107 protein-coding genes and 1 pseudogene (1 of these 108 only partly in view) are annotated in these 113,114 nt (G+C 62.0%); 64 read left to right on the top strand and 44 right to left on the bottom strand.

Annotated features, from left to right (window positions below; translation table 11 throughout):
• Window positions 1-53: 53 nt before the first annotated feature.
• A complete protein-coding gene (locus HYG82_RS31335) occupies window positions 54-194 on the bottom strand; it encodes a hypothetical protein (RefSeq protein ID WP_179260983.1) in 141 nt (46 codons plus the stop codon).
• A gap of 249 nt (window positions 195-443) precedes the next feature.
• On the opposite strand from HYG82_RS31335, the gene HYG82_RS31330 reads away from it, so the two are divergent.
• Both HYG82_RS31330 and HYG82_RS31325 read left to right on the top strand, forming a co-directional pair.
• Window positions 444-1,379, top strand: a complete 936-nt coding sequence (locus HYG82_RS31330; RefSeq protein ID WP_179260982.1) for an ATP-grasp domain-containing protein — start codon at window positions 444-446, stop codon at window positions 1,377-1,379.
• A complete protein-coding gene (locus HYG82_RS31325; protein ID WP_179260981.1) occupies window positions 1,376-2,296 on the top strand; it encodes a hypothetical protein in 921 nt (306 codons plus the stop codon). The genes HYG82_RS31330 and HYG82_RS31325 overlap by 4 nt, the downstream gene beginning before the upstream one ends.
• 93 nt (window positions 2,297-2,389) lie before the next feature.
• Here HYG82_RS31325 and HYG82_RS31320 read toward each other — a convergent pair whose 3' ends face one another.
• From HYG82_RS31320 to HYG82_RS31310, 3 genes are read right to left on the bottom strand one after another with little or no spacing between them, the layout of a single operon-like run.
• The gene (locus HYG82_RS31320; RefSeq protein ID WP_179260980.1) at window positions 2,390-3,052 is read right to left on the bottom strand and encodes a DUF6517 family protein; all 663 of its coding nucleotides are present in this window, start codon (window positions 3,050-3,052) and stop codon (window positions 2,390-2,392) included.
• A gap of 51 nt (window positions 3,053-3,103) precedes the next feature.
• Window positions 3,104-4,582, bottom strand: coding sequence for a sodium:solute symporter family protein (locus HYG82_RS31315; RefSeq protein ID WP_179260979.1), 1,479 nt, complete (start codon window positions 4,580-4,582; stop codon window positions 3,104-3,106).
• On the bottom strand, window positions 4,579-4,860 hold the full coding sequence (locus tag HYG82_RS31310) for a DUF3311 domain-containing protein (RefSeq protein WP_179260978.1): 282 nt from the start codon (window positions 4,858-4,860) through the stop codon (window positions 4,579-4,581). The genes HYG82_RS31315 and HYG82_RS31310 overlap by 4 nt, the downstream gene beginning before the upstream one ends.
• Before the next feature lie 176 nt (window positions 4,861-5,036).
• On the opposite strand from HYG82_RS31310, the gene HYG82_RS31305 reads away from it, so the two are divergent.
• Both HYG82_RS31305 and dnaG read left to right on the top strand, forming a co-directional pair.
• Window positions 5,037-5,825 carry an ArsR/SmtB family transcription factor gene (locus HYG82_RS31305; protein WP_179260977.1) on the top strand — a complete coding sequence of 263 codons (789 nt, stop codon included), beginning with the start codon at window positions 5,037-5,039 and terminating at the stop codon, window positions 5,823-5,825.
• A gap of 281 nt (window positions 5,826-6,106) precedes the next feature.
• Window positions 6,107-7,564, top strand: a complete 1,458-nt coding sequence (dnaG, locus tag HYG82_RS31300; RefSeq protein ID WP_179260976.1) for a DNA primase DnaG — start codon at window positions 6,107-6,109, stop codon at window positions 7,562-7,564.
• Window positions 7,565-7,667: 103 nt separating this feature from the next.
• On the opposite strand, the gene HYG82_RS31295 is transcribed toward dnaG, so the two are convergent.
• Window positions 7,668-8,078 carry a DoxX family protein gene (locus HYG82_RS31295; protein ID WP_179260975.1) on the bottom strand — a complete coding sequence of 137 codons (411 nt, stop codon included), beginning with the start codon at window positions 8,076-8,078 and terminating at the stop codon, window positions 7,668-7,670.
• Window positions 8,079-8,526: 448 nt separating this feature from the next.
• Window positions 8,527-9,852 (bottom strand): DUF92 domain-containing protein, encoded by a 1,326-nt coding sequence (locus HYG82_RS31290; RefSeq protein WP_179260974.1) that lies wholly within the window; start codon window positions 9,850-9,852, stop codon window positions 8,527-8,529.
• A 160-nt stretch (window positions 9,853-10,012) separates the two neighbouring features.
• Between HYG82_RS31290 and HYG82_RS31285 the strand changes: the two genes are divergently transcribed.
• Complete coding sequence (locus HYG82_RS31285; protein ID WP_179260973.1) at window positions 10,013-10,618, top strand: undecaprenyl diphosphate synthase family protein; 606 nt, start codon at window positions 10,013-10,015, stop codon at window positions 10,616-10,618.
• Window positions 10,619-10,751: 133 nt separating this feature from the next.
• Here the strand turns inward: HYG82_RS31285 and HYG82_RS31280 are convergent, their stop codons facing one another.
• Complete coding sequence (locus HYG82_RS31280) at window positions 10,752-10,895, bottom strand: hypothetical protein (RefSeq protein WP_179260972.1); 144 nt, start codon at window positions 10,893-10,895, stop codon at window positions 10,752-10,754.
• A gap of 136 nt (window positions 10,896-11,031) precedes the next feature.
• Here HYG82_RS31280 and HYG82_RS31275 point away from each other — a divergent pair, with 136 nt between their 5' ends.
• Complete coding sequence (locus HYG82_RS31275) at window positions 11,032-12,156, top strand: RNA-guided endonuclease TnpB family protein (RefSeq protein ID WP_425495422.1); 1,125 nt, start codon at window positions 11,032-11,034, stop codon at window positions 12,154-12,156.
• Window positions 12,157-12,208: 52 nt separating this feature from the next.
• On the opposite strand, the gene HYG82_RS31270 is transcribed toward HYG82_RS31275, so the two are convergent.
• Window positions 12,209-12,589: a DUF7344 domain-containing protein gene (locus tag HYG82_RS31270; RefSeq protein WP_179260971.1), complete on the bottom strand. Its 381-nt coding sequence runs from the start codon at window positions 12,587-12,589 to the stop codon at window positions 12,209-12,211.
• Window positions 12,590-12,674: 85 nt separating this feature from the next.
• Entirely contained in the window at window positions 12,675-13,607 is a 933-nt protein-coding gene (gene uppS, locus HYG82_RS31265) for a polyprenyl diphosphate synthase (protein ID WP_179260970.1), read from the bottom strand.
• Between the two features lie 141 nt (window positions 13,608-13,748).
• Between uppS and HYG82_RS31260 the strand changes: the two genes are divergently transcribed.
• From HYG82_RS31260 to hemA, 4 genes are all read left to right on the top strand, one after another.
• Window positions 13,749-14,150 carry a DUF5778 family protein gene (locus HYG82_RS31260; protein WP_179260969.1) on the top strand — a complete coding sequence of 134 codons (402 nt, stop codon included), beginning with the start codon at window positions 13,749-13,751 and terminating at the stop codon, window positions 14,148-14,150.
• A 64-nt stretch (window positions 14,151-14,214) separates the two neighbouring features.
• Window positions 14,215-15,297, top strand: coding sequence for a siroheme decarboxylase subunit beta (ahbB, locus tag HYG82_RS31255; RefSeq protein ID WP_179260968.1), 1,083 nt, complete (start codon window positions 14,215-14,217; stop codon window positions 15,295-15,297).
• Window positions 15,298-15,326: 29 nt separating this feature from the next.
• Window positions 15,327-15,983, top strand: a complete 657-nt coding sequence (locus HYG82_RS31250) for a precorrin-2 dehydrogenase/sirohydrochlorin ferrochelatase family protein (RefSeq protein WP_179260967.1) — start codon at window positions 15,327-15,329, stop codon at window positions 15,981-15,983.
• Window positions 15,983-17,326 (top strand): glutamyl-tRNA reductase, encoded by a 1,344-nt coding sequence (gene hemA, locus HYG82_RS31245; protein WP_179264458.1) that lies wholly within the window; start codon window positions 15,983-15,985, stop codon window positions 17,324-17,326. The genes HYG82_RS31250 and hemA overlap by 1 nt, the downstream gene beginning before the upstream one ends.
• A 188-nt stretch (window positions 17,327-17,514) precedes the next feature.
• Here the strand turns inward: hemA and HYG82_RS31240 are convergent, their stop codons facing one another.
• Together HYG82_RS31240 and HYG82_RS31235 are read right to left on the bottom strand one after the other, a co-directional pair.
• Window positions 17,515-17,925, bottom strand: coding sequence for a DUF7124 domain-containing protein (locus tag HYG82_RS31240; RefSeq protein WP_179260966.1), 411 nt, complete (start codon window positions 17,923-17,925; stop codon window positions 17,515-17,517).
• A 209-nt stretch (window positions 17,926-18,134) separates the two neighbouring features.
• On the bottom strand, window positions 18,135-19,373 hold the full coding sequence (locus tag HYG82_RS31235) for an NAD(P)/FAD-dependent oxidoreductase (RefSeq protein ID WP_179260965.1): 1,239 nt from the start codon (window positions 19,371-19,373) through the stop codon (window positions 18,135-18,137).
• A gap of 292 nt (window positions 19,374-19,665) precedes the next feature.
• Between HYG82_RS31235 and HYG82_RS31230 the strand changes: the two genes are divergently transcribed.
• The 3 genes from HYG82_RS31230 to HYG82_RS31220 all read left to right on the top strand — a co-directional run bounded on the left by HYG82_RS31230 (window position 19,666) and on the right by HYG82_RS31220 (window position 23,093).
• Complete coding sequence (locus HYG82_RS31230; RefSeq protein ID WP_179260964.1) at window positions 19,666-20,250, top strand: DUF6149 family protein; 585 nt, start codon at window positions 19,666-19,668, stop codon at window positions 20,248-20,250.
• A 191-nt stretch (window positions 20,251-20,441) separates the two neighbouring features.
• Window positions 20,442-21,710 carry a polysaccharide deacetylase family protein gene (locus HYG82_RS31225; protein WP_179260963.1) on the top strand — a complete coding sequence of 423 codons (1,269 nt, stop codon included), beginning with the start codon at window positions 20,442-20,444 and terminating at the stop codon, window positions 21,708-21,710.
• A 105-nt stretch (window positions 21,711-21,815) separates the two neighbouring features.
• A complete protein-coding gene (locus tag HYG82_RS31220) occupies window positions 21,816-23,093 on the top strand; it encodes an MFS transporter (RefSeq protein WP_179260962.1) in 1,278 nt (425 codons plus the stop codon).
• A 213-nt stretch (window positions 23,094-23,306) separates the two neighbouring features.
• On the opposite strand, the gene HYG82_RS31215 is transcribed toward HYG82_RS31220, so the two are convergent.
• A complete protein-coding gene (locus HYG82_RS31215) occupies window positions 23,307-24,632 on the bottom strand; it encodes an ABC transporter substrate-binding protein (protein ID WP_179260961.1) in 1,326 nt (441 codons plus the stop codon).
• 249 nt (window positions 24,633-24,881) lie between these two features.
• Here HYG82_RS31215 and HYG82_RS31210 point away from each other — a divergent pair, with 249 nt between their 5' ends.
• The 4 genes from HYG82_RS31210 to HYG82_RS31195 all read left to right on the top strand — a co-directional run bounded on the left by HYG82_RS31210 (window position 24,882) and on the right by HYG82_RS31195 (window position 31,079).
• Window positions 24,882-28,064 carry a methyl-accepting chemotaxis protein gene (locus HYG82_RS31210; protein ID WP_179260960.1) on the top strand — a complete coding sequence of 1,061 codons (3,183 nt, stop codon included), beginning with the start codon at window positions 24,882-24,884 and terminating at the stop codon, window positions 28,062-28,064.
• A gap of 133 nt (window positions 28,065-28,197) precedes the next feature.
• The gene (locus HYG82_RS31205; protein WP_179260959.1) at window positions 28,198-29,076 is read left to right on the top strand and encodes a homoserine kinase; all 879 of its coding nucleotides are present in this window, start codon (window positions 28,198-28,200) and stop codon (window positions 29,074-29,076) included.
• A 4-nt stretch (window positions 29,077-29,080) separates the two neighbouring features.
• A complete protein-coding gene (locus HYG82_RS31200) occupies window positions 29,081-29,410 on the top strand; it encodes a hypothetical protein (RefSeq protein ID WP_179260958.1) in 330 nt (109 codons plus the stop codon).
• Between the two features lie 151 nt (window positions 29,411-29,561).
• Window positions 29,562-31,079, top strand: a complete 1,518-nt coding sequence (locus HYG82_RS31195; RefSeq protein ID WP_179260957.1) for a DUF7289 family protein — start codon at window positions 29,562-29,564, stop codon at window positions 31,077-31,079.
• Between the two features lie 35 nt (window positions 31,080-31,114).
• On the opposite strand, the gene HYG82_RS31190 is transcribed toward HYG82_RS31195, so the two are convergent.
• The 3 genes from HYG82_RS31190 to HYG82_RS31180 all read right to left on the bottom strand — a co-directional run bounded on the left by HYG82_RS31190 (window position 31,115) and on the right by HYG82_RS31180 (window position 33,896).
• Entirely contained in the window at window positions 31,115-31,894 is a 780-nt protein-coding gene (locus tag HYG82_RS31190) for a hypothetical protein (protein ID WP_179260956.1), read from the bottom strand.
• 98 nt (window positions 31,895-31,992) lie between these two features.
• Window positions 31,993-32,901 (bottom strand): pyridoxal 5'-phosphate synthase lyase subunit PdxS, encoded by a 909-nt coding sequence (gene pdxS / locus HYG82_RS31185; protein ID WP_179260955.1) that lies wholly within the window; start codon window positions 32,899-32,901, stop codon window positions 31,993-31,995.
• A 209-nt stretch (window positions 32,902-33,110) separates the two neighbouring features.
• The gene (locus HYG82_RS31180) at window positions 33,111-33,896 is read right to left on the bottom strand and encodes an acetoacetate decarboxylase family protein (RefSeq protein WP_179260954.1); all 786 of its coding nucleotides are present in this window, start codon (window positions 33,894-33,896) and stop codon (window positions 33,111-33,113) included.
• A 100-nt stretch (window positions 33,897-33,996) separates the two neighbouring features.
• Between HYG82_RS31180 and HYG82_RS31175 the strand changes: the two genes are divergently transcribed.
• Window positions 33,997-34,701 (top strand): DUF1405 domain-containing protein, encoded by a 705-nt coding sequence (locus HYG82_RS31175; RefSeq protein ID WP_179260953.1) that lies wholly within the window; start codon window positions 33,997-33,999, stop codon window positions 34,699-34,701.
• A gap of 70 nt (window positions 34,702-34,771) precedes the next feature.
• Here the strand turns inward: HYG82_RS31175 and HYG82_RS31170 are convergent, their stop codons facing one another.
• Entirely contained in the window at window positions 34,772-35,125 is a 354-nt protein-coding gene (locus tag HYG82_RS31170; protein ID WP_179260952.1) for a DUF7344 domain-containing protein, read from the bottom strand.
• A gap of 330 nt (window positions 35,126-35,455) precedes the next feature.
• Window positions 35,456-38,122, bottom strand: a complete 2,667-nt coding sequence (locus HYG82_RS31165; RefSeq protein ID WP_179264456.1) for a valine--tRNA ligase — start codon at window positions 38,120-38,122, stop codon at window positions 35,456-35,458.
• Between the two features lie 565 nt (window positions 38,123-38,687).
• Between HYG82_RS31165 and HYG82_RS31160 the strand changes: the two genes are divergently transcribed.
• The 3 genes and pseudogenes from HYG82_RS31160 to HYG82_RS44610 all read left to right on the top strand — a co-directional run.
• Entirely contained in the window at window positions 38,688-39,014 is a 327-nt protein-coding gene (locus HYG82_RS31160; protein ID WP_179260951.1) for a hypothetical protein, read from the top strand.
• A gap of 63 nt (window positions 39,015-39,077) precedes the next feature.
• Complete coding sequence (locus tag HYG82_RS31155) at window positions 39,078-39,902, top strand: MBL fold metallo-hydrolase (protein ID WP_179260950.1); 825 nt, start codon at window positions 39,078-39,080, stop codon at window positions 39,900-39,902.
• Window positions 39,903-39,905: 3 nt separating this feature from the next.
• Window positions 39,906-40,082, top strand: a pseudogene (locus HYG82_RS44610) (hypothetical protein); the annotation flags it as partial.
• A gap of 93 nt (window positions 40,083-40,175) precedes the next feature.
• Here HYG82_RS44610 and HYG82_RS31145 read toward each other — a convergent pair.
• Complete coding sequence (locus HYG82_RS31145) at window positions 40,176-41,180, bottom strand: DUF5787 family protein (RefSeq protein ID WP_179260949.1); 1,005 nt, start codon at window positions 41,178-41,180, stop codon at window positions 40,176-40,178.
• Between the two features lie 149 nt (window positions 41,181-41,329).
• Between HYG82_RS31145 and HYG82_RS31140 the strand changes: the two genes are divergently transcribed.
• The 6 genes from HYG82_RS31140 to HYG82_RS31115 all read left to right on the top strand — a co-directional run bounded on the left by HYG82_RS31140 (window position 41,330) and on the right by HYG82_RS31115 (window position 45,557).
• The gene (locus tag HYG82_RS31140) at window positions 41,330-42,562 is read left to right on the top strand and encodes a translation initiation factor IF-2 subunit gamma (RefSeq protein ID WP_179260948.1); all 1,233 of its coding nucleotides are present in this window, start codon (window positions 41,330-41,332) and stop codon (window positions 42,560-42,562) included.
• A gap of 3 nt (window positions 42,563-42,565) precedes the next feature.
• The gene (locus tag HYG82_RS31135) at window positions 42,566-42,958 is read left to right on the top strand and encodes a type II toxin-antitoxin system VapC family toxin (protein WP_179260947.1); all 393 of its coding nucleotides are present in this window, start codon (window positions 42,566-42,568) and stop codon (window positions 42,956-42,958) included.
• On the top strand, window positions 42,959-43,528 hold the full coding sequence (locus HYG82_RS31130) for a DNA-directed RNA polymerase (RefSeq protein ID WP_179260946.1): 570 nt from the start codon (window positions 42,959-42,961) through the stop codon (window positions 43,526-43,528).
• A 2-nt stretch (window positions 43,529-43,530) separates the two neighbouring features.
• Window positions 43,531-43,728, top strand: coding sequence for a transcription elongation factor subunit Spt4 (spt4, locus tag HYG82_RS31125; RefSeq protein ID WP_179260945.1), 198 nt, complete (start codon window positions 43,531-43,533; stop codon window positions 43,726-43,728).
• Window positions 43,729-43,733: 5 nt separating this feature from the next.
• Window positions 43,734-44,339: a GTP-dependent dephospho-CoA kinase family protein gene (locus HYG82_RS31120; protein WP_235217878.1), complete on the top strand. Its 606-nt coding sequence runs from the start codon at window positions 43,734-43,736 to the stop codon at window positions 44,337-44,339.
• Window positions 44,340-44,903: 564 nt separating this feature from the next.
• Window positions 44,904-45,557, top strand: coding sequence for a helix-turn-helix domain-containing protein (locus tag HYG82_RS31115; protein WP_179260944.1), 654 nt, complete (start codon window positions 44,904-44,906; stop codon window positions 45,555-45,557).
• Here HYG82_RS31115 and HYG82_RS31110 read toward each other — a convergent pair.
• The 3 genes from HYG82_RS31110 to HYG82_RS31100 form a co-directional block, all read right to left on the bottom strand.
• Complete coding sequence (locus HYG82_RS31110; RefSeq protein ID WP_179260943.1) at window positions 45,549-45,989, bottom strand: DUF6114 domain-containing protein; 441 nt, start codon at window positions 45,987-45,989, stop codon at window positions 45,549-45,551. The genes HYG82_RS31115 and HYG82_RS31110 overlap by 9 nt on opposite strands.
• 10 nt (window positions 45,990-45,999) lie before the next feature.
• Window positions 46,000-46,608 carry a hypothetical protein gene (locus HYG82_RS31105; protein WP_179260942.1) on the bottom strand — a complete coding sequence of 203 codons (609 nt, stop codon included), beginning with the start codon at window positions 46,606-46,608 and terminating at the stop codon, window positions 46,000-46,002.
• 125 nt (window positions 46,609-46,733) lie between these two features.
• Complete coding sequence (locus tag HYG82_RS31100; protein WP_179260941.1) at window positions 46,734-47,576, bottom strand: hypothetical protein; 843 nt, start codon at window positions 47,574-47,576, stop codon at window positions 46,734-46,736.
• Between the two features lie 312 nt (window positions 47,577-47,888).
• Between HYG82_RS31100 and HYG82_RS31095 the strand changes: the two genes are divergently transcribed.
• The 4 genes from HYG82_RS31095 to lwrS all read left to right on the top strand — a co-directional run bounded on the left by HYG82_RS31095 (window position 47,889) and on the right by lwrS (window position 50,933).
• On the top strand, window positions 47,889-48,980 hold the full coding sequence (locus HYG82_RS31095) for a geranylgeranyl reductase family protein (protein ID WP_179260940.1): 1,092 nt from the start codon (window positions 47,889-47,891) through the stop codon (window positions 48,978-48,980).
• A gap of 272 nt (window positions 48,981-49,252) precedes the next feature.
• Complete coding sequence (locus HYG82_RS31090) at window positions 49,253-49,912, top strand: helix-turn-helix domain-containing protein (RefSeq protein WP_179260939.1); 660 nt, start codon at window positions 49,253-49,255, stop codon at window positions 49,910-49,912.
• Window positions 49,913-50,230: 318 nt separating this feature from the next.
• Window positions 50,231-50,512, top strand: coding sequence for a 4a-hydroxytetrahydrobiopterin dehydratase (locus HYG82_RS31085; RefSeq protein ID WP_179260938.1), 282 nt, complete (start codon window positions 50,231-50,233; stop codon window positions 50,510-50,512).
• A gap of 22 nt (window positions 50,513-50,534) precedes the next feature.
• On the top strand, window positions 50,535-50,933 hold the full coding sequence (gene lwrS / locus HYG82_RS31080; protein WP_179260937.1) for an LWR-salt protein: 399 nt from the start codon (window positions 50,535-50,537) through the stop codon (window positions 50,931-50,933).
• Window positions 50,934-51,336: 403 nt separating this feature from the next.
• On the opposite strand, the gene HYG82_RS31075 is transcribed toward lwrS, so the two are convergent.
• Window positions 51,337-51,570: a hypothetical protein gene (locus HYG82_RS31075; RefSeq protein ID WP_179260936.1), complete on the bottom strand. Its 234-nt coding sequence runs from the start codon at window positions 51,568-51,570 to the stop codon at window positions 51,337-51,339.
• Window positions 51,571-52,491: 921 nt separating this feature from the next.
• Here HYG82_RS31075 and HYG82_RS31070 point away from each other — a divergent pair.
• Both HYG82_RS31070 and HYG82_RS31065 read left to right on the top strand, forming a co-directional pair.
• Window positions 52,492-52,707, top strand: a complete 216-nt coding sequence (locus HYG82_RS31070; RefSeq protein ID WP_179260935.1) for a helix-turn-helix domain-containing protein — start codon at window positions 52,492-52,494, stop codon at window positions 52,705-52,707.
• The gene (locus tag HYG82_RS31065; protein WP_179260934.1) at window positions 52,694-53,254 is read left to right on the top strand and encodes an HTH domain-containing protein; all 561 of its coding nucleotides are present in this window, start codon (window positions 52,694-52,696) and stop codon (window positions 53,252-53,254) included. The genes HYG82_RS31070 and HYG82_RS31065 overlap by 14 nt, the downstream gene beginning before the upstream one ends.
• A 258-nt stretch (window positions 53,255-53,512) precedes the next feature.
• Here HYG82_RS31065 and HYG82_RS31060 read toward each other — a convergent pair whose 3' ends face one another.
• Entirely contained in the window at window positions 53,513-53,941 is a 429-nt protein-coding gene (locus HYG82_RS31060) for a VOC family protein (protein WP_179260933.1), read from the bottom strand.
• Between the two features lie 132 nt (window positions 53,942-54,073).
• Window positions 54,074-54,436, bottom strand: a complete 363-nt coding sequence (locus HYG82_RS31055; protein WP_179260932.1) for a cupin domain-containing protein — start codon at window positions 54,434-54,436, stop codon at window positions 54,074-54,076.
• Window positions 54,437-54,519: 83 nt separating this feature from the next.
• On the opposite strand from HYG82_RS31055, the gene HYG82_RS31050 reads away from it, so the two are divergent.
• The 7 genes from HYG82_RS31050 (at window position 54,520) to HYG82_RS31020 (ending at window position 60,018) form a co-directional block, all read left to right on the top strand.
• Entirely contained in the window at window positions 54,520-55,413 is an 894-nt protein-coding gene (locus HYG82_RS31050; protein ID WP_179260931.1) for an ABC transporter substrate-binding protein, read from the top strand.
• A 35-nt stretch (window positions 55,414-55,448) separates the two neighbouring features.
• Window positions 55,449-56,447: an ABC transporter substrate-binding protein gene (locus HYG82_RS31045; RefSeq protein ID WP_179260930.1), complete on the top strand. Its 999-nt coding sequence runs from the start codon at window positions 55,449-55,451 to the stop codon at window positions 56,445-56,447.
• Complete coding sequence (locus tag HYG82_RS31040) at window positions 56,444-57,424, top strand: ABC transporter substrate-binding protein (RefSeq protein ID WP_179260929.1); 981 nt, start codon at window positions 56,444-56,446, stop codon at window positions 57,422-57,424. The genes HYG82_RS31045 and HYG82_RS31040 overlap by 4 nt, the downstream gene beginning before the upstream one ends.
• Window positions 57,425-57,524: 100 nt before the next feature.
• A complete protein-coding gene (locus HYG82_RS31035) occupies window positions 57,525-58,160 on the top strand; it encodes an HAD family hydrolase (protein WP_179260928.1) in 636 nt (211 codons plus the stop codon).
• Between the two features lie 275 nt (window positions 58,161-58,435).
• Entirely contained in the window at window positions 58,436-58,633 is a 198-nt protein-coding gene (locus tag HYG82_RS31030; protein WP_179260927.1) for a hypothetical protein, read from the top strand.
• Window positions 58,634-58,858: 225 nt separating this feature from the next.
• A complete protein-coding gene (locus HYG82_RS31025) occupies window positions 58,859-59,191 on the top strand; it encodes a hypothetical protein (protein WP_179260926.1) in 333 nt (110 codons plus the stop codon).
• A 290-nt stretch (window positions 59,192-59,481) separates the two neighbouring features.
• Window positions 59,482-60,018 (top strand): DUF5815 family protein, encoded by a 537-nt coding sequence (locus HYG82_RS31020; protein WP_179260925.1) that lies wholly within the window; start codon window positions 59,482-59,484, stop codon window positions 60,016-60,018.
• A 93-nt stretch (window positions 60,019-60,111) separates the two neighbouring features.
• Here the strand turns inward: HYG82_RS31020 and HYG82_RS31015 are convergent, their stop codons facing one another.
• The gene (locus HYG82_RS31015; RefSeq protein WP_179260924.1) at window positions 60,112-62,430 is read right to left on the bottom strand and encodes a PAS domain S-box protein; all 2,319 of its coding nucleotides are present in this window, start codon (window positions 62,428-62,430) and stop codon (window positions 60,112-60,114) included.
• A 266-nt stretch (window positions 62,431-62,696) separates the two neighbouring features.
• On the opposite strand from HYG82_RS31015, the gene carB reads away from it, so the two are divergent.
• Window positions 62,697-65,873, top strand: a complete 3,177-nt coding sequence (gene carB, locus HYG82_RS31010; RefSeq protein WP_179260923.1) for a carbamoyl-phosphate synthase large subunit — start codon at window positions 62,697-62,699, stop codon at window positions 65,871-65,873.
• Between the two features lie 982 nt (window positions 65,874-66,855).
• Complete coding sequence (locus HYG82_RS31005; RefSeq protein ID WP_179260922.1) at window positions 66,856-68,013, top strand: hypothetical protein; 1,158 nt, start codon at window positions 66,856-66,858, stop codon at window positions 68,011-68,013.
• 32 nt (window positions 68,014-68,045) lie between these two features.
• On the opposite strand, the gene HYG82_RS31000 is transcribed toward HYG82_RS31005, so the two are convergent.
• On the bottom strand, window positions 68,046-69,704 hold the full coding sequence (locus HYG82_RS31000) for a hypothetical protein (RefSeq protein ID WP_179260921.1): 1,659 nt from the start codon (window positions 69,702-69,704) through the stop codon (window positions 68,046-68,048).
• A 97-nt stretch (window positions 69,705-69,801) separates the two neighbouring features.
• The gene (locus tag HYG82_RS30995) at window positions 69,802-69,984 is read right to left on the bottom strand and encodes a hypothetical protein (RefSeq protein WP_179260920.1); all 183 of its coding nucleotides are present in this window, start codon (window positions 69,982-69,984) and stop codon (window positions 69,802-69,804) included.
• 89 nt (window positions 69,985-70,073) lie between these two features.
• Here HYG82_RS30995 and HYG82_RS30990 point away from each other — a divergent pair, with 89 nt between their 5' ends.
• On the top strand, window positions 70,074-70,853 hold the full coding sequence (locus HYG82_RS30990; protein ID WP_179260919.1) for an ABC transporter ATP-binding protein: 780 nt from the start codon (window positions 70,074-70,076) through the stop codon (window positions 70,851-70,853).
• A 218-nt stretch (window positions 70,854-71,071) separates the two neighbouring features.
• Window positions 71,072-71,314, top strand: coding sequence for a DUF8015 family protein (locus HYG82_RS30985; protein ID WP_179260918.1), 243 nt, complete (start codon window positions 71,072-71,074; stop codon window positions 71,312-71,314).
• Window positions 71,315-72,075: 761 nt separating this feature from the next.
• Here the strand turns inward: HYG82_RS30985 and HYG82_RS30980 are convergent.
• Window positions 72,076-72,447 carry a cupin domain-containing protein gene (locus HYG82_RS30980; protein ID WP_179260917.1) on the bottom strand — a complete coding sequence of 124 codons (372 nt, stop codon included), beginning with the start codon at window positions 72,445-72,447 and terminating at the stop codon, window positions 72,076-72,078.
• A 275-nt stretch (window positions 72,448-72,722) separates the two neighbouring features.
• On the opposite strand from HYG82_RS30980, the gene folP reads away from it, so the two are divergent.
• Window positions 72,723-75,326, top strand: coding sequence for a dihydropteroate synthase (gene folP / locus HYG82_RS30975; RefSeq protein ID WP_179260916.1), 2,604 nt, complete (start codon window positions 72,723-72,725; stop codon window positions 75,324-75,326).
• 207 nt (window positions 75,327-75,533) lie between these two features.
• Here the strand turns inward: folP and HYG82_RS30970 are convergent, their stop codons facing one another.
• The 3 genes from HYG82_RS30970 to HYG82_RS30960 are packed head-to-tail and all read right to left on the bottom strand — an operon-like array spanning window position 75,534 to window position 82,675.
• Window positions 75,534-79,328, bottom strand: coding sequence for a UvrD-helicase domain-containing protein (locus tag HYG82_RS30970; protein WP_179260915.1), 3,795 nt, complete (start codon window positions 79,326-79,328; stop codon window positions 75,534-75,536).
• Complete coding sequence (locus tag HYG82_RS30965; RefSeq protein ID WP_179260914.1) at window positions 79,321-80,367, bottom strand: PD-(D/E)XK nuclease family protein; 1,047 nt, start codon at window positions 80,365-80,367, stop codon at window positions 79,321-79,323. Before HYG82_RS30965 ends, HYG82_RS30970 begins: the two co-directional genes overlap by 8 nt.
• Window positions 80,360-82,675: a hypothetical protein gene (locus HYG82_RS30960; RefSeq protein ID WP_179260913.1), complete on the bottom strand. Its 2,316-nt coding sequence runs from the start codon at window positions 82,673-82,675 to the stop codon at window positions 80,360-80,362. Before HYG82_RS30960 ends, HYG82_RS30965 begins: the two co-directional genes overlap by 8 nt.
• A 126-nt stretch (window positions 82,676-82,801) precedes the next feature.
• Here HYG82_RS30960 and HYG82_RS30955 point away from each other — a divergent pair, with 126 nt between their 5' ends.
• On the top strand, window positions 82,802-83,209 hold the full coding sequence (locus tag HYG82_RS30955; protein WP_179260912.1) for a CBS domain-containing protein: 408 nt from the start codon (window positions 82,802-82,804) through the stop codon (window positions 83,207-83,209).
• 59 nt (window positions 83,210-83,268) lie between these two features.
• Here HYG82_RS30955 and HYG82_RS30950 read toward each other — a convergent pair whose 3' ends face one another.
• The gene (locus HYG82_RS30950; protein WP_179260911.1) at window positions 83,269-83,661 is read right to left on the bottom strand and encodes a hypothetical protein; all 393 of its coding nucleotides are present in this window, start codon (window positions 83,659-83,661) and stop codon (window positions 83,269-83,271) included.
• Between the two features lie 115 nt (window positions 83,662-83,776).
• On the bottom strand, window positions 83,777-86,740 hold the full coding sequence (gene uvrA, locus HYG82_RS30945) for an excinuclease ABC subunit UvrA (RefSeq protein WP_179260910.1): 2,964 nt from the start codon (window positions 86,738-86,740) through the stop codon (window positions 83,777-83,779).
• A gap of 266 nt (window positions 86,741-87,006) precedes the next feature.
• Between uvrA and HYG82_RS30940 the strand changes: the two genes are divergently transcribed.
• Window positions 87,007-87,507, top strand: a complete 501-nt coding sequence (locus HYG82_RS30940) for a hypothetical protein (protein ID WP_179260909.1) — start codon at window positions 87,007-87,009, stop codon at window positions 87,505-87,507.
• A 117-nt stretch (window positions 87,508-87,624) separates the two neighbouring features.
• A complete protein-coding gene (locus HYG82_RS30935; RefSeq protein ID WP_179260908.1) occupies window positions 87,625-88,554 on the top strand; it encodes a ribonucleotide-diphosphate reductase subunit beta in 930 nt (309 codons plus the stop codon).
• A 63-nt stretch (window positions 88,555-88,617) separates the two neighbouring features.
• Here the strand turns inward: HYG82_RS30935 and HYG82_RS30930 are convergent, their stop codons facing one another.
• Entirely contained in the window at window positions 88,618-89,724 is a 1,107-nt protein-coding gene (locus HYG82_RS30930) for an aminotransferase class V-fold PLP-dependent enzyme (RefSeq protein WP_179260907.1), read from the bottom strand.
• Between the two features lie 308 nt (window positions 89,725-90,032).
• Between HYG82_RS30930 and nirK the strand changes: the two genes are divergently transcribed.
• The gene (gene nirK / locus HYG82_RS30925; RefSeq protein ID WP_179260906.1) at window positions 90,033-91,121 is read left to right on the top strand and encodes a copper-containing nitrite reductase; all 1,089 of its coding nucleotides are present in this window, start codon (window positions 90,033-90,035) and stop codon (window positions 91,119-91,121) included.
• A 240-nt stretch (window positions 91,122-91,361) separates the two neighbouring features.
• Complete coding sequence (locus tag HYG82_RS30920; protein WP_179260905.1) at window positions 91,362-91,676, top strand: HalOD1 output domain-containing protein; 315 nt, start codon at window positions 91,362-91,364, stop codon at window positions 91,674-91,676.
• A 173-nt stretch (window positions 91,677-91,849) separates the two neighbouring features.
• Here HYG82_RS30920 and HYG82_RS30915 read toward each other — a convergent pair whose 3' ends face one another.
• Window positions 91,850-92,563, bottom strand: a complete 714-nt coding sequence (locus HYG82_RS30915; protein WP_179260904.1) for a helix-turn-helix domain-containing protein — start codon at window positions 92,561-92,563, stop codon at window positions 91,850-91,852.
• A 342-nt stretch (window positions 92,564-92,905) separates the two neighbouring features.
• Complete coding sequence (locus HYG82_RS44480; protein WP_343233111.1) at window positions 92,906-93,142, bottom strand: hypothetical protein; 237 nt, start codon at window positions 93,140-93,142, stop codon at window positions 92,906-92,908.
• Between HYG82_RS44480 and HYG82_RS44475 the strand changes: the two genes are divergently transcribed.
• The 6 genes from HYG82_RS44475 (at window position 93,141) to HYG82_RS30885 (ending at window position 97,327) form a co-directional block, all read left to right on the top strand.
• On the top strand, window positions 93,141-93,500 hold the full coding sequence (locus HYG82_RS44475; protein ID WP_343233110.1) for a hypothetical protein: 360 nt from the start codon (window positions 93,141-93,143) through the stop codon (window positions 93,498-93,500). The genes HYG82_RS44480 and HYG82_RS44475 overlap by 2 nt on opposite strands.
• Window positions 93,501-93,598: 98 nt before the next feature.
• On the top strand, window positions 93,599-94,828 hold the full coding sequence (locus tag HYG82_RS30905) for a lactate racemase domain-containing protein (protein ID WP_179260903.1): 1,230 nt from the start codon (window positions 93,599-93,601) through the stop codon (window positions 94,826-94,828).
• 473 nt (window positions 94,829-95,301) lie between these two features.
• A complete protein-coding gene (locus HYG82_RS30900; RefSeq protein ID WP_179260902.1) occupies window positions 95,302-95,904 on the top strand; it encodes a DUF6230 family protein in 603 nt (200 codons plus the stop codon).
• A gap of 6 nt (window positions 95,905-95,910) precedes the next feature.
• The gene (locus tag HYG82_RS30895; RefSeq protein ID WP_179260901.1) at window positions 95,911-96,498 is read left to right on the top strand and encodes a DUF6114 domain-containing protein; all 588 of its coding nucleotides are present in this window, start codon (window positions 95,911-95,913) and stop codon (window positions 96,496-96,498) included.
• 37 nt (window positions 96,499-96,535) lie between these two features.
• The gene (locus tag HYG82_RS30890; RefSeq protein ID WP_179260900.1) at window positions 96,536-96,811 is read left to right on the top strand and encodes a hypothetical protein; all 276 of its coding nucleotides are present in this window, start codon (window positions 96,536-96,538) and stop codon (window positions 96,809-96,811) included.
• 54 nt (window positions 96,812-96,865) lie between these two features.
• Window positions 96,866-97,327 carry a hypothetical protein gene (locus HYG82_RS30885; protein WP_179260899.1) on the top strand — a complete coding sequence of 154 codons (462 nt, stop codon included), beginning with the start codon at window positions 96,866-96,868 and terminating at the stop codon, window positions 97,325-97,327.
• Between the two features lie 72 nt (window positions 97,328-97,399).
• On the opposite strand, the gene HYG82_RS30880 is transcribed toward HYG82_RS30885, so the two are convergent.
• The 3 genes from HYG82_RS30880 to HYG82_RS30870 form a co-directional block, all read right to left on the bottom strand.
• The gene (locus tag HYG82_RS30880; RefSeq protein WP_179260898.1) at window positions 97,400-98,206 is read right to left on the bottom strand and encodes a class I SAM-dependent methyltransferase; all 807 of its coding nucleotides are present in this window, start codon (window positions 98,204-98,206) and stop codon (window positions 97,400-97,402) included.
• Window positions 98,207-98,296: 90 nt separating this feature from the next.
• Window positions 98,297-99,169, bottom strand: coding sequence for a deoxyribonuclease IV (locus tag HYG82_RS30875; protein WP_179260897.1), 873 nt, complete (start codon window positions 99,167-99,169; stop codon window positions 98,297-98,299).
• A gap of 224 nt (window positions 99,170-99,393) precedes the next feature.
• Window positions 99,394-100,230: a lipoate--protein ligase family protein gene (locus tag HYG82_RS30870; protein ID WP_179260896.1), complete on the bottom strand. Its 837-nt coding sequence runs from the start codon at window positions 100,228-100,230 to the stop codon at window positions 99,394-99,396.
• 303 nt (window positions 100,231-100,533) lie between these two features.
• On the opposite strand from HYG82_RS30870, the gene HYG82_RS30865 reads away from it, so the two are divergent.
• The 4 genes from HYG82_RS30865 (at window position 100,534) to HYG82_RS30850 (ending at window position 103,979) form a co-directional block, all read left to right on the top strand.
• On the top strand, window positions 100,534-101,442 hold the full coding sequence (locus HYG82_RS30865; protein WP_179260894.1) for a serine/threonine-protein kinase RIO2: 909 nt from the start codon (window positions 100,534-100,536) through the stop codon (window positions 101,440-101,442).
• Window positions 101,443-102,001: 559 nt separating this feature from the next.
• Window positions 102,002-102,532, top strand: a complete 531-nt coding sequence (locus HYG82_RS30860) for a hypothetical protein (protein ID WP_179260893.1) — start codon at window positions 102,002-102,004, stop codon at window positions 102,530-102,532.
• Between the two features lie 241 nt (window positions 102,533-102,773).
• Window positions 102,774-103,364: a 50S ribosomal protein L15e gene (locus tag HYG82_RS30855; RefSeq protein ID WP_179260892.1), complete on the top strand. Its 591-nt coding sequence runs from the start codon at window positions 102,774-102,776 to the stop codon at window positions 103,362-103,364.
• Between the two features lie 180 nt (window positions 103,365-103,544).
• Window positions 103,545-103,979 carry a universal stress protein gene (locus HYG82_RS30850; protein WP_179260891.1) on the top strand — a complete coding sequence of 145 codons (435 nt, stop codon included), beginning with the start codon at window positions 103,545-103,547 and terminating at the stop codon, window positions 103,977-103,979.
• Between the two features lie 174 nt (window positions 103,980-104,153).
• Here the strand turns inward: HYG82_RS30850 and glmS are convergent, their stop codons facing one another.
• The 3 genes from glmS to thrS all read right to left on the bottom strand — a co-directional run bounded on the left by glmS (window position 104,154) and on the right by thrS (window position 107,612).
• Window positions 104,154-104,594: a methylaspartate mutase subunit S gene (gene glmS / locus HYG82_RS30845; RefSeq protein ID WP_179260890.1), complete on the bottom strand. Its 441-nt coding sequence runs from the start codon at window positions 104,592-104,594 to the stop codon at window positions 104,154-104,156.
• 216 nt (window positions 104,595-104,810) lie between these two features.
• Window positions 104,811-105,521, bottom strand: coding sequence for a phosphoribosyltransferase family protein (locus tag HYG82_RS30840; protein WP_179260889.1), 711 nt, complete (start codon window positions 105,519-105,521; stop codon window positions 104,811-104,813).
• Between the two features lie 150 nt (window positions 105,522-105,671).
• Window positions 105,672-107,612, bottom strand: a complete 1,941-nt coding sequence (thrS, locus tag HYG82_RS30835; protein ID WP_179260888.1) for a threonine--tRNA ligase — start codon at window positions 107,610-107,612, stop codon at window positions 105,672-105,674.
• 475 nt (window positions 107,613-108,087) lie between these two features.
• Here thrS and HYG82_RS30830 point away from each other — a divergent pair, with 475 nt between their 5' ends.
• On the top strand, window positions 108,088-109,125 hold the full coding sequence (locus HYG82_RS30830; protein WP_179260887.1) for a sodium:calcium antiporter: 1,038 nt from the start codon (window positions 108,088-108,090) through the stop codon (window positions 109,123-109,125).
• A gap of 64 nt (window positions 109,126-109,189) precedes the next feature.
• Here the strand turns inward: HYG82_RS30830 and pyrE are convergent, their stop codons facing one another.
• The gene (gene pyrE / locus HYG82_RS30825; RefSeq protein ID WP_179260886.1) at window positions 109,190-109,714 is read right to left on the bottom strand and encodes an orotate phosphoribosyltransferase; all 525 of its coding nucleotides are present in this window, start codon (window positions 109,712-109,714) and stop codon (window positions 109,190-109,192) included.
• Window positions 109,715-109,873: 159 nt separating this feature from the next.
• On the opposite strand from pyrE, the gene HYG82_RS30820 reads away from it, so the two are divergent.
• Window positions 109,874-110,833 (top strand): alpha/beta hydrolase, encoded by a 960-nt coding sequence (locus HYG82_RS30820; RefSeq protein ID WP_179260885.1) that lies wholly within the window; start codon window positions 109,874-109,876, stop codon window positions 110,831-110,833.
• A 96-nt stretch (window positions 110,834-110,929) separates the two neighbouring features.
• Here the strand turns inward: HYG82_RS30820 and HYG82_RS30815 are convergent, their stop codons facing one another.
• Window positions 110,930-111,475 carry a CDP-2,3-bis-(O-geranylgeranyl)-sn-glycerol synthase gene (locus HYG82_RS30815; RefSeq protein ID WP_179260884.1) on the bottom strand — a complete coding sequence of 182 codons (546 nt, stop codon included), beginning with the start codon at window positions 111,473-111,475 and terminating at the stop codon, window positions 110,930-110,932.
• Between the two features lie 177 nt (window positions 111,476-111,652).
• On the opposite strand from HYG82_RS30815, the gene HYG82_RS30810 reads away from it, so the two are divergent.
• Both HYG82_RS30810 and gdhB read left to right on the top strand, forming a co-directional pair.
• Window positions 111,653-112,831 (top strand): M24 family metallopeptidase, encoded by a 1,179-nt coding sequence (locus HYG82_RS30810; RefSeq protein WP_179260883.1) that lies wholly within the window; start codon window positions 111,653-111,655, stop codon window positions 112,829-112,831.
• A 132-nt stretch (window positions 112,832-112,963) separates the two neighbouring features.
• A protein-coding gene (gene gdhB / locus HYG82_RS30805; protein ID WP_179260882.1) for a glutamate dehydrogenase GdhB crosses the window boundary here: on the top strand, window positions 112,964-113,114 show its 5' portion. It continues 1,130 nt past the right edge of the window; the window shows 151 of its 1,281 coding nt (coding positions 1-151); the start codon lies at window positions 112,964-112,966; its stop codon lies beyond the right edge, outside the window.

The following is a 113,114-nucleotide window of genomic DNA, read 5'->3' as shown; positions in this document are numbered from 1 at the left end:
GCTATCCGGGAAAGTGCGTCCGGTTCCACTCGTCAGTTCGGCCTCGAGCGACACTAGCAGCCCGTTTCCGCACAGGCCAGCGTCGTGACTCCACCTTCCTCACCGATTGCCAGTGTCGTAACCATCGGAGAGGCGTTCGATCGTTCTTCGAGGTCTTCGACGAAGTGCACACCGTCGTTATTTTCTGCTGTCATGCAAATTGCTGGTTGAAGACAACTCACTATTAAACTTTCTAAATCATGCAAGTTCACGCAATTATTGATGGCTGTTACCAGATGACATTGACACACGGCTGCGGCTCGGTAACGGGCCCAATTCCGGTCACGGATTGGATCGTGAACCTCTTCGGGTTCAAAAGGACGGTTATATATCTACATCGATACGTAAAATACGCAATCTAACTTCAATAGTGTTATTGGTATAGTAGCTAAATAATTCGGCGTATGGGTGTACTGTTAATCGGTCCAGAAGCGGACCTGCAGGTGAAAGCGGTGACACGAGAACTCGAGAAACGGGGGGTCGAAACGGCGCTGTGGGACGCATCGTCTTGGCCCGGCGACGTGCCGGCGACGGTTCGACACGTCGGAGACCAAACGAGCGTTTCGGTAGCCGACACCGAAGAGATCCCGGCGGAATATCACACGATTTACTTGCGACAGCTCGGCTTCGATGCCCGCTATCCGGAGTTCGAGTCCGAGTTAGATGAGCGCCCGCTGTCAGTGATCAATCAGATACGCGAATACCGGGGTCTCCTTCTATCTGCAGTCAAGCGTCTTCAGGACGAAGGTGTACGGGTAATAAATCCGCCCGAGGCGATGAGTATTCACGATCTGAAACCCTGGCAGCTCTCGACGCTCTCTGCGGCCGGGGTTCCGGTACCGGAGACGTGCTCGACGAACGATCCGGACGAGGTACGGACGTTCGCAAACCGCGTCGAGGACGTCATCTACAAACCCGTCACCGGTGGCGGCCACGCACACCGCCTCGAGAAGGATGATCTCGAAGACGAACGCCTCACTCGGCTCGCAAACTCCCCGGTACAGTTTCAAGAGCGGATCGACGGGGACGACGTTCGCGTGTTCGTCGTCGACGGAGAGGCAGTCGCCGCCGCCCGCATCGTCTCGGACGCGCTCGATTATCGCAGCGTCGAACACGACGTCGAACGGATTCCACTCGACTCTCTCGATCCCGAAATCGAACGAGCAGCGTGCCGTGCAGCCACGCAACTCGAACTCCCGTTTACGGGCGTCGACGTCATCGACGGCTCCGACCGCTTCGTCGTTCTCGAGGCGAACCCGTCGCCGATGTTCGCGACGTTCGATGAACTCGCGGGTACGCGTGTCGCCGACGAACTCGCTGCGTTTCTCGCCGACCCATGACGGTTTCCAGCGATGCAATCTCCGATGACGATTCGGAACGGGACGGGACCGAAATACGCCGAAATTTCGGGTATACCTGGGGCGAAACCGACGGGACGATCTGGATCCGAAACGACGACGGCGAATACAAGCGCATCGATCCGGCGTTTCAGGAGCCGTTGCGCAAACTCGCCGTCGGTGAGAGCGAGCCATCGTCAGTCGACCCGAAGGTTCTGGAGGCGGTCGACCTGCTGGCCGAAGGCGGATACCTCGAGCCGGGAGGCGAAATACGACGGGTCGAGACTCCGGGGGATATCCGTCTGTGGCCGCGACTCGTAGTGGCTGCAGGGATGACGCTCGCACTCTGCGCGCTGGTGGTCGCCAACTGGGGACCGATCTGGAGTCCACCGGGTTCGATCGGGAATACGTTCGTCATCGTGCCGTTTTTCATCGGAGCGACACTTCTCCACGAGTTCGGCCACTACGCCGCCAGCCGGCCCTATTTCGAACCGTCGATCACGATCGGGCGACTGAACGGCATCATTCCGGCAGTGATAACTCGAACCAGGGACGCCTGGCAGTGTCCGCGAAACGTTCGCATTTGGATTAGCCTCGCCGGACCGATCGTTGATATCGTCGTCACGCTCGGCCTTGCGATAGCGCTGACGCTCTCTCCCGACTCCGCCATCCTCGGCTCGCTAATCCTCGTCCAGCTGTTTCGGCTGCTGTTCGTCTTCAATCCGCTCATCGACGGCGACGGCTACTGGCTGTTCGTCGACGTATTCGGGACCCACAACCTTCGCAACCACGCGTTCAGGGATCTCAAGCGAGGGCGACCGACGCCAAAAGCGGCGTTCGGACTCGCGATAGTCGTTTTTACCGGCTGGTTCGTCGCCGCGAGCGGCTACTTTCTCGGACGCGCGCTGGGGCTTCTCTGAGCCTGGAAACCCCGTCGTGCATTCGATTGGGGTCTTCCGTCGATCATTTCGCCATCCCGAGCGCGAACGCTCCCGTTCGATCTGAGAGTGACTTCACTCGAGACCGTCGGAAACCCCGTTTCCGGCTGGCGCTCCGAGATCGAGTCCCCGAAACAGGTCGACGATTGCCTCGCGATCGCGGGCCGGATCGACGTCGAGCGCAGCGGCGAGGAGGTCGGCGCCGTCGGGACCTTCGAGCGGAAGCAGCCCGCCGGCCAGGACGTACGCGTCGTCGGCGGGCCAGATAGCCACGTGTGCTTCCGCGTCGATGCTGGCGTCTGCGCCAGCGGCTTCGACCGTATCGGACGTATTCGTCGTGTCGATCGGGTACGCGGTCTCGAGAACGCTGAGGTGACCGACCGCCCCGTCCGGTCGATCGATGTGTTCGCTCGTGCGTTCGCCTCGAACGGCGATTTCGTCGTCTTCGATGGTGTCGACGAACTGGTCGCGAGCGTTGGGGGCGGCGACCTCGAGCGCGTCGGCTGCCGAAAGGCCGATCGTCTCCAGAGATGGGCTGATGCGTACGTCGACGGTGAACAGCGACCGCACCGGAACGTCGCCAACGGATCGAAGCCGCTCGAGAGCGTCGGCGGTCGGCTGGTGTTCGAACACGGCCGTCTCGGTCGTGATCGTTGCGAGCGAAAGGGTCCGATCGTCGGTTCGGCGGCCCACGCGCTGCCAGTCGTCGGCGACCGCGGGCGGCAGGTCGATTGCCATCGACGGGTCGTACAGTGACGGGACCGTTCAGTGTGGTGGTTCGCGCTCCGTTCAGTCCGCTCCGAGCTTATCGAAGTAGATCGCGCGGCGCTCGGCGGCGGCCGGCGTCGTGACCAGGGAGACGGCGGCGGTGACGAGCAGACTGAGTCCCATTCCGACGAGACCGGCCGACCAGCCCGCGTAGGAACCGGGAACGATGGCGAGGAAGAGGCTCATCATGTAGAACGCTTGGCTCGATAGAATGCCGGCAGTGATGCCGGCTCGCGTCGTCCGTCGCCAGTAGAGCGCGAGCAGGACGGGCAGCGCGAGCTGAGCGAAGCCGCTGAAGGCGGCCTCACCGATCTCGAACAGCGTCGCGGGCTGGAACAGGCTGGCGACGAAGGCAGCTGTTGCAAAGATCACGACTCCGCCGCGGGCGAGCAGATCCTCGCGGCGATCGGAGAGGGTTCGGTCGACGAACGGGCGGTAGAGGTCCCGCGTGAAGTACGACGAACCGGAGAGGAGCATCGAATCGGACGAGGACATCATCGCCGCCATCGCGCCGGCGATGATGAGTGCTGCGAACCAGAGCGGCGTGTACTCCGCGAGGACGATGGGGAGAACGTTCGCGCCGTCCGGCACCGCGACCCCGAGACCGGCGGCCCACGCGCCGAGCATGAACGAAGGTACGAATAGCAACACGCAAAGGATCGGCCAGAGCGCGAACGAGCGCTGGAGGACCCGCCGCGACCCAGCCGCGAAAAAGCGCTGGTTGACCTGTGGAAACATCGCGACGCCGAAGCCGATCGTGATCGCCGTCGAGAGGATCCACGGGACCGAGTAGACACCGCCCCCGAGCGAGAGGAAGCCGGCAGTGTCGGGGTTCGACGCGAGCGCTTCCGTCGCAGCACCGGGCCCGCCCACGGCCGCGAGAACCCACAGCAGCGCGGCCCAGGTCGTAATCAGCATGAACGCTCCCTGGATCGTATCGGTCCAGGCGATCCCCCGCATCCCGGCGGCGACGACGTAGAGGATCATGAACGCCGTGATCAGCCCGGCACCGGCGGCGTACGAGACCGTTCCTTCGGTGAGCGCCTCGAGTGCGGTCCCTGCGCCGACTTGCTGGAGCATGACGTACGGGAATAGCCACAGCAGGCTCACACCGGCGACGAGGCCGCGGAGCCACCGCGAACCGAAGCGGTCGCCGAGCATCTCGCCGAGAGTCACGTAGCCATACTGCTGGCCGAGCAGCCACTGCTTGTAGCCGATCACGTACCAGAGGACGGCGAAGATGATACCGTCCATCAGCCCCATGACCAGAACCCACTCGGGTCCGTTCGCGTACGCGATGTTCGGCCCGGCGAAGAACGTGAACGCGGACAGTAACGTCGCGAAGGTCGTAAAGAGCAGGACGACGGTCCCGAGCGTTCGGCTCGCGAGGTAGAAGTCCTCTGCGGTCCGCTCGGTCAGCCGGTAGGCGACCAGCCCGACCGCGAGCGCAATCAGGAGGTAGCCCACGATGATGGCGAGTTGCAGCGTAACCGCGTTCACGGCGACTCACCCCCGGCATCCGACCCTCGAGCGGCGTCGGTCCTTCCGCGGGCTGCTTCGCTCGCGTTCCGACCGCCTGGTTCGATACCGATACCCCACGCGCGTCTGGTGAACACCCAGAATACGATCGACGCCAGTCCCATCCAGCCGACGTGCCACCAGAGCCACATCGGTAGCCCGGCGACGACGGTCGCGGATCCCCACAGGAACCACGGAATTGCGAAGCTGGCGAGGACGACGGCGACGCCGATCCAGAGTCCGAGTTCGGTACGGCGCATGCCTCTCGGTTCGTCCGAGTATGGGTAATTCTTTCTATTCGATCATCGATATCGAAGAGAATTGTTCATCGATCCGCCAGGGTGGTTACGTCCCGTGGTTTTCCCTAGCTGAAAACGCTCTTTCACCGAGGAAAAAGGGTTTACGTGTTTGATAGCAAATACGTATTACACTCGAAATGGCCCGTCTGTTTCCCTTTCGCTCCGAGACGGCCGCCGAGGAGGGAAAACCCCGCATCGTCGACCTCGAGGGTGAGGATGCCGACGCGGTGTTTGCCGCCCTCTCCTCGACGACGGCTCGACGAATCTACTCCCGACTCGACGACGAACCCGGGACGCCAAGCGACATCGCCGACGCGATCGACTCTTCGATCCAGAACGTTCGCTACCACCTGGAGAACTTAGAGGATGCCGGCCTCGTGGAGGTGATCGACACCTGGTACTCCTCGCGCGGGAACGAGATGAGCGTCTATACAACGACTGACGGCCCCCTGATCGTAACGAGCGACGAATCACGTGCGACGCAGCTGAAAGACGCGCTCACGCGGTTTATCGGCGGTGTCGGCGCACTTGCTGGTGGCAGTCTGCTAGTCCAGTATGGCGTTATCCGGTGGCTTACACCGACTAAGTCAGGATCGCAGGACGAGGGTTCGAACCCGACGGAACCGGCTGGGGCAGTCGACGACGGATCGAGCGGGGATTCGACCGACGGCGGCGGCGATTTCGGGATCGAAACTATCAACGAAACTAATAATACGGGAACCGATACCGCCGGGGGTAGTGCAGGTTCGTCTGATTCCGCACTCGACGCCGGAAACGAGAGCGTTCAGAACGCCAGCGACGGCGGTCTCGAGGTCGCCGATGCGGTGTTCGAAACCGTCCCGCCCGGATTACTCTTTTTCCTCGGTGGACTGACCGTCTTGCTTGCGGTGATGGTTTACTGGTACTGGTATCGGCCGTCGTACTGAGAATGGACGATGTACGTCGGTTCGTCTGGTCTGTCGCATCGTGATCCGTCTGGTCGGGAAGTGGCGGTCGACGAAGTCGATCGGACTGCTCGGTGAAGCCGCGGCCGACAGCATCTGTGTCACCGGAATCCGACCCACGAACGAAGCGGTCGCGGTTCTCGACCTGTGGTCCGTTCTCCGGCGGTCAACAGCTATTTCCCCCTCACGAACGAATTCTTATATAAATCGGTCTCTGCACGCGACTCCCGCGTCACCGCGCCCCTCGCGGGGACAGATCTCCAATGGAAGACACTTCGAAATACCTCATTCACGCGGACGTGACGGCTGACGGGGTCGTCGAACGGAGCGACGTCGTCGGCGCGATATTCGGCCAGACCGAAGGCCTGCTCGGCGACGAACTCGATCTTCGCGACCTCCGTCAGTCGGGAAAAGTCGGCCGTATCGACGTCGAAATTGCAAGTACACAGGGCCAATCCCATGGTCAGGTAACGATAGCGACCAGCCTCGACAAAGTCGAAACCGCCACTCTCGCCGCATCCCTCGAGACGATCACCCGAGTCGGCCCGTGTCGGGCCACTCTCGAGGTGAGAGAACTCGAGGACGTTCGGGCTGCGAAACGAAAGGAAGTCGTCGACCGCGCGAAGGAACTGCTCCAGACGGGGTTCGACGACACGATCATGTCCTCGGACGAGATCCTCACTGAGGTGCGCCAGCACGTTCGCGTCGAGGACATCACCGAGTACGAGGGGTTGCCCGCCGGTCCCCGCGTCACCGACAGCGACGCCATTATCGTCGTCGAAGGACGGGCCGACGTCCAGACGCTGCTCAAGTATGGCATCAAAAACGCCATCGCAGTCGAAGGAACGAGCGTCCCGGACGCAGTCTCCGAACTCACCCGCCACCGAACCGTGACGGCCTTCCTCGACGGCGACCGCGGCGGCGACCTCATTCTCGAGGAACTGTCGCAGGTTGGCGACGTCGATTACGTTGCGTTCGCCCCTGCCGATAGCTCCGTCGAAGACCTCGATCACCACGAACTGTTCGCCGCCCTCCGAAACAAGGTCCCGTACGAGACCGTCTCCGAATTGAACGAACCCCGCGAAGCGGTCGCCGCGACCGACGGCAGTACCACGCCAGCACCGCCGGTGTCCGACGCCGGAACCGCCTCTTCGGCGACCATCGAGGAGGGAGCGACTACTTCGAACCATCACGACCGCGCATCGTCCGCCCGAACGGAATCAGTGTTCGACTCGAGCGGCGAAGCCGAAACCGATTCCAAGTCGCAGGCGAGAGCCAAAACCGATCGAGCGACCGGAAACCGGGGCCAACTCGATTCAGCGACCCCCGAATCGGAACGATCCGAACCGGATCGCGGCGAGGAAAACGACGCGGAGGTCCAGGCCGAACCGGCCGATGAGCGCGACCCGGAAACCGTCTACGGCCATGCGTCGGCTATCATCCGGGCGGACACCGATCGCGTTCGGCTCATAGACGCAAACGGTGAGACGATCGACGAAGTCGATGCGAGCGAGGCCTACGATGCCCTCGAGTCGGCCGAAACGGCCCCGGCGACGGTCGTCCTCGACGACATCCTCGGCCAGCGCCTGCTCGATCTGGCCGCCGATAGTGGCGTCGACCGGATTGTCGCCCGTTCGATCGGGCAGTTCACCAAGCGGCCGACCGACGTTCGAATCCATGCGATCGACGATATCGCGCAACGGCGACCGGACGCCGACTAACTCGGTCGAAATCGGGGCGAGCGCGAGCGACGACGATTTGTCGCAGGGTATTCCATCCTATGGCTAGCTTTTCAGTTATTCGTCCCGTGCCTGGTGGTGAGGACTATTCGACCGACCTATCGGCCGTCCACAGTGGTGCGGCCAACATCCAGATGTCTTCCGCGAGGAACGCCCCGCAGCAGACGAGAACGGCGATATTCTTCCAGCTCGGTCCGGCGTAGAGGACCGCGACTACCATCACAGGTATCAGCGACAGAATCGCAATCCGTTCGCGGGTCCCGACGAGCAGCAATACGATTGCCACTCCTTCGACGAGTCCCGCGACGATGACGGTCAGGCTGGGAATCGGCATTCCAATCGCGTCGAAGAAAGACACCGACGTTCCGTAGGTGACGAACTTGCTCAGTGCCGGCTTCGCGATAAGTGCGACGAGAGCGAGGCGGAGGGCGATACGGGACCACTTCAGGATTCGCCGTTGAGTCGACTGGTCGTTCTCGAGGCGGACGCTCGACATATTTCCCAGTGAAGCTACTGAATAATAAGCGTATGCCGAGAATGAACCAATATGGAATATTCTTCAATCCAGCGTCACAGCGGTGATGTAGGCGCTCATCGCGGGCTCCGCTGCTTCGGAACCTCCGATCAGGTTTGGATCGAGGCATCGTCGGTCGAACCACGTCGTTGATACCGAGCCAGTACCGAACGACCCGCGATGACACCTCCGCCACTGGCCGCACTCGCGCTGCTCGGTAGCTGGGCACTCATGATCGTCTGGACGACGAGTTCCACCAGGCCTACTCTGGTATGGACCGATATTCGGTCGAACGATTCGCGGTCCGACGAGCAGTCGATTCCCACTGAACAGCCGGCGGATAGCGTCTCGTCGACGATGGGTTCCCGACCGCGGACGATTGACCGATGTTTTTCGTCATGGAATCGGCAGCACGGGATACCTGGTGGACTCACGCGATGACGGGGAACGTAAGCACCAGTACGGCACTGATGAGCGCACCGGACAACGTCGCGAGGAAGTTGACGCCCTGATTACCCAGCATGGTCCCTTCGAGCGTCGCCCCCAGCAGGCTATCCACGGTCATTCCGACGATGCCGGCGGCGACGATGATCGCCACACCGGTGCTCCCAACGTCGGGGAACAGCCCGTAGGCGATACCCGCGACGACCGCCGCACCAGCGATACCCGCGAGTTCGCCTTGCCACGTGACGCCCCCGTCCGTGCCGGGTTCGACCGGCTCGAGAGTAGTGATCAGTCGCGGCGTCTCGAAGACGCTGCCGATTTCGCTCGAGAGGGTATCGCTCATCGCAGTCGCAATGGAACCGGCAAAGGCAAACAGGAGGAGGACGGGATCCCAGGGGAGAAAGCCAGCGTCGCTGGCTGCATACCCCAACACCGCAACGAGGGCGACGGCGGCGTTGCCGAGGACGTTTCCGCTGCCGCGTGCACCGTTGTTGTCTTCGGCGACACCGAGGGCTTCTTTTCGCTCGTACCGGAACTTCGTCGAGAGGCCACCGATTGCGAAAAACGAGATAAGGACGGCGAACCAGCGGTAGTCACCCAGCACGATCGTCAGCAGGCCGAGTAGGATCCCGGTGAGCATACCCGCGATGGATGCCGTCTCGAGGTGGTAGGACGCGTACCCGAGGGCGATAGTGACGGCGAGCGCAACGAGTATCTCCCACTCGCCGATCGACGGTTCGAGTTCGGCGAGCAGCCAGAGGAGGAGCCCAACTGAGAGGACGACGATCGGATCGTCGGAGCGCAACAAAACGTCCCGGAGGAGCGCGGCGAGAAATGCCCCGCTCGCGGCGAGAAAGATGACGTTCGGCATTATCGACGCGACGACGTTGCTGGCAAGCGAGTGCGAAATGGTCTGCCCGACGACGGCGGCCGCCGTGCCAGCGAGACAGAACGCACCGACGCGAACGACGGATCGTTCGGTCCGTAGTCTGACCAATTGCTCGCCGAGGTTGCCGAAGCCGACGAGCAGTAGCGTTCCGACGAAAACGGCGACCGGCATCGACGCTGCAGTCGCCATAAGGCCGAGTGCGACCCCCGAGAGAACGAACGTTATGAGACCGTACAGACGTGAATCCTCGTAATCGCCCGGATAGGCAAGCAGTTCGAAAATTGGACCGTCGGTGACGACGTAGGCGGCCAGCAGGATGCCGCCAGCGAGCGCGGCCCCCACCCGTGGTCCGAAGAGCGGAACGGCGAGCGAGAACGTACAGATAAGTGCAAACACGCCGGCTCGCCGAACGGGTGCTGTCACGATACCGGTTCCTTTCTGTGGCGATTACTTCAAGGTTCGTGAACCCGCTCGAGCCGGTTTTATCGCCGTCAGCGGCCGGGATAGCGGGGAAGTTCGTCTCCGCCAATCCGGGCGGGGACGACCCGTAACCCGTATCACATCGGCCGAGAAAATCACTGTCGTGGGAGTTTACGAACGGTATCTCGGGCTCAGGATTCGTCGCCACGGGGCCGATCCGCCCGATCACGTTGCGCTCGTGATCACCGAACGCGACCTGCTGGAACGGGGGGCCTACGAAACGCTCACCAAGTTCTTCGAGTGGGCGGTCGAGTACGCGTCACAGATAACCGTCTACGTGAGCGTCCTCGACGCGGCCGCGGTGCCTGCTCTGCGTCGCGAACTCGAGACGCTCGACGCACCCCGGGAGGTCGCCGTTCGCGGACCCGAAGACAGGACACGGGCCGATGCGCCGATCCAGATCGGAATCGGTCTCGGCGGGAAACACGAGTTTACCAGCGCCGTTCGAACGCTCGCCGAGCGGGTCGACGCCGGTGATCTCGAACCCGACGAAATCGACGATCAACACGTCGAAAGCCACCTCGTGTTCCAATCGGAGCCGGATCTCGTTATCAAGACCGGCGCAGAACGGCTTTCGGATTTCATGATCTGGCAGTCGGTCTACTCGGAACTGTATTTCACGGACGTGAACTGGCGGGATTTCCGGAAACGGGATTTCCTGCGAGCGGTCCGAGAATACTGCAATCGATCGCGTCGGTTCGGCCGATAGGCGGTCGCACTACCTGTAACAGCGAGAGAGTCCTGCCCTTCCCGTGAGGGACGAGTGTTCCGACGTTCTGTCGGAACTGAGGATCGAACAGGGCGGGCGTGAATCGCGGTAACTCCTGTGTGAAACCGCCGCATTACTGCTGGTCTGGAGTCTCCAACGTGTCGAGTCCTGTTTCTAGCACCTCGATATACGCTTCATCGAGCGACTGGTCGGTTGCTTCGGCGTAGTCTTTCACCCGTCCGTGGAGTCCATACGAAATATCTATTGCTGGTCGCATTGTCTCACAAGACTTATTTGACGCGAAGACGTGATAACGATTGTGGTATGAAGCGTACCAACACGTTCACCGTGCGACCGCTCTCCGATACCGGAGAGCAACTGCTACGGGATCTGTTGGACGCTTCCGCCGCTCTCTGGAACTCCGTGGCAACGAGGACGATGGGCGACAACTCAAAGGCGTCATTCGCAACACGTCATACACCGTCGAATGGGGCGACCGCTCCCGACTTGAGATACTGGTTGGGAGTGAGTTGAAAGACCGATACGACCACACCGGGCGTCTCCGCTTGGAGATCGCTGGCGACCCGACTTGGCCCGACTACGAGAAACAGGGCCGGTTGGACCTGTGGGACGACGAGACTGATTGCACGTTCAGGGCTTCGCAACCCGTGACTGTTTCTGACGATGCACGGGCAACTCCACTGGCCGCAGAGACGGCCGCTCTGGACATTGGTGCGAACAATCTCGTCGCCTGTACCACGACGACCGGCGAGCAATACCTGTACGAGGGCCGTGAGTTGTTCCAGCGGTTCCGCGAGACGACGCGAGAAATCGCCCGGTTGCAGTCGAAACTCGAAGAAGGCCAATACAGCAGCGGGCGTATCCGGCGACTGTATCGGAAGCGAACCCGTCGCCGCGACCACGCTCAAGAAGCGTTGTGTCGTGACCTGCTGGAACGACTGTACGAGGAGGGCGTGGACACAGTGTATATCGGTGGCCTGACCGACGTGCTGGACACGCACTGGTCGGTCGAGACCAACGCCAAGACCCACAACTTCTGGTCGTTCAAGAAATTCACCGAGCGACTGGTCTGTACCGCCGAGGAATACGGTATCTCGGTCGAAGTCCGGTCGGAAGCGTGGACCAGCCAAGAGTGCCCGCAGTGTGGCGGCACAGACCGACCGACACGGCATCAGGACACGCTCACCTGTCCGTGTGGGTTTGAGGGGCACGCCGATCTCACAGCGTCAGAAACGTTCCTGAAGCGGCACACAGAACAGGCCGTCAGGCCGATGGCACGGCCCGTGTCCTCGGAAATCAAAGAGTTCCGGGATGTCGTCAGAAATCAGTCGATTTCTGACTGCAAGCGGGATCTTCGATCCCGCAATGCCGAAAACGCGCAGCGTTTTCGAGCACGATTCGAGGGGGACGACCACGACTGGTCGGGGACACCACACCCCCACGAACGTCCCAAAGAACAGCGCACAGACCCGAGTACCGTCCACCGTGACGGGAATGTTGCCTCCGGCGAGTCGTAGACCGGCTGGGACTTCCACGGAGGAAACCCTGGCGTTCACGCCGGGGAGGATGTCATGTTGGCGAACTGTTCGTGCCCGGTGAGTCGGAATCGTCTCTGAGTTCCGTAATCGGCGTATCGACTGCAACGACTGGCCGATCGAGGTACACCAATCCTGCGTCGCGATCGTACTCGAGGATGCCGTGTGACTCGAGTTTCGGTAGAATCACGTGAACGAGCGAGACGCGGACGTCGTATGTATCCCCGTCGTCCCGACTGCAAACGATATCGATCAGTTTGCTGACCGGAAGCGGCGGTCCGCACGACGAGAGGACGTGGAGAGTGAGGCGAGTCCGGGGGTTTGTGAGGAGCGCGTACGCTTCGTCGAGGGACACATCGGTGAGCCGAACGAACCGCTCGACGTCGACAGCGGGCGCGGTTTCGAGGGACGACATCGCCGGAATTGTTGCTATATTTACTGATAAAAGTTATGGTGTGTGGTAACACGACATATCTGTTACGTCGGGAGACTCACATCCGTCAGTCGGCCGCCCGGCCACTCGAGTCGTTGGCCTCGACGTCCCTGGAATCGGGTCGTTCGGCTGATGGAAGGGAATCGCGGAATCGGTCGACGATCGAGTGGGCTTCGACGAGTTCGGGTTCGCTGATAGCGCCGAGAAGTGCAAGCGCTCGTCGAGCACGAGTCCGTCGCCAGGATTCTTCCCGGTGTTCGTACGTGCGGATCCCGCGCAGGAAGTCGGCTTTCGAGAACTCAGGCCAGTACGGAGTACAGAAGAACACGGCTGCCTCGTTGCCGTTGGCGTGCCAGGGGAGAAAGTTCGACGTGCGCTCGTCGCCGCCAGTTCTGATGATCAGGTCGACGTCGCGGACGGGCCGGTCGTACAGTCGGTCTTCGATGTCCTCGACGTCGATCTCGTCCGGCTCGAGGTCGCCATCGTCGACGCTGTCGGCGACGCCGCGAACGGCTTCGAGTAACTGTGCGCGACCGCCGTAGGCCAGTGCGATGTTGAGGACGAACCGGTCGTAGTCTCGGGTTTGCTCCTCGGCGAAGGCGACGGCTTCCCGAACTCGGTCCGGGAGTTGTTCGACGTCGCCGAGGGCCCGAATACGGACTTCGTTATCGTGGACGCGTTCAGCCTCTGCGAACTTTCGAAGCTTCTCACAGAGCAAATCGAACAGTGCCTCGTTTTCTTCGTCGGGCCGCTCGAAGTTCTCAGTCGAGAACGCATACAGGGTGAGTTCCTCGACGCCGATATCGTGGCACCACTCGAGTATTTGTTCGGTCGTTTCGGCACCGGCACGGTGGCCCTCGTGGGCGGTACCACCATGCTTTCGGGCATACCGTCGGTTACCGTCCTGAATCACCGCGACGTGGGTCGGCGCGCCGGAAATTTCTCGCGAGAGCAGCCGCTCGTAGGCCGCATCGACGCGCTGACGGAGCCACCGCTTCATTATCCACCAAAAGGTCACCGATAACTATGTGTCTTGTGTGTTACGATTCGTCAATCCGAGCGGCGCCGTGGTAGGTCGGTTACGGCCAGCCGAGCGCTCGAATCGTGACGGCTATCCGTTCCGCGCGTGAACGATCCACCGATGGCAGACGCTACCGACGACGATCTCTACCAGCGGACCAGGGCGCTGCTCGAACCCGGCGACATCGAACTGAATGGGGCGATCGTTCACACCGATTTCGACGGCAGCGAGGACGTCAAGATGATGCAGGCGACGATCGACGTCGGCGACATCATCGCCGAACATTCGGGATACGATCCGAACGACTGCTTCGTTTACTCGGGCAACGACGATACGGATTTCTCCTCGAATCAGCATCAAGGTCTGACTCTCGAGGACGAAGCATTCGTCTGGGAATGCCAGCAGTTACTGCGTCAGGGTAGTTTCGACATCGTCATCTACTACGAAGCGAGCGCAGATCACGAAGCGATCCTCGCGGACGTTCGTGCCCTCGGATTCGACGTAACGGGCGTCGAAGGCTGAACGGACCGTTGCGTGATCGGACAGTCCCGGTTCGCTTATACGACCGCAGTCCCGACGGACAGGTATGTCCACGGACGTCGACCTCAGCGAACGCGAGCGGGCGGTCGTCAACGCTTTTCAGGGCGGGTTCCCAGTCGTGGAGCGGCCCTTCGAACCCGCTGCAGACGCAATGTGCGATCGCGGGGTCGACATCGACGCACACGAGTTACTCGAGACCGTTCGAACCCTCGACGAACGAGGCGTCCTCTCGCGGTTCGGCCCCCTAGTCAACGCACAGGAAATCGGCGGTGCAGCGACGCTCGTGGCAATGCACGCGCCCGAAGACCGATTCGACGAGATCGTCGAGCTCGTCAACGATCACCGCGAGGTCGCCCACAACTACGAGCGCGAACACCCGCATCTGAACGTCTGGTTCGTCGTGAGCGTTGCCGACGAAGACCGCGTCGAGGGGGTTCTCGCGGAGATCGAAGCCGAGACGGGGCAGGAAACGCACAACCTACCGAAACGAGAGGAGTTTCGCGTCGAGGCCAAGTTCTACGTCGACGGTCCGCTCGACGGTGGGAGAGACGACGAAGAGGCAGGGATCGATCTCACCCATCTCGGTCCGACGGTCGCGCCGACCGACGAGTCCGCCCTTTCGCCGGCCGAGCGGGACCTCGTCCTCGAGGTGCAGGACGGACTTCCGCTCACCGAAACGCCGTACGGCGACGTGGCCGACGCGATCGGACAGGAACCAGAGTGGGTACTCGAGACGATCACGCGGTTCGAACGCGACGGAAAAATTCGCCGGATCGGCGTCGTCCCGAATCACTACGCGCTCGGCTACACGGAAAACGGGATGACGGTCTGGAACGTTCCGGACGAACTGGTCCCGGAGGTCGGCCCCGATGTCGCTTCGCTGCCGTTCGTCACCCACTGCTACCGGCGACCCCGCCACGAGGACGTCTGGCCGTACAACTTCTTCGCGATGACCCACGGCCGCAACGAGGCGGAGAGCAAACGGCGCATCGAGCAGGTACGACGGACCATGGCCGACCACTGGAACGTAACCGACGACGACTGGGACACCCTGTTTTCGACGAACATTTTGAAGAAAACCGGAATTCGAATGGCAGAGCGAGCTGATGCCAATACCAGAGAGCGATAACTCCTGAATACTGGAACACATTCGCCACAATGATACCACTTCTGCACGATTTCACGGATGCGACGGTACTCGTCTTCGGCGGTGGTCCCGTCGGCGCCCGGAAGGCCCGGCGGTTCGCCTGCGAAGCTCGGGTCATCGTCGTCAGCCCGACGTTCGGCGACCGTGATTTCGGCGGCGCCGAACTGATCCGCGCACTCCCGGCCCCCGAGGACGCTGCCGACTGGCTGGAGCGGGCCGCGCCCGCCCTCGCCGTTGCAGCGACGGATGACGCGGCGATCAACGAGGCGGTCGCCGACGCGAGCCGCGAGCGTGGTATCCTCGTCAACCGTGCGGATCGATCGGGCGAGCGCGACGCCGGTAGCGTCGTCGTTCCCGCTACCGTGCGCGACGATCCCGTCGTCGTCTCGATTGCGACTGGCGGGACTGCGCCCGCACTGAGCAAGCATCTTCGACAGGAACTCGAGGAGACGCTCGACGGGGCCGGCGAGATGGCCCGGGTCTGTGCAGGCCTCCGTGAGGAGCTCAAAGACCGAAACGTGCCGGCCGAACGCCGCCGGTCGGTCGTCACCGACGTCGTCAATTCTCCGGACCTTTGGACAGCTTTACGTACGGGTACTTCCAACTGTCCCCAAGTGATCGAGGACGTGCTCGCCGACGAACTGTCTACTGGGGGTGAACGGCCGTGATATCGACCGGGGTCGTCACCGCAGCGCGAGTTACCCACGAGAGTGGCAGCGTCGATCAGCTCGCCGCTGCCAGTCCCGAGAGTCAGCAGGCCGCTGTAACGGAGTTGCTGACCGTTCCAGGAATCGAGGAAGCGTACGTCCTCTCGACGTGTAACCGGGTCGAAGCGTACGTCGTCGGCCCGGACCACGCCATCGGCCGGGCCGCTCTTCAGGAATTCTTTGCCGGGGCCGACGACGACGCCGTCGTCACGACACACCACGACGAAAGCCTCAGGCACCTGCTTCGAGTCGCCGCCGGCCTCGAATCAGTGATCCTCGGCGAGGATCAGATCCTCGGCCAGGTCCGAACCGCCTACGAAGACGCCCGCGACGCCGATGGCATCGGTTCGATGCTCGAAGCCGCAGTCACGAAAGCGATACACGTCGGGGAGCGCGCTCGCACCGAGACCGCGATCAACGACGGAGTCGTATCGCTGGGATCGGCGGCAACGCGACGCGCCGGAGAGGAACTCGACCTCGAAGGGGCGACTGCGCTCGTCGTCGGCGCCGGCGAGATGGGGCAACTCGCAGCACGCAATCTCGAGTCCGCTGGCGTCGGCGAACTCGTCGTTGCCAATCGAACCGTCGCCCACGCCGAATACATCGTCGACGACGTCGACGACGAGACCGACGCCAGCGTCGCACCGCTCGAGAACCTCGATACGGTTGCCGCTCGCGCGGACATCGTCGTTACCGCGACCGCGAGCGAGGAACCGATACTCGAACCGCGCCATCTCGAGGAGGCAGAGGCGGGAGCAACCGATACCGAACAGGTAATCGTCGATCTCGGTCAGCCGCGCGACGTCGCGCCGACGACGGATGCGTTACCCGCGGTTCGGGTCTTCGATCTGGACGATCTCGAGTCGGTTACTGTAGAAACCCGTGAGCAACGGGCCGACGCCGCTCGTGAGGTCGAAGCGATGATCGAACGCGAATTTACGCTTCTGGCGGAACAATACAAACGCGCTCGCGCCGACGAGGCGATCGCCGCGATGTACGAATCAGCAGAACGTATCAAAGACCGAGAAGTCGAGACGGCCCTTTCGCGACTCGACGGCGACGGGGCCTCCGAAGCACAGCGCGAGGTCGTCGAAGCGATGGCCGACTCGCTCGTGAATAAACTACTCGCCCCGCCGACCAAAAGCCTGCGTGAAGCGGCGGCTGAAGACGACTGGAGCACCATCCACACCGCTCTCCAGTTGTTCGATCCGGAGTTCGGTGCGAACGACGGGCCGATCGCACCGTCGTCGATCGCCACCGTGACGAACGGCAATCCGGGCATCAGTGCCACGGACGACGATTGATCGGTTTCCGGGCCCGTCACGTCGAAGTGAGGCGATTGAATCGCACAACAGTCACCGGCCGGTGCTGGTCGTCTCATAGCGACAGAACGTACCACCGGCGAACGCCCGTTTGTCGTCGGTGAGCGAGGAACGAAAGAACACCGCCGCCTTCTCTGGCCGATCCGGCCAGGTCAGGTATCCGTTGACTCTCAGGGCCAGTCGTCGCGGACCGGTTCCGCGTCTTCGTCTTCGTCTTCGGCGTGGGTCGCCAGAATCCAGTCGGCCGCTTCGGACGCGTCCTCGACGGCGAGATACTCCCAGCCGACCGTTTCGGCCAACTCCTCGTCTTCGTCGCTGGCCCCGATGTAGACGTAGCGTTCGGTGTCGAACTGATCTTTGACGCCCTCGAGGCTCTCTTCTTTTCCGCGTGGACCGGAGAAGAAATCCTGACGGATTCTGTTCTTCCGCGTGAAGTTCGTTACGACGTAGGTCGGCTTCTCGGAGACGACGCCGATGTACTCGGTCCAGCCTCTGGCATCCTCGAATACGCGCTCGGGCGAGGCGAGTTCCGTTAGCGCCTCGAGCTCAAATGCCAGGGTCATGTCGCTTTCGCCGTTCATGCGTTACCGAAGGTTCGCAGGCGGGAAAACGACTTCGATACGGTTGCCGATAGGGCAACGCGGTCGGCCAAACGCCGACGGTGCGGTTGCAGTTGACGCTGTCGTCGCCAGTACGGCCGGTTTTCTGCCACGCTCGAGGAAAGTCGTCGCGAGCGAAACCGATTGGATCGAAGCCGGAAGAAATGGACGACTCGTGAGTTCGGGATCGGTTACTGTTCCTGTTGGGGCGCGAGGTTGTCGAGGTCGACAGACTGCTCCATGAGCACGTCTGCCTGATCGGCGACGACACGCTGTTCGCGCATGAGTTGCTTGAACGTGCTCTGGGGTGAGAGGTCGCCGATGAGGACGCCGCCGACGATCTTGCCGTCTTTGAAGGCAACGCGGCGCCACTCGGTGTCGCTGTAGCGGCGTTCGGCGTGTTCGTCGCCCAGCGTCGGGTGGCCGAAGGAGAGAAACGGGAAATCGAAGTGCGTAATCGAGTACGAGGAGACCCACTGAAATTCCTCGGCGTCGTCGTCGGCGGCCATATTGATCGCGGCGACCCGACCCTGTTCCTTGGCCGAGCCCCAGGACCCGTTCTGAGCGTGCTCGCCGAGCAGGACGTCGTAAAATCGTGTGATGTCACCCGCGGCGTAGACATCGTCGACGCTCGTCTGCATGTATTCGTCGACGACGATGCCGTTTTTCTCCTCGATGCCCGCTCCGCGAAGATACTCGGTGTTGAACGACAACCCGATCGCGACACCCGCGAAGTCGCAGTCGTAGCGGTCGCCGTTCGGATCGACTGCGGCGGTGACGTGTCCGTCGTCGTCGGTTTCGAAATGGTCGACGCCGCTGTCGAAGACGGGTTCGACGCCAACTTCTCGCATCCCATCGTGCATAATCTCTGCCCCGTCGGCCGAGAGGGCGTAGCGCCACCATCGGTCTCCGCGCATCACGTAGTCGGCCTCGATGCCCTGTGCACCACAGACGGCCGCGAAGTCGATGCCGAGAAGCCCCGCACCGACGATGACTCCTTTGTCGGCTCGTTCGGCGTGCTCGCGGATTCCGCGGGCGTCCTGGAACGTCCAGAAGTGGTGTATTCCGTCCGCGTCGCTGTTCTCGACGGGCAGTTGCGTCGGCGTTCCACCGGTGGCGACGAGCAGTTTGTCGTACGGAATATCTCCGCTATCGTGGGTGTACACGATCTTTTCGTCGGTATCGACGCTCGTCACGTGTGTGTTCAACGAGAGGTCGATGTCGCGTTCCTCGTACCACCCCTCGTCGTGGATCGAAATCGGCGCTTCGGGGAGCTTTCCTTTCGCGTGTTCCTTGATCAGAATCCGATTATACAGCGGCTCCCCCTCATCGGTGATGACGGTAATCTTCGCGTCCGGGTCTTCCTCCCGGAGGGTCTCGGCAGCCGAACTACCCGAGATCCCGTCACCGATGATGACGTACTGAGTCATATCTCGAACGTTCGTAATGCGGGTTAAAGTGGGTTGCTATCTCGTCTATTTTGCCGGATGAGGTGTCATGACACAACAATCGTCAACTGAACGCCGAATCCGTTTACCGACGTGTATACGACCGTACGAGGCTGGACGCGTCTCTCGAGCAGGCAACGATTGCTGCTACCTCTGACGGATTCCCGTCTCGCGGCGGCGATCGAGCGCACGGAAAGCGATCGATATCGAACGGGAGTCGATCCGAACACTGCTGTCCGAACCGTTCTTTAGTGTCTGCCCCCAACGCTGATCTATGAAACTCCGACAGAACGTGAAACACTTCGCCTATCGGAAAGCCCTCGAAACGCCGGGAATCCGATCTGTCGCCAACTCGGGTCTCGTCTCACTCCATACCAAAATTTTTGCCGGCAAGGCCGATCCCGACCGCGCAGACGAACGAACGGCCCACCTCGACGGACTCTTCGACGCGACGATGGACAGTTACCTGCGGGCACTTCAGGAGGGCTATTCCGAGGCCGAAGCCCGCGAAATAACCCACATTCAGGCCAACTTCGACTTCTACAACCACGGCTGGACCGAGATGATGGAGTTCCCGGTCGACGAACTCGAGACCCACTACGATCGCTACCGGGAGTTCTTCGAGCGGTGGGACGTGACGATCGACGAGCCCCTCGGTCAGTTCGCACCGCCAGAAGGACTGCCCGATGCCCCGTCGACGCCGGACAAACTCGACGATCCCGAACATCCACACGCGGAGGGGGGCTTCGCCGACGACGTCTACGTCGAAACCGAGGACGGTGAACTCGTCGTCGGCGGAGTGGACGAACCCGACGAGGTCGACGTTTCCCAGGCCGTCGGTACTCGCGACGAAGACTGAGTCCATCATCGTCGACTGATCTATCCACCGATCTTCAAGAGGTCGACGTAAATTCGTCGCTGCACCGCTTGGTTCGCATTCCGACGAACGGACGACGTACCGACGCGTTCCGACGCTCCAACGTTACTGTCGGTCGAGCGTGACAGTAAGGACGCCGTAACAATACATCCGGATGACGTGTCCTGTCGCCAATGCACCGACGAACGTATCTCGCGGCAGCAGCGACGCTCCCGCTCGCGGGGTGTGCCGGGTCGGAAACGAGTTCCCCCTCGTCAGCGGCCGATCCGGCGAACGACGCTGGAAACGGAGACGGGGAACCCGAAAGCGCTACTCCGTCCGACCGCTCGACGGATGACCCCGAATTAGCCGGCACCGTCGACGATTTCGAGGATCTGACCACCTGGGATATCCTCGGCGGCGCCCTCTCACCGGCTTCCGATCGGGCCGTCGTCGGCACGCAGAGCGGTCGCCTCGAGATTCCGGCGGCCGAACCGAACGGCGGCCTCGCGCGGCGGTTTTCGAATCCGATAGATTGTTCGGACGTCGTTCCTGGCGTCGCCGTCGCATCGGACGCCCTCGTCGTCCCCGTGGTGCGACTCGTCGACGTCGACGGGAACCGCGTCGATTACCGGCGAGCGATCAAGGCCGATCTACCACTCGCTCGGTACAATTTCGGCGTCAAAGAGATCGCAGGCGGGTTCGATCCGACTGCGGTCGAGGAGGTCCAGCTACTCGTTTGGACTGGCGAGGGAGCGTCCGGGTCGGTCTGGTTCGACGACCTCCACTTCGTGCCTCGGCCGGAGCGGGGGAAGGTGATGTTCCAGTTCGACGACGCTCACGTGACCGACTACACCGAGGCGCTGCCGATACTCGAGGAGTACGATTACCCCGCAGTCTCGTTCGTGACGACCGGCTACGTCGACGAAGGCGACGTCGGGGGAGATACCCGGCTATCGACCGACCAGATCCACGAACTCCACGACGCGGGCTGGTGTATCGCCAATCACACGGTCAGTCACGAAGATCTGCCCGAACTCACCCCCAAAGCGCAGGCAGCCGAGATCCGCGGCGGGAAAGAGTGGCTGATCGATCGGGGGCTCGAGGCGGGCGCCGACTACTTCGCGTACCCCTTTGGCGCGTACGACGCATCGACGCTCGAGATCGTCGCGAACCACCACGACATCGCATTCGCCGGTGGCATGCCAGCCCAGGGATACCTGTCGAACACCGCCCAAGCCTCGCGGTTCGGCGAGCCAAGCGTCGAGCGAGCGCGAACGGCGATCGAGCGCACGGCATCGATGCGAGGAATTACCTCGTTGCTCTTTCATCGACTCGAAGGCGAGCGGATCGCCGACTTCGAGGCGATTGTCGAGACGATCCGCGAGTACGAGTCTGCAGGTGCAATCGACGTGATCCTTCCTGCGGACCTCGAGCGCGAATACAGGTACCAGGGGCACTAGGGAATAGGGGCGAGGGGCACCAGGAATATTGTCACGCGTCCGTACCGCGCTGGTATCCAAGCTGCTAAGTACGCGGACTGCCCGGGTTGGGGCAACGATTCGTCCATGGCCCTGAACGCGAACGATCGGGCGATTGCGGGCTTTACGATGGCGTGTCACTCCCTCGTTCACTGGTTCGAGACCTCGATCCCGATCTTTCTGGTCGTCTGGCTGACCGAGTTCGACGTCGGCGTCACACTGTTCGGCATCGTCGTCGCGCTGGGATACGCACCGTTCGGATTAGGTGCGCTTCCCGGCGGGATCCTCGCGGATCGCTACGGCACCCGTCCGCTCATCCTGGCCTGTCTCGGCGGCATGAGCCTCGCATTTCTCGTTCTCGCGGTCGCGAACTCGATCGTCGTCATCGCGGCCGGGCTGATCCTGTGGGGTGTCGCCGCCAGCATCTACCACCCCGCCGGCCTCTCGCTCATCAGCACCGGCGTCGAAGACCGGGGCACCGTGTTCGCCTGGCACGGCATCGCCGGCAACGCCGGCATCGCGCTCGGCCCGTTCGTCGCTGCCAGCTTGCTCATATTCCTCGAGTGGTCCGTCGTCGCGGCGTTGCTCGCCATTCCGGGTGTCATCGCTGTTCTCTACGGCCTTCGCGCGGAATTCGACCCGACCGCAGCCGTGGCCGACGACAGCGATGCCGGCCCCGCCGAGGCGCTGTCACCGGCAGAACTCGTCGAAAATACGCGGACGTTGTTTGCAAGCGCGTTCGCGGTGGTCTTCGTCCTCGTCGCGTTTGAGGGCCTCTACTACCGCGGAACGCTGACCTATCTCCCGCAGATCCTCCGCGATCTTCCGGCGATCGAATCGCTCGCGCTGCCGACCGGCCTCGAGGGGATCCAGCCGGGCGACTACATCTACGTCGGGCTGTTGGTCGTCGGAATGGCGGGTCAGTACACCGGCGGGAAACTGACGAATCGCGTCGATCCGGACCGCGGGCTCGCGGCCATATTCGTCGTCCTCGTCGCGCTTGCGCTTGCGTTTATCCCGATAACGGCAGCGGGGGTGGGCCTGGGTGCGATCATCGCGCTCTGTGGGGCACTCGGCTTTTTCCTCTTCGCGATCCAGCCGTTCTACCAGAACGCCGTCGCGATTTACACGCCTCCGGACGCGCGTGGACTCTCGTATGGGTACACGTATCTCGCCGAGTTCGGCCTCGGGTCGGTAAGCATCGCACTCGGCGGTTTCGTACTCGGTGCCCTCTCTCGAACGGCGTTTTTCCTGCTGATCGGCGGATTCGCGATCGGCGGTGGCGTCTTTGCCGGTGCGCTGCTGGTCGGTCGCGGTCGGTTCCTGAACGGAAGCGGACGGTCCGAAGCGAAAGCAGACGACTGATCGTCGCGAGCGAATCGGTATCGCGCTTTCGAACACGGTCGCAAAATGCAGCCGATTGAGGCGTGCTTAAAATTCGAATGTTTTTGGCGTGCCGCTGAGCGTCGCTCTCTCGTGATCTGGTGAAACCGTTGGTTTCGCTGACCTCGCGGAGCGCCGCTCCGCTTAGTGATGAAACGCCGATAGCCGTTCGAACCAATTGATCCCCGAGGCGATTTACACCCAGGGCGGTGCTTTGTACTCCGCCGTGCGATGTTTCTCGGGCCAGACGACTTCCTGAACTCCCTCGCCGTCGTCGTTTTCCTGCCACTGGAAGTAGACGTTGTCTTCCATGTTGTACTTGAGGTCGTGAGGATACTCGTGATCCCGATCGTAGAACTCGAGCGTTCCGGCGGCACCGGTAAATGAAGTGCCTTCGAAAAATTCGACCAGCTCGTCCGAGTCGAGCGTTCCGGTCTCCTCGACGGCGTGAGCGAACAGTTTGATCGCGTCGTGCGTATGATACCCCGTGTACACCGGGTTGGATTCGCCCCATTTCTCCTGATAATTCTGGACGAACGGCCTCGTTTCCGGCGTAATTTTGCTGGTCGGCGTCGCACTGGTCTGGCTGATGCCGAACCGACAGGCACCTTTGGTCAGCTTGTAGTAGGCGGGCAGTTGCATCGGGACGTGAATCCCCCCGAACGCGAACGGCCGTGGCTGGGGGGTGACCCAGTCAAGCAGCGCGGCGGTCCCGGTATGCGCCGTCGTTATGAATGCCAGGTCCGCTTCCGCTGCCTGAACCCTGTCGTAGAGGTCCGTGAAGTCGTCAGTTTCCGGGGGATAGCGTTCCGTCAACACGACCTCGACGTCGGTATCCCCGAGGCTGTTCTGGTATACTTCCCACGGTTTCTCGGTCCACTTGTAGTCCTCGGCGATGACTGCGATCGAATCCCAGCCAACCTCGGGGGCCATTGCAGTGACGAAGTCGACCTGATTCCGTCCGAGGTCGCGGTCGTTGTTCGGCCCTGCCCGGAAGTGGTACTTGTACTTCTCGTACTCCTCTCGAACCATCTGACTCGCTTCGGTCGTTGCGGCGCCGGACGTGATGTGGATCATCTCCTGCTCTGCGATGTCGTCCATGATGTTTACGAGCACTTCGCTCGTGAAGACGCCGACAGTGACGTCCGCACCTTCCTCGAGAACGAGTCGATGATACTGGCGACGCGCCTCGAGCGGGCTTTGGCCCGTATTTCCAACGACCAGTTCGACGTTTCTGCCATTGATCGTACCGAGTCCATCGACGGCGACCTTGGCTGATCGCACCATCGATCGGCCGATGAAATTCCGATCCGGATTTGGTGCGAGCAATCCGATCGTGATCGGGACGTTCTCCCCTGCCCCACCAGCTACGGATCCGATCGTTTCCACACAGCCCGCGAGTGAAAGACTCGCCGTTCCGCTTGCAGCAGCGAGGTACCGTCGACGTTTCAGACCGATCTCTCGAGCGCTGGACGCGGCCGTTTCACCGGTTCCGTTTTTCACCCCATCACGATAAGACATTCTGGTAACTCATTCTAACTTACCAATATTAACCTTTGGGCCGTGTCATTAATACGAGTTAAACTTTGAGCGGTGGTAGAATATTGGTAATTTTATTTTCATTAAATTTAGTTATTTATAAGAAACCGTAATAGAGTATTTGAAGAAAACTAAGGGTCAACTCGTGTATCTTCCAGCGCGATCCAATTATCAACTCCGATAACCGTGGCTGGCAATTTATGTAGTGACGAAATCACGCGTTTCCTATCCATGGATTTCGCTCGACGATTGGTGCCAACAGCTATCCGACGCAGGTACGCCGTTAAATTCGGGATCGCCCTACTAATTCTGGGCATCTCGGTTGCCTTGATTGGATACGTAGCGACAGCAGCAATTTCGGATCAAGTGGAAAACCGCGTCGAGACCGATCACGCGTCTTCGGCCAGCCAGGAAGCACAGAGTCTGCAGATGTGGAACGAGCAGAACGAACATACGACCGAAATGATCGCAAGGTCGGACGTCGTCGCCAGTGACGACCCGGCAGCGATCCAACAACGATACCTCGACTGGAAGGAACATCTCGATACAGATACGTTCGATATCTCTTACGTCAATCTCGATGACGGAACGGTGAGTGCGAGTACGAACGAGTCCCTCCGCGGCGCGTCGACCAGCGAACTGAACAATATCCCATCCGAAGCCTTCTCACAGGCGAGTCAAACCGCACCCTGGGTCTCGAGCGGGTATATCTCCCAGGGAGAGTTCGGTCAGGATACTACCGTCGTCACGTACGTCCAACTTTCCGCCGAAAACGAGAACCGAGCGATCGTCTACACCGCCAATATCGAAGCGTACTCCGACAGCTTCCAGAACGAGGGCGGCGTAACGACGATGGTCGTCGACGGCAACAACGAAGTCATCCTCGATAACCAGGACTACGGCGGAGAGCACGAAGCGCTCGGTCTGAATTACAGCAACGTCGGTCTTCTGAAATCCGCGCGAACTGAAGGGGCGACCACGTACCAACTCGAAAGTTCCTCGCTTTCCTTTGTGGACGACGTATACGGCTTTGGAAACGACGGCCACTCCGAGTACGTTACCAGTTCTGCACGCGTGTTCGGCACTGATTGGGTCGTCGTGACTCACGAGCCCGCGAGCCAGGCACTCGGCTACGTGAACAATATCAGGGAATGGGGTATCCTCGCGACGATTCTCGGTGTGTTTATGGTCGGCATGGTGGGTGCCGTTCTCGGCCGAAACACGGCCACCTCGATCGACCGGCTGACCGAAAAAGCCAGCCAGATGGAGCAAGGGAACCTCAACGTCGACCTCGAGACCGAACGAATCGACAACATCGGTCGTCTCTACAACGGATTCGATTCGATGCGTGACACGCTTCGCAAGCAGATCGAAGACGCGGAAGCCGCCCGTCAGGAAGCCGAACGCGAGCGCGAACGCGTCCAGGAACTGAACGACCATCTGGAAGACAAAGCTGCCGAGTACTGCGCGGTTATGGGTCGCGCCGCAGATGGCGACCTCACCGCCCGCGCGTCGGTCGAAAGCGAAAACGAGCAGATGCAACAGATCGGTGAGGACTTCAACCAGATGCTCGAAGAGATCGAGGAAACCATCGCCGAACTCAACCGGTTCGCGACCGACGTGGCGACTGCATCCGAACAGGTGACCGCGTCGAGTGAAGAGGTCAGATCGGCCTCCCAACAGGTCACGGAATCGGTCCAGGAGATTTCTGACGGCGCGGATCGGCAGAACGAGTCGCTGCAGTCGGTCAACCAGGAGATGAGCGGTCTCTCGACCACGACCGAGGAGATCGCCGCCTCCTCGAATGAGGTCGCCGACATCGCCGAACGGACCGTCGACACCGGCCGGGAAGGACAGGAAGCGGCCCAGGAGGCGATCGCCGCGATGGACGAGATCGAGACCGAAGCTGGCAGTGCTGTCGCCGAGATGCGACGGCTCGAAGAAGAGGTCCAGCAGATCGACGAACTGATCAATTCGATTTCCGAAATCGCTCGCCAGACGAACATGCTGGCATTGAACGCCAACATCGAGGCCTCACGTTCCGCAGGCGGCAGCAGCGATGACGAAGGGTTCGCCGTCGTGGCGAAGGAAGTCAAGGCCCTCTCCGAGGACGTCGCCGAGGCAGCCGACGAGGCCGAAGACCGACTCGAGGCGATCCGAGAACGGACCGAAGAGTCCGCCGCCGAGGTCGAGGGGACGAGCTCCAACATCGAAGACGCCAGCGATCAGGTTCAGGAAGCGGTCACCGCGCTCGAGGAGATCGCCGAACTCGCCCAAGAGACCAACGTGGGTGTACAGGAGATTTCCGCGGCAACCGAAGAGCAGGCGGCTTCGACCCAGGAAGTCGTCTCGATGGTCGACGGCGCGGCGACGATCTCGGAAGAGACGACCGCCGAAGCCGAAAACGTTGCTGCCGCGGCCGAAGAGCAGACGACTGCGTTGACCGAAGTAACGAAATCCGCGTCGAGCCTCTCTCAACAGGCCGCACAACTTTCCGAAGCGCTCGACCGATTCGACACCGATGTCGACCGCGACGACGTGTCCTTTACGTCGTCGTTCGACGTGGACGAGGAACTCGCCGTGGGCGAACCGGAATTTGACGGTGACGATGCCGCCGAGGAAACGGGCGACCAGGGCCAGGGGATCACGTTCGATACGGATGGCGACGCAGATCAGGCCGACTCGGACGGCACGCTCGCCTTCGACGATGACCAGACCGATGACGCGCTCGCATTCGGCTCTGGCGAGACGGTCGACGATAGCACCGGGCCAGTTAACGACGAATCCGAGGAGGGCGCGGCCGATCCGTTCGAGTCCGAGATGGCGACAGACGACGAGACCGAGTACGACGCGATGAAAACGCCTACGAGCGAGGGCCAGAACGGCGACCGAGATGATCTCGAGGGCGGCCTCAGTGCAGACGAGATCCTCGATCTCGAGGACAGCGACGATGGTGCTGCTGCAGGCGTCGGCGACGCTGATGGGACCGATGGACGTGCTGGCGACGATCCCGACGCGGAGGTCGATCCCGTAAACGACGGTGTCGACGCCGGGTCGACTGGAGACGCAACCCGCGAATTCGACCCTGGGTCCGAGCAGACGGAGGACTCCGATGGCGCACCCGATTCGGACGAGACAGATTCGCCGTCGTTCGAACTGGTCGACGACGATGGAAACGAGGACAGCGTTGCTGCTCCAGAGTTCACCGACGAACGGGAGCCGGATTCTTTCGACGACGTCGACGAGGACCGCGACGACTCGGCGGACGACGAATCCCCGGCTGAAATCGACCTCGACCGAGACGACGCTGCCGCCGTTTCTGACGCTGACGACGCCAACGACGCCAACGACGCCGACGATGAGGTTGATGGCGAGGACGTGTTCACGTTTGGAGCGACCAGCGACGACGAATAACTGAGAGGGCGGTTTCGACGAAGCGGATCGACGACGGCCGACCTCGACTGTTGCCTCGACGACGAGTGCTGGTTGCGACGAAGCATCGTCTTCGTTCGCTACCTTTTTGCCTGCTGTCTCGGAAGGAATCGCCATGCTCACCGTGCGGGCACCTGCGACGAGTGCGAACCTCGGGAGTGGCTTCGATGTCTTCGGCGTCGCCCTCGGAACGCCCGCCGACGTAGTCCGTGTCGAGCGCGCCCCGAAAACGACTATTACCGTGACCGGTGCCGGAAGCAAATACATCCCGGAAAACCCGGCCAAAAACACCGTCGGTGCGGTTGCGAAAGCTCTCGACGCTCCCGCCCGCATCCGAATCGACAAGGGCGTCCGTCCGTCCTCTGGACTGGGTTCCTCGGCCGCAAGCGCGGCTGCGGCCGCCGTCGCACTGAACGCATTATACGATCGCGGCCGCTCTCGGGAGGAACTCGTCCCGATCGCTGCCAAGGGTGAGGCGCTCGTCTCGGGAGAAGCGCATGCGGATAACGTCGCCCCCTCGCTTCTGGGTGGCTTTACCGTCGTCACCGATGACGGCGTTACGCAGGTCGACGCGTCCGTGCCCGTCGTCGCCTGTCTTCCCGAAATGTCCGTGTCGACGCGCGACGCCCGGGGCGTGATCCCCAAATCGGCTCCGCTCGAGGACGTCGTGGACACGGTCGGCAACGCCGCCACGCTGACCGTCGGTATGACCCGGAACGATCCCGAACTCGTCGGAAAGGGAATGTGCGACGACATCGTCACGCCCGAACGCACGAGCCTCATCGACGGGTACGAGAGGGTACGCGAGGCCGCACTCGAGGCGGGCGCGACCGGCGTGACCGTAAGCGGTGCGGGCCCGGGGATTCTGGCGGTCTGTCACCGCCAGGATCAGCGGGAGATCGCCTCGGCGATGGTCGACGCATTCGACGCTGGCGGCGTCGAAAGCCGCGCGTACCAGACCGCCGTCGGCGAGGGCGCGCGGCTGTATCGGTGAATCGATGAGCGAACGAACTGATGGCATCCTCGCGGTGATCGTACTGATGGCGTTCACTGGAGGGCTGGCCGTCACGAGTGCGCCACTGTCGGTTCCGTCCGTTGCGATCGGTGGTCTCGGGACGCTCGCTTTCGAAGCCGTCGCGTTCAGTAACAGCGACGTCGTCAGTCACTACTGGGAAAGGCGGGTCGTGCAGGCAGGGACGCTTGCCGGCGCGTTCGCGATCGTCGGCGTCGGTATCGTCGTCGCCCCCTCGAGTATTCTCTCGGCGGGAATCGGTTCACTGACGACGTACCTGCTGTTCCTCTCGTTTGTTCTCGTATCCCGGTCGTGACGGCCGACGGAGTCGGAGTACGATCGGGCGGCGCTGCCGACCGAAGGCCAACCCGAACTGCGGTAAACGACCGCTACTGCTCGGTAGGCCGGCCGTTACGGGATTGAAGACGATTGATAACTTTCCGTGACAGTCAGGAATCGGTTTCGGTATGCGGGAGGTTCTCGACACAGGATGGGCGGGGGAATCGAGGGATACCACAGCGGATGGAAATGGTTTCGACATCACGCTGACGGACCGACGCCGGGGCCAGACGCACGTTCTCGGGATCGTTCTGCTCATCGGAATCGTCGTCACTGGAAGCGCTGCGGTCGTTCTCTTCGGTGTCACCGGTCTCGACGCGTACGAATCGGCCGCCGAGATCGAACGCGCCGAACGCTCGCTGCTCGAATTCACCCACGCAACCCACACCGCTATGGGGATCAGCGGAGAATCGGTTCCCATCACTCTCGGTTCGGTCGACCACGGGTCGGTCGAGACGGACGAAGACGTCGGTCGCCTGCGCATTACCTTTGAATCCGCGTCGGGGACCGAGGTTCTGTACGACGAACCGCTCGGGGCGCACCGATACGTCAACGCAGATACCGAAATCGCGTATCAGGGCGGTGGACTGTGGCGATCCGACGGAAACGGGTCGGTCCCGGTCTCGTCGCCACCCCTCGAGTACCGGGACGGGACACTGACGTTTTCCGCCGTCCGGGTGACCGCCAGAGGAAATCGGCGAGGCGACGTCGACGGCGTCGTTCGCCAGTCCCGACCACCGACCAGCGTCGACCTCCGTGAACGCGACCGTGCCGTCGGACGGCAGGGTGGCGTCGTCCGAATCGACGTCGAGAGCGCGTACTGTGACGGATGGGAACGAGAGATCGGTGAGGCGGTTCCCGGACGCGTTACCGAAGGATGTTCGGAAGGCCGACCGGATCGCGTCCGATTCGGACTGACCGTCCCACCCGCGATCGGCACCGTCGATAGCGCCATCGCCGCCCGGGTGGTCGACGTCCACCGGAACGCGCCGCCGATCGAGGGGGTCGTGAGAGCCGAAACGGTCGACGAAGATCGGGTCGACGGTCGCGTCTTCGAGAGTGGCTATGACTATCCCTCGGCCGACGCGTACGTCGAGGCACTTGTCGAGAACTGCCAGGCCACCGAGTTCGACGATCTCGAGGGGGAAATCTCCGAACCCGGCCGCTACTGCGTCGACACGATCGACGACGACCTCACGTTCGATACGTCCGAGGGAGACATCGAAGTCGTCGTGCGCGACGCCATCGGGGACCCGAACTACGAAGAGGAGATCCGCGTCGAGGGCGAGAATGACCTGACGATCGCCGTTGACGGTCCCATCTCGGCGCGTGCGGATGCCGTGATCGGAAACGAGTCGGACCCTGGTCAGACACAGCTGCTCGTTTCGGCCGACGGAACCGTTACGACCGCGTCCGGCGGACCGACGGTCGCGGCGCTAGTCTACGCGCCGGACTCGAACGTTTCCGTTCAGGGGAACCCCACGATCGAGGGGAGCATCGTCGCCGATCACGTCGACGTTGGCAACATCAGGCCCGGCGTGATCGCGTACGACGGTCGAATCGCCGCTACCGACGTCGTGTCCGAATCGGGGTCGCCTCTCCGTTACTTCGACGTGAGCGCATACGAACTGTCGATCGACGATTGACCCCGACCCGACGTCTCATCGGACGCGGCCCCGTGTTACGGCCGCTCCGCGACGCTCCGCCAGCGTCGACTGTAGATCCGCGGGAGGGCATCGACCTTCGCATGTCGAACGTTCGCCGGCACCGTCGAGACTCTCGTAGAGACGCCGGCCGGGAGCGGGCCGTATGGTACCGACGAGACCGCAGTAGGGTTCTTCGAAACCGGCCGCCGACCGGCGTATCCAGAGCCGCGCCGCGTCGACTCGTACAGCTCCTCGAATTTCGAATGGCCGTCGATGACTCCTTTGCGAGCCGCTTTTGCGCCCTTTTTGGCCTCCTGCTGCAGCGCAGCATTCGTCGCGTCCGGTTTCACTTCGTCGACGAAGTTCCTGAGATCGGCTGCTGCCTCGGAGTCACCGGACGATCCGAACGCGTCGGGGCCGGCGACGTCCTCAAGTTCGCTCTTGAGCTGTCGCAACTCCCGTACGAAATCGGTGATGTCGACGGTATTCCAGACCTCTCGCAGTGTGATGACGTTCTCGATCGTGCTGAGGTCCAGCGCCAGATCCGGATCGTTCTCACGGATCGCGTCCGGGAGGCCGCCAAACTCGACGAGGTCCGGCAACGCCGATGCGTCGATGGCGCCCGGCAACTGCTCGAAATCGATCGTTTCGAGGAGGTCATCCACTTCCTCGACGACGTCTATGAGTTCTGCGACCGTCGCCGCCCGCGTCTCGTCCGACTCGCTGGTCGTGGTTTCCCGGAACAGCCGCTCGATTTCCGCCGTCAGTCGGTGAGCGAGTTGCTCGACGCTGGTCGGGGACAGTGCCTGACTCATACAATCGAGACGCGGTATACGCATAAAACGAGCGCGCTTGCCGATCAGACGCTGTTTCGGAGTATCGGAAAACGGAAACCAGATCCTGCTGTCGTCGGTTAGACGCCCCGGCCCTGCATCTTCTCTTCCTCGGAGAGGTCGACGTTGGCGTCGCCTTTCATCCCCTTGCCGAGGTTCTTCGAAATTTCCGCGAGCGTTTCGGGGTCGTCCCAGTTGTTGGTCGCTTCGACGATCGCTTCGGCCATCACGGGCGGGTTTTCGGCGCCGAAGATGCCGCTGCCGACGAAGATGCCGTCGCACTCGTGGTGCATCATGAGCGCGGCGTCGGCGGGCGTCGCGATGCCGCCGGCGGCGAAGTTGACGACGGGGAGCCGGCCCATTTCGGCGGTCTCGTGGACCAGTTCCGCGGGCGCTTCGATCTCGCGGGCGTAAGCTTCGCGCTCCTCGTGGCTCATCCCCTCGAGTTTGCGGATGGCGCCTTTGATGGTGCGCTGGTGGTGGACGGCCTGGTTGACGTCGCCGGTGCCGGCCTCGCCTTTGGTGCGGATCATCGCCGCGCCTTCGTCGATCCGTCGCAGCGCCTCGCCGAGGTCGCGCGCGCCACAGACGAACGGGGCGGTGAAGTCGCGCTTATCGATGTGGTAGGCGTCGTCGGCGGGCGTCAGCACCTCGCTCTCGTCGATCATGTCGACGCCGACGGCCTCGAGAATCTGGGCCTCTTTGGTGTGGCCGATGCGGGATTTGCCCATAACGGGGATCGAAACCGAGTCGACGATCTCCGCGACGTCGGCGGGGTCTGCCATCCGGGCGACGCCGCCGCGCTTGCGGATGTCTGCGGGGACGGCCTCGAGAGCCATGACAGCGACGGCGCCGGCGTCCTCGGCGATACGAGCCTGTTCGGTGTCGACGACGTCCATGATGACGCCGCCTTTCTGCATGCGCGCGAAGCCGCGCTTGACGAGTTCGGTCCCGCGACGCAGTTCCTCGAGATCGGTGTTGTCGGCCATAGTGCGCGGTTAGGAGCCACAGCACTTACACGTGTTCTTTGAAGCTGACCCCGGCCGCGGTGGCCGATACCGGACGGGAACGGATCGCTCGCTGTGGATTGGGAGCAACAACACGTGTCCGAGACCGTCAATCGTCGAAACCCCTGTCCGTCGGTGGTCCGGACGCGTCAGTCGGTTATATCCCGAATGCAGTCGGGATTCCCGCGTCTTCAGGCGCGGGAGGATGTCAACCGCTCCCCCTCGAGCAGGCGGGCCCGGACCTGCGAGCCGTACACTCGACCGAGTGGGCGTTGCCACAGTCCGAGTTCCCGTCGAACGCTCGGCGCGATGTCGATGCGCGTGCCGATTGACGGGCCGAGCCCGATCGATACGTCGCCACGAACGGTAGCCCTCGCTCGAAGCAGGTCGCCATCTTTCGTCGTGTAACTGTGCATCGTCCAGTCGCGCGCTCGAGTCGTTATTCGAGGGCGGGAAACCTCGAGCCGAACGGTCTCGGTACCGCCGTACCGCCCACCACCGACGACGGTGCGGAGACCGTCGGGCCCGTCAGTCACCGTCATGTCGACCCGTTCTTTGGGGTATCCCCAGATTTCACGACCGAGCGAGACCGACTCTTCGGTCGTAACGGGGAGCCAGTGGACGAACCCGCCGACCGTTCCGTCCGCGAGCTGTGCCAGTGGGACGGTCGTTCGGCTCCCGTAAACGGCCGGGACGATGACGGCGAACTCGTCGTAGGCCTCGAAGCCCGATCGATCCCGGTTCCCACCGCCGACCCGATGGTATTGGATGCCGACGAGCGCGACGCAGCCCACACCGGGTGCGATAGCGACCGAAGACAGACCGTCCGGCAGGGCCGTCTCGAGTCGGCTACGGCGAGCCGGAACGGCAACGCCGCCCATCGTGAACGACAACTCGAGCGGCAGTTCGACGACGTGACCCGTCGAGAGCTGGGTTCGCGTTCGTTCGTCGACCGGGGTCGTGGTCGGCGTGGACATGGCTGGCGCTACGACCACCATGTTCGTAGTGGTACGGGTTCGCTGACGACTGGAGACGCAACCGCTACTGTTTTGCGGATTCCGTCCGTCGCGCCGGACGATGACCGCGTCGACTCGGATGGCAGACCGCGAAGGGGCCGATCGTCCATCGCTTCCGGCGTATCTCGCGCCCGTGCCGCGCAGGCTCGAGGACCTGGGACTGCGATTCGCATGGCTCGTGGTCGCGATCAACCTGGCGGGAACGGCGTTCGGATTCTGGTACTACGGCGCCCAACTGGCCCAGACGACCGTCGTGATGTGGCCCTGGGTTCCGGACAGTCCGCTCGCGACGCTGTTCGTCGCGCTGGCGATCGCGGCATGGAAAGTGGGACGTGAACAGCCGTGGCTGACCGCGCTCGCCTTCTTCGGGAACGTCGTCCTGGGGCTGTGGACTCCCTACACGTTGCTCGTGTTCGCCGATTCCTACAGCTATCTCCCCGTGTGGATGTACAACTTCCTGTTCTGGAGCCACCTCGCGATGGTCGTTCAGGCCCTGGTCCTCTATCGGATCAGCGACTTTCCGGTGTGGGCCGTCGCCGTGGCTTCCGTCTGGTACGGGAGTAACCTGGTCGTCGACTATTTCGTTCCCTTCGTGGGCGACCCACACCACACGATGATCCCCGTCTCGCGGGAGACCCCGATGTTCCTCGGAGCCGACGCGCTCGGCGTGATCGCCGTCGGCGAAGTGACGTTCGTCCTTCTCGCGCTATTTCTCGCGCTTGCGATCCGTGTCAAAAAGTGCGAAGCGGCCCGGAGCGTACCGTAGCCGACGACGCGAACGGATCTGTTCGCAGTCTCGCCTTCGGTTCCCGCATCGGCGTCGGCGGTGTCTCCGGCTACAGGTCGGTAACGAACGCGAGTTCGAGATATGGGTCGAGCGTACTCGCTGCGGCCCGGCGCTCGACTGTCCCAGCGTTCGTATCGTATCGTAACACGTTCGAATCGACGAGCTTTCGGAGGTGGTTGTGGTGAAACTCGACGCCAATTTGATCGATGCGTTCGCGGGTTGGCTGTCCCTCACGGTGGGCGATCCGGTCGACGAGTTCCTCGACACTCACGGCTCCTACTTTTCGCGACAGGTAATACAGCGCGTACCGACGCTGCTCTTCCAGTAAGAGTTCGAACACCGTGTCCGGGGGGAGCGTGGCTTCGGTTCCAGTAGCGTCACCGTCTGTGATGTCTGTCTTCATCGGCGCTCTGTACTCGGCTTACGCGGCAGCGGGCGGCATATCAGCTCGAATCGACTTCGGCAGAGCACAGCCACTGATTGGTCGATGTGGTCATAGTCTTTCTGAAAGCCTCGATATATCCAACATATATCGGCCTGAGTATCCGAATGGGCAGAAGTAGTGCGGTACTCGCTAGAGCCGTGGTCAGACGGCCATCGAAATCGCCCCTGACCAGTCTGCGATCGAGCACGATATCTCCGGCCGAGACCCGAACGAGAGACAACTGCAGAAAGGACGGAACGTCTATATCCCACCGCTTGGGAAACCGCGGCGTTCACGCCGCGGAGGATGTCATTCGACGATAACGACCGCCGATTCGGTCTCGATCATCTCACCCTCGCCCGAGTAGGCTCGCTCGAGTTCGACCTCGAACAGATCGTCCGCGAGTTCCTCGCCGGCCACCCGGAGCACGCCGTCCTCATCGTCGATCTCGTACTCGCCGCGTTCGATTCCAGCGTCGATCTCGCCGACTTTCGAGCCGAACGTCGGCCCGAGCGTCGAGTAGTCGAGGTCGATCGACGCGACCTCGGTCGTGATCTCTGGGGGCTCTTCGAGCACGGTGAGATCCGCGACGTGCATCACGTGCTGGATCGCGTCTTCGAAGCCCTCGATCGGCCCGAAGATTGCCACCGACTCGAGGTCAGCGTTCAGCGGTAGTTGGTTCTCGCTCTTGTAGCGCCGCAGCGCGGAGATGACCTCCATCGCTGTCTCGCCGGCCTCGAGATCGGCCTCGTGGCCTTCGGGCTCGGGCCAGTCGCGGGTGTGGATGCTGTCGAGCGCTCCGTCGGCGGTCGCGTAGGTCGCCTGCCAGATCTCCTCCGTCGCGTGGGGGAGAAACGGTGCCCACAGCTCGAGGAACGTGCGGTGGGCCGTCCGCAGCGCGTACTGCGTCGACGGCTCGTCCTCGCGGGTCTTTGCGATCTCGAGGTAGTCGTCGCAGAACGTGTTCCAGAAGAACGTCCGCAGGCGGTCGCGGGCCTTCGCGAATTCGTAGGCCTCGAGATGGTCCGTCAGGTCTGCGACGGCGGCGTCGAGTTCCGCGAGCAACCAGCGGTCGATCGCCTCCAGGTCGTCTGGTTCGTCGGGATCGGCGGGCGCGAGCGTGTCGACGAGTTTCGACGCGTTCCACAGTTTGCGCAGGAGCTTCTCGCCGGCGGTGAGATCCTTCTCCTGGTACGGGAAGTCGTCGCCGACGGCGGCGCTGGCAGCCCAGAACCGTACGGCGTCGACGGGATACTCCGCGAGCACCTCGTCGGGTTCGACGACGTTGCCCCGCGATTTGGACATCTTTTCCCGGTTCTCGTCCAGAACGTGGCCGTTGATCATCGTCGCGTCGAAGGGCACCTCGCCGGTGTGCTCGTAGCACTTGACGATGGTGTGGAAGAGCCAGAACGAGATGATGTCGTGGCCCTGCGGGCGCAGATCGAACGGGTAGAGTTCGGGATTGTCCATCGTGAACTCCTCGCTCTCTTCGTCCCAGTCCCAGCCCGCGTTGATCAGGGGCGTCAACGATGAGGTCGCCCACGTGTCGAAGACGTCCTCTTCGGCTTCGAATCCGTCGTGACCACACTCGGGACAGCTCTCGACGGGCGGGTCGTCCGAAAGCGGGTCGACAGGTAGCTCCTCCCGGTGGGCCATGATCGGATGGTCGCAGTCCTCACAGTACCAGACCGGAAACGGAATACCCGAGTCGCGCTGGCGCGAGATCAGCCAGTCCCACTCGAGCCCCTCGATCCAGTGGCGGTACCGGGTAAACATCTTCTCGGGGTACCAGTCCATCTCCCGGCCGGCCTCGAGGTACTCCTCCTTGTGGTCCAGGATCTCGACGTACCACTGCTTGGAGACGCGGTATTCGACGGGGGTGTCACACCGTTCGTGGACCTGGACGGCGTGGGAAATTTCCCAGCGGTCGCGGAGGTAGCCCGCCTCGTCCAGATCCTCGACGATGGCCTCGCGGGCTTCCTCGGTTGACAGTCCCTCGTAGTCGCCGGCGAGGTCGGTCATCGTCGCGGACTCGTCGATAGCGACGCGCAGCGGCAGGTCGTGGGCCTGGTACCACTCGATGTCCTTTTGATCGCCGAAGGTACAGCACATGACGATCCCGCTGCCTTTCTCCATGTCGACGCGCTCGTCTTCGATGATCGGCACCTCGTGGCCGAAGATCGGAATCCGAGCCGTTTCGCCGACGAGATCCTGGTTGTCGTCGTCGTCCGGGTGGACGAAGACGGAGACGCAGGCCGGAATGAGTTCTGGTCGCGTCGTGGAGATGAGAAACTCGTCTCGAGGGGCGTCTTCTCCGACGAGCTCGAACGCGATGTCGTTGAAGTGAGAACCGCGCTCTTCGTCTTCCATTTCGACCTGTGAGATCGCCGTTTCGCACTCGGGACACCAGATCGCGGGCGCTTTCTTGCGGTACTCTCGGCCCTTCTCGTAGAGGTCGAGGAAAGAGAGCTGCGAGATGCGCTGCACGCGCGGTTCGATCGTCTTGTACGTGTTGTCCCAGTCGATCGAACACCCCAGCCCCTGCATCTTGCGGGTGAAGTCGTCCTCGTATTCCGAACAGACCTCGCGGCAGAGTTCCTGGAACTCGCGGCGTTCGTACTCCTGATGGCGGATGTCCAGTTCCTTTTCGGTCAGTCGCTCGCTCGCGATTCCGTTGTCGTCGTAGCCGAAGGGAAAGAGCACGTCGCCGTCGTGCATGCGCTGGAACCGCGCCGCAAAGTCCTGCAGCGTGTGTCCGTATAGATGGCCCATGTGAAGGCTCCCCGAGACCGTCGGCGGCGGCGTGTCGATCGCGTAGACCGTGTTCGGGTCCCGCTCTTCGTCGCCCTCGTACGCGTAGACGCCTTCGTCGATCCAGCGTTGTTGCCAGTTCGACTCGACCGTTTCGGGGTCGTATCCGCCCTCGAGACTCGGCTCGCGCCGTTCGGCGTCCGCATTCTGTTCGGGGGAGTCCATGCTCATGCTCTCACCGCCCGTCGCGGGCGTCGTCGGTGCGTCGTCGAACTGTTGGGTTGATTATCGTCCATAGAGCGGTCGTTGTACTGTGAATGCTGGTCGGCGACAATACATCCGTCGAAACGGGGTGGGGACTCCGGGGCGACAGGCCCGATCTGGGCGGACGTAAGTCAACGGTCGAGTCGACCGAATCGGTGGTCGAACCCCCGTGAATCGTTACGTCCGCCCGGATACGAAAACGGTGCCACGCCGGCCGTCGTGGCGAACGAACGCGGCCGCGACGGTATCTGACATATCCGTCACTTGGCCCGGCAAGCGTGATAGCCCTTTCGTCGTGGCGCCGACGAGCGCTGGAAACGTCGCCTCGAGACGGTGGGGGCGAGACGCAATCCCTCGCGGACGGCCAGTGGTCTTCGTCTCGAGCGTTCGCAAGGTCTTCGTTTCGAGCGTTCGCAACCTTCTTTCTCTGTCCGATAGCGTGACCGTCCGCCGATGAACGACGAGGCGGCGATCGGTATCAGTCGCAGGGAACGCCCTTTATATGAGGCCTTCTAATCACACTCCTATGAGTGATGACCCGCAACGAGGCGATGCCGCGGACGTATTCGCCAGCCGGGCACAGGAGACATACGGCGAGTCGATTCGTCACCTCGTCGTTTTCGGGGACGCGACACGGGGTGACGATCGAAGCGTCCATACCGCTGTCGAGGTGCTATTGGTTCTCGATGACGACGTGGAGTGCGAGCGGGAACTCAAGCGCCTCGCCGAAACGGTCGGCCTCGAACACGGGGTCGTGTTTTCGGTCAACGTCTTGCCGGCTCATCGATTCGAAGCGAACGAGGAGCACCCGTTCATCCGAACGGCGTTCGAAGAAGGGCGAGCGTATGTGTAGTGGCGACAGCTTCGAATCGGCGGTTCGTCGATCGAGCGGAGCCGTCGGAGGGACGACGTAGCGATGCGGGTCACCCTGCTCGGAACCGGCGACACGACCGGGACGCCGACCGTCGGCTGCGACTGTGACACCTGTCGCGCCGCTCGAGAGCGCGATATCGAGCGCACGCGATTTTCGGTTCACGTCGAAAACGAACGCACCGGCGAATCGCTTCTGGTCGACTTCAGCCCCGACTTCCGGTATCAGTTTCTCCGGGACGGCGTGTCGCTGCCCGACGCCGCCGTCGTCACGCACATTCACTTCGATCATCTCGACGGTCTCGGGAACGTCTTTCGAATCTTCGACGACATCGAGGTGTATGCAGCCGACGAGACGGACCCCGAAACCGGAAAGAGCGTCGCCGAGACGGTTCGGGACGACTACCACTACCTCGATCCCGTTACCGTCCGACCGACGACGCCGCTCGAACCCATTCGGTGTTGCGGGTTCGACGTGACGCTGGTTCCGGTCGACCACCCACCGCTGGTCTGTTACGGCCTCGCGATCGAAGATCCCGAGACAGGTGCGAAGCTCTCGCTGTCGGGTGATACGAGCTACGACGTGCCACGAGTCTCTCGTGACGTCCTTGCCGACGCCGACTTGCTGCTGGCCGATGGAATCGTTCCCGCCAACCTCTGTGAACACCATCCCCTCGGTGGTCGTCACGAAGACGCAGACGGCGTCCCTCAAACGTTCGGAACGAAGCACATGACCCGAGAGGGAGCGCTCGCGCTAGCTGACGATTTGAACGCCGCTCAGACGCGGCTCGTCCACGTCGCCCACTACTATCCGGCCGACGAGGCGTTCGAAGAGCCGCTGGCGATCGACGGCGAGGAGTACGTTCTCTAGCCGGTGGTACCGCCCGCGTTCGCGTCGTCCGTTCGTCGAACCTGCTGTTACTCAACTCCCACGTCTGCAAGCCAGCTAGTAATCACGGCGAAGCCCGTTCTGATCGGATATGCAAGCAGCGGCGCCCCCGTTAACAGCGGTGTTTCCGGGCTGGACGACATCTTGAACGGCGGGCTCGTCTCCGGGCGGTTGTATCTAGTCTACGGCCAGCCAGGACGGGGAAAACGCTCCACGGGATGCACTTTGCGGGGATCGAACGGTCCCCGTCACCGATCAGCCGAATTGGTCCAGTCCCGACTGTCGTCGCCGTTTCCCGTCCGGATCAGCGCGCCACAGCGTTCGTCGATCGCGTTCGGCCTTGAGATCGGCCTCGTCGACGTCGATCACCGCAGGCTCGTAGCCCGGACACGACGGACCACACTCCGTTGCAGCGTCGACGACTCGGTCCTTCCAGTCGCAGCGGGGAAGCGTCGCGCCGCTCGAGTCGTCCGCACGACAGGCGCCACAGCCGGGGAAATCGAAGGTTCGCCAGCCTTTGCCGTAGGCTCGTTCGGCGAGTCGTCGGCGGGCAAGCGTTTTCGCCTCGGCATCGACGACGGCAATCTCGCTTCGGCCGGGTTGGAACGCGAGCGGCTCGATTCCAGCCTCGTCGACGGGGAGAGACATCGGTTCGCGAACTACCTCGATCTCGAGGTCGGCGCCCGCGTCGCTCTCGTTGCGGTGGACGCGCCAAACGCCGATCTCCTCCGGGAGTCGATTCAGATGCGCGCCCGTCACATGGCTTTCGGTCGCGAGTATCGCTTCGTCGACCAGCGCGAGGCTGGCGTCCGTCCGTAGCTGGGACGCGAGGTCGCCCGGCCGGCCGAGATCGGGTTTGTTCTCGATGCCGACGATTCGATCGAACCAGTCCGGGTAGCGCGCGACCTGCCGGACGTAGTCTCGACCCGCGTCTGCGCTCGCTTCGTGGTCGCGTTCGAAGAAGCCGATCTCGAGGGCCCGATCGACGGCCTGTCTCGCGCGGTCGGGGTGGCAGTCGAAGGCATCTTTCCAGTAGCGCGCCCGTCCGGTGCCGACGGCGGATTCGATGGCGGCGTCGGGAATCGATGCGCCCGTGATCGCGACACGGTCGTCGAACTGTGGTCCCGGTTCGACGCAGAGAACGTCCAGAATCCGCCCGCCTGGATCGGCGACGCCTGCGCCCAGTTGACGGGCGACGATATCGGCGCGGCGCGCCTCGAGGTGGGCACACAGCTCGAGTTCGAACGCGAATTCGGACACGGTACCGGTGAGGAGCGAGAGCGAAATAAGTCATCGGACTCGTCGAGCAGGTCGGCAGTGACTCCGTGCCGAATCGCGAGAGGCGAGGATAGCTCGCAACCTTTATCAAGCGCACAGCGGAACCACTACCTAAGATTACTCATCGTCTTATGGTAGGAAATCGACAACCGGAGGTGAACATCGGGCTCGTCGGTCACGTCGACCACGGCAAGACGACGCTGGTGCAAGCCCTCAGCGGCTCGTGGACTGATCAGCACTCGGAAGAGATGAAACGCGGCATCTCCATCAGGCTCGGCTATGCCGACGCGACGTTCCGCTACTGCGAAGACGCAGACGAACCCGAATGTTACACCGTCGAGGAGGAGTGTCCGGACGGCTCGGAAAGCGAGCCGCTGCGGACCGTTTCGTTCGTCGACGCCCCTGGGCACGAAACCCTGATGGCGACGATGCTCTCCGGCGCGTCGTTGATGGACGGCGCCGTTCTCGTCGTTAGTGCCAACGAACCCGTTCCCCAACCCCAGACTGAGGAACACCTGATGGCGCTCGACATCATCGGAATCGACAACATCGTCATCGCCCAGAACAAGGTCGACCTCGTCGACTCCGACACCGCTCGAAACAACTACGACCAGATACAGGAGTTCGTCGCAGGGACGGTTGCAGAAGACGCACCCATCGTCCCCATCTCGGCCGGCCAGGAGGTCAACCTCGATCTGCTTATCCAGGCTATCGAGGAGGAAATACCGACACCGGATCGGGATCCCGACGACGACCCTCGCATGCACGTGGCTCGAAGTTTCGACATCAACAAACCCGGGACGACCGCCGACGACCTCGCCGGTGGCGTCCTCGGCGGTAGCCTGGTGCAGGGCGAACTCGAGGTCGGCGACGAGATAGAGATCCGTCCCGGACGAGAAGTCGAGGAAGGTGGGCGGACCGAGTACGTCCCGATAGAGACGACCATCCGGTCGCTCCAGGCCGGTGGCGAGACGGCCGACACCGTCACACCGGGCGGTCTGCTCGGCGTCGGCACCGGACTCGATCCCTCGCTGACGAAGGGCGACGCTCTCGCGGGCCGAATGGCGGGCCCGCCGGGATCGCTCCCACCGACGTGGAACGAGTTCACCATGGACGTCGACCTGCTCGAGCGGGTCGTCGGCGCCGAAACCGGCGAGACGGTCGACGAAATCAGCACCGGCGAGCCGCTCATGATGACCGTCGGCACGGCCACGACCGTCGGGTCCGTCACCAGCGCTCGCAGCGGCGAGTGTGAGGTTCGACTCAAACGCCCGGTCGCGGCCGAGCCAGGAACGAAAATCGCAATCAACCGTCGAATCGGCGCACGGTGGCGACTGATCGGTCTGGGAACGCTCACGGAGTAAGGCATGGGAGAGCGGACGCGAGTTGCTCTCGATACGAGCGCGCTCATGATGCCAGTCGAACTCGACGTTCGGCTGTTCGAAGAACTCGAGCGACTCCTCGATTCGTTCGATCCGACGATCCCACAGGCTGTCATGGAGGAATTACGTCGCCTGTCCGAGAAAGGAGGACAGGAGGGGACGGCCGCGAACGTCGGTCACGATCTGGCGACCGAACGCTGTCTCGTCGTCGATACGGAGGCATCGTACGCCGACGACGCGCTGGTCGAACTCGCACGCGAAGGAAACGTCGACTACGTCGTCACGAACGACCGCCCGCTTCGCGACCGGATTCTCGAGGCGAGGATACCGGTAATTGCATTACGCGGGAGAAACAAGTTAGCGATCACTCAACCATAGATGTACAAACGGGTTAGACTGAAGGACACAGTGGAAGTACCGCCGGAAGAACTCGGTGACGTCTCACCGAATCTGGTCAAGCGACTGCTCCAGGACAAACTCGAGGGGCGCATGGACGAGGAAGTCGGGAGCGTCGTTTCGGTCACCGACGTTCACGATATCGGTGAAGGGACGGTGCTGCCGAACCGGCCAGGCGTCTACTACGAGGCCGAGTTCGACGCGGTGACGTTCGATCCGCAGATGCAGGAAGTCGTCGACGGGACCGTCGTCGAAGTCGTCGAATTCGGCGCGTTCGTCGGCATCGGTCCCGTCGATGGACTGTTGCACGTCTCACAGATCAGTGACGAGTATCTCGCATACGACGGCGAGAACCAGCGACTCGCCTCGAACGAGTCCGCCCGTGCGCTCGGCGTCGACGACGCTGTCCGGGCCCGTATCGTCACCAAGAGCATAGACGAGCGCAACCCGCGCGACTCCAAGATCGGGCTCACTGCAAAACAGCCCGGCCTCGGAAAGCACGGGTGGCTCGAGGACGAACGCGAAAAACGCGAAGCGACCGCAGGTGAATAAGTATGGCATCCGATCGTCTCGTCTGTCGCGAATGTCACCGGGTCAACGATCCAGACGCAGAGACCTGTGAGGCCTGCAACTCCTCGTCGCTGACCGAAGACTGGGCAGGCTACGTCAGCATCGCTCATCCCCAGGACAGCGAAATCGCAACGGAGATGCAGATAACCGAACCAGGAGCGTACGCCCTGAAGGTCCGCTGACGCACGTGACTCGCGATACCGACCAGCCTTCAGACCGCACCGACGAGGACGAACAGCTACTGGTCTTACCTGACGAACTCCGGCACGAACTCAAGGAACCGATGGGTCCGATCGAAACCGATGCAGGCCGGCTCCTTGCGGACGTCGACGGACCGTTGATTGCCGTCGGCGATGTCGTTACCTACCACTTGCTGCAGGCAGGCCGACAACCGGATGTCGCGCTCGTCGACGAACGAACCAAACGCGAGGCGGTCGACGAGGAGATTCGCCGAACCGTCACCGAAGATACGACCATCGAGGCCGTCAATCCGCCGGCAGGAATATCCGAAAACGTCATCGAGGCCTTGATCGAGGGACTTTCTAGCGACGAACCGACGACGATTCTCGTCGAAGGGGAGGAAGACCTGATGGCACTTCCGGCTATCGTCGTCGCACCCAACGGTGCAAGCGTCGTCTACGGCCAGCCTGACGAGGGGATGGTTCACGTAACGATCACAGACGACCACCGGGCGGACGTCCGATCGTTGCTCGATCGCTTCGAGGGCGATACGGAACGGTTCTGGACGCTGCTCGAGTCAGTCGACACCGACGCGTCAAGCACCAACGGCTAACGTCGCGAACTCGCCAGCGGTTCTCTCTTCCGGCAGATGGTCGGGGACAACGTCACTCGCTATGTATTACCCGCTCTGGTGTAAGCGGCAAACGAAATCGAGATCGTATCCGATCGACGATATCGCTCTCATGACCGCGTTGTGATCGTACTCGCCAACCCCGCAGGGTTATTTAAACCACATGTCATACGCGGAATAATACTTTTGTAGAAAGTTGAAGAGACTGTATCTGTGATACAAAGGCTGGACGGGGAACCAGTAGGCAGGGATAGTCACACCGAGTTATAGGGGGCAACCACGATCAGGACCAACCCTGCGATGCGTAGCAACGTTGCTCACAACGCTCGAGACACCCCAACCGATGAAACAGTCGAGACCCATGATAGACGAAACGGCGCTGACTACGTGTAGTGAACAACCAACCTCCGGCACAGTTCGGTACGAAACGGACAGTACGACGACACCGGGTGATCCGAGACCGCTCGATAGAACGACGTCGGGTGGTTCGATACGCCTCGATGAGGCAGATCAGTCCGGACGCCGCGTCCATATTTGGTTCGAACAATGAGATACGTCCGTCTCGAACTAACGCCACCGTCCGGTGCCATCCACCCTGTCGGCCACAGACTTGCATCCGTATCCGGCCTCGAGCGGGCCGAAATCGTCTACGTCGATTCGTTCCCGGATGGTACCGGTGTTCTCCTGTATCGACTCCGCGGTGATGGCGAGAACGTCGACTCGCAAATTGAAACCCATCAACTCGTCCTCGAATGCGATCTCTTCGAGGGAACGAACGAGACCGTTTACTGTTACCTGTATGTCAACTCGGGGGAGCCGGCCTCCACACTCATGTCGCTCGTCGGTCAGGACGGGCTGATCGTCGAGACGCCGATCGAGTTTACCGGGCCCAATTCGCTACGTTTGACGGTCGCGGGAAAAGAAGAGATGATCCAGCACGCATACCAGGCGATACCCGAACAGTTCGACTGCGAGATCATCAAGACTGGCGAGTACGATCCGATGTGCAAATGGTCAGTCTTCGACCTGACCACACGGCAAAAGGAGGTGCTTCGAACGGCGGTCGAGATCGGCTACTACGACGTTCCAAAGCAGGCTACACATCGTGATATTGCGAACGAACTCGATTGTGCAACGAGCACCGTCGATGAACACCTCCGAAAGGCGGAATCGACCGTCTTTTTGTCGTTGTTACGATAAAGCGTCGATGACGTCGCGACAGTGAGTCCGGATTCTGGACAGCATAGATTCGGTATCCGACGATGGATCTTTGGTTGCGGCAGTGGTGGGAACCCATGCAATACAGAGTGACCCGCCCACCATTCCGAGAATCGTCCCGAGTCCGAACCCTCCAAGTGCGCCGACTATCGAGACGATCGCAAACAGAGTTCCGACGACGCCGAACCGACTCGCGTACGCCGGCCGAACGAGCGAAAAGACGCCCGATACTGTGACGATGCCGGCAGATAGCAATCCGACGAGGACGAAGCGTGTCGAGACCATTCCAAACCGGAACACGAAGGTAAGTGGAACGATAGCGATGATCAGACCGGCGAGCGCGAGCATCGTTCCACCCCAGAACGGACGATCACGCCGCCACTCGGCGAACCGAACGCGGTAGTCCGTGCTCATCGATAGTTCTTTACGAATCGATACTCGCAGAACGATTCACTTCTCGACAGGTATTGCCTGTATCTCCGTTTCTCGAGTCGCTCGGGTTCGGTTTGACGCTGACCCCCACGTCGTCGAGAGAGAGATGGGCAATGTACTGGGTTTCGGTCTGGATCGTTCCGTCTTCGATGGTGATGTTCTGCGACGAGATCTGCATTCGGTCGCTGGTCGTGTTGTATTCGACGACTTGTTCACCCTCGAACGAAAGATTTCCCCCCAGGTTCGTAAACCGTTGATTGAGCCCCTGGAATTGCACGTTCTCTGCTTCTATCGAGACTCTGACTCTGTGATCCGTGACCGGCATTTCGAGGTCTTTGAACAGATGGAGACCCTCTATCGTTCCGTTGTTGATTCGTGTCTCACTGACGGGATACTCGCCACAGCCGTCGCGACTCTGCAGCGTGGAATACTGAGTAAACCCGTCACCATCGAGCTCGTCGAACGCAACTGTAAAACCGTTGGCGTCGGTCATCGGGATGGCGACAGTGACGCCGGTGGAGACGAGGCCCGCAAAGACACTGATCAATAGGACGTTCGCGACGAGAAACGCGGTGATAAATCGTTTGCGATCAATTGGCACGGGTGCGAGGAAATTCAATAAAGATGCACGTATATATTTGTGCGGATATGGACGGATGTATAAAGGGGTCTCCACCCCGTCTCACTGGGGACCGATCACCGTACTGTTAGGAATGACAGTACCGATTACGAGAGGTGGGTTGTCGCCCCCGTTTCAGGCGTTTTGGAGCCCGATTCGTTCGATTCGGCGGTCGACTCGGTCAGAGCGATCATCGTCTCGGCGGTTCCCCGAATCGTGTTGCCAAACGCTTCTATCGCATCTTCGATACCGGCATCAATCGCTTCTACCGTCCGCTGGATACCGCCGGTGGGCGTGACTGTCGTCCCGTCGTTACCGTCGTCTTGACCGGTGGTGTTCTCCGTGGAATCGCCGGAGCTATTCGCCTGACTGTCTGTTCCTGCCCGTCCCGATGTGTTCTCAGTCGAAGTCAGATTGTATCGATCTTTGACTCCGTCGATCAGGAGCCGTCCCGCAGGCGTCTGTCGTAAGACGTTCAGTAATTCTTCCCCCGGTAGTATCACCGTCATTACGTCCGCGTCGCCGTTTCTGAACTCGATATCGGTCCACGGACCGGAAATCGATGTGTTCTCGAATCGAACGTCGTAGAGCTGCATCTGCATCGTTTTGGTTTCTTCTGCTAGTCGATCGAAACACAGCTCACTTCCCTCGATATATTCAGACTGGATCGTTATTAGATCCTCCTTGATCGTGGTACCGTTACCTGTCGACGATACGACCGCCGATTTCGTCGTAAGGTTCGTCGCCTTTTGCCGAGAAGCGTTCATCGAAATATTCTCGAGGGGCGAGGGCGGAATGCACATCTCCGGATAGGCCCCGTCTTCGTCCTGTTGTATGCTGGTTACATCCGTACTCGATTCCAAAGTCGACACACTGGAATACGCTCCGCTGGGAACGCTTACGGCGACGACCACGAGACAGACGGTCAGGAGGGTATATCTATCGTTCATTCTCGATTACTGTATTTTGTGACTAGATTCCGTCGCTGACGATATCTATTATCGAGGGTATTTCCGGGATTTTATACCGAAATCACGATCCGATCGAAGAGTGACCGGGCCGACTCCGTCTTCCTCGGATCGGTTCGTCAGGTGGTGGCCACGCCGATCTCCTCGTCGCTGTTTTCCAGCTATCTCGATTATCTTCTATCGAGCAACAGGAACGCGGAATGAACGATTTTTGCCGTGTCGTTCGTCGCCTCCAGCACCGCCACTGGATTCATCTCGAGAAGCTATTTACTCTCTGCCGAAAACGTGACGGACATGTACGATTTCGTCGTCGTCGGTGTCGGCCCACCGGGCGCGCGATTTGCCAGGCAGGCTGCCGACGCGGGATACGACGTGCTCGCCCTCGAGAAGGGGCGGATCGGCGAGCCGCTGGCCTGTTCGGGTCACGTCAGCACGGATATCTGGGCGTTCACGGGCGAGAGCGCTCGCGAGGAGCTGTTCCAGAACGCGATCTACGGGGCGCGGTTCCACGTCGGCGGCCCGCACAGCGATGCGTATCCCTTCTACAAGCGTGAGGTGGCCTCGAACGTCATCGACCGAGTGGAACTGGACCGCCACCTCGCCGACCTCGCCAGCGATGCGGGGGCGGACGTCCGTGAAAAACATACGGTCACCGACGTCACAGAACACCGCGACAGTGTCGTGGTCGTCGCGAACGGTCCCGCCGGCACCGTCGAATTCGAGGCGAAAATGGTCGCCGGCTGTGACGGTCCTCGGTCGCGGGTTCGCGACCAACTCGAATTGCCCCAGCCCGGCGAATTGCTCCACGGAGTCCTCGCTTTTTCTGCAGAAGTCGACTCCCAGGACTTCGTCGACGTCCACCTTACGCCGCCGACCTTCTTCGCGTGGCGTATCCCGCGTGGCGAAGCTGGCGTCGAGTACGGCCTCGCGGCGCCTCCGGGTGTCCACGTGAACAAACACTTCGAGGACCTGATCGACGGTTACGAGGTCGACGTTTCCCACCGCTGTTCGGGAGCGATCCCAATCGGTCCACCGGATCGAGTAACGTCCCGTCGTGCGTTTCTCATCGGCGACGCGGCCGCCCAGACCAAGCCCTTTACCGGCGGCGGCATCCTGTACGGTATGACCAGCGCCGACCACGCCGCACGCGAGATCGATCCCGACCGACCGATCACGCTCGCCGCTTACGAACGCGCCTGGCGCGACGACCTCGAGCGCGAAATGGAACTGGGACGCTGGCTTCGACGAGCATACTCGCTGCCGGAACCGGCACAGCGGATCGGACTGGGCGCGCTATCGGGCGAGATCGGCGTACACATGGATCGTCCGACGTCCCTGCTTTCTCCAACCCACATCAAAACGATGCTCTCGCGGCTTCGTGGGTGACCCCTGTGGCTCGTGGTGGGCAATGCACCTTCGGTCGGATACCAGCTCCCATCCCTCGAGAGCCGGCCCCTCACATCGGTTCCTGTGCGAGCGAACGATGAACGCCCGACAGCGTCCCCGTTCCGATCGCCGCAACCGGTCGTGACTGTCGCGCTTCGGTGCCCGTGTGGACCGCCCCACTGACTGTCGAGTTCGGGAACGGATATCACGGTACCGGACAGTCAGTTTCGCCGTAACAGCGGTTTTTACGCCGCCGTGGTGTACGAAGCCTGATGTCGACGATAGCCGACCTTCGGATTCCGGCGGCGGACACGGCGCTGGCGACCGCCTTCGAGCAAGCGCCAGGGGCCACGTTCGAACTCGAGTCCTCGGTGTCGAAGACGCTGCCATCGCTGTGGGTGGCCGGCGTCGATCAGGAGACTGCGGGTGCAGCATTCGCAGCCGATCCGTCGGTCGAGGTCGCCGAACTCCTCGTCGAAACGGATTCGCGGCTGCTGTACGACGTCACGTTTACCGAGGGTTCGGGGACGAACCGCCTCTGGGACGACCTGTTAGCTGACGGCGGCTCGTTACTCGAGGCGCGGGCGACCGACGGGTGGTGGCAGGTGACGGTTCGCTACCACGATCGCGACGCGCTCTGTGAGGCCTACGACCAACTCGTCGACCGTGGCATCAACGCCGATCTTCGACGCGTGACCGACGTGACCGATACGACCGACCACCGAACGCGATTGACGCCCGAACAGCAGGAGGCCCTCGAGGCTGCGCTCGAGTACGGATACTTCGAGATTCCTCGTGGAATCTCGATGGAAGATCTGGCCGAGGAATTGGGGATCTCACACCAGGCACTCTCCGAGCGGTTCCGGCGAGCGTACGAGACGCTAGTCGACGCCGAACTCCAGCCCGCAGGCAAGAAATCCCAGGCCGACTAGCGGTCGACCGATTGCCGGCGGATCGTACTTACGAGTTCGTCGGAGACCGGTCAGCGGGAGCCGGGTGTATGGATTAAGTCACCCGCAGTGGATTACTGAATCTGGTTGACTGGCCGTCCGGCTGACTGGCCGAGTAGGGTGCGTTCGGCTCGAGTAGCAGCCGGTGGGGATCAGGTCGACAGACGGACTCTTTATCGTCTATCCGCTCTATCGCCGTGCATCTCGAAATACGGGCTGTTACTGTGGGGAAACGGAGACGCGTCGCGAAACGCTGAGAGGGGCACAATCGTTATTTGGATGGCTTGCGTTCGGCATCACATGGCTGACCTGCTTTCCGATGAGGAGATCCAAGACCAACTTCTTGCCAACTGGGATCGCGAGGGCGACGAAATCGTGCGCGTATACGAGTTCGACGACTACCTTCGCGGCGTCAATTTCGCGCAGATGGTCGGCGAAATCGCCGAAGCGCAGTTTCACCATCCGGAAATCGTCATCCGCTACTCGGAAGTCGAAGTTCGCTTGACCTCCCACGAGGCAGGCGGCATCACCGACGACGATATCGACATGGCGGAACTAATCGAATCCGAACGAAACGCCTGAACGGCGTGTCGAACGATCTCCGATGGATGCCCGCTATGTATTCCGCGTTCGGGTTCGCCTCGAACCGGGACGGGAGGTCGTCTCGCTCGAGCCGAGCAGCGCCGAGACGACGGTTACGCTCTTTCGCGAAGCGCCAAAACCGGGCACCGAGGGTTGGCTCTTCTTCCGGAATACATTGTGGCGCGGCGAGGTTTCCGATCAGCGACACGCCCGCCGCCTCGCCGCCGACTGGCTCAGTCTCCCCGAACGGTCGATCGAAGCGGTCGACTTTCGTGAACTGCAGACCGACGACGAGCATTTCGACGCGCTGAAAGCGGCGATTGCGACCGATCTCGAGGTGTTCAACGCCGATACCGTTTCTGAGGTCCTTTCGAAGTACCTGGGCTCGAGTATCCGGGTGACTGACGCGGAAGATGGATGAATTGCTCCGCAGTCGCGTGAGTCGAGAGGCGGTCCATTCCGTCCCAAGGCGGGATCGAAGCATCCGCGAGGACGTCGGCACGAAGACGTTCGAAGCGGCTTCGCCGTTCGCGACGGCGAAAACCGATGATTTTCGAGCACGCCGCCGACGAGCATTTCCGAAGGGCCGCCCCAGTCCAGAGAGTCGACAGCTCGTCTGAATATTGCGAGAGAGCGTCGCTTTTTCGGTCGTCCCCGGGACTCGCCGTGCGCTCGTAGAATTGCGCTCGCTCTGAGGTCACCGTCCGAGACGGCCGTGGACGGTCGCCTCGCTATCGCTGCAATCGAAGGCCACGGATTTCGGTCGTCCCGTGGCAATTTTGGCTCGCTTCGCCTGGACCGCTCGCTTCGTCTGCACCTCTTCGTTATCCCACGTCCTCGGGATCGAGGTTCTCGAGGACGCGTGCGGTAACGAACGATCCGTCGGATGGACTGAGTCGATACGTACCCGAACACAGTTCGCACAGCGAAAATTCGTCGGAAAGACTCGATAGTGACCGTTCTTCCACCGTTCGAGCGTGGGATAGTCCCTGGCACTCCCGGGATTTGTGGAACCGATCACAGCCGGTAGCAACGTAGACGATATCGTCGTCGCTCACGATGTCTCACCGGCACGGCCCATCGAGTCGTTGCGTCCGTCGTGGTCGGTCAGACGGCTGTGATACTCGGAGAACGTGGTATCGGTATCGGTATCGGTATCGGTATCGGTATCGGTATCGGAGCAGATCCTGTGATCGCTGAGCGGGTTAGTGGATAGTTTCTGACTACGAGCGGGTAGCAGCGTGCAGACGGATGGTAGAGCGTCAGCGGGAACTGTTGGTTCAGTGTCGACGCGCGGGTGAAGTGGGGAAACGGATGGTGATATTCTGATCATTGGTCGGGGATGCGAGATACGTCGGTCGCCCCCAGCCCTGCCCCGCACGACAGTATCACAAGATTATATCTAAAACTATCGAATGAATAAGGATAAACTACGAATTAGTTTTACTAATTTCAACACACCCTCCCGTCTCTTGCACCACCGGGTCTCTCCCCGATGTCAGCGGTATCTGAGAATATCTCGGACCCGTTCGAGAGAGCAAAGCCCTCTCGTGATCCGGCGAAACCGTTGGTTTCGCTGAGTTCGCGGAGCTCCGATCCACTTTATGACGAAAGATCGAAGGCCGTTCGAACCACGTGAACTCGAAGCGATTCACCTGTGTCTACCGCCCCAATGCCGACGATCCGCTCGTACTTTCGCCGGAACCGTCGAATCCGGACGACCGCCGGCCGTCAGTGCTCGGAAGCGACCTCTCCGTGACGCTGTCGTTCCTCGAGCAGTCGGCCACCTTGTTTTCAACGGATAGCCAGCGCATCGGATGTCGGTACCGCTGTACGGCGCGCGTTCACAGGACACCAATGGACTGGTCACTACCGCGAGCAGTCTGACTAAAATATACATTCAAATCTAGAAAAATTAGTGGGATATGGTAGCATAGATCTCTCCACCTTTATGTATTCGCTTGTGGCCGCCTTCATTGATGTCCACGAGCGAACATCGGCCAGTGGTTCCGGACGAAATCGCATCACCACAAGCAAAACTCGTCTATCTGTCACTCCTCATTAGCGGCGAGGCAAAGGCGTCCGACCTGCAACAGACACTCGGACTATCCAAATTAACGCTCTTTGCCGTTCTCGAGTCGCTTTCGAGGAAGAATCTCGTCGAGCGCACGGAGGGTGGCTATGTCTGCAAGTGAACCCGCAGTTCACCCGGTCGTCGATCCCGATCACCGTGAATACGTTCGGATCGATTGCTACGTGCGGTCGAACGTGCCTGCTGCAGTTTCCGATCAGATTCGCGCGCTCGTCGATCGGTTATGGTCGCTTCGCGAACACGGCTGCATCGACGACGTTCAGGTTAGCCGGTGGCCGCCACAACGATTGCTGACGACGGAAGCAGGATCGACCCGCGGTGACCTCGTTACCGAGTTCGAACAGTGGGCGAACCGACACGGCTATTCGCTCGAACCGGGGTTCCGTCGGCGAGAGAATCCGCCCGCTCCGTTCGTCGTCGATACCGAGAGGCGTGAACAGATACGGGTTCCACTAGTCGCCCTTGCATTCTACGAGGACGACGATGCCGACGCCCTTCGCGGCGTTGTCCCATGTACGGAACGCTCCGCCACCGGTGACGAACGGACGTATACCGTAGACGGGTGGCTCACTGCAGCCGAGACACGAGCGTTCGACGAACCCATCCGTGCATCCCAGACCGATCAACCGCCGCTGATGGAACGGCAGTGATGGGTCGTTTTCCCCTGTGGTGTGAACCGAAACTACCGCAACTGCTGTTCTCGAGCGGATCGTGGACCTGATACACTGCCTGGCCTGATCCGGCACCGCGAGCGCGTTGACCCCTGTCAATCGGGTACGGAGCGACGGGGAACGAAGGCGCAACGGGGCCCAGTAACGGGAAGTCGATCCGTTGTCTTCAGTGAGGAATCGATCCGTCGTCTTGCTATCGGGGCTCACTTCGGTTCGAACGGTTGCTCGTGGATCTCGTCACTCGACGTCGTCGTGTGTCAGCAACGGTCGGGTTCGCTCGCCGTCCGGGGGGTCGTACGTGACGACCTCGAGGAGATTGCCGTCGGGATCGAGAACGTAGAATCCCTCGAACTCGCCCCAGTCGTACGGCCCCTGGTTCGGGAACTGCCCGCCGAGTCTGTCCACCACTGACTCGTAGTTCTCGCGGTCGGTCGCAAACGCCAGGTGGGCCTTGTCGAGTGGGTGGTCGAGACCCCGGTCGTCCCAGTTCTCGGCGCGGCCGGTCGCAGCTAGCGTCACGATAGTGTCGCCGGCCCGAAACATCGCGTGATCACCCTGGAATTCTTCCGGCGGCCTGACCAGTTCGAGGCCGAGCGTCTCGTGGTAGAACTCGTAACAGGGCTCGAGCGCGTCGACGTCGAGGTTGATGTGATCGACGGCGTCCATGACCAGTGCTACGACGGTCGCCCTCAAGAGAGTGTCTGGTGGTGCAATGGATGGGTGACACCGACCGCGTTCTGTGACGTCGTCGTGGAAAATGACCGTAGACCGCGGGCCGGTGTCGAGTCTCTCGATGGCTCATGGGTCCTCGACGGCCGACGGTTGCCGACGCCACTCCGGTTCGTCGCGTGGTGGCGCGAGCACGCCGAGACCGACCGCATCTTCGGCACTTCGGTTTTCCGCACCGTGACGTTCATCGCTTCGAAACAGGTAGGCATCACCGGCTGAGAGTTCGTACTCTTCGTCTTCGGCGATTGCAGTGAGTTCACCGTCGAGGACGAATCCTAACTGTTCGTTTGCGTGCGCGTGGACCGGCAAGGTCGCCCCCGGCTCGATCCGCCAGTAGATCATTCCCGCTCGGTTACCCGTCGAGAGCGGTGCCAGGTGCACGCCGTCCGCGACTTCTTCTGACTCCGCACGGGTCGTCGATACTCGTTCCATAGGAACAGGCTTCCCTCCCCACGCCGCCACTGATAAACGTATTGTGAAAACGTTTTAAGCATCTCAGCGGTGTGGGGTGTTCTATGTTAACACACCAACCAGTAAGACTGTTTCATCTTCCGTTCTCGTTTATGCTGCCACAGAAGGTGGCGGTCGAGCGGGGATACTTTCGTGAGGAAGGAATCGCGGTCGATCTGGTCGAGCGCGACCGTCGGGACGTCGAAGTCAAGTACATTCCCGCCGAGGAGACGCTGACTGGCGATTACGACGTCGATCTGTACCCCATCTGCAAGTGGGAGAGCATCCGCAGAACGTGGGACATGGACGACGGACGCATCGTCGCGAACGGAACGTTCGCCAATCTCCCCTATACCGTCTTTACTCGGCCAGATTCCGCTATCGAATCGCCTGCGGATCTCGAAAACGTACCGGTCGGTGTCAATCGGCGAACCGGCCAGGAGTATACCGCGCGGAAAGCCCTCGAGGATCACGTCCCGCCCGACGAGATCGACCTCGTCGGCTGCGGGATGCCGACCGACCGGTTGCAGGCCCTCCACGACGGTCGCGTCGACGCCGTAACGCTCATCGACCCCCACAGTACCCTGGCCGATCACCTCGGATTTCGGCGGCTTCTCGAGTACGACAATCACATGGGGATCGTCGGAAGCGACGACATCGACCGCGACCTGCTCGCAGCCTTCCTGCGCGCTTACGAGTGCGCGGTCGCGGACATCAACGCCAATCCGGATGCGTTCCGGGAGACGTACCTCGAGATGCTCGAGGCCGAGGAATCGATGGCTCCGGAACTGTTCGACGAGGTCGACGTCGAGACCGTCCGCAAGGAAATTACAGTTCCGCGGTTCGGGGTGCCAGTCCCCGTCGACCGCGAGACGCTCGACGAGCACCTCGCCTGGATGCAGGCTCGCGGATTGATCGACGAGAAAGCGGCGATAGACGACATCGTCGCGCCGCTGTGACCGCCCGTTCCGACCAGTATCCCACTTTGCCACCAATGACTGACATCGATTCACAACAGAAGGCGATCGACGAGTTTCAGGGTCACGCCGGCGACCGACCGGTGATGCGGGCTCGATTCGAACACAACGGCAGCCCCCGATACATGCTGTATACGATCAAGCGGTTCGGCTACGATCACGATCACGATTTCCACCTCGACTTGCAACTCGTCTCGGATGAACTGGACGACGGCCTCGAGACTGTCGAAGCGAAACTCCAGGACGGGGACGCCGATCTGATCGACATCGACTACCTCTCGACCGCGCGCGAGCGTGCCGACGGCGCGTCGATCGTCGCCTTTCATCCCTACGGACAGACGGTTGGCGGTCTCGTCACGACGGCCGACTCGCCGATCGAGGGCCTCAACGATCTCTCGGGCCGCCGGATCGGCGTCGTCAGACGTCGCGACAAAAACTGGATCCTCGTCAGGGCGGCCTGCCGGGAGTTTCACGGCTTCGATCCGGACGAGACGGCGACGCCGATCGAGGCCGGATCGAAGGTCGAACTCACCCGACTACTCCGCGACGGAGAGGTCGACGCGGTCCTCCAATTCTGGCAAATAATCCCGGAGATAGTCGAAGTCGGCCCCTTCCGGGAGGTACTGCCGATGTCGCGGCTGGTCGATCGCCTGGCCGATTCCGACGGCCCGACTCCGATCTCGACGTTCCTGACGAGCGAAGCGTATCTGTCCGTCCACTCCAACGCGGTTCGCGGGTTCGTGGGTGCTTACCGGGACGCGGTCGAACGACTCCAGCGCGACGACGCACTCTGGGACGAGATCGGCGAGCAACTCATGTACGAGGACGATCCGGCCGTTGTCCGGGCCGTCCGCGATCGATGGCGCGCGATGGTCGTCACGGACTGGGACGCGTCTACCGTCGAGGGAATGGAGCGACTCTTCGACCGTTTGAAGACGGTCGCCGGCGCTGACGCCCTCGGCGTCGACGAGTTGCCAAACGGCCTGTTCCGAACGGATCTCGAGGTGGACGCATGACCGCGTCAGACACCGTCACCTTTCAGCTCAACTGGGAGCCCAACGGATTCCAGTCGCCCTATTTTTTCGCCCGCGAGGAGGGATTTTACGAGGCAGAGGGTCTCGAAATCGAGTTCGTCGAGGGGCACGGTTCGCCGTACGCGGCCGAACGCGCTGCACGTGGCGACGCCGACATCGCTCTCGCAGGGGCCAGTGCTGTGTTGACGACGCAGAGCAAGGGGTTCGAACCGCTCGCGGTCGCGGCGGTGACACAGAAGACCCCGGCGGCCGTCTACACCCTGCGGGACGTCTTCGGCGAGCAACTCTCGAAACCCGCACAGCTGGCGGGTCGAACCGTCGCGCCGTCCGCGACGAAGACGCGGATCCTCACCGCGCAACTGCTCGAGAACGCGGGTATTCGCGACGAGGTCGACCTTCTGGACGTCGATCCGCACACGCACCACCGGGTCCAGCACAAGGTGATCGACGGCACGGTCGACGCCGCAGTCGGCGTGGTCACCAACGGAATCGAGATCGGCCGCGAACACGACCGGACCCCCGACGAACTCCCGATCGGCGAGTACCTGGACATCTACGGTATGACGCTCGTTACCGGTCCCGAGTTCGCCCGTGATCGACCGGAGACGATCCGATCGTTCCTTCGGGCGAGCGCACGCGGTTGGGCCGCCGCGACCCGCGATCCGGAGCGTGCCATCGACGTCCTCGTCGGGCGAAACGCCACGCTCGAGCGCAATCGGGATATCGAGCAGCTCAAGTTCGAGACTGCCGCGAATCGACTCCAGTTCACGTCGTACGTCCGGAAACACGGGTGGGGCGCACAGGATCCTGACCGGTGGCGCCGACTCGGCGAGACGCTCTCCGAGACGGCCTTGCTAGAAGGTGCGATCGATCCGGACGCTGTCTGGACCGGCGACTTCCGGCCCGACGAGTCGCTCGTCACCGAATACGCCGATCGAATCCGGCCGGCGGTCGAGTAAGCGACGATTGCCGGCTGAACGAGCGGTGTCCGTCGACGAGTGACTGGCGATCGTACGGTCGATAAGCATTTACTCGAGGATTCCCTATCTTTCCCTCCGAATGGTCTCAGAACCCGACTACGACTTCTGGCTGCTCGATCTCGACGGGACCATCGTCGACGTCGAGTGGTCGTACACGCGTGAGGTGTTCGATCGGGTCGGCGACCGGATCGGTCGCGAGTTCACCGACCGAGAGGCCGATATCCTCTGGAACGGCCTGACCGGCTCCCGGGACCACCAACTGGAGGCATGGGGTGTCGACCCACAGGAATTCTGGACGGCATTCCACGAGGAGGAGGATCCGCTGGTACGGGCCGAACAAACCTACCTTCACGAGGACGCGGCGTTCGTCTCCGACCTCGAAGAACCGGTCGGACTCGTGACCCACTGTCAGGAGTTCCTCTGTGAGCCCGTACTGGATCACGTTGGCATCCGTGACTGGTTCGATGCCCAGCTGTGTTGTACCGAGGAGACGGGCTGGAAACCCGACCCGAACCCTGTCGAGCGAATCATGGCCGATCTCGGCGTCGGTCACAACGGCCACCAGGGCGTCCTCGCGGGCGACGGTGCGAACGACGTCGGCGCAGCGTGGAACGCCGGACTCGACGCCATCCACGTCGAGCGAGTCGGCCACGATCGTCGCGGACAGTGCGTCCTCGGCGACTATCGCGTCCAGTCGTTCGACGAACTCTATTGAACGAACGCCCGCGGTACTCGCCCCCTAGATCCGAGACTGCTCGCCGAACTGCTCTCGGCAGACGGCCGGGAGTTCCGGGTCCGTGTGTGGTAACTGATCCTACTCGCCGAATTCGAGACGGTCCGATTTCGCCGGTCGGCTGCGTCACCCATCTGGACACACGGGACGACACCAGGTTTTCGAATATGTGTCGCAATCGACGAATGCACCCCCCAGAGTCCGAATCCGAGCCGAGACCAAAAGGGATTCAGGGGTCCGGCCGCTGACGGACCGACGTGAAATACTGCCTCGACTGCAACTGGAGCACTACTCCGAGCGACGAGCCGTCACAACGCGATCGCTCTCGAGCGGCGATCGAACACCACGTCGCGACGGGCCATACGATCGACTCGAGCGCGTCGATTGCCCGTCCGACGACACCCGACGTCGATAGCAACCTTCTCGTTCGCGACCTCGTTCCCTCGAGCGATTGACACTCCTCGCCGACGTCCGTGTTCTGTCACGTCTGCCGTGACTGATAAAGTATGCAAAACAGATTGTCGGTGCGTATCGTCCCTCTAAACCGTATTTTCGACCGACGAGAGGGAGTCGTTCTGCTCGCCGAACGACGATCGATCGAATGATTTCGGCCGCATTCACGGATTCTTACCATTACATCGACAGGAAAGCTTATGCCGGGATGCTCGGCTTATCGTAGCATGGTACGCGATACGCCGGTACGAAATCGAACCGATTCGGCTGCAGACGATAGTGCGCTTCCCAATCTCGTGACGATCGTCGGACGAGGCGTTCCCTCGAACTTCGAGGTCGCCGTAGACGGTGACCTTGAGATGCTCGCCGACGATCCGATGGCCGAGGGAACGGTCGTCGCTGGCAGTGTCGCCGAGGGTGCGATCGACGTCGGCGTCCAGCGATTCCGATTTTCTGGGCAGATGGCGAACGTCAGTCTCGTCGATTGGAACGGCAACGAAGCGCCAGACTCCGCGAGCGTCCCGACGGTTCACGTCGAGTACGGCGCTCCGGAGCGATAACGCGGACCCCGACTCGAGTTCAGACACCGGGATGGCGTTTCGATGGCGGACACCGCCAAATGAATGCGATGACGGGTTCTCTTTGCGGCGGTGTCTCCATCCCGTCGCTATCCGCCCGTTCCCGAACCGTGGGTTCTCACCGCGTTTCTATCGGAACGATGGCATCGTTCTGTCGCGATTCGACGTCGCCGTCCGTTCGCCACGACCGAACCGTTTCTGGAGCTATCGTCGACCGGCAAGCGAGATACCGAGTCGTCGCTCTTATCCCGACTCCGATCGAAGGTCGTCTCATGGCAGCGCCCCGCGTTCCTGGCTCCGGCGGCGGCGATCGGCTCGAACTTCCCTGCGGGGAGTTCGTCGATCCCCACGAGATCGATCTGGGGATGCGCGAGTACGACTGTTCTTGCGGCGACACCCACGCCGTCGTGACCGACGTTCACCCCCCGTCGCGGTTTTTCCCCGAATCGCTCGTTGCCGTCCTCCAGGAAACGATCGATACCGACGACGAGTTCGGCGCGTTCGGCACACCTCATCTGCTGGGTGTCGTCCTGGAGGAGTTCCCCGAACGGATTGCCGTCTACGACGCAAGCGGCGACGGAGCCGTCGGCTACGCGTTGCTATGGATCGCGGATTTCGATTCCCGACGGCTTCACGAGATCATCGTCGAACTCGTCGTCGAACTCATGGAACACGCGATCAGCCACGCCGAAAACGACGCCGCGGTCTCCGAGTTCGAGTCACACATGCTCGAGTTCGACGTTTCGGAGTTCGTCGACCAGTACCGCCGCCAGCGCGATTTCGAGAGCGAGCACGATCGACCGGTGTAACTACGTTACCCGCTGTTCGTCTCTCCTCGGTCGATTTCGGTCCGCGAGCACATCGGTATCCGTTCCGCTCGTCGACGGACGGGTTCGAATCGGTCAGTTTTGAAGCGAGATTGCCAGCCGAAATCCACCGGCCTCGCTCTCCTCGACCGCGACCGACCAACCGTGGGCGTCGACGACCTCGGAGACGATCGCGAGTCCGAAGCCCGTTCCATCCGAATCGGTGCTGTACCCCGATTCGAGAACCGCGTCGCGTTCGTCGGCCGAGATTCCGGGGCCGTCGTCGGCGATCGCGAATCCGTCGACGGTGCCCTCGATCGTGACCGTCACGTCCTCGCCGACGTGTTCGCGGGCGTTTCGGAGGGCGTTCTCGAAGAGGACGAGCAGGCGGTCCTCGTCGGCTTCGATCGTCGGTAACGGCTCGTCTCGGACGATCTCGAGGGTCGGATCGACGGTCCGATGGGCCTGGTCGACGACTGCATCGAGCGATACTGGCTCCGTCGTCGTCAGGCGCTGGCCGCTTCGGGCCAGCGTGAGGACGTTCTCGATGAGATCGTCCATCCGGTTGAGTGCCCACTCGATCTCTTCTCGATGTTTCTCGGCCTCGCCGTCGATGTGGCTCTCGAGACTCTCGAGGTGACCCGTAGCGATCGTCAGCGGGTTCCGGAGATCGTGTGAAACGGTGCTTGCAAAGGAATCCAGTCGATCATTCTGGCGCTCTAGCTCGGCGGTCCGGGTGGCGAGTTCGTCCTCGCGGCGGGCACGTTCCATCGCGACCTCGACGTTAGCGAGAAGGATTTTTGCAAGCGCGAGCGCTTCCTCGTCGAAATCGTTGGGCTCGGTCGAACCGACGACGAACAGTCCTTCGTCGCCGATCGGAATGTGGGCCTCGCTGCAGATCGGCGTCTCAGAGTCTTGGACGTTCGGATCGTGGCGAACATCGCCGTGGGCGATCGCCTCACCGGCCTCGTAGGCATCCCAGGCGAGGCCACCTTCGCGTTCGATCGGCGTCACCTCACCGAGCAGTTTCTCAGTTCGATCGGTGACTGCGGTGGGTACGAGGGCATCTTCGGTTTCGTCGTAGAGATAGACAGCATTTATGCCCAAATCGAGTGCATCTCGTGCGACCCGGCTCGCGACCTGTGCGACCGCCTCGACTCTCGTCGACGTCATCAGCAGGCGGGTTCCGTCGTGGAGGCGACGAATTCGACGTTCGCGCTCCTTTCGATCGCTAACGTCTCTGATGACGCCGACGCTGCCGACAAAATTGCCGTCGTCGTCTACCATCGGTGCGACGTTGTCTTCCGCCGGATACGGTTCGCCGTCGACGGGCTCGAACTGTATTTCGTAGGTCCCCCAGTTTCGTCCGTCTTCCTCGACGATTTCGCGCAACATCTCTCGTCCCCGTTCGACGTCTTCATCTGACATGTAGTCCGTGGGATCCGAGCCCACGAGATTCTCCCGCGACACGCCGAGTTGTTCGGCCATCGCGTCGTTGACCATCTCGATCTTTCCGGCCGCATCGAGGACGTACATCGCGTCGCCGACCGTTTCGACGAGCGTTCGATACCGCTCGAGTTCGCGTTCTCGGGACTTTTGTTCGCTGATGTCGTTGTAGATCACGTATTCGTAGACGTCACCGTCTATTCCGAGCGCGAAACTGATGAGCCGAAATTCGGTGAGACCGTCCGTCGTCAGCCGTTCGACCTCCGCCTTCATCGCCTCCCCGGGATCGACGGCGTCGGCGAGGGATACCGGATCCGTACCTTCTGGAACGATCTCGTCGACAAGCGTAGTGTAGGTAACGTCTGATCCGTCGTAGCCGAAGACCGTCTCGAACGTGGGGTTGACGTCGACAATCCGTATGGGGTCACCCCGTCGCGTCACGATGACTGGATCGGGACTGTGTTCGAAGAACGCGGCGAACCGATCGCGTTCGGTTTGAAGGGTCGTTTCCGGGTCGACCTGTGGGGATTGAACGTCGTCGCCGGTTTCGGTGATCCGTTTCGTCGCGTCGACGACCGTCCGAATCTGCGCGAGAAGCCGTTCGATGGAGTCGTCGAGTTCCCTCGGGACGTACCCCGACAGACCTGACGTGATCGCGTCGCTGGCGAGCGTCTCGTTCCCATCGGCGGTGTACAGGATAAACGGGACGCTCACGTTACCGGTCTCCTCGAGTTGCTCGTACAGAGCTAACGCATCCGTTTCCTCGAGTCGATACTCGGTGACGACGCACGCGTATTCGTCGGCGGACGTGAGCGCGGTTCGCAGTTCGGATGGGGTCGTGACGTGTTCGACATCGAGGTTGGCAGTCGACTCGATTCCGTCGGCGGTTCGACGCCGAGTCGCTGGATCTGGATCGAGATAAAGTACGGTATGGTGGTAGTGGGAATCGGTGGTGCCGAACACAGCCATTTGATCGAATCAATAGTGGGAACGAGGTGACATAAGGGATACGGCCCTTGACTGCGGTTATAGCCGCCCGCAATGGTACAATCCCCCAATCGTGTCACGTGCGGTAGAGTCTTTCACTCAGCCAGGCGAGATCGGTTCCACCCGCAGAAAATCGGCGTCAACCGGGGTTGCCCGCCGTCCGAGTTCGAATTTCGAAAACCCATTTCGAGATTCGTACTGTATCGTGGGGCTTATTACGATGTACGAACTTCGATTCACCAAGACAGATGAGTACGGACACCGCCGCAGACGGCGAGACGGGGGACGGACGCACGATCCTGTTGATCGGGAGCGGCCCGATCCAGATCGGACAGGCCGCTGAATTCGACTACTCTGGCGCGCAGGCCTGCCGAGCGCTTCAGGAGGAAGGGGCCCGCGTCGTCCTCGTGAACTCGAATCCGGCGACGATCATGACGGACCCGGAGATGGCCGATCGGGTATACATCGAGCCGATCACGACCGATGCCATCGCGGAAATCATACGCAAGGAGAATCCCGACGGCGTTATCGCCGGTCTCGGTGGGCAGACCGGGCTCAACGTCACCGCGGAACTGGCAGAAGAGGGCGTCCTCGACGAATACGACGTCGAAATTATGGGGACACCGCTGGACACGATCTACGCGACGGAAGACCGCGACCTCTTCCGCCAGCGCATGGAGAAGATCGGCCAGCCGGTTCCCGCCTCGACCACCATCTCGCTCGACGAAGGCGAAGAAGTCTCGGAACTGACCGAAGATGATCTGAACGAACGCGTCCGGGCTGCCGTCGACGAGGTCGGCGGTCTCCCGGTGATCGCTCGAACGACCTACACGCTGGGTGGCTCTGGCTCCGGTGTCGTCCACGAGATGGACGAACTCCTCCGTCGCGTCCGCAAGGGTCTGCGCCTCTCCCGGAACAGCGAAGTTCTCATCACCGAATCGATCGCCGGCTGGGTCGAATACGAGTACGAGGTGATGCGCGACGCAGATGACTCGTGTATCATCATCTGCAACATGGAGAACATCGACCCGATGGGTATCCATACGGGCGAATCCACCGTCGTCACGCCATCCCAGATCGTCCCCGACGAGGGCCACCAGGAGATGCGCACCGCCGCGCTCGACGTCATCCGCGAACTCGGCATTCAGGGCGGCTGTAACATCCAGTTCGCCTGGCACGACGACGGCACCCCCGGCGGCGAGTACCGCGTCGTCGAGGTCAACCCTCGCGTCTCCCGTTCGTCTGCACTCGCGTCCAAGGCGACCGGCTATCCGATCGCCCGCGTGACCGCGAAGGTCGCACTCGGCAAGCGCCTCCACGAGATCGAGAACGAAATTACGGGCGAAACGACGGCAGCGTTCGAGCCCGCGATCGACTACGTGGTCACGAAGGTTCCCCGGTGGCCCAAGGACAAGTTCGACGACGTCGACTTCGAACTGACGACGGCGATGAAGTCGACCGGCGAGGCGATGGCCATTGGCCGCACCTTCGAGGAATCCCTGCTCAAAGCGCTGCGTTCGTCCGAATACGAACCCGACGTCGACTGGGCCGAAGTCTCGGACGAGGAACTCGAGGAACGCTACCTCGAGCGTCCGTCCCCGGACCGCCCGTACGCGATGTTCGAGGCCTTCGAACGTGGCTACACCGTCGCGGAGGTCCAGGAGCTGACCGGAATCTTCGAGTGGTACACCGAGCGCTACAAGAACATCGCTGACTCGACGCTCGCTGCACAGGATGGCGACTTTACGGAGGCGGCGATCACCGGCCACACCAACGCGACGATCGCAGCCGCGGCCGGCGCGGACGTCGGTACGGTCGAACAGGAAGTCCCCGGTCGCACCTACAAACAGGTCGACACCTGCGCCGGCGAGTTCAAAGCCGAGACACCGTACTACTATTCGTCCCGCAAAAACGAATTCGAGAAAGGACCGCTACTGGGTGACGCCGCCTCGGGCGAACTCGAGGTCGATCGCGATCTCGAGAGCGTAATCGTCGTCGGCGGCGGCCCGATCCGCATCGGGCAGGGCGTCGAGTTCGACTACTGTTCGGTTCACGCGGTCCGCGCGCTGCGCGAACTGGGCATCGACGCACACGTCGTCAACAACAACCCGGAAACGGTCTCGACGGACTACGACACCTCAGATGGGCTCTTCTTCGAGCCGATTACGGCCGAGGAGGTCGCCGACGTCGCCGAGGCGACGGGCGCCGACGGCGTGATGGTCCAGTTCGGCGGCCAGACCTCGGTCAACATCGGCGAACCGCTCGAGGACGAACTCGAGCGTCGTGGCCTCGATTGTGAGGTCATGGGGACGAGCGTCGAAGCGATGGATCTTGCGGAAGATCGCGACCGTTTCAACGCGCTGATGGACGAACTCGGTATCGCCCAGCCAGAGGGCGGTACGGCCTTCTCCAAGGAGGAGGCACTCGATCTCGCACACGACATCGGCTATCCCGTCCTCGTGCGTCCCTCCTACGTCCTCGGCGGCCGTGCGATGGACGTCGTCTACGACGACGACGAACTCGAGACCTATATCGAAGAGGCCGTTCGCGTCAGCCCCGAAAAGCCGATTCTGGTCGACGACTTCCTCGAGGATGCGGTCGAACTCGACGTCGACGCCGTCGCCGACAGCCGCAACGTGCTCATCGGCGGTATCATGGAACACGTCGAGACCGCGGGCGTCCACTCCGGCGACTCGGCCTGTATGATTCCGCCGCGCTCGCTCGACGAAGACACGCTCGAGCGCGTCCGCGAGGTCACCGAGGACATCGCCGAAGCGCTGAAGACGAAAGGGCTGCTGAACGTTCAGCTGGCGGTCCGCGACGGTGAAGTGTACGTGCTCGAGGCGAACCCACGCTCTTCGCGTACCGTCCCGTTCGTCTCGAAGGCGACAGGCGTCCCGATCGCCAAACTCGCCGCGCAGGTCATGGCCGGTGAGACGCTGACGAGCCTCGAGGCCGAAGAGCAGATCCCAGACCACACCTCGATCAAAGAGGTCGTCCTCCCGTTCGACCGCCTGCCGGGGTCGGACCCGCGTCTCGGCCCGGAAATGAAGTCCACTGGTGAGGTCATGGGGACGGCAAGCGAGTTCGGGACGGCCTACTGGAAGGCCCAGCAGGCCGCCGGCAACGCCGTCAGCGAGGGGACCGCCGTAGTCGACTTCGATATCGACGGCTTCGAGAACCACTTCGACGTGGCCGACTTCGACGACGTCCCGCAGGCGATCCGCGAGGGCAACGTCGACTTCGTGGTCAGTCGCGACCGCGATTCGCTGGAGATGGCCGTCGAGGAAGAGATTCCCTACCTGTCGACCGAAGCCAGCGCCGAGGCCTACGTCGAGGCGCTCGATAGCTTCGACGGAACGCTCGAAATCGCTGCCGTGACCGACCGCCCGAAGAGGGCGGCCGAGTGGGGAACATCGGAGTAAGCTGACTCGAGCAGTTTTCGTTTCATCTTTCCGTATCGGAGACGGATCGGCCGCGATCTCGGCTCGATAGTCGACACCGTCGATCGGACCCGCGACGCCCGCACCGGGCTGGCTGACTCGGGGTAGCACCACAATCTGAGCTGAGGAAAATCAACGCCGAGCCAACTATATTTCGAACATCGAAATCGTGATATGAATCGAGCGAGTTCGTCAAACACGACGAATGAGTGGGGACCGTTGGGTGCGTTCTCGAAGACGGTCCCGCCGCGAGGTGGTCGGTTGTGGGCTCATTGGCCTGATCAGTCTGACTGACTGTCTCGCACCCGGGGACGCATCTCCCCCTGAACCGGCTGATTGGCCGCAGTACCGAGGTAACCAAGCAGGTACTGCGAGCATCGTTCCATCCGTGCATCTCTCGTCGCAAGCCGGTACCGTGCACGCGGCAACTGGCTCCGAATCCTCGTCGTCCTCTGTGGCTTCGGGGTGCTAAACGTCGTCCTCTGTGGCTTCGGGGTGCTAAATGGACTCCTCGTGCGTGTTTCCTCCGTCATTCCAGTTCTATCCGCCGTCTACTCGGCGACCGTTCTTGCTGGAACGGTCCTCACGATCGGTGTTGGTGGGACGGTTTACGCGGTCGTGAGCGCACGTTGGTACGCACTGATCGCTTCCGATGGGCACCGGTCTTCGTAGCCGCAATCGATTGCGGTGGGTACGGAACCACCCGCCCGATATCTCGTCTTCACCATGAAGGACGACTTCGACTCTGGTGTGACGACTACGTGGTCACCATGAAGGACGACTTCGACTCTGGTGTGACGACTACGTGGTCACCATGAAGGACGACTTCGACTCTGGTGTGACGACTACGTGGTCACCATGAAGGACGACTTCGACTCTGGTGTGACGACTACGTGGTAAGTATAACCATGTATAATGTCTCATGGACTTTTGTCTGCTCGAGCAGTACCCCGGGTCGCGATCTATGTCCGAACAGACCAGACGCGACGTGCTTCGACTCGCGACAGCATCGACGACCGCAGGCGTTCTCACGATCGGCACAGGTACAGCGGCCGCACAATCGACCGATTCCGAGTGGCAACGGGCCGAATCCCCGACCGGAAAGGCGCTCAACGATGCCGTCGATACCGCCACGGGACCGTTCGCGGCCGGTGCCGACGGGAACGTCCTCGCCCGACGCGATGACGGCTGGCAGAAAGTCGTCTCCTACGGTCCGCAGGCTCGAAGCCGTCGCCTGACCGGGATCGACGCGACCGACGATGGCAAAGCGGTCTGGTTCGTCGGCGGGAGCGGCGTCATCGGCGAATACAACGTCGAAACGCGGACGCTGACGAACTACTCCGCGCCGAAGGGAAAGACGAGCACCTGGGAAGACTGTGCAGTCCGGGGAACAGCCGGCGAGAACGAGCGGGTCTACTTCGTCAACGGCTCCGGCGAACTGCTCGTCGGCGTCCGACAGGACGGCGGGGCGATGAAATACGAGAAAGTGATCAAGCCCGGCGGCGGGTCGACGATTCCGGCGATAGACTTTACCACTCGAGAGGCCGGGCACGTCTGCAGTACGAGCCAGTTCGTCGCGGAGACGTTCGACGGCGGGAGCACGTGGACGCAGATCGGCATCGACTTCGCGGGCGGTGCGTTCTTCGACCTCGCGAGTAGGGGGAAAAAAGACGTAAACGTCGCCGCCGGTTCCGGGATCATCTACCGCTACGACGGCTTTCGCTGGACTCCTCACGTCGTCGACGACAAGCGACGGGCCATCCGCGCCGTCGATCGCACCGACGCCGCCGGACTCGCGGCCGGTGACGGGGGTAGCGTGTACGAGCGACAATCTGCCGGCCAGTGGAAGCAGTACGAAACCTCGGTCGAAACCAAACTGGACGGCGTCGCGAAGGGGTCGACGTACGACGTCGTGGTCGGCGACGGCGGGACGATTCTCGAGCGCGCGGTCGACGGAGTCGACGCTGACGCAGAGGACGGAAACACGACCGACACCGGGGGCAACACCACGAATTCGACGGACGACACGACTACGATGCTCTCGATCGACATCGACGACGACGAACCGCTGTCCGTCGAGCGCCACGTCGACGGCGAGTGGCTCGACGCATCGGAGATGTAAGCCTTCGTGGTAGGTCGGTATCGGTCGACGGGTCACTCGAGTGTGTACCAGTCGAACCCTTCGATCGCGTATCGATAGGAGACGACCGGCGCGATCAGCCCGCCGATCAGGACGGCCCAGGCACCGATCGTGATCGCGCGGGCAGAGACCGTTATTTCGGAAAGTGGCGTCAGCGCCGCCAACCCGGAGATCAATCCGGCGATCAGCTCCGGCGCCTCGAGATAGAGTACGACGGCCGCACCCGTCGGGAGCGCGATAGCGAGCGTGTAGACGAGAAAAGCCGTCTTGCTCGGCATCACCGCCTCGCGATTATTGGTGAGCTTGACGCTGCCGAAGCGGGGAAACGTAGACCCGATCCCAGTGGCCAGAGCAGGTGTGGCGACCGCGCCTGCCGTAGTCCCGACGGCGAGCACAGCGGTATGCTCGAGCGAGAGCGGACTGACGACCCCGAAGGCGACCGAAACGACGAGCGCGAGCGGGACGCCGATGAGCGAACCGGCGAGCATGCGACCGCGAATGGCCTGTCGGCCGGTAAGCGTCGAGGTCAGGACGGCGGGCAGCGCCGGACCCAGATCACCCAACGGGTTGAGGGTAAACAGGACCCCGGCCGCCCAGACGACGTACAGGCAAAACAACACTGCGACGAACGAGGGAACCGTCCTGGTTTCGATGACCACCTGACCGAAGCCGAGCGCCCCAAACAACGGGTAGCCGGCGTAGGCCAACCGAATCGGTGCGCGTTTCGTTCGCCGAATCGCCGTCACTGCCACCCCGCGGACCGGCCTCGAGACGGTACTCGAAAGTATCCTGGCGAGCCGGTCGGACGACGTTTCTTCCTCGATCTCGTCGTCGTCGGGTCGCGCTGGATCGGCGAACCAGTGGATCCGAGCGGACGGGACAGCGACGGTGACTGCGAATCCGACGACGATGGCCGAGCCGCCGATCGCACCGCCGAGGCCGAGCGGTGACGGTACCAGGCCGGGGATCCCGAACAGTAGCACGTGACCGGGCCAGCCGAGTGGACTCGATTGTAACACGGTGAACAGCGTTTGCAGTACTCTGTCCAACTGGCCGGTTGCGATCGCGCCGAAATAGACGAGCCAGAACGCGGTGAATAACAGGGTGCGATACTGTGCGATCGGTTCGTAGACGGTGATCAAATGTCGGACCCAGACGCCGATCGCGAATCCGACTGGAACGGCTGTCACTACGATGAGACTAATCAGCACTGGCGTGACGAGGACCGGCAACACCGTGCCCGCACCGAACGCGAACGCTGCGGCGTAAAGCAGCGTAAACGGGAGCAGAACGACCGCGTAGAGCGCGCTTTCGCAGGCGATAATCCCCAGAACGGTGTTTCGGACCGGCGTGGACACCAGGAGAAACGACGGTTCGTCGACATCGGCGACCGCCGTAACCGTTCGCATGATCGTCATGAAGACGATCACGAGCCACACGACGGCAGTGCCGCCGGTAATAACGTTGCTCACGATATCGGCGGTGTCTGCATCGATTCCGGCCGCTGCTTGTGCCCCCAATTCCGGGAGAAAGAACAGCCCGACAGCCGTGACTGGCCCGAGCAGGAATAGCGCCAGTACGGCCATCATGACCAGTTTCATCCGGTTCCCGGTTATCGCCCGGACTGTCCGTCGAAGCTCCGTTCTGGCGATCGAGACGGACGCGTACCTCATCAGCGATCACCTCGCTTTAGATTCGCAGCGCAGGGATCCGTAGATCTCATAGTTACATTCGATCCGTGCGATCAGTAAAATATTTGGATTTCTGTCATCACTCCGCGCGCAATCCGTCACCAACTCCCCTCGAGCCGCCTTCGACCTCGGCTCCGCCGGTAATCCGCCGGATGCGCTTGCAGATCGGCGTCGCCGTCGAGTCGATCGAATCCGGGAACTCCGTGAGGAGTCGGGGAATCTCGACGAGTCCGACGGCGCGAACGTCGATTTTGATGCGCACCCAGTTGCTCGAGAGGAGAGGGCAGCGTGCATTCGAACGGAACGCATATATGATAAATCTTTACTTACGGTGGGGAGGAAATGAACTGTATGAGCCCTGTCGACGCCCTCGCTATCGAAACCGAAAATCTGACCAAACGATACGGCGAGACGACGGCCGTTTCGGATCTGACGATGGACGTCGAGCGAGGATCGGTGTACGGCTTTCTCGGACCGAACGGCGCTGGCAAGACGACCACGATGCGGATACTGACGACGCTGACGAAGCCGACGTCGGGCACGGCCCGCGTCGCGGGTCACCCGATTACGGACCGGGAATCCGTCACGCCTCACATCGGTTACCTCCCCGAAGAGCCACCAATCTACGACGAACTCACCGGCCGGGAACAACTCGAGTACGCCGCCGGTCTCCGCGATATCCCCGAGAACGTGGCGACGGAGCGCATCGAATCCATGCTCGAGCGCTTCGACCTACTGGCGGACGCGAACAAGCGCATCGAAGACTACTCGAAGGGGATGCGCCAGAAGGTCGGCGTCATCCAGGCGGTCTTGCACGAACCGGATGTCGCCTTCCTCGACGAACCCACGAGCGGCCTCGACCCTCGCGCGGCCCGGACCATGCGGGATACGATCGCCGACCTCGCAGATCGGGAGATGACGATTTTCCTTTCGACGCACATCCTTCCCGTCGTCGACGAACTGGCCGACGAAATCGGCGTTTTGCACGATGGGACGCTCGTCGCCGAGGGCGACCCTGAGACGCTCAAGACTCGCGCCGAGACCGGCGACGCGCGCAGTCTCGAGGATGCGTTTCTCGAAATCACTCGCCAACCGAGCGAAGACGGACTTCGAGAGCCACCCGCCGAGTGAGCGAGATCCGTCGGGGACCGTCCGGTACGACGGTCGCTCGACCCGGCCCGACCGGTCTGGACGGGTGATAGGGGTCGACGGGCACGCGACTCTTTACGTATCGCTGCCGATCAAAGACGGACCGAGAGGAGGGGAGAGTGCATGAAGCCGCCTCTGCTGCCCTCGATCCGATATTTTTTAGTAGGAAGCAATCGTACGACCGTCCGGTGGTGAGAACAATGGTGCACAGTGACATCGCTGGAACCGAGGACGAATCCTGGATCGCAGAGCGACTCTCGACGATCGACAGATACGATCTCTTGCTCGGGTCTATCCCGGCAGCGTTCGCAGTCACCACCCTCGTCAGTCGAATGTTGAACGTCCCCTTCGAGGTGGCCGTTCTCGGCGGGGTCGCTATCGCAGCGCTCGCCCTGCTCGACGGACTTTTCTTCCGTCCACCTACCGGGTTGCAGGGCACATGACATCCACACCGTAAATGGCGGGCTCTCTCGCTGCTTTAGGTAGTTTCCGTTGAGGAGCTCCCCCGTCTCGGCTCGAGCGATTCGAGCAGCCGATGGCGGAACACTGGCCGCGAATTCGACGGCTGCACTATAGTAGTCGTTGAAACGATCTACCCACCGCTCGCACTGCTGCGGCCAGCGAGCGCTCGCTGGCTGCGAAGTCGCGAGCGGGGTGTGCAATGACGTTCAACGAGTACTATAGTTCTCGATGATCGGTTCGCTCGAGCGAAGTTACTGTGATGGGATGGATTTGACAGCTTAGACACCGCCTCGCCAATGTATCGATGCAACATGAGCGAACGCGATTCAGATCCACCGGTGGCCTGCACGGTGACGGCCGAACAGGACGCGGACCGACCAGAACACGTTCGCTCGGTCCTGGCTGAGCACGACAGAGATGCGACGGAGCGTGACGATGGGTATAGGCTCCTGTTGACGGGGACGACGACGTCCTCGCGGCGGTCGCGACGTTCGCCGCCACCGAGCGGCAGTGCTGTTCGTTTGCGGAGTACACGATCGACGTCTTACCGCCGTACGAGGAAACGCACCTGACGATCACCGGTCCTGCGGGAACGAAGGCGACGTTCCGCGATGGGTTGATCGACCGGTTGGAGTCGGACGCGTAACCGATACCGGGACTCCAACCGCCGGCCGTCGCTTTCGCGGTCATCGAAATGAACACGAGTGCCGTCCTCGCAACGTGGTGTTCCCGCTCTACGTGATCAGGGATCGAACACCTCGCGTTGCAGGCCCTCTCGAACGGGATCGTGTTCGGCATTGGTCGGCGGCGGACTCGTCACCAGCAGCGCTTCGAGTCGGCCGTCCTCGTCGGCGCGCACGCCTCGTTCGACGTCGGCTTCGACGACGACCACGTCGTCGGGCCCGACGACGTGGTCCGTCTCCCCCTCGCGAACGACGCCGGTTCCCGACCGAACGCTGATTACGACGTCGCTTCCGGGCGCGTGAACCGGAATGAACTGTCCCGGCTCGAAGTAGCCGAGAACGACCTTTGTCCGGTCGCTTCGAAAGACGGAGCGGGTGGTGAATCGGTCCTCGCCGTACGTTCGTTCGGTGTCGAAATCGGTCGCTGGCATTGATGGGTTCCTTCGGGGTGTATCGATCGTCGTTTCGGGCCCCGTTACCAGAGTCTGTGTCTTCCCGGAAGGTGCGTCTTCCTCCGAACATGTTAACACTCGCTGACGCGGACGAATCGGACCATTTCCATCACCATGGCCGGCTGCGTCCGGACTCCTGCGAACCGTCAGTGGCCGCCTGTCTCCGCCTCCGCTCCGCACCCTGCTCGTCTTCTTCGGTCCCGGTTTCGGACCCTATCGCCACCGCTAAAACGATCGGGCTCTCTCGTTTGAATATGGAGTATCACGAGGCGGCGGACTTCTGTTTCGATCTCCGGCGGTTCCGCCCGAAGCCGGGCACCGAGTCGACGGCCCGGCTGCTATCCCACCTCGAGAACCCACACGCTGACGTCGACTGCGTCCAGATCGCCGGCTCCAACGGCAAAGGGAGCACGGCCCGGATGCTCGAGCGAACCCTGCGCGAGGCCGGCTACTCCGTCGGTCTCTACACCTCGCCCCACCTCGAGGATCTCCGCGAGCGAATCCGCGTCGACGGCCGGAAAATTCCACAGACTGCCGTCTGCGACTACGTCGACGCCGTCCGCGACTACATCACGGAGCGGGCGGCCGACGGCGAGTCCCCGACCTTCTTCGAGACGATGACCGCCATGGCGCTGTGGCAGTTCGGCCGCGAAGACGTCGACATCGCCGTCCTCGAGGTCGGTATCGGCGGGAAGTACGACGCCACGAGCGTCGTCGATCCGGTCGCAAGTGCGGTGACGAGCGTCACGCTCGAACACACGGGTATCCTCGGCGACACCGAAGCCGAAATCGCCCGCGATAAGGCCCACGTCGCCCCGGACGGTGACCCGCTCGTGACCGGCGTCACCGGCGACTCGCTCGAGGCGGTCCGCGACGTCGCTGGCGAGGTCGTGACGGTGGGAACGGCTCCGGAGGCGGACGACGCGAGCGAGACTGTGGATGCCACGGACGGACGCTCCGTGCCGGACATCCGCGTCACGTACGGCGGTCGGACGAACCACACCGAGGCCGCCGTTTCGATCGAGGCGGACGACTGGCACGTCGAGACGCGGATTCCGCTGCTTGGCGAATACCAGGCCGTCAACGCCGGCATCGCCGCCGCGATCGCAACGCAGGTCGGCGACGTATCGACCGCCGACCTCGAGAACGGACTCCGAAGCGCCCACTGGCCGGGCCGGTTCGAGGTGATGGACACCGAGCCGCTGGTCGTGTTAGACGGTGCGCACAACCCGGGTGCCTGCGAGCAACTCGCCGAAACGCTCGGGACGTACGATTTCGACCGACTCCACGTCGTCTTCGGGGCGATGCACGACAAGGATCACCGCGCGATGGCCGCTGCGCTACCCACGCCCGACGCCATCGTCACGACTGAACCGTCGCTCGAGCGCGCCGAGGACCGTGCGGTACTCGCCGAGGCGTTCGCCGACGCCGGTGCGAGCACGGTTCGGACCGAGGCCGCAGTACAGGACGCCCTCGCGACCGCACTCGACGCGGCCGAGAGCGACGACTGCGTGCTCGTCACCGGCTCCCTGTTTGCCGTCGCGGAAGCGCGCTCGCGGTGGACTCGCACCGACGTACCGAAGCGTGTCAGGGACCTCTCTGACGCCCGCGAGACGCTCGAGGATGCGAACGTCGCCGCGGGTGACGTCGAACGGCTCGACGGCGATGCCGTCCACCGAGTCGTCAGGACGGCGCTCCGAGACCGGCAAGCGACGGTCCTGCAGGAGGAACTGCTTCGTCTCGGTGGCGAATGCGCCCTTTCGGGACTCGATCGCGACGACGAGGCGGTCGACGCCGTTTTGATGGGGACGCTCGCCCAGTTCGAGGCCCTCGTCGAGGTCCTCGAGAATCGTTCGCGACCCCACGGGCTGGCCGACGTCGCCCGCGAGTTACGCACCACGCTCGAAATCGATGCTGGCGCTGCCGACGTCGCCGATGACGAAACGGCACCAGAAACCGAGAGGGTTCCGACGGAACGACGAACCGTGGGCTGGTCCCGTTCATCCGCTCGAACGACAGGCGATTCGACCGAGGCCACGTTCCCCTGGGCGGACCGTCCGTCGGTGATGGGTATTCTGAACGTCACCCCGGATAGCTTCCACGATGGGGGTCGATACGACGCCCTCGAGGACGCCGTGGCCCGCGCCAGGGCGATGGTCGACGCCGACGTCGACGTGATCGACGTCGGCGGGGAGTCGACGCGGCCGGGTGCAGATCCCGTCTCGATCGACGAGGAACTGGATCGAGTCGTGCCTGTGATCGAGCGAATCGCCGATCTCGACGCGCTGATTTCGGTCGACACTCGCCGGGCGGCGGTCGCTGACGCGGCACTCGAGGCGGGTGCGGACATCATCAACGACGTCTCCGGGCTCGAGGACCCCAAGATGCGCTTCGTTGCCGCCGACCACGACGCTGGACTGGTGGTGATGCACAGTATCGACGCACCGGTCGTGCCCGACCGCGACGTCGAGTACGACGACGTCGTCGCGGACGTGATCGATCACCTTTCCGAGCGAGTCTTGCTCGCCGAGAAGGCCGGCCTCGACCGCGACCGAATCATCGTCGACCCCGGCATCGGCTTCGGCAAGTCCGCGGCCGAAAGCTTCGAACTACTCGACCGGATCGACGAGTTCCACGCGCTGGGGTGTCCGGTGCTGTTCGGGCACTCCCACAAGAGCATGTTCGCCCAGATCGGTCGCGATCCCGGCGAGCGACTCGAGGCCACCGTCGCGGCCACCGCCCTCGCGGCCGACCGGGGGGCCGACATCGTCCGGGTCCACGACGGCGCCGAGAACGTCGCCGCGGTTCGGACGGCGCTGGCGACGCGGAACCCGGAGCGATTCGACTGGCAGTCTTAATCCGACGCGTTTTCTATTCTCACTTCGATCGCCGTGATGACCGCATCGACGCCGGCTCTGATTCTGTCCATCTCGAGGGGCTGTATGGTTCCCCGAAACCGATTGCGTGTACTCAATTCCCTGGTGGTATCTCCCTGCTGAGGCCGTTATGGCCGACTGCCGACATTCCAACAGCATCCTGGCTCTGTCCCGCGCGTCCGTATTCGTTCAGTCGTCGTTCGACAGCTCGCGGGCCGGCGTGTACTCCGCCGGCCCGCACCCCAGCGACCGATGCGGGCAGCGCCGACAGTGTTCTCCCGCCCTCGTCTCCGTAAACGACGGATCGTCGACCGACTCGAGCGCCTCGAGGACGGTTTTCCACGATGGCAGTTCGTCGGCGTCGAAGAGGTCGATTCGCGGTTCGTCGACGTCGCCGACGTAGACGTAGCCGACGGTCGCAACCGGCTCGTCGAACCGGTCTACACAGGCCCGTCGGTAGAGCGCCAGCTGAACGGCGTCTTCGGCGTCGATTCGCTCGTCAGTCGTTTTGTAATCGAGTACGGCGAGGCCACCATCGGGAAGCCGTCGCACCGAGTCAACGTAGCCGACGACGGCTCCCGTCACACCGTCGACGTCTTCGAGTGAGAACGGCAGTTCCGCCGCGAGGGGGTCCCAGTCGGCGACTGGCCGGCCGAACGCGGGTGCGGTCGCCTCGAAATAGCGATCGATACTGGCGAGGACTTGACTGCGGTACTCGAGCACATCACGCGCGGTGAGTTGCCGGATGGCGATCTCGCGCCACGCAGCGCGCGTCGCGGCGTCGCGGTGAAAGGCCTCCTCTGCGATGTCGTGAAAGAGCGTGCCGACGATTTGTGACGGTGACTCGGCCTGCGCCGTCGCTGTCCCGCCGTTGGCCTCGGCTGGCGGTGACTCATCGACGCTCGTCTCCGTCGAGGCGTCCGATTCCGAGACGGCACCCGGTTCTGTCGAGGCGTTCGGTCCCGCGACAGGGATCGTCTCCGTCGCCTCGAGCGGATCGTCGATCGCGCGGACGACGTGATCGAGGTAGTGCTTTCGGGGACAGGTCTCGTGGGTGTCGATCGCGGAGTAGCTGTGGCGGATCGCGACCGGAAGCTCGGCAGTCGACGCGAGGGCATCGACCGGAAATCGAACGGTATCTGTCGTCAGTGCGGTCGGTCGGCGACTGCGTGGAATCCGGATGGAGGGCCCATCATCGATGTCGTCGTCGCGTCGGCCCCGTCCTCCGAGGTGGCTCGCCGCGTCGGCTGCCGGTAACAGCGTCCCATCGCGAAGTAGCCGACCCAGTCGGTGAACGGTTTCGATCGCTTCCCGCGTTTCGAGCGGTTCGACCGCTCTCTCCCCGTAGTCGGCATAGTAGGTGATCGTTCCCGGACGATTGCCCGCCGAAGCGGCGATTTCGTCGGTTCGATCGACGACGGTTTTCGGGTAGGTCTCTCGGACTCGCTCGAAGCTATCGGTCAGCGACGACCAGAGATTCATCCGCCGGCCGGTGACCGACCACTCGATGTCGGTTGCCAGACACGCCTCGGCGGTCGACGCCGCGAGTTCGTCTTCCCCGCCGTCGTATTCGTACGCGGATCCGAAGATGAACAGGTGGTTCTCGGCCCGCGTGAGCGCGACGTGGAGGACTCGCCACTCTTCACCGACCGTCTCGGTGGCCAGATCGGCGAGCAGCGGAGACGCCACGTCGTCGTCGAGCGTGGCGGCCAACAGTTCGTACCGCGCTCGCTCGACGTAGTCCCCGTCGACGCACCACTCCTCGTCCGAAAGGTAGGGAACGAGAACGGTATCGAACTCGAGGCCTTTCGCCTGATGGACCGTCATGACGTCAACGCTATCGGCCGATCGGGTTCCGCGCGTTCGATCGCTCCCGCCGCTTCGCAGCGTCCGTGCGAGCGCGTCGACGAACTCCGCGGAGAGCGACTGGACGACGCCGTCCGAATCGTACGCCTCGACGAACCGATCGAGCCGATCGAATTCGTCCCGTTCGTCGCTCGTACAGAACCACTCGATTCGCGTAAGGTCCCGGAACCGGCGGATGAATCCCGAGAGCGGGTAGACGTCCCGGAACGTCTCGAGAGCCGTGAGGTGGTCTCGTGCCTGCTCGAGCCGTTCCGGCCGCTCGACCGCCCCGGTCTCCGGACTCGAATCCATCACCGCGTCGTACAGCGATCCGTCCCGTCCGTGCAGCGTCGACAGATCCTCGTCCGTGAGTCGGTATCGGTAGAGGAGCACGCGCCGAAGGTGTGTATCCGCGTCCGGGTCGACGAGTACCCGGAGGTACGACAGGGCGGTTCGTAGTCCGGGCGAAATCTCACCCCGTGGCGAGCCGGAAACGTCGAACGGGATCTGCAGGTCTCGGAGTTCGTCCGCGACCAGCTGGGCGTGGCGATTCGTCCGAACGATAACTGCGATGTCGCCCGGAGTGCGTTGCGTGACGTTCTCGGCTGCACCGTTGAGCAGCCGCGATACCGTCGTTGCGACCTGTTCGGCCGTCGAGAGGTTCATCTGGTCGCTCTCGATCTTGATTACGCGGTCCGGCGGGTCATCTTCGTCGTCCGTACCGGGCGTCCGACCGTCCTCGCGCAGCGTCTTCGAGGACTGCGGGCCGTAATCGCAGGCGTTGGTCAGGTCGAGAATTTCCTGCCGCGAGCGGAAGTTCAGTTCGAGTTCGATCGCCTCGTGGTCGTCGTAGGCGTCTGCCAGCCGGTCTAACCCCTCGCGGTCAGTGCCTCGCCAGCCGTAAATCGCCTGGTCTTTGTCACCGATTGCGAGCAAGTCCGGCCGATCGGAACCGTCCGTGAGGTCGGTGAGCAGGGAAAACTGCGTCTCGTCAGTGTCCTGAAACTCATCACAGTACACCTGCGTCCACCGGCCGGTGATCTCGTCGGCGACCGAGTCGTCCGCCAGTAACTCGGTCGCCGTCCGTACCAGTTCGTCGAAGTCCATCGTTCGCTTGGCCTCGAGACGGTCGTGGTAATCCGCGTATACGTCGGCGAAGTGGCGGGCCAACCGGAGAAACTCCACATAGTGTTTCAGACGGCCGAACGGGGTCTGCTCGATCCGATTCGTGGCCGATCCCCAAATCTCGTTACCGAACAGCGTCCGCGGGAGGTGCTTCGTCGTCCGATCCTCGAGCGAGAGCGTTTCGATCGTGTTCGTGACGCACTGCTGGAGGACTCGCAGGTAGCGGTCGACGTCGCGAACCACGTCGTCCTCGCGGAAGGCTGCCGGGGCCTCGACGATCTTTTCCCGACAGTACGAGAGGAGTTTGCCGTAATCGACCAACGACTCCCGGGCCGACTCGAGGTGCTCGTCTCGATTGAAGTAGCGAAGCGCCTCGTCGTCGAACGATAGCTCCTCGCCAGCCGTTCGCTCGAGCCACAGGACGAACTCGTTGCAGAGCTCGAGTGTCCGGACCGGTGGTAGTCCCGCCCGCAACCGATCCGGTGTAACGTTCTCCTGGCTCATCGCCTGGATGAAGCGATCGATCGATTCGGTAAGGTCGGCCGGCGCCCCGTCGTCCCGGGTCGACGCGGCCGCGAAATCGTAGTCGTTGTCGGCGAGTAGGCGACCGATGATCCGCCGCCGGGTGCGCTCGGTGACGACGTCGAATTCGGGCGAATACCCCAAATAGTACGCATACTCGCGGACGAGGCGATAACAGAACGAGTGGTAGGTGTAGACGTCGACTGCCGCGGCATCGTCGGGGTCGAGCCGCTCCGTGACCGCCGCCCGGATGTTTGCGGCGGCCTCGTTCGCGAACGTCAACACCAGCACGTCGTCGGGATCGACCTCGCCTCGATCGAGAGCGCGCTCGAGACGAACGAGCATCGTCGTCGTCTTTCCCGTTCCGGCACCCGCGTCCACGGAGGTACAGGCCGCGTCGCTGTCGATGACCGCGCGCTGATTGCCTTTCGGGTCGACGTGGGTCGCGAACGCGGGATCGTCGTCGCCGTTCCGCCGGTGTCGGTCAGCCATCGAAGCGCACCTCGTGGGCGATGTACTCCTGACAGCAAACGGTGTAGTCACAGTCGGGGCAGGCGTGTTCTTCGATTTCGTTCCACCGCCGGGCAGGATCGAACGACTCCGCGACGAGCGTCGCGGCAACCGTCGCAAGTCGGCCGTCAACCGTCTCGTTGCGGTGATCGTGTGTCATGCCGAACGTGTGGTGGTCGACGTAGACGTCGGTCAGATCGACGACTTCGAGGTTCGTTTCGACTTCGTTCTGTACCCAGTTCACCGACAGGCTCGATCGGTCGGCGACCGGGATCTGGACGTACCGACAGGTTCGATCACCCAGTCCGAGTCGATCGCGGAGGTCGCGGAGCCCGTCGAGGACGACCGCGGTCTCGAAGAGAACTCCCACCGGGTCCGGGTCAAATACGTCGGCGTCGTCGGCGAAGTGATCCGTAAATCGGGTTGCGACGTCGCCCTCCCAGTCGGACCGGTACCGTAGTCTGCCAAGCGGCGCGAGCGTGGGAACGAACCGGACGCCGACGATCGACGAGTCGTCGCCGGAGACGTAGTCGACCGTCGCGTCGATCGATATCGTCTCCCCGTCGAGTTCCGGTTCGGCTTTCGGTTCCGACAGGGCGATCGTACTGGAGAGTGGTAACCCGGGCCCGATCAATTCGCCGCCGGTCGCGTCGGTGGTCAGCCGTTCGATCCCCACGGCGTGGTCGGTCCCGATGCGCTCCGCGTACGCGACGATCGTCGCGTCGAGGACCCGCCGCTCGTGGCGGCGCTGGGCCACGGAGTGAAAGCGCTCGTCGTGATCCGACCACAGACTCGATAGTCGATCTCGAGCCGCGGATTCGATCCCCTCGCGGTCCGTTTCGCCGCTTCGGAGCGCGTCGCAGATCGCGGTTCGTAGCAGGTCGACCCGTTCCTCGACTGCGTCGTCTTCGCCGCACTCGAGTCCGTCGACGGAGGCTAACTCGTACCGGCGAGGGCAGTGCAGGGCGGTGCGAATGCCGTCGACGGAGAGGGAGGCAACGGTCGAATCACCGTCAGTCATCACGGACCACCGTACCCGCGGCGAACTCGAACTGCGAGCGGACCGCCTCCGCGAGTTCGTCGTCTACGTCTCCGTCCTCGAGGACGACCGCGATTTCCTCGAACAGCGCTTCCGTCTCGCCGAGGTCGGCCTCACCGCCCGTGCTCGCCTCTCGAAGCACCCGCTCGAGTTCGCCGCGGGGCTGGTCGAGCAGCGCCTCGATCGCGTTCGGTTCGCCGTGAATCGCCGCGTCGGCGCGAACGTCTACGTCCTCGAGGGCGAGTCCCGGTGTCGACTCGATCAGTTTCAGGTAGCGAGACTCGTCGTGAGTTCGACGTAAGCCGCCTGCGCCGCGTTCGTACGAACAACAGTAGAGGACGCGCTCGGCCGCGCGGGACCCGAGCGCGAGCCGTCGACGGGATCGATGAGCGTGGTACGTTTCGAACGGATCGCCGACGCCGGTCGTCTCGACGGTGTCGAACGTGTCGGCGATCGCCTGAAGGGACGGGTCGGTAACCGCGGGATAGGCCGACATCTCCCGGAGCCACGCCGTCGGAAAGAGCTGGGTGAGAAACTGCTCGCCCGGATAGGTTTCGTCGATCAGGTCGAGCAGGAAAACCGCGTTCCGCGAATCGTACTTCAGGTCGTCGACGGCACAGACCGTGACGCCGCCGGTAGGGGGTCGCGTCTCGACCGCGTGGACGTACGGCGCGTCGTACCGAATCGTCCGTCGGAGCATTCGGCGCAGCCCGCGCCAGTCCGGGCCGACGAGGTCGGTCTCTTCCGCGAACTGTGCGATTTCAAGCACCCGACGGATACCCTCGTACTGCTCGCGAGCGTCGACCCAGTCCTCCTCGCGAGCGATCCGGCCTTTTAGATCCGTTCGGTGGGTCCAGCGTTCGAGCGAGCGTCGGATGCTCGAGCCGGCGGTGTTCGCGAGCAGGGCCGGCGAGAACCCCGGCACCCGAGCACGAAGTCGATCCAACGAATCGTTTCGCGGCCCGCTCGCGTCGCCTGTGGGGTCGTCGGGGTCTGTTCGGGCATTCCAGTCGTCCACTTCCTCGTTCTCGCGTTCGCACTGAAGCGTGACGACTGCGTAGAGTTCGTTCACCGCGGGGTCTTCGGCGAGTGAGGGGGTACCGATCGTGGCTGTCGGCACGCCGGCATCCCGGAACCGTCGTCTGGTCTCGGGAACTCGCTCGATCCGGGGGACGGCGACGGCAAACTCGTCGAACGACCAGCCGTGGCGGTCGCGAAGCGACTGTATCTCGGTCGCGACGGCTCGGACATGTTCGCGGCTGGTTCGGGTGTGTATGCGGTTAGCGCGTCCGATCGGACCGACAGCCGTCGAGCCTCCGTCGGATGAAGTGGCCCCGTCCCCGACCTCGGCGTCTTCAGCCTCGGCTTCTCCCGCACGGTCGGCGCCTCCGGTCCGACTCGGTGACTCGCCCGTTGCGAGAAGACGCGTAATCGCCCGGTGCGGTGGATCGCCGTCGCCGCGATGGCCCTTGCCGGGGTCGAGCGACTCGACATCGAGACCGGCCGCGTTCGCCATCGCCGTGACGTCACCGGGCTCGACTCGCGTCCGTTCGACGCTTGCGTTGCGCTCGCCGAGACAGACGAGCGCGGCGTCGTCGGTCAGTGTCGAAAGAAATCGCCGATCGAGGCGGCGGTACTCCTCGAACTCGATGGCGAGAACGGCGTCGAACGAGGCGGTGATACGGCTTCGCAACTCATCTACGTCCGCCTCGAGTAACTCGACGGCCTGTGGGATCACGTCCGCCCGTTCGACGTACCCCCGGTCGTCGAGTTCTGCGTGGAAGCGGTCGTTCATCGCGTACAGAAACGCCAGACAGTCGTGGGGGTCATCGAGGTCGTCGAGACGAATTCGCTGGCGGGTCGCCTCGAGCAGTAATTGCCCGACGTCGCGTGCGAAACTCTCGTGGGCGGCCGCACGCTCGAGGTAGTCCGGTACCGACCGACTCGCTCCGTCGATCACCATCGAAACGAGCTCGATCCGTTCTTCGTACTCGAGTCGGGACAGCGTCGGGTCGTACTCCTCGATGACTTTCGAGGCGTGTTCCGGAAGTGACTCGATACGGGGCGAGCGCGGCCGGCCGTTAGATCGGCCGGCGTCCGCGTCGGCCAGCGCTGCGGTCACCGATTCGATCCCCGCCGGATGCCGTTTCAGGACCAGGACGTTTCGGGCCCCGTATTCGTCCGCGAGATCGGCGTACTCTGTCGTAATCGTCGCGAACAGATCGCTACTCTGTGCGGGCTCGGAGAGGAGCTTGCACGTTCCCTCGAGTTCCGGCGGCGGTGTCGCCATCGATCGATCTGTCACCGAGTATTGCGGAGTCAATATTTAAAGATGGGTACACCGCGCCCCGCCCCGTCCCCGGCCCACTTGACCGAGTCCGATAATCCTTATAGTGTTTAACGAGTATCCATCTGTATGGAGGATATTTTCGTCGCTCGAGTCATGTCCACGTCTTTGCACACGGTGACGCCGGACACACTCGTCGAAGACGCTGCACAGGTGATGCTCGAAAACGGGATCGGTTCGGTCGTCGTCGTCGACGACCACAACCGACTCGAGGGTATCCTGACGACGACGGATTTCGTCCGAATCGTCTCCGAACGGCAGCCGAAAGATCAGACGCCGGTTTCGACGTATATGAGTTCCGACGTCGTAACGACCACGGCACAGGATCGCATCCGCGACGCCGCCGACACGATGGTCGAACACGATTTCCATCACATCCCCGTCGTCGACGACGAGGAAGGCGTCATCGGGATGATCACGACATCGGATCTGGCGGGATACCTTTCACGCGTACAGCGACCGAGTCCCGCCGAATAGCGGGTTCGATCCGGTTTTCGCCAATTTCGTTTCTTCGAGTAGCGTCGTCGGTGCCCCGGTCAGTGTCCGTCGTGATCTGGTTCGCCGTCAGTATCGCGAGCGGACTCTGTGGCCCCCTCGCGACCGTCCTCGGTCATCCACCGGACCGTTTCGTCGAGCTGATCCCGCAACGCGCGAGCCTCCGCGGGCGTCAGTGCCACGTCCGCGTGTCCCGTTCCGTGGTCGCCCGCCATCGCATCGACGCTCACGATCACGCGGTGGCCCTCGTCGGACTCTGGCCGCACCGAGACGTCGGCTCGGTCCGGGTAATCCCGCGGCGGTCCCATCTCGAGGTCGGTCTCCCCCCGCGTGACGCCAACCTGAACCCGCTCGGGGTGTGCGAGGTCGAACGAATCCGTCGGATCCTCCTCGATCGGCGTCGGTTCCTCGGACGCGTTCCGATCGTCGGGCATACGTATTCGTTGGCCACGAGACTCCTTGGGTGTAGTCCCACTTGCGTCCGGTCGGCCGTGCCGACCGTCGTTCGCGCGGGGATCGTCGAATGCTACGTCGTCGTTACGATATCATTCAGTCGTCGTCCATCGGCGCCGTCACGGGTTCGACGCGGTCGCCACGTGGCCCCTCGAGGTCGATTTTCGGGAGCAGGTCGCGAAGGTAGCGACCGGTGTGGGAGTCCTCGAGTCGCGCCACGTCCTCGGGCGTGCCGGTGGCGACGATTTCGCCGCCGTTCTCGCCGCCCTCCGGGCCGAGATCGATGATGTGATCTGCGTTCTTTACGAGGTCGAGTTCGTGTTCGATGACGGCGATGGTGTTGCCGTTGTCGGTCAGTCGATGAAGGACGTCAATGAGTTTTCGCTCGTCCGCCGAGTGGAGGCCTGTGGTCGGTTCGTCGAGCAGGTAGAGCGTCTCCCCCGAATCTTTCTTACCGAGTTCCTCGGCGAGTTTGATGCGCTGGGCTTCCCCGCCCGAGAGCGTCGTGGACGGCTGGCCGAGTTTCATGTAGTCGAGACCGACGTCTTTCAGCAGTTTCAGGCGGCGTCGGATCTGGCTCGAGGATTCGAAGAAATCGTAGGCCTCTTCGACCGACATCTCGAGGATGTCGGCGATGGTTTTGCCCTTGTAGGTAACGTCGAGCGTGGCGTCGTTGTATCGTGCGCCGTCGCACTCCTCGCAGGGGACGTACACGTCGGAGAGGAAGTTCATCTCGATCTTGACGGTACCCTGTCCGCCACACTCCTCGCAGCGACCGCCCTTGACGTTGAACGAGAAGCGGCCCTTCTCGTATCCGCGCTGTTTCGAGAGCTTCGTCTGTGCGAACAGTTCGCGGATGTAATCGAAGACGTTGGTGTAGGTTGCCGGATTCGACCGGGGCGTGCGACCGATCGGCGACTGGTCGATCAGCCGAACCGTTTCGATCTCTTCGAGCCCCTCGAGGGCGTCGTGGTCGCCCGGAATGACCGACGTGTTGTCGTTCATGCGGCGAGCGAGTCCCTTGTAGAGGACCTCGTGCATGAGTGTGGATTTCCCGGATCCCGAAACGCCCGTGATCGCCGTAAAGCACCCAAGCGGGATATCGACGTCGAGGTCCTTCAGATTGTGCTGGCGCGCGCCGCGGATCGTCAGCGCACCGTCGGGGTCCCGTCGCTCGTCGGGCACCGGGATCTGGCGCCGCCCGGAGAGGTAGTCTCCCGTCACCGATCCCTCGGTCGCTTTGACCTCTTCTACGGGTCCGTTGACGACGACTTCGCCGCCGCGCTTGCCCGGGCCGGGGCCCATGTCGATGACGTTGTCCGCCCGTCGCATCGTCTCCTCGTCGTGTTCGACGACCAGCAGGGTGTTCCCCAGATCGCGCAGTTCCTCCAGGGTATCCAGCAGCCGGTCGTTGTCCCGCTGGTGGAGTCCGATCGAGGGCTCGTCGAGGACGTACAGCACGCCGACGAGGCCGGAGCCGATCTGCGTGGCCAGTCGAATGCGCTGGCTCTCCCCGCCGGAGAGTGTCGAGGCCTCGCGGTCGAGCGTGAGGTATTCGAGGCCGACCTCGCACATAAAGCCGAGGCGGGCACGGATTTCTTTGAGGATCTCCTCGGCGATGACCTTCTCGCGCTCGGTGAGGTCCGCCTCCAGCGATTCGAAGTGGACGAGCGCATCACCAATGCTCATCGCGTTGATCTCCGTGATGGCGGTTTCGTCGACCAGCACGGCGCGACTTGCGGGTTTGAGGCGAGTGCCGTCGCAGGCCGGGCACTCGGTGACCGACATGTAGTCATCGATGTGATCCCGGGTCGAGTCCGAGTCGGTCTCTACGTACCGCCGCTCGAGGTTCGGAATGACGCCCTCGAAGCGCTTTCGTTTTCGGCGGGTTCCGTTTTTGGTGTGTCGCTCGAATAGCACCTGGCCGTCCGTTCCGTAGAGGAATGCCTGCTTGACGTCCGCGTCGAGGTCCTCGAACGGCGTCGACAGTGAGACGTCGAAGTGCTCCGCGACGGCGTCGAGTCGCGTCCTGTAGTACGAGCGGTTGTAGCTCCAGGGTTCGAAGACGTGCTTGAGCGGCTTGGACTCGTCTTGCAGGACGAGGTTCTCGTCGATCTCTTTGGTCTCGCCAAGGCCCTCACACTCGGGACACGCGCCGTGGGGCGAGTTGAAGGAGAACGAGCGGGTCTCGATCTCCGGAACGTCGATCCCGCAGTGGGTACAGGCCAGATCCTTCGAGAACTCGACGACGAATCGGTCGTCGTCTTCGGTCTCGTCGCCGAGTGCGCCCGTCTGGCGGGCCTCTTCGCCGAGATCGGCGGCGACGTCTGCCGACGCGTCCGGAAGGATGACCTTCATGACGCCGTCGGCCTCCTCGAGTGCGGTCTCGACGCTGTCGATGATTCGTGGTCGATCTTCGACGGAGACTTTCACGCGGTCGACGATCACGTCGATCGTGTGATCGAAGTTCTCGTCTAAGTCAGGATCGTCGAGCGTGAGGTCGTGTTCCTCGCCGTCGATCTCGACACGGGCGTACCCTTCCGAGACGAGTTCCTCGAAGAGGTCCTCGAACGCGCCTTTCTGGTCGCGGACGACCGGTGCGGCGAGTTTCGCTTTCGTTCCTTCGGGGAGTTCGAGAATGCGCTCGACCATGTTCTGGGCCGACTGCTCGCCGACCTCGCGACCGCACTCGGGGCAGTGGGGCGTCCCGACGCGGGCGTAGAGCAGTCGCAGATAGTCGTGCAGTTCCGTGACCGTTCCGACGGTCGAGCGGGGGTTGTTCGCGGCGTTTTTCTGGTCGATCGAAATCGCCGGCGAAAGGCCTTCGACCGTCTCTACCTGGGGTTTGTCCATCTGGCCCAGGAAGTTCCGGGCGTACGCCGAGAGACTCTCGATGTACCGGCGCTGCCCTTCGGCGTAGACCGTCTCGAACGCGAGCGAGGACTTGCCCGACCCCGAGAGGCCGGTCACGACGGTGAACGCTTCACGGGGGATCGAAACGTCGAGGTCCTTGAGGTTGTGTTCCTCCGCACCTCGCACCTCGATGGTGTCCTTGCTCATCGTTCGGTCCCGATCGTGGAGTGCCTCTTTTGTCGACGCGTTACCAGATTCATTGTATCTGCATCAATGGCCCGAGGGACTTAACGAGTCTGAAAGACCGATGGCGTGGTATTTGGTAGCAATTCTGATTTGGATCGGCTCGAACCCGCACTGTCCGATGGTCGAGATCCGTTTCTCTCGTCCAGGGGTTCGATTGACGCGTTGCTATCGAGCGGTGACCGTCGCGCGCCCAAAGTCACTTCGGCAGGTAGCGCCAAGGGGGACGTATGAGCGACGACGCCGCGGGCGCACTCGCGGTCGAGGAATTCGTCGAGTACTGCCGAACGCAGGCGGGTCTGCTGTCCGGACACGTCGAGACGATGAGCGAGGAAGCCGACGAACTGCTCGCCGAGATCGATCAGGAGATGGCCGACGTCCGGTCGCGCCTCGAGGCGCTACCGGACGAGGTGCCGGCGACCGAGACCCCGTCGACGGCTGATGTTCCCAGTGCGAGCGAGGTTGACGTCGCGGCGATCGAGGACCTGCAACGAGAACTCGAGGAGAAGCAACTCCTCGTCGAGGCGAAACAGGCCCGGATGCAGGCCTTTCAGGACCTTGCAGCGGGGTATACCGAACTCGCCGAAGAGTTGCCGTCTGTAGCGGAAGACGGTCAAGAAGCGCTGGCTCGCATCATCGAGTTCGAAGCGGACAACGACGCGCCGGCGTACTTCGACGAGCGCCAGACGATGGTCGAGGCCGCAGCGTCGCGCGACGTCGACGAGGAATAACCGGACAGACGGCCGAAACAGGCATTCTCTCGCCGATTAGTGACCGTCGTTGCGCAGAAATTTCAAACGAAGTACAATTCCGTATATTGATCTGTGACTACCGCGTCATGTGTGGGCATGCCAATCGAATACAGCCAACGCGAGAAATCCTACGAACTGTATCGAAAAGGAAAACGAGAGGGGACGTGGGATCCGGACGACTACGACCTCGAGGGAGACCGCGCCGACTGGCAACAATTTTCCGAGGACGAACAGCACCGGTTTCTCGCGACGTGTTCGGGGTTCTACGACGGCGAGGAAGACGTCACGCGGACGCTCGCGCCGTACATGATGGCGCTGGATGCACTGCCGAACGAAGAGATGCCGTTCGATACCGTTCAGGAGGAGATGTACCTGGCCCAGCAGGTGTACGAAGAGGCCAAGCACACGGATCTCTTCAGTCGGTACTTCGAGGAGGTCTTCGAGACGCAGGACACGGAACCGTTCCGAGAGGGCGGCTACCAGGAACAGGGGTACAGCACTGACGACCTTTACGACACCGCAGACGAGTTGATGGCAGCGATCGACAGCGGCGACCGGACCGAACTCGTGTACGCGCTCGGCGAAGCCTATCTGAACTATATGGGTATCATCGAGGCCCAGCTCGCCCGCGGCGGTTACCTCACCTTCGACCAGATGATCGAACTGAAAGCCGAGCAGATGGGGCGAGACGTCGTCCTCGAGTCCTTCCAGGAGGCTATCGGTAAGGTCCGCCAGGACGAAACGCGCCACATCGAGAACGGGCGCTGGGTCCTGCAGCAACTCGCAGAGGCCGAACCCGATATCGTCGCGGACGTCTACGAACCGCGCATCGAGGAGTACGTCGAAAACCGGCTGCTGGCGGACCCCCTTTACGACGAGCAGCCGTTCGAGGGATACGATCAGCGCAAGATCGGTAAACAGGTCACCCAGTATCTGCAAGACACCATCGACTACATCGGTGCCGATCGATTCGAGCGGTACGGCGACGTTCGTGCCGCCCTGAAAGAGCGTCAGGCCGCCGATTGAACCTGGTCAGACGAAACGGGTGCTTTCTGGTAGCTCTCCAGGTATATCGAGTAACGAGGCCGTTTACAGCGCCTCGAGCAACGCGTCTACGTCGTCCCGGTCGTTGAACGCGTGAATCGATGCGCGGATCGCATCCGGTTTCGGAAGGGATCTGACGACGATCCCCTGGCCGGCGAGTCGGTCGACGACCCGGTTCGGTTCGTCGACGTCGATCGTTACCAGTCCGGATTCGTACGACCTGGGGCTCAGCAGTCGGTCGTCCGCCACGCCATCTTTGAGCCGATCGGTGAGGACTTCGATCCGCCCCTGAATCGCATCGATGCCGATTTCCTCGATCGCGTCGATCGCTTCCGTGAGTCCAGCGTGCGGCGCAGGACTCGCGGTGCCGATTTCGAATCGCTTTGCCCCGGCTGCGTAGCTGTAATCGACGGCGTTTGCGTCTGTTACGCTTCGGTAGCCGATCGCCGCGGGAACGAGGTCCCGTTCGACGCTGTCCCGGACGAAGAGAAAACCCGCGCCGAACGGCCCGATCAGCCACTTGTGACCAGCCCCGACGACGAAGTCGGCCTCCCACTCGCGAACGTCGATCGGAACCTGTCCGGGGGATTGCACGGCGTCGACCAGAACCAACGCGTTGGCATCGTGGGCGACGTCGACGATTTCGGCGATCGGTAACTGGGTGCCGTGCGTCCACGTCAGCGAACTCACACAGAACAGCGTCGCTTCCCCGGCGATCGCGGTCACCTCGTCGAGGTCGAGTCGGCCGTTTTCGGTCTCGAGTACCCGGACGTCGACCCCGTATTCGCGTTCGAGGCGTTGCCATGGCAGGACGCCCGCCGAATGCTCCAGATCGGTCCGAACGACGACGTCGTCTTCGGTCCAGTCGAACGCGCCTGCGACCCGATTGATCCCGTCAGTCGTGCTCTGGGTGAGCGCGATCTCGCTCGGCGATGCACCGAGCAAGCTGGCGATAGCCGCCCGCGACTCGTCGTACGCGTCGAATGCTGCGGGATACATGCCGTCGGCCGCAGGTGCTTCGTACTCGTGGTGTTCGAGCGCCGATTCGGCCGCCTCGACGACGCGACGCGGGCTCGGCCCGCCGGCACCCCAGTTGCAATAGACGCTCGATTCGAGAGCGGGCATCGTTTCGCGAAGATCACGTGGCTCCATTACCCCATCGTTTGCTCGCTTCCGTGTTCGTTCTGACGATCAGGTTCGTCGTGACCGCGGTGGTGGGGCATACCTGTTACCGAGGTCGGCCTGATGGGACGGTGGGTCAGCCGACGGCCTCGAACTGCATGTCCTATCCGTTACCCGGCCCGTGAGCGGTCTACTGTCGTCGATACCGACTGTCGATCGAAAATAGGTATATAAATGCCCACGATATAGCGGGAATGGTCAACTCAGTTACCATAGGTCGGGAATCGTCGATACGACTGAACGTAGGTCCTCCCTACGAGTAAGTGAGGAGAAAAACGATGACTTCGACCCAATCCAACCGACGGCACGTACTGCAGGCGATCGGGGCGACTGGTGCGCTCGCGGTGGCCGGCTGTCTCGGTAGCGATCCACAGGAGAACAGCCCAGATAGCAACGAGCCGGCGGAGGAGGAGGGTCTGCCGGCGGCGAAGTCGGTCGACGTCGACCAGATCGCACGCGATCCGACCGACATCCCGGCACCGGTCGACTGGACCCAGCCCCGCACGCACGACGTCACGATTCGGACCGAGAAGGTGACCGCCGAGATCGAACCCGGCGTCACCTTCGACTACATGACCTTCGAGGGACAGGTTCCGGGGCCGATGCTCCGGGTCCGTCGGGGTGACACGGTCAACCTCACCTTCGACGTCCCCGAGGAGTTGAACGCGGCGATGCACAACATGGACTTCCACGCGGTCTACGGGCCGGGTGGCGGTGCCGACGCGACGACGATCGCCCCCGACGACGATCCAACCCAGATCCAGTTCCGCGCGGAGTACCCCGGCGTGTTCATCTACCACTGTGCGATCCCGAACATGGACATGCACATCAGTAGCGGGATGTTCGGCTCGATCCTGGTCGAGCCCGAAGACGGCCTCCCCGAGGTCGACAACGAGTTCTACCTCGGCCAGCACGAGATCTACACCACCGGCGAGGTCGGCGAAGACGGCCACCACGGCTTCGACTACGAGGCGATGAAACGCGAACAACCGACCTACGTCGTCTTCAACGGCCAGGCCTACGGCTTTACGGAAGACGCGGCCGGTCCCATGCAGGCCAACACGGGCGAAACTGCCCGGGTCTACTTCGCCAACGGCGGCCCGAACCTGCTGAGTTCGCTCCACCCCATCGGCAACGTCTGGAGCGACCTCTACCGCGACGGTGACCTGCTGTCCGACCCCGCGAACAACGTCGAAACGACGCCCGTCGCACCCGGAACCACCACCGCCGGCGTGATGGAACTCCCCGTCCCCGGACCGGTCAAAATCGTCGACCACGCGCTCTCGCGAGTCGTCCACCGCGGAGCACTCGGCGTCGTCGACGTGCAGGGCGATCCCAAACCCGAAATCTTCGACCCCGATCCGTGAGCGAATTTCCGCAAGCCACCCGGCGATCGAAACTCGCCCGCCCGTCTTCTCACCGTTTTGTCGACGATCTGCAACGATCGCAGCCGGACGGTATCGGAAATCGTCCCGGTCAACATCGGCGCTTCGTCCGTCATCTGATTGCGACCCGTCGTCGGTCCCGTTCGGAACTGCAGCCACGAGATGTAGGTAGTGAAGTTATGCCGCTCACTCGTAACAGTTGATTATACCGAGGTGTGTTCGATGACAGGGAACGATTCATCTTCGACGACGAACTCGCGTGACGACGATTCCGCAGGCGGATTCTACACTGTCCACTGCGATTGGAACTCGACCGATAGCCCCTCGTCGGCAGTCGTTCGTGCGGTCGCGGACGTTACAGGGAGGGACGTGACGGCCATCCAACCGCTGTACGAGGCTATCGATCCCGACGCGTTAGACCGTTTTCTGACCCACGGGAAGGCAAGCGCTCGACCGCGAATGCTCTCGTTTCGGTTCGAACACTGTGACGTTACCGTGGATGCAGAGGGCCGAATCGACATCAAACGACTCGAGTGAAACTGAGTCGGGCGACCTCGACGGCGACGAAACCGACTTCGAATTACTCTCACCTGCGGGAGGAAAGCCGATCGAACGATCTTCTCTCTCGAACGACCCCAGCGGTTTCGCTGGAGAGGCTGTCACTCGTCTGAATACAAGTGACAGCGAAAACAGCGCGAACGCCTGCGGCTTCAGTCGTGGGAGAAGTCAGCCTGCGGTTCCTCGAACAGCAGCGTGAGGAGTTTGCGTTCGGCGGCGTGAATGTGCTGGGAGAACGTCGGCGACGTAATTCCGAGTTCGGCTGCGACGTCTTCTCCCGAACACTTGCGGGGCCAGTCGTAGTATCCGGCCTCGAATGCGGACTTGAGTACTTCGTGTTGTCGCTCGGTGAGTGCGGCATAGAGTTCCTGGCGGAACGCCGTCTGACTGAACAACGGCTCCAGGTTGTCTTTCTCGCGTTTCGCCGCGAGTTCGGCATTTGGATTTTCCGCGAGGAATTCGTCGACGATCGCGACCTCGTCGCGTCGTGGTGGGACTCCGGCGACGATGCGTCCGGAACCGTCGTCAGCCCGAACGATCCGGGGAAGCGCTCCGAGTTCGGCGAGCGTGATTACGGGACACGCTGCGGAGACGTGGAACTCGAAGAGACCACCGTTCGAACGTTCGCTGAGAAGTCGGATGTCGGTGTCGTAAGGGTCTGTGTAGTCGAGAATCTGCGACGGATCAGCATCGGCGACGGTAAAAAACTCGACATACTGTCCACTGTCGTTGGGCAACATCTCTACCAGTTCGATTCGGCAGTTGGCCTTCTCAGAGACGGCTACGAATGGATATGATGCGTTAGAAACATTAAACTCGATTTCTCTGACGGACGTTGATTGATCGTCCCGTCGCCGTTCTGTCATTGCAACTCGTTACACTAGTGGCGGTTGATTCGTTACCTTTGTCCCAAAGTCCTTTGGAAATCACTGGCATTGGTGATCGCCGACGGCTATTGAACATGCAACTGATGGGCTGACAGTTCTCGAGAAATGCTGACAGATGCTGACCCGAAGCTAGTCAGCGGAAACGCCAGTACATATCTGTGAAACCCACAGTTTTGCCCGCCGATCATTAGAAACCGATGTGTCAGAACGATCGTTTACGTTCGGGACGAACACACGCTGGAACCAGCATGCGACTCGAGGAGAAAAGTAGGGTCTTCCGAAACCTCGTCCCGGCTGAAAACGCCGAATTCGTCGTAGGCATCACCGAACTCGGGGGAACGCGAAGGAGACGGGTTTCCGGGCGGGCATTCGTTTGCGGCCGCCGTCGTCTCCGGCGGCCTCGTCTCGGCAGACGTCCGTCTGGGAGATTGGCAGGCCGTTGTCGGAGCCGTTACACTCGTCGGTGCCGTCTCGCTCTTTCGGGTCGTTCTCGGGGTTTATTACGTGGGGGACGTAGATCGTCGGTGAGGCGCTCGGAACACACTTTGCAGTCGCCATGAACCGACTCACAGGCGGCGATCCGACGACCAGGTTCTCGATTGTGTTCATCCTCTCGATACCCGCCGTCTTCGTCGTCGGTGCCACCGAAGCCGCGCTGCTCGGCCTCGGCGGCTCGGCCGGCGGACTTTTCGCGGCGGCTTGGGGGCCCTGCCGGAATTGCGGTCCCGATTCGAAGGAGTACTTCTCGTTGGGATCGGGCAGGTTCGTAACCGCCATCCGGGGACTCGAATCGGTAGTCGGACGGGTCGAACCGCTTCTCATCGTCCTCTATGCCGTCCTGCTCGCCGGAATCTCCTTCGCTCCGGCCGCAGTCGGCCGCCTCGATCTCGATGCGTTCCAGCCGCCGGGCTCGTAGGTTACCCGTCCGCTTTCGCTTGCACCGTCGGTCACTTCCGATCGCAAGTCACTCGAGACTCAGCGGTACTTTTCACGGTTGCAGATCAAACGACGAATATGGAAATTCCGCTCGGACAGGGCACGATCGACGTCCGCTTGCCCAACTGCGACGTAACGGTAGCCGAACCGCCGGGTGGAGAGGGTGTCGATGTTCGCGTAGCCGCCGAACGTGCGCTCGAGAACCCGCTCGGCTCGCCGCTTGCAGAGCGAATCGACTCGGACGGCGACATCGCGATCGTCGTCACCGACATGACGCGCAACGTACCGGATGACGTATTGCTGGATGTCCTGCTCGAGAACCTCGCGGAAATCGGGGTCGACAGAGAGCAGGTGACGGTCGTTGTCGGACTCGGCCTTCATCGGCCGATGACCGACGACGAGATCGAGACGATGCTCGGTCAGCACGCCGACCTGGCGGTCAATCACGATCCCGACTCGGTCGTCGAAGTCGGAACGGTCGGGGAGGGAGTTCCCGTCGAAATCGGTGAACCGGTTGCGACCGCAGATGCCGTCCTCTCGACGGGCGTCGTCGAACCGCACCAGTACGCAGGCTTCAGCGGTGGCGCGAAAACTGTCGTCATCGGAGCGGGAAGTGAATCGATCATCCGCTACACTCACGGTCCGGACATGCTCGCCCGCGAGGGAGTCCGCCTGGGCCGGATCGATGGGAATCCGTTCCGCGAAACAGTTGATCGGGCCGGCGACCGTGCGGGCGTCGACTTTTCCCTGAACCTGACCCACGGCCCAGTTGGCGTCCTCGGTGTCCGAGCCGGAGACGATCGCCGCGTCGTCAGCGAACTCGCGTCGATTGCTCGCTCGGCACTGTCAGTGCCGATCGACCACGAGTTCGATGCCGTGATCTGTGGCGTCGGCGCCCCCAAGGATGCGAACCTCTATCAGGCGACGCGCGGAGCAACGTACGTTGCACTCGGCGACCGAAATCCGTTGTGCGAAGGCGGTCGACTCGTCGTCCCCGCGGAACTTCCCGAAGGTGCTGGCGAGGGAACCGGCGAACGGCGATTCTATCGCCATCTGCGCGAGGCGACCGATGCGGACGCGCTATACGAAACGATGCGCGAAGGGTACGAACCCGGTGCGCAGCGTGCGTTCGTCGTCGCTCGAGTCCTCCGGGACCACGACCTATTCGTCACCAACAGCGACGCGCCCGACGTCGTCGAAGACTGCTTGATGCACGCCGAATGCGACGTCGCGGACGCGCTCGAGGATGGCACCGAGGTGCTCGTAATCCCCGATGCGGTGAACACGCTGCTGGTCGACGGTGAGTAGGAACTGATCGGACGACTTCGATCGTCGCGATGGATCGTAACAGTCGTCTCGCTCTGTCAGCCGATAAGTCGTGATGGTTCGGTAGACGGTCGGTCGTTTCATTCCGATAGACGGTCGGTCGTTTCATTCCGATAGACGATCGGTCGTTTCATTCCGATAGACGGTCGGTCGTTTCATTCCGATAGACGGTCGGTCGTCTTGCGCCGACGGTTGACCGCTTCCGTCGCTCTCCAACCGTCCGTGATCAGCAGCTGTAAACAAGACTCTAGTTTGATATAGTTTATATTATGTATTGACGATATCCATATAAATTCCCCCGCATACGAGGAGGAAAAGTGATCCTCGATCCTGTTGGGTGTGTGTGTGTGACACAGTGATGCAACACCGATTCGGTCGATCCGAGAACGATGGGGATCTGGATACGGGAAACCTGTCAGAAACCGTAAACAGATGTATCGATAGCAGGGAATAGCATGTACGATACGAAGCGGCTCGTGGTCGGGACAGGGGTATCGTTTCTGGTAGTCGCGGCGGTCGGCCTCGTTATCTTGTCGTCGGGGACTGCCTACGCTGCACCGCTGGCAAGCGGTAACGGGTTTACGGTCACAGCCGACGAGATCAGATCCGACGAGTTTCTTCTCTACCCGAGTTCCGGAGAGAACGACGCAGGATCGACACCGGTGGTTGTCGCCGAGCAGCGCGATGTCGAAATCGATGGGCTGGAACTGACGAGAAAGCAAAACATACCGATGATGGACGGGACGATGCAAATCTCGTTCACTGCCGAGGAGACGGTCGAAGCTGATCAGCAGTACATCAAACTCACTGGACTAGAAGCGAAAGAAGCGACGTTCAACGGACAGGTCATCAAAACACAGGCCAGCGACAATCCGGAACGGCAGTTCCAGCAGGCGGCCGGTGAGAACGTCGATCCCGAAGACGGCTATATAACCGACATCCACGGGGGAAGTCCCGGAATGGTACAGGAAGACGTCACGATCGATATGGTGTACCTCGCCTCGAACGAGATCAGCCTCCCCGGCCTCAACGTCGACGTGGAGTACAATTCGAAGTGACCACAGATGCCCCCTCAAGACAGTCGAGACGACACAAAAAGCCCCACCGACCAGTGCGATAGTCAGTCGAACCGGATCGCCAAGTTGATAGAAGGCCGATGGAATCGATTTGCCGACTGGCGGACGCAGCGCCCGCTCCTGGGCGGTCTCTTGCTCTGTCTGGGCGGTTTCCTCATCACCTGGGTCCCAGCACAGGCCCTGCCCGACTTCCTCTCCGTCAGCGGTCAGGTGACTGGCGTTCTCGCCCTCGGAACCATGCTCGGTGTGTTCGCCTTCCTCTCGGGTATGTCCGCACTGTATAAACCGCAGTACTCCCACGAGATCGGTGTCGTCGGCGTCGTGCTGTCGATACTCTCGCTGTTCGGTTCGCTCGGTGGGTTGTTTTTCGGGATGCTGTTCGGAATTATCGGTGGAAACCTCTGTATCGCGTGGAAACCGGATGCTGCTGTCGTCGAGGATGCTGTGTCGGAACCGAGTACCGTCGATACCGCACTCGCTCGAATGCGTGGGACCCTCGGACGTATCGCCACCAAAACGCGTTCGCACCTTCGTACTGGTGTCGAAGCAATCTCGCAACGAGGACTCGATGAGTGACCGCGCCACGAACGCTATCGGTGGCGGAAGCTGATTCGTGATCCGACCTCGCCCGTTCGTCGCGTCGCCAAAGGATTCGATCGGTGAAGGGACGAACAGCGGACGTGCAGAATCCACCGTATTCGACGCCGCTCCGATCGTCGCAGTCGAACGCGAGTACAAACTCGTCTCCAAAGTGACCGTGAGCGACGATATCCGTGATTATGTCGAATCAATGGTCGATGCGAGTAAATCCCTCGAGGAAGCTGTCGACGGTACGACGGATCTCGAACGGGAAACGAACGAGACGATGACGGAGCATGTCCCGCAGTGACACAGACCCGACCCGAAACCGCGATCTTTCCGTTTGATGGCCGACCGAGGGACTATGAGTAACTACGAGTCGCCCGACTCCGAAGCGAGCAGGTTACTGCTCGGCGGGATCGACACGCAAATCGTCCTCGGGGCCACCGTGGTCGGGATCGTTGTCAATCTCAATGCGTTGATGGTTCCGCTGCTTACTCGTATCGGCGGCGGAATCGTTGCCGGTTTCCTCGCCGCGTATGCCGTCGGACGGGTCGCGTCTGGTCTCGTCCACGCGGTGATCGCAAGCGCGTTCGTCGGCGGCGTCGCGGGAACGGTAACGGCGTTTCTCGGCACCCTTATCGGTCTGTACAACGAGCCACCGCTTTTCGTCCTCGCGTCAGTCGGCCCGATCAGTCCGATGCTATCGGGACTCGGATTATCGAGCGCAATCCTGATCGTGATCGCCTTCTCGCTCCTGACAGCCGTCGACGGCATCGTCGGCGGATTGGTGGGGAGCGTGATCCGAGCGCTCCTACCGTGGTGACGCGTTGCTTCCAGGCGTCCACTCGTCGTGCGGGTGGCGATCCGCTCGTCTTCTCATGCTCGACCATTCGTGTCATCCGGACTGGGCAATCTGTCCAACGGTGACGAAGAACGGAACCGCCTCTTTGCGGTGATACTCCTGTGTTTCCATCTGCTCGATGACAGTGCGTCCCATCTTTCGCCACGAACCGCGGAGGTCGTCGTATTCCGTCTCGGTCAACGCTCCCGAAAGCATCGTTTCGCGGTCGTCGGCCAACCCCGCTCCGGTCGCCTTGCGGCGGGCTGCGACTACCGCCGTCTCACTGTATGGCGGTTCGACCGTTCGGACATGATCGTACCGACGTGTCGTGAGTACATCGAGATCCGCCGCTTCGAAGGCGCTTCGGGCATCGGCACCGAGTGCGACGTCCGTGTGTACACCGTCGAGGTAGGCCCGGCGCGCTCGACGCTCGAGGCGCCCTTCCGCATCCACGCTTGAATCGATCTCGACCGCGGCGTTGTCGGGTTCGATAGCTGCGACGAGATCGCTCGAGACGCGGGCGAACTCGGATAGTGCGGCCGCGGGCTCGGGCAGGTTGATCAACAACGCCTGACAGACGACGAGATCGAACGAGTCGTCGGGAAACGGGAGCCGGAATGCGTCGCCGGCCACCACGGGGACGTACTGACTCGCGGCCGAGAGAAGATCGCGATCGACGTCGCAGCCGATCACCTCGCCCGGGGAGTCGGCGGTAAGGACGCGACTCAATTCACCGGTCCCACAGCCGACGTCCAGAATACGGTCTCGAGAACCGAGTGCCAGCGGCTCGAGGGCCCTCCGGGAGTCGTCCCACATCCCCTCGCGGGTTCGGCTGAGATAGGATTCGGAGAACTCTCGCACGGGCGCCGTTTCGGTCGTACCGTGTAAAAACGGGTCGATTCCACGATCCCGACCTCCACCACAGATCCGGTGTGAAGCCGCGGTCGCAAACTACTCTTCGTCGCGAAGTTCTTTGACCTTCTCGATGTTCCACGCGAACCCGCGACCGTCCTCTGTCGGCGTCTCAAGTGCGAACGGCAAATCTCGCAGATCCGGGTGATTCACGATCGCACGCATGCCGTCTTCGCCGATGTAGCCCTCGCCGATGTGGGCGTGTTCGTCCTTGTTCGTGCCGACGTCGTGTTTCGAGTCGTTGAGGTGGATGTACTCGAGGTACTCGAGGCCGACTACGTCGTCGAATCGGGTGACGGTCTCGTCGACCGCTTCGGGCGTCGTGAGATCGTTCCCGGCGACGAGGGTGTGGGCGGTGTCGATGCACACGCCGATGTCGGTTGCGGTGCGATCGATAATCCCCGCGAGGTGTTCGAACTCGCCGCCCAGTTTCGTCCCGCTGCCCGCGTCGGATTCGATGAGGATCGTCACGTCCTCGGGCACGTCGAGGTCGTCGATGACGCGTGCGGCGTTGTCGAGACCGCCTTCGACGCCGGCCCCGGTGTGCGCGCCGAGGTGGACGTTGACGTACGGAATTCCGAGTTTGTCCGCGGCATCGAGCTCCGCCTGCATGCTCTCCATCGATTTTCGCCGGAGGTCGTCTTTCGGCGTACAGAGGTTGACGAGGTACGACGAGTGGATCACCCATGGTCCCTCGAGTCGCTCGTCGCTTTCCGCCCGAAAGCCGTCGGCGGCCTCGTCACTGATTTCGGGCTGTTGCCAGACCTGCGGCGACGTCGTGAATATCTGCCCGCAGTTGCCGCCGAACGCGAGCTGTCGGGGAACCGCGTTACGGACGTCGTCGTACGGCGGTGTTTCCTCGTCGGAGGAGACGCGCGAACCGGAAATCGAAACGTGTGCACCGACTTTCATAGCTACCCGTCAGTACCGGTTCATGATAGATATGTCGAACCTGAGAGAGTGGCGAGCGTTTGACTGCTGCCTTTTATTCGTTGACGGAGGGCGTTTAATCGAAACGCCCAGCTGAGAACTCAGAACGGAGAAAACAAGTGACTGCGTCCGATACAATCCTCTTCGACAACGAGGGGGACTCTCGTCACGCCGCCCAGTATCCGTTACCGCTCACCTGTCAGCCATCACCTGTCACCCGCCTCGAGCACCTCCCGATCGCGAACCCACCCGTCGGTGGCGAACTTCTGATCGGCGAGATCCCGGGCGGCTTCGATTTCGGCCTCCCGCCAGGTGGACTCGTCGGCGTCACACCACTCCTGAAGGGCACACGCAACCGAATCGACGGCCTCATCGCGGTCGATACCCACTTCGTCGCGGATGCTGGTCACCCGGTCGGTAAAGGTCGAGTCGTCGAGGGCAGCGTCGAAGACCCCGATGTGCTTTCGCGCCTCGAGGTCGTAGCTAATCGATCCGTGCTGGATGACGACGTCGCGCTGGCGATACTGGGCGTTGCCGCTGATCTTTTTCGCCTTCGCGCCTCCATCTACGGGCGCGACGATATCGTGTGCCGGGTTGATATCTCGCAGATAACAGGAAGGGTGATAGATCGCGTTCCGTTCGGCCGATGCGAAGCCGGCATCGACGCCCATCCGAGCGAAGGCGTCGAGGATCGGCTCGCAGAACAGTTCGTAACAGTCCATCAGGTTTCCGGGGACCTCGTCGGCGGGCGCGACGATGGTGTACGAAATGTCCGCATGGCGGTCGTGATAGATCCCGCCGCCACCGGTCTGCCGACGCGTGACGCCGATTCCTTCGCGCTCGCAAAATTCCCAGTCGACCGTCTCGGGGTCCTGACGGTACCCGAGCGAAAGCGTGCTCGGCTTCCACGAGTAGACTCGGACCGTTCGCAGATCGTCTTCGATCGCCGTTTGTGCAGCGACCTCTTCGATCGCCATCTGGGTCGCGCCGTCTCGAGGGACATCTCGGATCAATCGCCAGTCCCGATCGGCCAGTGCCGTCATACGCGGGTTCACGGGAACGAGAGTGAAATCGATTCCGACTGTGGCCGTCGGAGCGAACGTCTCCCCGAGGGATGAAATCGCGTCTACAGCGACTCGTTTTGCCTTCGAATGTAGATTTCATATAGCACTATCGAGTTTATATCCAGTTTGCGGCTGTCCAGGATGCGATCGAACGAGTCGCGACAAGGCGTCTCGACGCGAACGGCGGCATCAAAAAGCGGCGTGTCGTCCTCCCGTTCGATCCTCTCGCCGTAGTCGCCGCCCGTCACGCCGTTTTTACGTACACGCCGGTTATCCCGTCGTATGGTGCGAAACGTCGCCGGATTGCTTCCGGAACTCGAGGCGGAGGACTTCTATCTCCTCTCAGGGGTCGAACAGGGGATGCGCTTCTCCGAATGGGTCCAGCGAGAGAAGCTTCCGAAGTTCGCTTCCCTCTCGGAAGAGGAAGTCGATTACCGACTCGAACGCTGTCTCAAACGCGGGTTGATCGAGAAAAAGACGATCCAGTACGAGGGATACACCCTCCAGTTCGAGGGCTACGACACGCTGGCCCTCCGCGCGCTCGTCGAACAGGATACGATCTCCGAGTTCGGCTCGCCACTCGGCGTCGGGAAGGAAAGCGACGTGTACGAGGTCCGCTCGTACAAGCCGCTCGCCCTGAAGTACCACCGCGAGGGATACACGAACTTCCGTGAGGTCCACAAGGAACGGGATTACACGGCGGACAACGAACACGTCTCCTGGATGTACACCGCGCGGAAGGCCGCCGAACGCGAACACGGGATCCTCGAGGACCTTTACCCCGACGTCGCGGTTCCCCAACCGATCGGACAGAACCGCCACGCCATCGTCATGGAGAAGATGGACGGCGTCGAACTCTCGCGGACGCGACTCGAGGACGAACAAGTGCTGGGCGTCCTCGATCTGTTGCTGTCGGAAATCTCGCGCGCGTACGAACACGGATACGTTCACGCTGATATGAGCGAGTACAACGTCTTCGTCAACGAGGAGGGTGTGACGATCTTCGACTGGCCACAGGCTGTCCCGACGGATCACGAGAACGCCGACGAGTTCCTTCAGCGCGATCTGACGAACGTCGTGGGCTACTTCCGCCGAAAGCACCCCCAGTACGTGTCCGACGATCTCGAGAGTAGCGACCTGGCGGACTCGATCACTGCCAACTCGTTCGAGACGCTCGCCGATTTCGTCTGAGATCGACCGCCTTTTTCAGTCCCCGACCGGCTACGCTGTTTATCCGCCTGTTTTGCTCCGTTACTCGGGGCTGCGTCTGCCCCTGGTACCGTGTGACAACGATTTGTAAGAAGCTATCGGTGATTTCTGCGAACCTCCCAGAGGACGTTCGCTCACACATCAATCGGCGAAAGATGATGGTCGATCGGGCTGATATATGGTATATCGATATACGAAACCTGGCCGATCCTGTTCGTCGCTCGCTTGCCCCCGGCTTTCAGGGAGACACAAACCGTCGTTCGGATAGATTCGAGCTGTCGGAAAACGCACTCGAAGGGACGAACAGTTTGCCGCTCTGATGGTTGCCACGGATTCCGAGTTCGCCACGTCGGTAGAAGAGCCAGAACCGATCACCTGGAATCGCGCATGGAGATACCGGCCCCTTCTGACGGTCCCGTTGTCCCCGATCGGACGTCCTCGAGGCGAAATCGGTCGATACGATGGAACTACCGAACCGATCTACACTCACGGATACCGGTCGATGCACGGCTTAATCAGACTCGCATCCGTAGGTCCAAGTATGAGTGGTAATAGCTCGCACAACCTCGACAGCGTCGGTGTGTGGGGCGGTGGCCTGACGGGCGGACTGGTCGCCGGTATCGCGATGGGGCTCGTCCTCCACTTCGGCGGGCGCCAGATCGAATTACTGGGCGGGCTCGCAGCGGAGCCTGAAATAGCGGTCGGCGTCGGCTGGACCATTCACCTGATGATAAGCATCGCGTTCGGACTCCTGTTCGCCGCTATCGCCTCGAGGCGGACGATTCAGGAGAACATGGAGACGTTCAGCGATTACGTTATCGCGGGCCTCATCTTCGGCGCAATCATCGGGCTCTTCGCCGGAGGCGTGTTGTTCCCGCTCGCGATAGAACGAGCCGGCGTCGCCGCGATGCCGCTGCCGTTTCTCCCGATTCCGGGACTGGCAGCGGAACTGTTCGGCGCGCTCCTGTTCGGCGTCGGCCACCTCATCTACGGTCTCGTCCTGGGAGCCGTCTTCGCGACGGTCAACGGGATTACGCCGACGGGCGTGCGCGAGCGCGTTCCGGTGCGCTAACGGCTTCTCGTCGGGCGAACGCCCAGACCGGCTGACCGGCAGACTGCGCCGAACATCGCCGGTTCGGACGCGCTCTACGAGTTCGAAGCTCTTATACTCGAGAGTAGGGAAGAGAGAGTAGACTCGCTGGTCCGCGGGCATCAGCGGGCACCTGCACGGCACTTCGCCACAGGTCGGGATGTGATCCGCGGGGCTCGGCCCCGGTCGGGATTGAACCAGGAAACGCCCGCGGGTGAATACAATGGCACGAAGCTTCTATTCCCACATCAAGGACGCATGGAAAGACCCCGACGACGGCAAGCTCGGGGAACTACAGTGGCAGCGCAAGCAGGAGTGGCGGAAACAGGGTGCGATCGAACGGATCGATCGCCCGACGCGACTCGACAAGGCGCGCGAACTCGGCTACAAGGCCAAACAGGGTATCGTCGTGACTCGCGTCTCGGTCCGTAAGGGGACCGCCAGAAAGGAGCGATTCACGGCCGGCCGGCGCTCGAAGCGCCAGGGTGTCAACCGCATCGGGCGGCGCAAGAACATCCAACGTATCGGCGAGGAACGCGTCTCCCGAAAGTACCCTAACCTGCGCGTGCTCAATAGCTACTGGGTCGGTGAAGACGGCAGTCAGAAGTGGTTCGAAGCGATCCTCGTCGATCCGAACCATCCCGCTATCCAGAACGACGACGACCTCAACTGGATCTGTGACGACGTCCACCAGAACCGCGCGTTCCGCGGGCTCACTAACGCTGGAACGGCAAACCGCGGCCTCAACAACCGTGGCAAAGGCGCCGAGAAGGTTCGTCCGTCCAACACCGGTGGACAGGGCCGCGCCAAGTAACGCCGTCTGCAGCCACCGCGATCTGTGTAACGCCGATCTTTCTGCAGTCCACCTCGACCCCGCCAGTGACTGCAGGAGCATCCGAACGGTTCGGGGAACCGACTGCACCCCATCCAGCTACGTTCTCAGTGGGTCGGTTCAAGAGGTGGACTTATTCCGAATGCGGACATATCGCCGGCTATGTCCCGGCACGTTCTGGTAGCGGTCGACGATTCGACTCAGTCGACAGCAGCTCTCGAGTTCGCCTGTACGGAGTATTCGGATGCGACGATCACCGCGTTGAACGTTCTCGACCCGGGAGATTTCTACGCGGTCGGCGGTATGGAAGGAACCGCGATGGCAAATTACGACGAGATACAGGGCCACCACGAGGAACGAGCCGAGGAGATTCTCGACGAGGCGCGCGAACAGGCGGCCGAATACGGCCTCGAGATCGATACGGATCACGTTATCGGCAGCGTCTCGCGGTCGATCGTCGAGTACGCCGAGGAACAGGGTGTCGATCACATCGTCATCGGCAGCCACGGTCGAACGGGGGCGAGCCGGATTCTCCTTGGTAGCGTCGCCGAGACGGTCGCCCGCCGGTCGCCGGTGCCAGTAACGATCGTCCGGTAAGCGAGTTGGTCACGGGCCGAGTTCGTAACGAATCGGGCTCATGACGAGTTGCCCGTACTAGTGATGGACCCGTCCGATACGAAGGGGAACTGCTTTAGCCGACGAGTGAAGGTCACAACGTAAGCTACACCATCCAACGGTCGGGAACTGTCGCCCGTCGGGATGAATCGATCTTCAAACCGAGACGGTCTGTCCTTCCTGTTCGGTCGAGCGCATGTCCAGATCGGCCTTCAGGGCCTCGATGGCTTCTTCGGGATCGGTTTCGGAGTCGAAAACCCGATCGAATCCCATCCTGCGGAAAAACGAACGAGTCTCGGTGAAGTCGTCCTGACCAACGGCGAGGTTGCCACCGATGTACGTCGTGACGTCGAGGTCTGCCTCCGCGATCCGCTGGTGGAACCCCTCGCAGTCCTGCTTGGCGTGGCCGTAGAGTGATGAGACGAGTACAGCCTCGGCGTCGTTGGCGGATGCGGCTTCGACGAATTCCTCTTGAGAGCTCTGGACTCCCAGGTTGACGACGTCGAATCCGGCTGCCTCCAGCGCCTGTTCCAGGATTGTGATCCCCACGACGTGAGCGTCCGACCCGATCACACCGAGGATGACTGTCTTCGTCATGTGCGTACCACCACCGACTACCGGGACCACCATAAACCTAATGATTAATAATGTGGCAACCATTCGCATGGCCCACTGCTTCCGATCGGGAGGTCTACTGCTTCCGATTTGGAGGTCTGTGAAAGCAGCCTACTCCTTCCGAGCTGACCCAGCAGTCCGAACCGTATCGTCGTCCCTTCCCCGACGATCGGCGACCGTGATTCGGGTCGCGCGCGTTCAAACGCTCGTGAGCGCACCGACCGGTGCGTCGGTTCGTTCTCGGGCGCGCCCGATACCATCTTCGCCGGCCGCGATGAGAGCGAAGACGCCGCCAACGTCGGCCTCGGCAGTGTGAGCGATGTCCAACAGCAGTTCTTGTGTTTCGCCCGACCGGATGAGGTCGTCGACGACCAGAACGGTTTCGCCGGGTTCGATGGCGGATGCAGGCAGGTAGTAGGTGAGCTCGATCCCTGACTCGAGACGCTGGCGTGCCTCGATGAACTCCTCGACTGCGGTCTCCTTGCGCTTTTTAGCGTAGGCACACCGGACGCCGTAGTAACTCGCGAGTGCTGCCGCGAGCGTGATCCCGTCGGTCGCGGCGGTGAGGACGACGTCCGGTCGTTCGAAATCGAACCCGGTGGCGACGACCGGCGCTGCGAGATCGAGGAACGGCTGGTCGAAGACAGTTGCGGAGTTGTCAACGTATCCTTCGTCGTCGACGCGAATCCGCGCCTCGAGTTCACCGGCCAGTGCCTCCCGCCCGAGATCCTCGACTACCTCGAGCGCACGGTCGGTTCCCGGGAGAACGTGCCCGTTGACGTACCGATTGAGATCGCCTGCGGGAAGCCCCGTCGTTTCGGCGAGTTCGTCGTAGGTCCTGGTCTCCTTTAACATCCGCAACACGTCGACGGCTCGCAACTGGAGGGCTGCCTTTTCGGCTCTGTTCATACCTCTGTACACGATCCCACAAGTATGGGTATTACGATTGCGTTTCAACCGACATATCCCCACGAACGTGGGTTATCGAGGACCGGTGCTGCCTCGTTAACAGACGAATCGACGGGAAACAGGCACCGTACGCGGGAAAAACGGCGGCCGCTACTGCAGAAAGTCCGGCTCCGTCCGCTGTTCGTCGCGTTCTACCTCGAGGTGGCCCCTGAACTCGTCGATTTCGACGTCGTACTCCTGGTCTTCGAAGCGGTCGCGCACCGAGATGTTGCCGGCCTCTTCCTCGTTGTCGCCGACGATGATCTGATAGGGGACCCGATCGTCGTGAGCCGCGCGTATCTTTCGCTCCAGGGTAGAGTCGCGGCCGTCGACCTCGACGCGGAAGTCGTCGAACTCGTTTGCGACCTGCTGTGCGTACCCGAGATTGTCGTCGGAGATCGGTAGCACGCGGACCTGTTCGGGCGCGAGCCACAGCGGGAACCGACCTTCGTAGTGCTCGATGAGCATCATGAAGAACCGCTCGTAACTGCCGTACAGCGCCCGGTGGATCATGACGGGGCGGTGTTCCTCGTTGTCCTCCCCCACGTAATTCAGGTCGAACCGTTCGGGCATGTTGAAGTCGAGCTGGACCGTCGGGCCGTCCCAGTCGCGCCCGATGGCGTCCTCGAACGCGAAGTCGATCTTCGGCCCGTAGAACGCACCGTCACCTGCCTCGACCTCGTAGTCGAGGTCGCGAGCCTCGAGGACGCTCTCGAGTTGCGACTCGGCTTTCTCCCAGATCTCGTCGCTTCCGACGCTCTTTTCGGGGCGCGTGGCAAGCGCCATCTCGTACTCGAGGTCGAACGTTTCGAGCACCTCGACGATCATGTCCATGATCTCCTCGACTTCGCTTTCGATCTGGTCGGGGCTGACGAAGAGGTGGCCGTCGTCGATGGTGAAGGCCCAGACCCGGGAGAGGCCCGAGAGTTCCCCGCGTTGCTCCTTTCGATACACCTTGCCGTTCTCGGCGTACCGAATAGGGAGGTCGCGGTAGCTCCAGGAGTGGTCCTGGAAGATGGCCGCGTGGCCGGGGCAGTTCATCGGCTTCAGGCCGAACTCGTCGTCGCCGACGTCGAAGATGAACATGTCGTCGGCGTAATTCTCGTAATGGCCCGAGCGGTGCCAGAGATCCGTCTTGAAGACGTGGGGCGTCTCGACGTAGTCGTAGCCGGCGTCATCGTTCAGGTCGGCGACGAAGTCCTCGAGTTCCTTCAGTACCGTTTTGCCCGGCGGGTGATACAGCGGGAGGCCGGGGCCGGTAACGTCTTGAATGGAAAACAGGTCCATCTCGTTGCCGATCCGGCGGTGATCACGCTTCTCGGCCTCTTGCTTGCGTTCGAGGAACTCCTCCAGATCGCTTTCGTCCTCGAACGCCGTCCCGTAGATGCGCGTCTGCATCGTGTTCTCTTCGTCGCCGCGCCAGTAGGCGCCGGCGATCTCGAGGAGTTCGATCGCGCCGATTTCGCCCGTCGAATCGACGTGCGGACCGGCACAGAGGTCTTCCCACTCGCCCTGACTGTAGAACGAAACGGTGTCCGTCTCCTCGGCGAATTCCTCGAGCAGTTCGAGCTTGTAGGGTTCGTCGGCCAGTCGCTCTCTTGCGTCGTCGATCGAGAGGTCTTCGCGCTCGATTTCGTAGTCTTCGGCGATGATTTCTTCCATCTCGCGTTCGAGTTCCGAGAGCTCCTCCTCGTCGATGTCGAGGTTGTCGAAGTCGTAGTAAAACCCCTCGTCCGTCGGTGGGCCGATGGCGAGGTCGACGTCGTCGTAGTGGCGGCAGACTGCCTGGGCCAGGCAGTGAGACGCGGAGTGGCGCATGACCTCGAGGTACTCTTCCGAGCCGTCCGTGACGATCTCGAGTTCGGCGCCGTCGTAGACGGGCTGTTCTTTGGCGACGAGGTCGCCGTCGAGTTTCCCGGCGACCGTATCGCTGCCGAGGCCGGGGCCGATCTCGTAGGCACAGTCCTCGACGGTAGCGTCCGCGTCGACTGCGAGTTCTGAGCCGTCCGGCAGTACAACCGCTATCTGCTCCTGTGAATCTGGTTCTGACATAGCTGTGGATGGGGTGAGAATTCCGGTTGCGTGTCCGCACGTTCCGCACACTGGCCGACGGATGCCGACGCAATACGCGGTAGGTGGGAGTTAAAAGCGGGCAAACGCCCCTGTAAAGCGGACACCTACCATCTGTGGCTACGCGTAGTCTCGAGCAGGATAAAAGCGTTGTGATGGGCTGCGATCCGGTCACGATGACGACACGTGATCGAATGGTCGATTTCGGGCCACGGTCACAGTTATCGGAACCGGCCATCGAAATTTGGCCCTCTAACCGGACGAAGCGGCCAATCTGGTCGCAGACCCGATCGATGCTACTCGTTTCGTTCGAGAACGACGAGTGACACGCGAGACCGATCTGGAAATATGGGCCGATCTTCGCTGGTCCGTCGACACTCACCGCGTCGAATCGGACGGAAATGGTGCCTCCAGTCAATGGAACAACTAATGAGTTTCGGGCCGAGACGTGCAGGTAATGGTCCTCGATGGCTTCCTCCCAGATGGACCCGTCGTTTATGCGGTCGTCATTATCGTCGCCACGGGGTTCGTCTGGTTTGGGAGCGGGTGGCTCGAAGAATCAGCGGAACAGCTTTCGGCGTACTACGGGTTGCCGGCGGTCGTCCAGGGCTCGATCGTCGTCGCCGTCGGCTCGAGTTTTCCGGAACTGGCGGCCGTCGTGATCGCGGGCTTTGCCGGAACGTTCAACATGGGTATCGGTGCGATCGTCGGCTCAGCGATATTCAACATTCTCGTTATTCCAGCGCTGTCTGGACTCGTGTCGGACGGCGACCTGGACACGAATCGCACCATCGTCTACAAGGAAGCGCAGTTCTACATGATCGCCGTCTCCGCGCTCGTGATTACCCTCGCACTCGCCGTCATTTACGTGCCCGTCTCCGACGGGAGCGAACTCGCCGGTAGGCTCACCCGGCCCCTGGCAGTGCTGCCGCTTCTCCTGTACGGATTGTATCTCTTCATCCAGTGGCAAGACGTCAGCGACCACGACGCCGAGGGCGTCACGGACGGAATCGATGTCGGCCGCCAGTGGGGAAAACTCGTCGTCGGCCTGGTGGTTATCCTCATCGCCGTCGAACAACTGGTCGGGAGCATCACAGCTCTCAGTCAGGCGGTCGGCATTCCCGAGTTTCTCGCCGGTGTGATGATTCTGGCGGCGGCGACGAGTCTTCCGGACATGCTCGTCAGCGTGCGATCGGCCCGGACTGGCAGGGGAATCACGAGCATCGGGAACGTCCTCGGTTCGAACACGTTCGACCTTCTGGTCGCGATTCCGATCGGCGTGCTCATCGTCGGAACCGTCCCCGTAGACTTCGGCGCGGCCGTTCCGATGCTCGGCGTGTTGACGCTCGCGACCGTTCTCCTGTTTTCGTTTCTGCGCACCGATCTCTCGATCACCGCCCTCGAGTCTTACGTGCTTTTGCTGGCGTATGGGTTGTTCGTCGTGTGGATGGTCGCCGAATCCGCTGGCGTGACCCAGCTGGTCAAGGGCACTTGAGTTCGCTCTGACGTCCCCCTCGATCACCTCGGTGTGGGTTGCCCTCCCGTCACCGCGGGGAACCCTACTGGCTCTCGAGCAGTTCGCTTGCGGTCACGAGCGACTCCATCTCGAGTCCCGCGTCCTCGACGTTCTCCCGGCCGCCCTCCTCGCGGTCGACGACGACGAGCGCCCGCTCGACGGTTGCGCCGGCATCCCGGAGCGCCTCGACGGCCTCCACGAGACTCGTTCCCGTCGTCACGATGTCCTCGAGAACGACGACCTCCTCTCCGTCCTCGAGGCGTCCTTCGATCAGATTCCCGGTGCCGTACTCCTTGCGCTGTTTGCGCGCGATGACGTAGGGAACGCTGGCCGCGACGCTGGTTGCGGCTGCGAGCGGGACCCCGCCGAGTGCGACCCCGCCGAGTTTGTCGTCGGCGCCGAGCCGATCGGCGAAGGCCTCGGCGATCAATTCGAGACAGTCGGGGTCCGTTTCGAAGAGGTACTTGTCGACGTAGTACTCGCTGGTACCGCCGTGGGAGAGTTCGAATTCGCCGAACTGGACGGCGTCGGCCGCTCGGAGGGCGTCGATGAGTTCCTGGTTCGTCATGCTCGAGAGGGCGCACCGAACCGAAATAAGCGGTGTGAAACGTGACGCGCCGCCGGTCGTCCATCATCGGCGCGCGAAATCGCGAAATCGCCTTACTGTGCAAATCCGAGAATTTCCGTTGCAGGTATCTTTTTATTCCCGTTCGCGAACGGTTGTACTATGACGCCACGCAGCGCAGCCGAACCTCACCCCGAAGTGCAGGCGTTTCTCGAACTGTACGAATCCCTCGACGCACCCTCGTTCGACGAGGTATCCCCCGATGAGGCGCGGCGGATGTTCGACGAAATGCAAGCCGGGGGAGAGCCCGAGATCGAACTCGAGTCGGTCGAGGACCGAATCATCGACGGCCCGCACGGCGACCTGCCGATTCGAATCTACGACCCGGGAACCGAGGGCGATGATCGACCGCTACTCCTCTATATCCACGGCGGCGGCTGGGTCATCGGGAACATCGACACCCACGACGGTACCTGCCGGAAATTGGCCGCCGACTCCGGGTATCCCGTCGTCAGCGTCGACTACGGGCTCGCCCCCGAACACCCCTTCCCCGAGGGACTCGAGGACTGTTATGCCGCCCTCGAGTGGGCGGCCCAGACTGCACCCGATCTCGGAGCCGATCCGGATCGAATCGTCGTTGCGGGGGACAGCGCCGGCGGCAACCTCGCGGCTGGGCTGTCGCTACTCGTCAGGGACCGCGGCGGTCCCGACATCGCCTATCAGCTACTGATCTACCCCAGTACGGGAAAAGTGACCGAGACCGAGGCCTACGAGGAAAACGGGGACGGCTACTTTCTCACGAAAGACGACATGGAGTGGTTCCGCGGTCATCGATTCGAATCGGCGTTCGATCAGGGGAACGTCTACGCCATGCCTCAACTCGCCCACGACCTCTCAGATCTCCCGCCGGCGACGATTCTCACGGCCGGGTTCGACCCGTTGCGCGATGACGGAGCGAACCTCGCCGAGCGACTCGAGAACGACGGCGTCCCGGTCGAATTCCACCACTACGACGACGTGATCCACGGCTTCTTCAACATGATTTCCGAGCCCGTGAATCTCGAGCGGGCCCACGAGGCCTACGACGACGCCGTCGCGGATCTGCACGCGGCGCTCGAATAACGGTAGAACCAACGAATATCGACGGGTTTGGCCGCGATGGGTTGCCATTCGGCGCTGTATTCGGCATCTGATGTCAATATCGAGTCCTCGGGCAGGCTACCACGGCTCGTTCTTCAGCCCCAGTTTGTACGCGATCATATTCGTCGTGATATGGAGTATCGGGGTGATGACGATCACGACGAAAAGCACCTCGAGCGAAAACCAGGTAGTAAACCAGTCGAACGCCAGCAGGGCGGTCAGGGGAAGCGAGACGACGACGAAGTCCAACTGGTCGAGACCGGGGAACATCGCGCCGCGTTGACGGCCGGACCGGCGCTTGAGAAAGGACGCGAGGATGTCGCCGAGCATCGCGCCGCCGGAGAGGCCGAGCGCCGCAAGCGGCGTGAACTGCGGGACCGAAAAGCCAAGCGAATCGCCGACGTCGGGCGCGAGATAGGTGAGAAGTGCTGCGAGCGTGACGCCTGCGAGAATACCCATCGCCGTCCCTCGCCACGTTTTCCCGTCGCCAAGCACCCGCTTTTCCCCCCACGTTCGGCCGCCGTCGATCGGTCGACCGCCTCCTGCCAGCACCGCGGCGTTGTTGGGGACGTACGCCGGTAACATCACCCAGAACGCAATTACGATTGTCTCGAGTACTGCCATGTTCGCCCGGACGAACCGGCGTGTCTTAATCGCCGGTGGTTTGTCCCAGTATGACGGTCGGTTTCATAAACGCTCGAGTGGACGTGTTTTTGCCCAACTATACACACAATCCGTTTTCACCATCAACGAAAAGGTTTTACCACTCCTTGGTGATGGTTCGAGTGAGGGCCTGTTATCATGCCACATGACGTTTTCGACGAACGGGAGTACGAGCGTCGGGTCGACCGGACGAAAGAGCGATTGCACGAGGAGAATCTCGACGCTATCGTCGTCGCCGATCCGGCGAACATGAACTACCTGACAGGGTACGACGGCTGGTCGTTTTACGTCCATCAGGCCGTCGTCGTCACCCCCGACCGCGACGAACCGGTCTGGATCGGGCGCGGGATGGACGCGAACGGTGCACGAGCGACGACTCACCTCGCTGAGGAAAGTATCCGCGCCTACAGCGACGACCACGTTCACTCGCCCCACGATCTGCACCCGATGGATTACGTCGCGGGTGTCCTTGAGGAACTGGCCGTCGCCGACGGCCGAATCGGCCTCGAGATGGATGCCTCTTATTTCACCGCCAAATCGTATACACGTCTGCAGGAGAACCTTCCTGAGGCCGAGTTCGCGGACGCGACGCTACTGGTCGGCTGGGTTCGGATCAAAAAATCCGAGCAGGAACTCGAGTACATGCGCGAAGCCGCCCGAATTTCTGAAACCGCCATGCAAGCTGGCCTGGACGCGATCGAAGCCGGCGTACCGGAGTACGAGGCCGCCGCGGCGATCTACGAGGCGCTGATCACCGGCACCGAGGACTACGGCGGCGACTATCCCTCTATCGTCCCGCTGATGCCGACCGGCGACCACACAGGGACGCCGCACCTGACCTGGACCGATCGTCCGTTCGAAGACGGTGATCCGGTTATCATCGAACTCTCCGGCTGCCGTCACCGGTATCATTCCCCGCTCGCTCGGACGACGTTCGTCGGCGATCCACCTGCAGAACTCGAACGAACTGCCGACATCGTCGTCGAAGGGCTCGAAGCGGCCCTCGATGCCGCCGAACCCGGCGTCACGTGCGAAGCAGTCGAAAGGGCCTGGCGCGATACCATCGCAGAGTACGGCCTCGAGAAGGAAGACCGAATCGGGTATTCGATGGGACTCGGATATCCGCCGGACTGGGGCGAACACACCGCTAGCCTTCGCCCTGGCGACGAAACAGTGCTCGAGGAAGACATGACGTTCCACATGATACCGGGTATCTGGACCGACGAGATCGGCATGGAAATCAGCGAAACGTTCCACGTTACCGGAGACGGTGCAGAGACGCTGGCTAACTTCCCGCGACGGCTGTTTACCGCATGATCAGGTCCAATTCACACCCGAATTCGATCCCGGTCGCCCCCTCTGACGACAATCGCTCCCGGTCACCCGCCCCGCTAATACTCCTCCATCAACCACAATGACAATGATCCTTCCCGGTCAACTTCCACGACGATGACATCGCCTCCAACGGAACCCGAACCCGAAGACGAACTCGACTCGGCGCTCACCACTGCCCGCCGACAGCTCGAGCGCGCGGCGACTCACATCGACGTTGACCCCGGCGTCGTCGAACGCCTAAAGTATCCGACGCGGGTTCAGCAGG

The organism is Natrinema halophilum, assembly GCF_013402815.2.
Classification (GTDB): domain Archaea; phylum Halobacteriota; class Halobacteria; order Halobacteriales; family Natrialbaceae; genus Natrinema; species Natrinema halophilum.
Note: the sequence above shows the minus strand (reverse complement) of the source record. Positions and strands in the feature narration are given on the sequence as shown.

What these genes read in the sequence shown, in the direction of transcription:
- HYG82_RS31225 (WP_179260963.1), top strand. Translation starts at nt 20,442, where the DNA reads ATGCACCGACGAACGTATCTCGCGGCAGCAGCGACGCTCCCGCTCGCG.
- HYG82_RS31095 (WP_179260940.1), top strand. Translation starts at nt 47,889, where the DNA reads ATGTACGATTTCGTCGTCGTCGGTGTCGGCCCACCGGGCGCGCGATTT.
- HYG82_RS44475 (WP_343233110.1), top strand. Translation starts at nt 93,141, where the DNA reads ATGAACCGACTCACAGGCGGCGATCCGACGACCAGGTTCTCGATTGTG.
- HYG82_RS30960 (WP_179260913.1), bottom strand. Translation starts at nt 82,675, where the DNA reads ATGGCGACACCGCCGCCGGAACTCGAGGGAACGTGCAAGCTCCTCTCC.
- HYG82_RS31175 (WP_179260953.1), top strand. Translation starts at nt 33,997, where the DNA reads ATGACCGCGTCGACTCGGATGGCAGACCGCGAAGGGGCCGATCGTCCA.
- HYG82_RS31320 (WP_179260980.1), bottom strand. Translation starts at nt 3,052, where the DNA reads ATGGCAATCGACCTGCCGCCCGCGGTCGCCGACGACTGGCAGCGCGTG.
- HYG82_RS30915 (WP_179260904.1), bottom strand. Translation starts at nt 92,563, where the DNA reads ATGACAGAACGGCGACGGGACGATCAATCAACGTCCGTCAGAGAAATC.
- HYG82_RS31135 (WP_179260947.1), top strand. Translation starts at nt 42,566, where the DNA reads ATGGGAGAGCGGACGCGAGTTGCTCTCGATACGAGCGCGCTCATGATG.
- HYG82_RS31270 (WP_179260971.1), bottom strand. Translation starts at nt 12,589, where the DNA reads ATGTCGTCCCTCGAAACCGCGCCCGCTGTCGACGTCGAGCGGTTCGTT.
- HYG82_RS31025 (WP_179260926.1), top strand. Translation starts at nt 58,859, where the DNA reads ATGGTACGCGATACGCCGGTACGAAATCGAACCGATTCGGCTGCAGAC.
- HYG82_RS31065 (WP_179260934.1), top strand. Translation starts at nt 52,694, where the DNA reads ATGTCTGCAAGTGAACCCGCAGTTCACCCGGTCGTCGATCCCGATCAC.
- HYG82_RS31140 (WP_179260948.1), top strand. Translation starts at nt 41,330, where the DNA reads ATGGTAGGAAATCGACAACCGGAGGTGAACATCGGGCTCGTCGGTCAC.
- HYG82_RS30895 (WP_179260901.1), top strand. Translation starts at nt 95,911, where the DNA reads ATGCCCCCTCAAGACAGTCGAGACGACACAAAAAGCCCCACCGACCAG.
- HYG82_RS31055 (WP_179260932.1), bottom strand. Translation starts at nt 54,436, where the DNA reads ATGGAACGAGTATCGACGACCCGTGCGGAGTCAGAAGAAGTCGCGGAC.
- spt4 (WP_179260945.1), top strand. Translation starts at nt 43,531, where the DNA reads ATGGCATCCGATCGTCTCGTCTGTCGCGAATGTCACCGGGTCAACGAT.
- HYG82_RS30950 (WP_179260911.1), bottom strand. Translation starts at nt 83,661, where the DNA reads ATGCCCGACGATCGGAACGCGTCCGAGGAACCGACGCCGATCGAGGAG.
- HYG82_RS30990 (WP_179260919.1), top strand. Translation starts at nt 70,074, where the DNA reads ATGAGCCCTGTCGACGCCCTCGCTATCGAAACCGAAAATCTGACCAAA.
- HYG82_RS31045 (WP_179260930.1), top strand. Translation starts at nt 55,449, where the DNA reads ATGACTGACATCGATTCACAACAGAAGGCGATCGACGAGTTTCAGGGT.
- HYG82_RS31000 (WP_179260921.1), bottom strand. Translation starts at nt 69,704, where the DNA reads ATGAGGTACGCGTCCGTCTCGATCGCCAGAACGGAGCTTCGACGGACA.
- HYG82_RS31070 (WP_179260935.1), top strand. Translation starts at nt 52,492, where the DNA reads ATGTCCACGAGCGAACATCGGCCAGTGGTTCCGGACGAAATCGCATCA.
- HYG82_RS31330 (WP_179260982.1), top strand. Translation starts at nt 444, where the DNA reads ATGGGTGTACTGTTAATCGGTCCAGAAGCGGACCTGCAGGTGAAAGCG.
- HYG82_RS31130 (WP_179260946.1), top strand. Translation starts at nt 42,959, where the DNA reads ATGTACAAACGGGTTAGACTGAAGGACACAGTGGAAGTACCGCCGGAA.
- HYG82_RS31115 (WP_179260944.1), top strand. Translation starts at nt 44,904, where the DNA reads ATGAGATACGTCCGTCTCGAACTAACGCCACCGTCCGGTGCCATCCAC.
- HYG82_RS30820 (WP_179260885.1), top strand. Translation starts at nt 109,874, where the DNA reads ATGACGCCACGCAGCGCAGCCGAACCTCACCCCGAAGTGCAGGCGTTT.
- HYG82_RS31280 (WP_179260972.1), bottom strand. Translation starts at nt 10,895, where the DNA reads ATGCGACCAGCAATAGATATTTCGTATGGACTCCACGGACGGGTGAAA.
- HYG82_RS30870 (WP_179260896.1), bottom strand. Translation starts at nt 100,230, where the DNA reads ATGACGGCACTGGCCGATCGGGACTGGCGATTGATCCGAGATGTCCCT.
- HYG82_RS31020 (WP_179260925.1), top strand. Translation starts at nt 59,482, where the DNA reads ATGGCAGCGCCCCGCGTTCCTGGCTCCGGCGGCGGCGATCGGCTCGAA.
- HYG82_RS31240 (WP_179260966.1), bottom strand. Translation starts at nt 17,925, where the DNA reads ATGAACGGCGAAAGCGACATGACCCTGGCATTTGAGCTCGAGGCGCTA.
- uvrA (WP_179260910.1), bottom strand. Translation starts at nt 86,740, where the DNA reads ATGAGCAAGGACACCATCGAGGTGCGAGGTGCGGAGGAACACAACCTC.
- HYG82_RS31260 (WP_179260969.1), top strand. Translation starts at nt 13,749, where the DNA reads ATGGCAGACGCTACCGACGACGATCTCTACCAGCGGACCAGGGCGCTG.
- thrS (WP_179260888.1), bottom strand. Translation starts at nt 107,612, where the DNA reads ATGTCAGAACCAGATTCACAGGAGCAGATAGCGGTTGTACTGCCGGAC.
- HYG82_RS31060 (WP_179260933.1), bottom strand. Translation starts at nt 53,941, where the DNA reads ATGGACGCCGTCGATCACATCAACCTCGACGTCGACGCGCTCGAGCCC.
- HYG82_RS31005 (WP_179260922.1), top strand. Translation starts at nt 66,856, where the DNA reads ATGTCCGAACAGACCAGACGCGACGTGCTTCGACTCGCGACAGCATCG.
- HYG82_RS31100 (WP_179260941.1), bottom strand. Translation starts at nt 47,576, where the DNA reads ATGAACGATAGATATACCCTCCTGACCGTCTGTCTCGTGGTCGTCGCC.
- nirK (WP_179260906.1), top strand. Translation starts at nt 90,033, where the DNA reads ATGACTTCGACCCAATCCAACCGACGGCACGTACTGCAGGCGATCGGG.
- HYG82_RS31190 (WP_179260956.1), bottom strand. Translation starts at nt 31,894, where the DNA reads ATGAGTCAGGCACTGTCCCCGACCAGCGTCGAGCAACTCGCTCACCGA.
- HYG82_RS31325 (WP_179260981.1), top strand. Translation starts at nt 1,376, where the DNA reads ATGACGGTTTCCAGCGATGCAATCTCCGATGACGATTCGGAACGGGAC.
- HYG82_RS31165 (WP_179264456.1), bottom strand. Translation starts at nt 38,122, where the DNA reads ATGGACTCCCCCGAACAGAATGCGGACGCCGAACGGCGCGAGCCGAGT.
- HYG82_RS30850 (WP_179260891.1), top strand. Translation starts at nt 103,545, where the DNA reads ATGTCCCGGCACGTTCTGGTAGCGGTCGACGATTCGACTCAGTCGACA.
- carB (WP_179260923.1), top strand. Translation starts at nt 62,697, where the DNA reads ATGAGTACGGACACCGCCGCAGACGGCGAGACGGGGGACGGACGCACG.
- HYG82_RS31085 (WP_179260938.1), top strand. Translation starts at nt 50,231, where the DNA reads ATGGCTGACCTGCTTTCCGATGAGGAGATCCAAGACCAACTTCTTGCC.
- HYG82_RS30875 (WP_179260897.1), bottom strand. Translation starts at nt 99,169, where the DNA reads ATGAAAGTCGGTGCACACGTTTCGATTTCCGGTTCGCGCGTCTCCTCC.
- HYG82_RS31305 (WP_179260977.1), top strand. Translation starts at nt 5,037, where the DNA reads ATGGCCCGTCTGTTTCCCTTTCGCTCCGAGACGGCCGCCGAGGAGGGA.
- HYG82_RS30980 (WP_179260917.1), bottom strand. Translation starts at nt 72,447, where the DNA reads ATGCCAGCGACCGATTTCGACACCGAACGAACGTACGGCGAGGACCGA.
- HYG82_RS30830 (WP_179260887.1), top strand. Translation starts at nt 108,088, where the DNA reads ATGGTCCTCGATGGCTTCCTCCCAGATGGACCCGTCGTTTATGCGGTC.
- HYG82_RS30985 (WP_179260918.1), top strand. Translation starts at nt 71,072, where the DNA reads ATGGTGCACAGTGACATCGCTGGAACCGAGGACGAATCCTGGATCGCA.
- HYG82_RS31205 (WP_179260959.1), top strand. Translation starts at nt 28,198, where the DNA reads ATGCTCACCGTGCGGGCACCTGCGACGAGTGCGAACCTCGGGAGTGGC.
- glmS (WP_179260890.1), bottom strand. Translation starts at nt 104,594, where the DNA reads ATGACGAAGACAGTCATCCTCGGTGTGATCGGGTCGGACGCTCACGTC.
- uppS (WP_179260970.1), bottom strand. Translation starts at nt 13,607, where the DNA reads ATGAAGCGGTGGCTCCGTCAGCGCGTCGATGCGGCCTACGAGCGGCTG.
- HYG82_RS30920 (WP_179260905.1), top strand. Translation starts at nt 91,362, where the DNA reads ATGACAGGGAACGATTCATCTTCGACGACGAACTCGCGTGACGACGAT.
- HYG82_RS31200 (WP_179260958.1), top strand. Translation starts at nt 29,081, where the DNA reads ATGAGCGAACGAACTGATGGCATCCTCGCGGTGATCGTACTGATGGCG.
- folP (WP_179260916.1), top strand. Translation starts at nt 72,723, where the DNA reads ATGGAGTATCACGAGGCGGCGGACTTCTGTTTCGATCTCCGGCGGTTC.
- pdxS (WP_179260955.1), bottom strand. Translation starts at nt 32,901, where the DNA reads ATGGCCGACAACACCGATCTCGAGGAACTGCGTCGCGGGACCGAACTC.
- HYG82_RS31235 (WP_179260965.1), bottom strand. Translation starts at nt 19,373, where the DNA reads ATGACTCAGTACGTCATCATCGGTGACGGGATCTCGGGTAGTTCGGCT.
- HYG82_RS30905 (WP_179260903.1), top strand. Translation starts at nt 93,599, where the DNA reads ATGGAAATTCCGCTCGGACAGGGCACGATCGACGTCCGCTTGCCCAAC.
- HYG82_RS30940 (WP_179260909.1), top strand. Translation starts at nt 87,007, where the DNA reads ATGAGCGACGACGCCGCGGGCGCACTCGCGGTCGAGGAATTCGTCGAG.
- HYG82_RS30855 (WP_179260892.1), top strand. Translation starts at nt 102,774, where the DNA reads ATGGCACGAAGCTTCTATTCCCACATCAAGGACGCATGGAAAGACCCC.
- HYG82_RS30965 (WP_179260914.1), bottom strand. Translation starts at nt 80,367, where the DNA reads ATGACTGACGGTGATTCGACCGTTGCCTCCCTCTCCGTCGACGGCATT.
- HYG82_RS30865 (WP_179260894.1), top strand. Translation starts at nt 100,534, where the DNA reads ATGGTGCGAAACGTCGCCGGATTGCTTCCGGAACTCGAGGCGGAGGAC.
- HYG82_RS31110 (WP_179260943.1), bottom strand. Translation starts at nt 45,989, where the DNA reads ATGAGCACGGACTACCGCGTTCGGTTCGCCGAGTGGCGGCGTGATCGT.
- HYG82_RS30935 (WP_179260908.1), top strand. Translation starts at nt 87,625, where the DNA reads ATGCCAATCGAATACAGCCAACGCGAGAAATCCTACGAACTGTATCGA.
- dnaG (WP_179260976.1), top strand. Translation starts at nt 6,107, where the DNA reads ATGGAAGACACTTCGAAATACCTCATTCACGCGGACGTGACGGCTGAC.
- lwrS (WP_179260937.1), top strand. Translation starts at nt 50,535, where the DNA reads ATGGATGCCCGCTATGTATTCCGCGTTCGGGTTCGCCTCGAACCGGGA.
- HYG82_RS31230 (WP_179260964.1), top strand. Translation starts at nt 19,666, where the DNA reads ATGAAACTCCGACAGAACGTGAAACACTTCGCCTATCGGAAAGCCCTC.
- HYG82_RS30885 (WP_179260899.1), top strand. Translation starts at nt 96,866, where the DNA reads ATGAGTAACTACGAGTCGCCCGACTCCGAAGCGAGCAGGTTACTGCTC.
- HYG82_RS30860 (WP_179260893.1), top strand. Translation starts at nt 102,002, where the DNA reads ATGAGTGGTAATAGCTCGCACAACCTCGACAGCGTCGGTGTGTGGGGC.
- ahbB (WP_179260968.1), top strand. Translation starts at nt 14,215, where the DNA reads ATGTCCACGGACGTCGACCTCAGCGAACGCGAGCGGGCGGTCGTCAAC.
- HYG82_RS31210 (WP_179260960.1), top strand. Translation starts at nt 24,882, where the DNA reads ATGGATTTCGCTCGACGATTGGTGCCAACAGCTATCCGACGCAGGTAC.
- HYG82_RS31170 (WP_179260952.1), bottom strand. Translation starts at nt 35,125, where the DNA reads ATGAAGACAGACATCACAGACGGTGACGCTACTGGAACCGAAGCCACG.
- HYG82_RS31220 (WP_179260962.1), top strand. Translation starts at nt 21,816, where the DNA reads ATGGCCCTGAACGCGAACGATCGGGCGATTGCGGGCTTTACGATGGCG.
- HYG82_RS30930 (WP_179260907.1), bottom strand. Translation starts at nt 89,724, where the DNA reads ATGGAGCCACGTGATCTTCGCGAAACGATGCCCGCTCTCGAATCGAGC.
- HYG82_RS30810 (WP_179260883.1), top strand. Translation starts at nt 111,653, where the DNA reads ATGCCACATGACGTTTTCGACGAACGGGAGTACGAGCGTCGGGTCGAC.
- HYG82_RS30955 (WP_179260912.1), top strand. Translation starts at nt 82,802, where the DNA reads ATGGAGGATATTTTCGTCGCTCGAGTCATGTCCACGTCTTTGCACACG.
- HYG82_RS31090 (WP_179260939.1), top strand. Translation starts at nt 49,253, where the DNA reads ATGTCGACGATAGCCGACCTTCGGATTCCGGCGGCGGACACGGCGCTG.
- HYG82_RS30900 (WP_179260902.1), top strand. Translation starts at nt 95,302, where the DNA reads ATGTACGATACGAAGCGGCTCGTGGTCGGGACAGGGGTATCGTTTCTG.
- HYG82_RS31310 (WP_179260978.1), bottom strand. Translation starts at nt 4,860, where the DNA reads ATGCGCCGTACCGAACTCGGACTCTGGATCGGCGTCGCCGTCGTCCTC.
- HYG82_RS31215 (WP_179260961.1), bottom strand. Translation starts at nt 24,632, where the DNA reads ATGTCTTATCGTGATGGGGTGAAAAACGGAACCGGTGAAACGGCCGCG.
- HYG82_RS31015 (WP_179260924.1), bottom strand. Translation starts at nt 62,430, where the DNA reads ATGGCTGTGTTCGGCACCACCGATTCCCACTACCACCATACCGTACTT.
- HYG82_RS31155 (WP_179260950.1), top strand. Translation starts at nt 39,078, where the DNA reads ATGCGGGTCACCCTGCTCGGAACCGGCGACACGACCGGGACGCCGACC.
- HYG82_RS30815 (WP_179260884.1), bottom strand. Translation starts at nt 111,475, where the DNA reads ATGGCAGTACTCGAGACAATCGTAATTGCGTTCTGGGTGATGTTACCG.
- HYG82_RS44480 (WP_343233111.1), bottom strand. Translation starts at nt 93,142, where the DNA reads ATGGCGACTGCAAAGTGTGTTCCGAGCGCCTCACCGACGATCTACGTC.
- pyrE (WP_179260886.1), bottom strand. Translation starts at nt 109,714, where the DNA reads ATGACGAACCAGGAACTCATCGACGCCCTCCGAGCGGCCGACGCCGTC.
- HYG82_RS31035 (WP_179260928.1), top strand. Translation starts at nt 57,525, where the DNA reads ATGGTCTCAGAACCCGACTACGACTTCTGGCTGCTCGATCTCGACGGG.
- HYG82_RS31250 (WP_179260967.1), top strand. Translation starts at nt 15,327, where the DNA reads ATGATACCACTTCTGCACGATTTCACGGATGCGACGGTACTCGTCTTC.
- HYG82_RS31180 (WP_179260954.1), bottom strand. Translation starts at nt 33,896, where the DNA reads ATGTCCACGCCGACCACGACCCCGGTCGACGAACGAACGCGAACCCAG.
- HYG82_RS30840 (WP_179260889.1), bottom strand. Translation starts at nt 105,521, where the DNA reads ATGAACAGAGCCGAAAAGGCAGCCCTCCAGTTGCGAGCCGTCGACGTG.
- HYG82_RS31050 (WP_179260931.1), top strand. Translation starts at nt 54,520, where the DNA reads ATGTTAACACACCAACCAGTAAGACTGTTTCATCTTCCGTTCTCGTTT.
- HYG82_RS30970 (WP_179260915.1), bottom strand. Translation starts at nt 79,328, where the DNA reads ATGGCTGACCGACACCGGCGGAACGGCGACGACGATCCCGCGTTCGCG.
- HYG82_RS31195 (WP_179260957.1), top strand. Translation starts at nt 29,562, where the DNA reads ATGCGGGAGGTTCTCGACACAGGATGGGCGGGGGAATCGAGGGATACC.
- HYG82_RS31160 (WP_179260951.1), top strand. Translation starts at nt 38,688, where the DNA reads ATGAGTGATGACCCGCAACGAGGCGATGCCGCGGACGTATTCGCCAGC.
- HYG82_RS31295 (WP_179260975.1), bottom strand. Translation starts at nt 8,078, where the DNA reads ATGTCGAGCGTCCGCCTCGAGAACGACCAGTCGACTCAACGGCGAATC.
- HYG82_RS31040 (WP_179260929.1), top strand. Translation starts at nt 56,444, where the DNA reads ATGACCGCGTCAGACACCGTCACCTTTCAGCTCAACTGGGAGCCCAAC.
- HYG82_RS31335 (WP_179260983.1), bottom strand. Translation starts at nt 194, where the DNA reads ATGACAGCAGAAAATAACGACGGTGTGCACTTCGTCGAAGACCTCGAA.